The organism is Bartonella sp. JB63, from assembly GCF_002022665.1.
Taxonomy (GTDB): Bacteria; Pseudomonadota; Alphaproteobacteria; order Rhizobiales; family Rhizobiaceae; genus Bartonella.
Genome location: NZ_CP019788.1, coordinates 57672 through 173014, shown reverse-complemented (window position 1 = coordinate 173014; position 115343 = coordinate 57672). Strand labels below are relative to the sequence as shown.

Below are 115343 nucleotides of genomic sequence, written 5' to 3'. Positions count from 1 at the left end.
AACTCCTGCAAATGCAGTCCTACTTTAAAATACTAACTATTTTTTCATGTTATGTCTCTACTAAATCAAAGAGACTTAAATCTCGGTAAATAAATATAAAAAATTTTAAAATAGCTAATTATAAAACTTTTTAAGTTACAAATTAACAAAACATAATGCTGACTTCCCTACAGAATTTAAGAAAATAAAAAGTTTTTCTAAAATAATTTTATTAAACTCTTTCAAAAATAAAAATATTTTGTTAACCACTATCTAAGATAGTGGGGGAAACAGCGGCAATTGTTGCGCGTACTGCTGGACTATTCATAAGCACTTCAATGTTAAGTGTTTGATTTTATGAATTATTTTTTATGAACAGTCATTTTAATAACTGTTACGAAATAAAAAGGCTCCGCTTGATTCGGGAGGAGCGAAATGAGGGAATGAAATGCGCGTATTGTTAATTGAAGATGATAAAACAACCACTAAAAGCATCGAATTGATGCTAAAATCAGAAAACTTTAATGTCTACATTACTGATTTGGGTGAAGAAGGTATAGATTTAGGTAAACTCTATGATTACGATATCATTTTGCTTGATCTGAATCTTCCTGATATATCAGGTTATGATGTCTTAAGGACATTACGGCTGGAAAAAATAAAAACTCCTGTGCTTATTCTTTCTGGTATGGGAGGTATTGAAGATAAAGTTCGTGGCTTTGGTTTTGGAGCTGATGATTACATGACTAAACCTTTTCATAAAGATGAATTAATTGCGCGTATTCATGCTGTTGTACGCCGCTCTAAAGGTCATGCACAATCAGTTATTATCACCGGTGATCTCACTGTTAATCTCGATACTAAAACAGTTGAAGTTGCAGGCCATCCTGTTCATTTAACAGGGAAAGAATATCAGATGCTAGAGCTGCTATCTCTACGCAAAGGCACCACACTTACTAAAGAAATGTTTCTCAATCATCTCTATGGGGGTATGGACGAACCTGAACTTAAAATTATTGATGTCTTTATCTGTAAACTGCGGAAAAAACTGGATGCGGTATCTTCGGGTGTAAATTATATTGATACAGTTTGGGGACGTGGCTATGTGTTGCGTGACCCGGTTGAAGAAAATATAAGAAAAACTGCTTAAGCAAAAAACATCACTATTAAAATCTCAGATAGTTACATACTGAGATTTTTTTGTTATATATCGATAAAAATCCTACAACTATCATTCATCCATAGAAACCCGTTACTTTTCTCCAATATAATGAGAGACTTCGCCTTATTCAAAGTTTCTTTACACTTTCTAAAATAATACAGTCACTGGTTTCATGTATGCTTATTTTCATAGCTGTTATCTCAGCAAGTAATATCGTATAATATAATTGAACAACACGTGCATCGATTAGCTCTTCCGATATTTTTCCGCTATATAATTCAATAAAATGGGAAGGGGTGCGCAATATTTTACCACAAACTTCGAACCGAAATACACGTTTATATGTATCTTGTAAAATTATAACACTTATTTCACCACTATGAGAAACTATTGTATTTGTAATCAACAATAAATTGAGTAAAAGCTTAACTTCGTCTTTTGGTAGAAAAAAAGAAGAAGCTTGCCATTTCAAAATTGCCTTTTTTTCTTTCATGTATTGCTGAGAAACCTGCTTAGCAAAATCCGTATCTATTTTATCCTCTACTCCTCCCGCAGATCCAAAAGCTAATCGCGCAAATTGTAAACGTGCAGAAGCATTGGCAACAGATAAACGCACTAATCGCAAAGCATCTTCATCAGCACCTCCTTCATCATAAAGCTCCATAGCATTTTGAATAGCACCAATAGGAGAAATTAAATCGTGGCAAATACGACTACAAAGCAAGGCAGCCAAATCAGTAGATTTTAAAGAAACAACCAATGTCATATCTATTACAGTTCCTCAATTCTCAAAAATTTTCCTCAAATGAAGCTTTTAACACCTAATTTATATATAGAAATTTAACAATCACATTAAAATTTTCTTATCAGGAAAAAATTTAAGAATTTAAATAACTTTATGCCTTATTTTCTATTTAATTGAATAGAATTTTAATTCTATCCTCATGTGTATAATCATCAATTAAAAGAGAAAAATCCTATGGTACACTCTCTCTTATCACGTTGGTATATGAATATTGTACTCTTCATATCCCTCTTATTAATAACGATAAATAGTGCAAATGCTCAGCTTTCATCAGTAGAAGAGCAAGATCAGAATTTCTCGTTGCAAGAAATTATTGCTTCCGGTCATAATTTTTTTGGTAAAACAGCAGGTAGCATAGCCACTGCAATTGAAAATATTTTTTCCCGATATGGTCATCCAAATGCTTATATTTTAGGAGAAGAAGCATCTGGTGCTTTTTTTGCTGGATTAACTTATGGCGAAGGGAAAGTCTTTACTAAAAGTCATGATCAACATAAAATTTTCTGGCAAGGACCATCTGTAGGGTGGGATTTCGGTGGCCAGGGATCCCGTGCAATGATCTTAGTTTACGATCTGAATAAGATAAATAATTTATGGGGGCGCTATGGAGGTATTTCAGGTTCGGCCTATTTAATTGCAGGAGTTGGTTTTCATGTTCTCAAACGGGACAATACTCTTTTGATTCCAATACGCACAGGCGTTGGTGCACGTCTTGGAATCAATATGGGATATTTAAAATTAACACCCACGCCAACATGGAACCCATTTTAAAGCTCTTATTGAAAAGAGGTATTATGCTTATCCAATCAATTCTTTTTTTTATTCTTGGAGTTGCAATCATTTCTTGGTTATTAGTACTTATTTCTCCTCTAATTTGGCGCAAGATTCTTCATTTTGCATATCAATCCGTTTCCGCAAAAATTCCATTATCGCTTATTGAAATACAAGCTAACTACAATTTTCTTTGTGCTCAACATGCGGTAGAATTAGCGCGTCATGAACAAAAATATGATTCTTTACAAAAAAAATATGCTCAACTAAAAATACAACTTAGCAAAAAAAAAGAACAGCTTTATTGTTCATATTTTCCTGCACAATACAAACCTTTTCCCCCTACTAAAACAAAAAAAGTAGAAAACAAAAACAATGTTCTAGCAATAGATACTTTCATAAGAGAAATTAAAGCTATGCACGAGAAAATAGTACGTTATGAACAACGTCTTAAAAATATTCAAATTGATGAACTTGATACTGATGCTAAAAATCAATTGTTAAATGAATTATGTGAAGATACAAAAGAATTAGCAGCTGCACTAGTTAGCCATATTGCTTTGAAAGAAGGCAAAGCCTCACCCATTAATAAGTTAACTAAAAGCTCTAAAAACAACAGCGATCTTGCATCTTACATTCGCAAAAAAATCGCTAATACTAAAATAGAATAAATTTAAAAACGCTTATAATACATTATAAATTATACTGTTTACATAAATAGTGTGTTTCTCCTACAGATTTTAGGCACTATAAAAGTCTCTTATACACTGAATAATTTTATCTTGATCACCTTGTGATAAATAAGGATACATAGGTAAACTTAAGATACAGCTTCCCAAATATTCAGAAACAGAAAGAGAACCCTTTACATAGGGAAAATTTTTATAAGCTGGTTGTAAATGCAAAGGAGTATTATAATAAATCATTGTAGGAATGCCATTTTTTTGTAAATAGGCTTTTAACTTATCGCGATTTTTCACCTTAATGGTATATTGTGCATAAGCACAACAAACACCCGTTTTCACTTTTGGAACTTCCACAATATCCTTTAAACTCTCAGAATAACGTTGAGCAATTGCTGCACGTTTTTCTATCTCATCTTCAAAAATAACAAGTTTTTCTAATAAAATAGCGGCTTGAATTGTATCTAATCGTGAATTCATACCAATACGCACATTGTCATATTGTGTTTTACCTTTACCATGAAACAATAATGAACGTAAAAGGGCTTCCATATCATCATCATTAGTCATCATAGCACCCCCGTCACCATAACATCCTAAGGGTTTTGCAGGATAAAAACTAGTTGCTGCAACATCACCAAAAGCCCCACACATAACATTATTACTTTTACCGCCTATCGATTGAGCAGTGTCTTCAATAACAAAAAGATTCTCTTTTTTAGCTAGCAGAGAAATTTTTTCATAATCAGCAGGGAGTCCAAACAAATCAACAGCAATAATCGCCTTTGGTTTAAGACGTCCCTCTTTTTTAATCATTTGGATTGCTCCAGAAAGTTTATCAACGTCAATATTAAATGTATCAGGTCTTACATCAACAAAAACAGGTTCCGCTCCTACCAAAGCAACAACTTCTGCAGTTGCAGAAAAAGTAAAACTAGGACAAAAGACAGCATCACCTCGACCAATATTCTTAGCCATAAGAGGCATCATCAATGCATCTGTTCCATTAGCACAAGCAATAACATGCTTAACGCCAAGATAATCCGCTAATCGTTCTTCAAATTCTGTTACTTTCGGCCCCAAAATATACTGACCACTGGCTATAACATGCGCAATCGCGGCATTAATTTTATCTTCGATGCGCGCACGCTGCGCTCCAAGGTCAATGAATTGCATATTAACTCCATTGATAATCACAATAATATAAAGGCTTACCTTACCTTTTATCCATGATGCTCGACACTAGCTGCAGTTAAAACCCTTAAAATAGCGATAGCATCTTTTCCATTTGTACGAGGTGATTGGCGTGTCTCAATACAATTTAGAAAATGCTGCAATTCGTAGGTAAGCGGTAAACCTTCACAAATATCAATATAATTTATCTTATCAGTACTAGAAACCCATTCTTTATTCTCCTGCCAAATAGAAAAACGGTGAAATGCTAATTTACGATTCCACGGTTCCATATCATCAAATACAATCATAGCCTTTGTACCAATAATTGTCAGGCGTCTTTCACAATAAGGACTAAGACGTGAAGTAAAAAGGTGGCTACGTATACCATTTGGAAATGTCATATGAATATGCGCAAAATCAGAAAGCCGGTTAATCACTGCGGATTCTTCCCCATGGACCTGCAAAGGTTCGCATTTTGTCAAAGCTAAAATCATTGAAAGATCATGGGGAGCAAGATCCCATAAAGCACTGCTTTGTGTATGAAATTTACCAAAACCTAACCGATGAGAATAAATATAACATATATCTCCTAACGCTCCTTGCTCTATTAATTCACATAATTTTTCAAAGGCGGGGTGAAAACGCAGAATATGACCTACCATAAAAATCCGTCCATATTTATTAGCAGTCCGAACTTGGAGTTCAGCATCAGTTATATTTAAAGCGATTGGTTTTTCAACCAAAACATCCTTGCCATTCTTAATAGCCCGCAGAGCATTTTCTGTATGAAATTGTGGAGGTAATGCCAAAATAAGTGCATCAATATCTTTATGAGTAAAAAGATCATCCGGTGTAATAGCCATAACACCATACATACTCGAAAAATGCGCAGCACGACTGGAATCAGCATCGGAAACTGCTGCTAAAACTCCAAGACTTTGAAGGGTCTGTATATGATTTTTACCCCAATAACCGCACCCTAAAACCGCTATACGTGGCGCCATTTTTTATGCCTTATTCTGCCAACTATAAAAATTTATAACTTTCATTCATTCCATATCCGGGATGAAATAGAATAACAAGAGAAAAGCTTAAAAACGATGCTTGACATCTTACTATTCTAACTCTTAGTATCCACCAAAGATAAAATTCTTTATAAGATTTATCTACTTTGGCGGAGTAGCTCAGTAGGTTAGAGCAGAGGAATCATAATCCTTGTGTCGGGGGTTCGAATCCCTCCTCCGCTACCAATGTTCACCTTATGACATTTTTTAGAAAAGTTTTCATTATGTAATTCCAATTAATTTTATTTGAATCATCATAAAAGATTTTTATAATTAATTAATAGAAATGAATTAGGAAATACGTAAATCCTTCTCAAAAGAGCGATTGAGAAGAACATTATAATAATGCTATTCTTTAATCCTTTAAAAACTTGATATAATTTATGATAACATATTTACACAGAAAAAAGATAATGATAAAAACCACAATAATAAAATAAATAATTATTTTTCTGTATATTTAGATTTCTAATTTTCGTAACAAAATTGTTAAAAATAGAATCAATATGTCGTTCAAAATTGATTGTCCGAATTTCCAATTCAACCATGAGTAATCGTATTAATAATACATAGTTTTATCATTAAAATTGTGGCTTCAATTCTATACTAATGAATTAGTTCAATATCAGAAAAGAATAAAACATCAAACTTTAGAAAGAGCAATATAAAAAAGAAAACTTGCCTTCTTATAATATCTATAATGCTTTTTTTTCTTTATGGAAAATAGGCTCAATACTGGTTTCAAAAAACATCTTTGTATAGTCATTTTTCGCATGTAAATGACGCAAATTGTTATTGCTTAATTCTTCAAGAATTACACCTTTGTGCATGATTCCAGCACGTCTACACATATGTGCAATAACAGAAAGATCATGAGAAACCATTAAATAAGTAAGATGTTTTTCTTCCTGTAATGATTTCAACAAATTTAAAATTTCAGCCTGAACAGATACATCCAATGCAGATGTTGGTTCATCAAGCAACAAAACTTCTGGCTCAATAATTAAAGCACGGGCAAGAGCAACGCGCTGACGTTGGCCTCCAGACAACTCATGTGGATAACGATAAAAAAATGAAGAACCTAAACCAACAGCGCTTAAAATATCATTTATCCGTTCTTTTTTATTGCTCATATTATGAATTGAAAGAGTCTCAGAAAGAGCAGTATAAACCATTTTTCTTGGATGAAGTGACGCATAAGGGTCTTGAAAAACCATTTGAATACGGCGTAGAAAAGCTTTGTTTTTTTTCTGTGGCACTTCTTTACCATCAAAAATAAAACATCCACTAGAACAGGAAATCAACCCAACTAATGCATTCAAAATAGTTGATTTACCACACCCTGATTCACCAATTAAACCATAAGCTTCACCACGCTTAATATGAAAGTTAACATTTTTCACTACTGTTAACGCTTGATATCCACGTCCAAAAGTCACAGATAAGTTAGAAACGTCAATAATATTTTCACAATTGGTCACAACAACCTCTTTTCAACACCATTTAAAATCGTAGGACTATCTAACCAACTAGGATCTCGCTCAGGAACAGTTAAAATATCAACTGGATTATCAAGCCGTGGCAAACTCGCTAGCAAAGCCTTGGTATAAGGATGACATGCACGAGATAAATCAGATGCTGATAATTCTTCCAATATACGACCAGCATACATTACCAAAACACGATCACAAAAATTAGCAATCATATTCAAATCATGACTAATGAAAATAAGTCCCATTCCTGATTTTGTCACAAGCTCATCCAACACCCTTAAAACCTGAGTTCTCACTGTGATATCAAGTGCAGATGTTGGCTCATCTGCAATAATTAAATCAGGCTTGGGAATAAGCATCATAGCAATCATAACTCGCTGTCCCATTCCACCTGATATTTCATGAGGGAATAACCGCATAACATGTTCAGGATTACGAATATGAACAGATTCCAACATAGAAATTGTCCGTTCCCATGCATCCATTTTTGAAACATTATAATGAATACGGTAAGCTTCTATAATCTGATCCCCAATTCGTATTAATGGATTAAGCGAATATCTTGGATCTTGTAAAATCATTGAAATACGTTTTCCCCGAATAGTACGCATCTGAGACTCACTTGCAGACAATAAGTCGATATTATCAAAATACATTTTCTTAGCTTTAATGATTGCTGACTTTGGATTGAGTTTCAAAATCGCACGTCCAGTCATTGATTTTCCGGATCCGGACTCCCCAACAATTCCAACTTTTTCTTTCCCAAGAGAAAAGCTAACACCACGCACAACATCTGAAATACCAACTGTTGTAGGAAATGAAATGTGTAAATTTTCTATTTCTAATAATTTTTTATCCATTGCGCGGATCCAATATATCACGAAGTCCATCGCCTAAAAGATTAAAAGCAAGGCTTGTAATTAATATTGCACAACCGGGAACCGCTGCCAACCACCAACTTGTCATCATAAATTCACGACCTGTCGAAAGCATAACCCCCCATTCAGGACTCGGAGGTTGGGCACCTAACCCCAAAAAACCAAGACCGGCAGCCATTAAAATAATAGCAGACATATTCAATGTTAATCGTACAATTACCGAGGGAATACACATCGGTGTAATATGAAATAGAATAATTCGGCAAGAAGATGCCCCTTGTAGACGAATAGCAGAAACGTAATCAGATGAACGTATTGTCAGAGTTTCAGCACGCGCTAAACGTGCAATTGGTGGCCATGCTGCAATTGAAATCGCGATTGCAGCATTTTCAATACCTGGTCCTAAAGCAGCTGAAAAAGCAAGTGCTAAAATCAAACCTGGAAAAGCAAGAAAAATATCAACAATACGCATTAAAATAGTATCAACCCATCCTCCTATATATCCAGCTGTCGTTCCTACAATGAGCCCTACAGGTGCCACAATAATAGTGGTTAGAAAAACAATATAAAGGGTAATACGCATACCAAAAATTAATCGACTAAAAATATCACGCCCTAACTCATCTGTTCCCAAATAATGCAATGTAGATGGTGGAAGAAGTCGATGAGCAAGATCATTACTTATAATATCATGGGTAGCAATCCAAGGTGCAAAAATCGCACATAAAACAATAGAAAAAATAATGACAAAACCAAATAAAGCAGAAATATTATGAAAAAATCTAATCAACGAATGGTAAAATTTCTGTATGTTCGCCTGAATAACTGATTGTGGAATAGACCTTTTTACCCAGCGTCTTAAAGAAAACGATGGTTGTAATTCATTTTCGTGCGATATTGTCATAATTTAACGTGTCCTTGGATCGAAGATTCTATAAAGTAAATCAGAAAATAAATTAATAACAATAAAGAAGCACCCTATAAGCAATGTACAGGCTACAACCGCATTCATATCACCTGCTAAAAGAGCATTAGTTAAATAACGTCCAAATCCAGGCCAAGCAAAAACTGTCTCTGTCAGCACAGCACCTTCTAATAAAAAAGCATAAGAAAGTCCAACAATAGTAATAATCTGAACAGCAGCGTTGCGGAAAGCATGCCTCCAAACTGTTTGTCGCCATGATAATCCCTTAACACGTGCAGTAACAATATATTCCTGATTTAGTTGTTCAATCATAAATCCACGAGTCATACGACTAATATAGGCCATAGCACCGAAGGCTAGGATTAAGGCAGGCATAATAATATGACTGAAAGCGTTACCAAAAGCCTCCCATTTCCCTTGCATTGCAGTATCTAAAAGAAAAAATCCTGTCTTGGCTTCAAAAGAATATTCGTAAATAAAATCAATACGTCCTGGACCACCAATCCAATCAAGTTTATTGTAGAATACCAATAATGCTATTAATCCAAGCCAAAAAGTCGGAGTTGAATAAATAAACAATGTAAAAAAACGCAAAAAATAATCAATGGCTGAATTACGATACATTGCTGCAATGACACCAAATGGAATACCAAAGCTTGTACCAATAATAATAGCAACTGTTGCTAATTCAAGCGTTGGAGGAAATACATGCATAATATCTGTTAAAATAGGCCGCCCTGAAACTAAAGCATCTCCAAAATCAAACAAAAAAATATGTTGAAGATAAGTCCAATATTGGATGATTAATGGCTGATCAAGACCCAATTTATAAAACATTTTATCATAAGATTCTTGACTGATATTATCTCCAAGAATGGCAATAACGGGATCTAAAGGAAGAAGACGACCAATAAAAAAAGTAATTGTTATTAAACCAATTAACGTAATAAATACCGAAATCAAAAGCTTAAAAACTTTAAAAAAAAATGCCCATATATACAAATTTTTCTGCTTTGGTAATAATATCGTATTAATTTTTGAAAATGATGAAGCCATTATAGCACTTCCCTACCCACTTATGAAACATAAGTTTAGCGATCTTTCCTACCATACAGTCAAATAAATTTTAACTACACACTACTGAATCTATTCATCATTTGATTGTATATATTTTTCAGCTTTATTATAATAAAGTCTGAAGCTATTCCAAACCCATTTTTTTACTTTAGGTCCTACCCCAATAGTATAATATGTCTGGAACAAATAAGCCATAGGACCGTGATAAAAAATATAATTCTGTAGTTCTCGATATTGTTCAAGGCGTTTATTTTTGTCTTCCTCGAATAAAGCATCCATCACCATTTTATTTGCCTTTGCATCATAATAACCAGCCCGCCAAGCTAGATGCATATTGTAACGTTTGGTAAATGTAGGATCAGGATTAAAAACATGATGCCATGAAGATGCATGTCCATCAGGATCAGCTGTACTCCAATTCATAATAGCAATATCATAATTTCCACCACGAACCCGACTTAACAATTGAGCTTGTGACATTTTTTCAATGGTAAGTTCAATACCAATCTTATGTGCATTTTCTTGGATAGTCTGCGCAACAGATGACATATAGGTAAGACTGCCAATTAAAAGATTGGCTTTAAAGCCATTTAAATAACCCGCCTCATTGATTAACTGTTTTGCTTTTTTTAAATCCAATTTAAATGGTACACCCTCTTTTTCATTCAAAGCACCCGGCACCCCTAATGGCATATAACTTGCACGAGGAATGGCAATCCCTTTTAAAACAGTTTTACCAAGAGTATCATAATCAACTAGATAACGAAACGCCAAACGTACTTTTTCATTAGCAAAAATTGCATTCTTATTATTCAATGAAAGATAAACAGATCGTGGACGCAAAACACGACGAATTGTAATGGGGCCCCCTTGTTTTTCAATATCCAGTATATCCTCTGAAGAGAGATCACGAGCTATATCTACAACTCCTTTTTCTAAAAGAAATCTTTGACTTGCTGATTCAGCAACATGAAGTATTAAAATTTTCTCAATTTTTGGATCTCCTCCCCAATAATGTTGGGTTGCCTGTAAAACAACTCGCTCTCCTGGAATCCAACGCACTAATTTATAGGGACCAACACAAGCTGAATGAGTAGCTAAATATTTATTTCCCATATCATCATTAACAGCGTGTATTTCAAGTTTTCTCCGATCAAGCAAAGCAGAAGCATAAGATTGCCCAATTACAGTCAATATAAGACGGAGAGGATAGAATTTATCAAATTGCATTTGTAAAGTTTTATCATCGAGGGCTTGGATATTTGTTTCAACATTATCTTTAGTAAATCCATAATCCTTTAAAGATTGAGCATAACCCAATTCTAATTTAACAACCCTTTGCATTGACCAAGCAAGATCTTGTGCAGTAGCTACCGTTCCATCATCAAATTTTAAATCATCACGAAGATGAAAAATAATTTTTTTCCCATCATCTGAAACATCCCAAGATTGTGCCATAGCAGGGTGAATTACAGTCGGGTTATCTGGATGATACTGTACTAATGCACTGCAAATATTGGTCAATAATTCACTTGTAACCAGTTCCACTGATTGTGCCGGATCAAAATTGGTAATCGAATCAATATTCCATGCCATCACCAATGTATTTTTAGGTGATGCATTCAGTACTATTGGCATTAGCCCACTAAAAAAAGCAATTAATCCTAATACAGCAAAAATTCTCTTAAACATTTGCTTGTACACCCACCTTGTATCGGTTTTTATCCCTTCAGAACAAAGTATCAATTTAAGTATCATACAACACATTAACCTTATTTTCCTATCTAAATCAGATATATTATCATACCTTTTTTATGAAAGAAAACACACGCTTTATATTATCAATATTGATTGAACAAACATAAATTTACTTTGAAATAAGAATCACACTTAATAACTTTATATTCTAAATTCTTAAAGAAGATTATTCCTGTATAGGGAAATATAAGTTTATTATATTTCCCTAATTATTTTCTCCTTATATTTTCACAATATGCATTTATTTTTCAATTGCATTATAGAAAACACGGGGGACAGTATTCCAAACCCATTTTTTAATAACAGGTGAAATAGCTACTACATTATATTTTTGAAATAGAAAAGCGTAAGGCCCTTTTTGCATAAGTTCAAGCTGTAAATCAACATATCTTTGCGCTCGTTTTCTGTGATCCTTCTCAAACAAAGCATCTTTAACTTGTTGATTCATCTTTTCATCAAAGTATCCATGTTGCCAACTAGGGTAAGGTGTATTCCTAGATTCAAACCGATTATCAGGATTATAAACAATCCGTGCAGCTGTTGTATGAGGATCTAAAGATTCACTATTCCACCCCAGAATAATTGTTTCAAAAGCGCGCGTGGAAGCTTTTGAAAATAGTTGTGTTCCTGCAAGACGATTAATTTTAAGGCGAATCCCAACCTTTGCTGCATTATCTTGAATAGATTGAATAAGCTGTAAAACATCAGAAGTCCCTATAAGAACACTTATTTCAAATCCATTTGGATAACCTGCTTCAGTTAGAAGCTGTTTAGCTTTTTTAAGATCAAGCTTAAAAGGCAACCCTTCTTTTTCACTTAAAGCACCTAAAGCTCCGATAGGCATAAAACTAGAACGAGGAATACCAATGCCCTTCAATACTGTCTTTCCGAGACCCTCATAATCGATGAGATAACGCATAGCCAAACGCACTTTTTCATGAGCTAAAATGGGATGCGTCATATTAAATCCCCAATAAAACATACCTGGCAACAATACTTTTTCAACCCTAATATCTGTTTTTGCTTGAAGATCTTCTAAAATCTGCACCGTCAAATCACGCGCTACATCAACATCTTTTTTTTCTAGTAACAAACGTTGCGTACTTGGCTCAGCAACATGGCGGATCAAAACTTTTTCGAGTTTCGGTTTCTCTCCCCAATAATGAGAATTAACATCTAGCAACACTGCTTCGCCTACACGCCAGCTTACTAACTGATAGGGACCAACACAAGCAGAATGAGTTGTTAGATATTTATTCCCTATATCACCATTTTTTTCGTGTTTCATGATCGTTTCACGATCAAGCAACAGAGCAACACGATTAGCGGCAATATCACTAAGAATAAGCTCTGCTGGATATGGTTTATCAAATTTCATCACAACAGTTTTTTCATCTAGTGCTTGAATAGCAGCATCGACTGTTTGTTGTGTGATACCATACTCTTTAAATACTGCTGCGCCTGCCATATCCAATTTAATAACCCGTTTCATACTCCAAACAAGATCACTAGCGCTAGCAGATCGACCATCAAAAAACTTTAAATCATCCCGCAAATGAAAAGTAATTATCGTATTATTCTCCCCTGAAATATCCCAACTCTTTGCTAAATTAGGAACAATTTTAGTTCCATCGTCGGGGAAAGAATCAACTAAACTAGAACAAATATTGAGAATAATTTCATGACTATAAATATCATTTATTTGCGCTGGATCAAATGTACTGATTGCATCAAGATTCCAAGCCATCACGAACGTGTCAACAGGTGTCTTTGCTAGTGTTTGTTGCAAAAACATGTTCATAGACATAAGAGCAGAAATGAAAAAACAGCTCACTTTAAATATTTTCTTTTTCACATTCATAGATTTTCTCTCTAAAGAAATAATAAACAGAACACTTCAGCCTCTTTGATCACTTTCTAAGATCATTAGAATCAAAAAACATACAACTCAATATATTGTATTCATTGAAAAAACAGATCCTTTATTTTGTTTACACAAGAATATTTTATTTTTCTCCAATAATTAAAGCTTATATGCAGAAAATTTCTTTCTTCTCAGAATATTAATTTATCAGCTAATAATATTTGATACACACTGCATAAGCATTCAAATATTCGTTTCTCCGTAGAACATTTCTTATTTTAAGCATTTTAAAGAAGTCTTAAATATTCTAATTATTATTTATTATATTTTTTAAATAATTCTTCTTTTTTACAAGAAAAAATGCTGATGTACTTAGTAAAAATAAAGTCAAACAAAAAAGATTTCAACCAATTTATCGGCAAAAGCATCCTTCAAGATGATCATTAACAATCCCCACTGCTTGCATAAAAGCATAACAAGTAATAGGGCCAACAAATGTCCAACCACGCTTTTTTAAATCTTTGGAAAGACGAATGGATTCAGGTGTTACATAATTAGCTTTTCCCCTTTGCAAATCTATCTTCTCATATCGTTCAGACTGTAGCGGCTGAAAAGACCAAAAATAGCGGGATAAACTATTCCATTCTGCTATAATTTCCTTTGCTTTAAGAGCATTATTGGTCACTGATCTAATTTTACCTTGATGGCGAATAATGCCTTTATCTTGCATCAATGTTTTTATTTTTTCTTCATCATAATGTGCAATCTTTTCAAAATCAAAATAATCAAAAGCGTGATGAAAATTGGATATTTTTCTTAAAATAGTTAACCAAGAAAGCCCTGCTTGAAAACCTTCAAGACAAATTTGTTTAAATAGATGACGATCATCAAAAACAGGTTTTCCCCATATATGATCATGATAAGCACAATAAAGTGGATCAGTTCCTGCCCATGAACAACGAACTTTTCCATCTTTACCCATAAGAAGACCTTCACCAAACATGAATATTCACCATATTAAAAAAGCGTCCCTTGATCATCTTTCTGATTCTTTAATCGCTTAGATTTTGGAAATTGCTTAAAAGCAGAATTACAGGTTGAAACATTAATTTCGCCATCAAAAAATTGTAAGCTTACCTGTCCTGTTCTAGGAAACTGAACTAATCGTTTAATTGGTTTATTTTCTTGCCCTAAAGCTAAAACAAAACCACGCTCTAGAATACTTTGATAAGATGTATTTTTTAAAAGCCTAAATGTCATCTCTATTTGAGTGCGTTGTTTTTCAATACTACGTAAAAAAGCTTGATGAAGACGTACAGTATACTCTTTTGTATTTTGTTGTGCTGTTTCAGTATTCAACAAACGTGGAGACAATCGGATAGCAAATGTATAAAAATAAAAACGTTTTTTATCATAGTTAACACAAAGAGCACGTTGCAAACGACTTGAAATTTCATCAAAGCTACGCCTTGGTAAGGAAAATAACTGATCGACAGTAGGAAAACCTCGTACAACAGCAGATAATTTTTGTTTATAAAAACTAAAATAACGCGCCAATCCTATACGAAAGCGTAAACTAAGTGATGCTAATTGTGTTTCAAGATCAAATTTAACTGGTACAGCTCTTTCTGCTGCTCCTGTAGGAGTAGGTGCCCGCCAATCAGCAACATAATCAATAAGAGTCCAGTCTGTTTCATGCCCAACTGCAGAAATAATTGGAATAGCAGATGCACTAACAGCGCGAACAACTGCTTCGTCATTAAATCCCCATAAGTCTTCTAAACTGCCCCCACCACGTGCAACAATAATAAGATCAGGTTTAGATAAAACACCATCTAAAGATAACGCATTAAACCCAGCAATAGCAGCAGCGACTTCTCGACCACTGGTTTCTCCTTGTACCCGTACAGGCCAAATCAAAATATGTAAAGGAAAACGATCCGATATACGATGAATAATATCACGGATAACAGCTCCTGTTGGTGATGTCACAACTCCTATAATTCGAGGCATATAAGGCAAAGTTTTTTTCTTTGCATCATCAAACAATCCCTCATCTGCAAGCTTCTTCTTACGATTTTCTAAAAGAGTCATCAAAGCGCCAACTCCTGTTGGCTCAAGAGTTTCAATAATAATTTGATATTTCGATGATCCTTGATAAGTTGTTAACTTACCCACAGCAACCACTTCCATCCCTTCCTCAGGAGGAAACTGGAGTTTTTCTATAACACCTCGCCAAATAACAGCCTCTAATCGAGCTTTATCGTCTTTTAAAGCAAAATAGGCATGCCCTGAAGCGTGTACACCCCGATAACCTGATATTTCGCCACGCACTCGTACATAACCAAACTTTTCTTCAACAACACGCTTTAAAGCTCCCGCTATTTCAGAAACACTAAATTCCGCTACATTCGTTGCCACTGATTTTTCAATAAACAAATCCATCGTATTATTCAATTCGCTTATACTGATGATATACTAGAGCGCAATTATAAGATTACATATGTTTCAATTACTTTTTTATATAACACATTTTCTTGAATAAAAACCTATTGAATTTTTTAGAAAAGATAGATTTTTTTCTCTATCGATAATAGGAATTATGATTTTTGTAAATCTCTTCCATGTTATTTTAGCATCAATAACACACTGGTTCTTACCGTGTATAAATATTGATTTTTTTAATAATTTTTCAAAAAAAGTTATATTTAAACAGTATAATACTCTTACTTTTTATTTCTTATATAATCATTCAACAGAAAAACTAAACATCTTAGAGTTTTTTATTCTAGTCTTTCCGAAAAGCAAAACGACATAAAAACCCTGTAGCCATAGCGACAAGTACTGCAACGATTCCATACCAAAAACTGTGTTTGCGTGCTTCATGAAAAATTGTATAAGCAACATATGCTTTAACAATTTCAAGAGTGGTTGTCGCACTACTTATATATTGCCCATCACGGAAAAGATAAGCATTCACATGATAACGCCCAACAGGAACATTTGCCGGTAATTGAAAATGTGCCGTAAACAGTGAACCAGAACCAAAATACACACCACCAACTCCTTCATGATAGAGGTTTTTAGCTTTCTGTAACTTTATTAACTCATTACGAAAGCTTCGTATTTTTTCTTGATCTTCTTCATCAGTTGAAAGAAAAAAATAAGATAACCCTAAACCCAAACGCTTATAACTCTCAGCATCAGTGATATTATCGATTGCACGGGTTGTTACCATTGAATAAAATAAAGGAGCGTTTTTAAAAGTCACGCAATCTGCATTAATCCACATTCCTGCCTTACGTTTTTTTTCTAGCACAATCATCGATCGGGTTTGTCCTTCTAAACTAACAATAACATCGTAACGATTTTGTTGGCGGAATAAAGGATTCATATTTTCTAAAACGCCAGCAATATAAAGATCATGACCAGAAAAATTTGCGCCAACTGTGATCGTATTTGTTGTAACAATAATTTGAACAACCTCTTTCTCTTCTGAGACAATTTCTTTACTGCCCTGTGCTTTCATAGAAAAAGGAATAAGACAAAACCAACTTACCATGATAAATAAGAGGAATAATTTACCCATTATCATCTCATAAGAATAACAAGAGAAAAAAGATTATCAGGGCGTATAAATAACTGGAAAGCTAAACGCATACATACAACTATGACAAGAAACGCAAGTGCCATACGTAATTGTTCTGCTTTTAATTTTTGTCCAGCCCGTACCCCGTATTGGGCTCCAATTCCGCCTCCAATCGTAAGTAAGAAAGCTAAAACAATATCAACTGACTGGTTACTTACACTTTGCAAAACAGTGGTAAAAGCTGATACGAATGTCATCTGAAAAAGTGAAGTTCCAACCACCACACTGGTTGGAACGCGTAAAAGGTAAATAAGTGCCGGCACTGTAATGAAGCCCCCACCAACTCCCATAATAGAAGACAATAACCCAACGACAAAACCAATTATTAAAACTGGAATAATACTTACACAAATCATCGATGCTTGAAAATGAATTTTAAACGGCAATCGATCGATCCAATTATAATAACTAGGAGAGTGAGTAGTGGGGGTTTTTTCTTTGCGTTGTCGCATCATAGCACATAAACTTTCGACCATCATCAAACTCCCAATACTGCCAAGAAGGAAGATATAAAGAAGTGAAATAATAAAATCTAACTGACCTAATTTTCTAAGAAGAGAAAAAATTTGAATCCCGATCAAAGACCCAATTCCCCCTCCAATCACCAAAAGAATACCAAGTCTAATATCAAGAGTACGTCGTTTAAAATGCGTAATTGCTCCCGTTACAGATGATGCGATTACCTGATTAGCTCCTGTTCCAACAGCGATGGTGGGAGGGATATTATAGAAAATCAATAAAGGCGTAATTAAAAAACCACCACCAATTCCAAAAAGGCCTGAAAAAAAACCAACGACCGCCCCCATGCTAATTAAAATCAGCATACTCAGTGACAATTCAGCAATCGGTAAATAAATACTCACTTAATTAAGAATCTTCAAAAAATTTAAGATTTGTTTTTAATTTCTTATTTCAATATTTTCAATTTCATAATAACAACCTTGACACCGCATATAGTTTCGCAAAGGCTATGGACTGATATCCATAATGCTTCTCATATCCTTTATTTAACTGAATAGCAACATACCAAAACTGATAACAAATAAGCTAACATAATAACGTCAAAATATATTCTAGAAACTATTCTTTGAAAGAAAATGCACGCCGAACTCCTGTAAAAAAATCATTTAATAATTGAGCATCGGATGAATTTTTATTTGTTAGAGAATTTTTTGACGATTTCGCAAAATCAGTTGACAAGGAGCTTATATTCTCTTGTTTTAATGTATCCAAGGTATTTATTTGTATTGGCTCCACTTTATCTTTTTTAAAAGTATTGAACATCTCATGAAATTGAGACTTCTTATTTTTCTCAGGAGCCATATAGGCAAGATGGCGCACAATAGAATTAATTGATCGTGAAGAGGATTTGCACTGTTTTATTGTTTTTTGTGAACTTTCTTTTTCATGAAGAAGAATTTCAACAAGTGTTTTTATCTGCTCTAAATCTTCAAAAAGTTTTTTTTCTTTCTGATTTCTAGCATAATATTCAGCCAAAATTGCTCGACTAATTTCGTCTAAATAAGATTTTATACTATTATCTACAGAATTTTGCTTCGCTGGCTGATTATGCGTTTTTTTTATCTGCATTTTTTCATAAATATAACGTAACTTAGCAGAAATATCTGACATCCTTATTTCAGAAGGTGCTTGTATCTTCTGAATTTGATCAACAGTAGAAATAGAACAATGTTTATGCTTAACTGGATTCAGAATGTCGTGTTTAATATTCACAGATTTTACCTCTTATCTATATTCAACATGAAATCGTACTAATTAATGAAAAATGTGACTTATTTTAGTAAATAGAGCTTTAAGAACAATAAGAAAAATTCGAAATAATTGTATCAAATTAAATAAGCTAAACGCCTTTTTACACCAAAAATATAATAAAAATTTAGACTAGAAAAAAACTGTATTAAAAACATAAATAGAAAAATACAAATAAACGCAAAGAAGCTTATATAACTAAAGAAGAACTATGATAAAATTCAATTTTAAATGATTTGGCTTCCCATGATTATTACTATAAACTCGTGGGCATATAAACTAAAGAGGATTATCATGAAAATAATTGTCGCTGTCAAACGTGTTGTTGATCACAATATCAAAATACGTGTTAAATCTGATAGCACAGGTGTCGATTTATCCCATGTTAGAATGTCTATGAATCCTTTTGATGAAATAGCCGTAGAAGAAGCAATTAAACAAAAAGAAGCTGGAAAAATTTCAGAAATTATTCTTGTTTCAATTGGACCAGAAGCAGCGCAAGAAACCTTACGAACAGGACTTGCAATGGGAGCTGATCGCGCTATTCTCGTAAAAACTGATGAAATACTCGAACCTTTAGCAATTGCCAAAATTTTAAAAGTTATTATTCTTGAAGAAAAACCAGATATGGTCTTTTTAGGGAAACAAGCCATTGATGATGAATGCAATCAAACTGGCCAAATGCTTGCAGGCCTTCTTGGTTGGGGACAAGCAACTTTTGCTTCATGTTTAAACATAGAAAATAGACAAGCTCAAATCACCCGAGAAGTAGATAACGGTACACAAACTATTTGCCTCCCTCTTCCCATGGTTATGACTGTCGATTTGCAGCTCAATGAACCACGCTACACCTCCCTTCCTAATATTATAAAAGCTAAAAAGAAACCTATCGAGCAAAAAGATATTACGAATCTTGGCGTAGATACGCAAAAGCGTCTTACAATACTTAGTGTTGAAGAACCCCAACCCCGCCAAACTGGTATAAAAGTAGCAAATGTAACTGAGCTTATTAGTGTACTCAAGAAAACAAATTGCATTTAAAATCCACTAACAAATGATCAAAAGCAATAATGAATATAATATAAAGGGCAACAATTTATGGCAATTCTTTTATTAGCTGAACACAATAACCATTCTTTAGCAGAAGAAACCGCAAAAGCTCTCACTGCTGCTCAATTAATTAGTAATAATATCGACATTCTGGTTTGCGGAATGAAGGTTCATGGTGTTGCTGAAAACTGTTCTCAATTGTTTGGCGTCCGACAAGTACTTGTTGCCGAATCTGATTATTTAGCGCATCAATTAGCTGAACCTATAGCAGCAACAATTTTTGAACAAGCTAACAATTATGACGTTATCATGACAGCTTCAACAACCACTGGAAAAAATGTCATGCCACGCGTCGCTGCTCTTCTTGATCTTATGCAAATCTCAGATATTATCGCTGTTGTCGCACCTGATACCTTCAAACGACCAATTTATGCAGGTAACGCTATTGAAACCGTGCGTACAAATGATCGTCAAAAAATTATAACAGTGCGTACAGCTTCTTTCCCACCAACCCCCAAAGCGAATAATGCTGCTCCTATTAAGACAATAACACCAGCTCCTAACCCAAATCTTTCTTTTTTTGTAAAAGAAGAAATAAACAAAAGTGATCGTCCGGATCTTACTTCAGCACGCATTATTGTATCAGGTGGACGAGGTCTCGGTTCAAAAGAACAGTTTAAAACACTACTTTTTCCCCTTGCAACCAAGCTTGGTGCTGCTTTAGGAGCAAGCCGAGCAGCCGTCGATGCAGGCTACGCTCCTAATGATTGGCAAATCGGACAAACAGGAAAAGTTGTTGCTCCTAAACTCTATATTGCTATTGGTATATCTGGTGCTATTCAACATCTAGCTGGAATAATGGATGCACAAACCATTGTTGCTATTAATAATGATGAGAAAGCTCCCATTATGCATATTGCTGATTATGCTCTTATAGGTGATCTTCATCATATTATTCCTGAATTGGAAAAAGCTTTGTAAACCATGAATGCAGATATACATACCCAACGTGAAACTATAGAATGTGATATTGTCATTGTAGGTGGAGGACCGGCAGGACTTTCTGCTGCCATTCGTTTAAAACAGATCAATCCTGATTTTTCTATTATAATACTTGAAAAAAGTACAGAAATCGGGGCACATATTCTATCAGGAGCAGTTATTGATCCCATTGGTATCAATAAACTTTTGCCAGAATGGAGCAATGAGCAAAATCATCCTTTTCAAACACCTGTCATTAGCGATCAATTGTTTTTGCTCACATCAAAAAAGGCACAAATATTTCCTAATATTCTCCGTCCTCCAATTTTATCAAATAACGGTTGCTATATTGTTTCACTCGGAAACGTCTGCCGTTGGCTAAGCAAAAAAGCTGAAGAATTGGGTGTTGAAATTTATCCTGGATTTCCAGTATCCGATATTCTCTGTAATGATTATGGAGCTGTTATTGGTGTACTTACAGGAGATATGGGTGTTGAAAAAAATGGAACTCCTGGAAAAAATTATATCCCCGGTACAGCCTTATTGGCAAAATATACCCTGATTGCAGAAGGTGCACGTGGCTCTATTGCTAAACAACTGATAAAAAAATTTAACCTCAGCAAAGATCGCGAACCACAAAAATTTGGTCTCGGGCTTAAAGAATTATGGAAAATTGATCCTCAGAAACACAAGCTCGGATTAATTCAACATTTCACTGGTTGGCCATTGGATAATTATACTGGTGGTGGAGGTTTTCTTTATCATCAAGAAGACAATTTGATTTCTGTTGGTTTTGTCGTTCATTTAGACTATAAAAATCCTTATCTCTCTCCTTTTGAAGAGTTTCAACGTTTTAAAACGCATCCTAAACTCTACGAGCTCTTTAAAGGTGCAAAACGCCTTGCTTATGGTGCACGCACCATTAGTGAAGGAGGATGGCAATCTGTACCAAAACTTACCTTTCCCGGTGGGGTACTTATTGGCTGTTCTGCTGGTTTTGTCAATGTACCTCGTATTAAAGGTTCACATAATGCTATATTATCTGGCATATTAGCGGCTGAAAAAATCGCTACTGCTCTTAGCCAAGGTCGTGCCCATGATGAAGTTACAGAAATTGAAGATCAATGGCGGAAAGGTCCTATTGGTAAAGATCTTTATACAGTACGTAATGTTAAACCACTCTGGGCAAAATACGGTACAAAATACGGAATCAAGCTAGCAGGTTTTGATTTATGGTGGCAACAATTTTTCCGTTTTTCTTTATTTAGAACACTTCCTCACAGAAAAGAAGACTACGCATGCCTTGAACCAGAAGCAAAATTTTATCCTATTACCTATCCTAAACCAGATGGTATTATAACCTTTGATCGTCTTTCTAGTGTAGCTCTTTCGAATACACACCATGAAACAAATCAACCTTGCCATCTCAAAATAATTTCTATAGAAAAACAAAAAAGCTCTGAATATGCAATCTATGGAGGCCCTTCGGCACGCTATTGTCCTGCTGCTGTTTATGAATGGCTCAAGCACGACGATCATGAAACTTATATTATCAACGCTTCAAACTGTATACATTGCAAAACATGTGATATAAAAGATCCTAATCAAAATATCCATTGGATTTGTCCACAAGGAAATGAAGGACCTGTTTATCAAAATATGTAATTAGTATTTTTTGCTAGAAGAATAAGTCCAATCAAGAATATCGCTTCATTTAAAAATTTTTAACTGCATAATTGATGTACTCAATTATTCAAATAAAGAGAACAGCATTGTACATCGACCACATTAAAATTTCTAAAAAAAAAGGCTATGCAACGCAAAGCCTTTTCTACTCTACATTTACTAAAATTATACTAACTAATTACGAAACAACGCTAAAATATTCTGACTTCCTTGGTTAGCTATAGAAAGAGCCTGAATACCAAGCTGCTGTTGAACTTGCAAAGCAGACAATTTAGCAGATTCGGCATTCATATCAGCATCAACAAGTGCACCAATACCTACTTCAATATTATCTAGCAACTTTTTAACAAAGTTTAGTTGAATATTCACCAAATTCACAGCGGCTCCAATTTTAGAACCTGCAGTCAAAGTAACATTAACTGCGTCACGTACTGTATTCTGAACACCTGTCATAATCATACGTTGTATGTCTGAATGTAACTCGCCAACGCCTTTTAATTCAGTAAAATCAGCCAAAGTCATATCATCAACTACAGCTTGGAACTTACCTTTTGCTTCACCGTACACCTTTTGACCATCTTCCACAGCCTTCGCAGCAGTTGTTACAGCCTCTTTAGCCTTATCTACGATTCCCTTACCGGGTTCATCTTTAGGATCATCACCATACTTAGCTACTGCTTTAGCGAGATCAGCCTCTGCCTTTCTTACGGCATCTTCTAATTCCTTATAGGTAGCATGTGCAGTACTGAATTCTTCAATTCCCTTCCCGACTACATCTTCTCCACCGTCTTCTTTACTGGTTCCAAAGATACCTGACAAAACACCCTGAGACATATCAATTGCACCATCAGGACCAATAGTACCAAAATTCAATTCCGGACCACCAACATCAATCATATCAACATAAACAGCTGTACCTTCACGACGATACCCTGCTGCCATACCAACAGTCTGACCTCCATTGGAAAGAATATTCTTTCCCCCAAACGAAGCCGATTGAACTGCATTAGAAATATTTTTCATATTACCTATAATGGAGTCCTGAATCTTAGCAATATCATCACTGCCTTTTTCACGGGCAGAAACCATTGATTTCTGAATATCATCCAAAGCTTCTTTGGTTAAGACCAATCGCTGTATCAGCAATACCAACCTGTTCTTTACCTAGGTTAATTGCATCAACAATAGCACTCATTGTGTTACTGTCATGTCTCATCATTGATGAAATCGACCAATATGCAGTATTTTCAGAAGCATTATTGATACGCAAACCCGTCGACACACGATCTTTTGACCGATCTAAATTAGCATCAATGTTACGTAAAGTTTGTAATGCAGTTATTGCAGATTTATTTGTAAGTAAACTTGTACCCATAATATCGTCCCCATAACGAAAAAATAAAAAAGGGACATGCTGTTCTCTCCAGCAAATGACAGAACGACATCATGCCTATTGAATCAATAATAATGCAATTCAACCTATCATTGTCTTCAAACTATCAAACAAAAAATGATTAATCAAGTTTTTTATTTAGTTTGTGGATAAACCTTTAATTTTTTGCAAAGTTCTCTCAAGAGCCATCGTTAAAGCACGCTGTCCACCTTGATGAGAAAAACAATCTGATAAAAGTTCATTGGTTCCTCCTTTAGTTGAAAATTCTCTTTCAAGATAAGAAAAATTAACAGCCGTTGAATGATTGACTGCTTTTGCCTTGCGCATTTCATCTGCAAGATTACCAAACATCATGGCAAGAAAATCTGCTGAATAAAGTGGATCTAATCCTTTTTTTACCAACCACTGATGCGCTGTTTCTATAAAATTAAAATAAACCCCCATCAGTGAACCTGCTATCATGAAAAGATTAAACTGATCTTCTTCATTAAGAACCAACGCGCCCCCTAACGCATTAAACATCGCACGTAAAAATGGATGATCCGGATAGATTGGTGTTATATTCTTGCATTCTGCAATAAAAGGCAGTGGAATAGCGCGATAAACTTTATGGTTGATCCATTCCTCAATTTCCACCATTGATGCCATCGCAAGGACAGAAACAACAAGCTGATCCGAACGAAAATAAAGAGAACGTAATACTTCTTCTGCAATTTGATTGCGCAAACACAGAAAAACACAATCACTAACATCCAACAATTTTTGATTACTTTCTGCAATCGTAACCTTCTCATACACACGCGCAAGATGCTCTGCTCTTTGTGCATTACGTGGAGAAACGATAATCGACTGTACGTCAAAAGTGCTTGCCATTAAACCATCTACCATTGCAGCACTAATTTTACCTGTCCCAAGAAAGCCAATTCTCATTTTATTGTCTCATCCCATTACAAATAAAGCTTATTACTAATAAAGATTAAAGTTCTTCTAATAAAAACAAATCATCTTCTCAAGAACAAACTTTACTCTGTAAAAACTTCTATAGCTTAATCCAAACATTATAGAGCAATGAAAAAAGAACACACCCTTTTTCTGTTCTTACCTTTTAACAATCTTTTATCTTCATATACAACACACCGTATCAAACAGGTAAGCATACAAATAAAAATCACTTTAGCTCAATCTGTTTCATTTAATGTAATAGCCGATAGAAGCAGCAACAGATAGAACAGCAAGGATAATCATCCCTAAGTAAATTTTAGGTTTATCTAATAAAACTGAAAAGGCAGAAAACCAAGCAATAATAGCTGCCAATAATGCAAAAAACCTGGTTTATTCATAGTCACAATATGCATTACCATTAAACTACTAATAATCAGCATTCCAAAAACAATTAATAATTCCACTGCAAACTTTTCATAATCATCCATACTTTAAAAATCTCCCCTTTTTTCTCTTTCAGTCTAAGCGCGCGTATCAAGATAGAACATTTTTGCGGCTATGATAAAATATGTTCATTGATAAAACTCAAAAAATGCTGGAATATGATGAGGCCAACACCATGGCAAAATTGCAATCAAATCAAAACGCAAACATAAAAAGGAACGGTCCTTTTGCTGAGCAAGCCAAATATCAGCTGTTGCCTCAATACGTCTCTCACTTGTTCGGCAAACAGCATTCATTGCTTCAGCCAATGTTAAGCGTGCTTTTACTTCAACAATTAAAACAAGATTTCCACGTCTTGCGATTAAATCAATTTCACCACATTTTGTTTTAAAACGCTTTTCGACAATACGAAATCCTTTCAAACGCAACCACCAAGCTGCCCATCTTTCTGCACGAATACCTCGATAAAAAGAGGCTTGCTTACGTTTTTTTTGCTGCATCTTCTCTTTCCTTTAAAAGAGTCAAACGCCGAAAAAGTTCCTGCTTTTTATGCCCTGTTTTCTTTGCAGCTAAAGCAGCTGCTTTAGATGCAGGATGAACACTTGCTAATTCTAACAATATCTTATTAATCTCATCGGTACCCATTTTCTCTAAAGAATCAGTTGCTTCCCCAACCAGTACAACAATTTCGCCACGAACATGATCTTTTTTTTGATAATTTTCAACTAAATTTCCTAAGGTAGAAACGTCTACTATTTCAAACTTTTTGGTTAATTCACGACATATCGCTGCTGGACGATCAACTGTAAAAATAGTAACCATATCTTGTAAAGTTTTCAAAAGGCGGTGAGGAGACTCATAAAAGACTAAAGTTGCAGGAACAGCCTTTAATTGCTCTAACTGCTTCTGACGTTGTAATCTTTTCGCGCTTAAAAAACCTGCAAATAAAAAACTATCCGTAGGAAGACCTGTTGTTACAATAGCTGCTAAAAGAGCTGATGCACCAGGAATCGGAATAATTCTATGACCCGCTTTACGTACTTCTTCTACCAATTTAAATCCAGGATCAGAAACAAGAGGAGTTCCTGCATCTGATACAAGTGCCACCGTTTTATTTTCCGCCAACGCTGCTAATAACATCAAACGTGCTTTTTGTGCATTATGCTCATGATAAAGAAAAAGTTTTCTACGAATACCATAATGGTCCAATAAAACACGCGTTACTCGCGTATCCTCACAAGCTAAAATATCCACTCCTGCAAGCACTTGTAAAGCACGAATGGTTATATCCGCAAGATTTCCAATAGGTGTTGATACCAAATAAAGACCCAATTCCATAACAGGTGCAGAATAAGCGTGAGCACCTATAAAATACGCTTTTTCACTCATGCTCTTCCTTCATTTCAGGTGTTCCTTTTTACAAGATTACACCCACAACTTCACTGAAGATTATCAGTCATTTCTGCTAAAATTGCTTTTGCTGCAGCTAAAGGATTAGTTGCTTGAATAATTGGTCGCGCTAACACAAGGTGACTTGCACCAGCATCTAATGCTTCCTTCGGAGCCATAACACGCTTTTGATCACCTTTATCACTTCCTGTAGGACGAATCCCTGGTGTTACTAAGGCCATATCATTTCCAATAATCTTCCGCAAATTGGCTGCTTCACGGGCTGATGCAACAATTCCACCCATCCCTGCTTCTCGAGCTTGCTCAGCTCTTTTAATTGTCAAATCGGTTAAATTCTCTCTATAACCAGCATTTTTCAGATCAGCTTCATCCATTGATGTCAAAACCGTCACCCCCAACAAACATAAATCGCTTCCTTGAGCAGCTGAAACAGCGGCTTGCATTGCTGTTGGATAAGCATGAATCGTTAACATTGAAACACCCAATTTTGCGATATTTTCCACAGCTCTAGCAACCGTATAATCAATATCCAGTAACTTCATATCAAAAAACACTTTTTTTTGTGCTTGAATAAGGTCTCTAACGAACTCCATTCCTCCAGAAAAAACAAATTGATAACCAATTTTATAAAAACTGACACAATCGCCCAATTGTGTAACTAATTTTTCTGCTTGCTTCATATCCGGAACATCTAATCCAACAATAAGGTGTCCACGCATTGTTGCTCCCATTAAAATACTTCCTTTATTGCATAATCATTCTATCTCAATAACCGAAAAACACAAATTCAAGAAAATCTATCTTTTATCTGGTGAATTATTGTACGATAAAGGTTGGAATACTCACCCTCAGGATCAGCAACAAAAATTGGCATACCATCATCTGAAGAAGACCGTAAAACTGCATCAAGCGGCACTTCTGCTAAGAAAGGAATTCCCCGACTTTCTGCTTCTGATCGCGCTCCACCATAACCAAAAATATCATAGCGTCTTCCAGTATCAGGAGCAATAAAATAACTCATATTCTCAATAAGCCCTAAAACAGGAACATCAACTTTCATAAACATTTCTATTGCCTTGCGTGCATCAATCAAAGCAAGATCTTGTGGAGTAGAAACAATTAATACACCTGTTAACTGAACCTGTTGAACAAGTGTCAATTGAGTATCTCCTGTTCCTGGAGGCATATCAACTACCAGAATATCAAGAGGTGACCATAAAACATCTCTAAGTAACTGATTTACCGCAGCCATTACCATAGGACCCCGCCACACTATCGGTTTTTCCTCCTCAACCAAAAAACCCATCGACATTAATTTGAGGCCAAATTTTTCAAGAGGCTGGAGCTTTCTACCATTAATCATTGTTGGTTTTTTATTAACAAGTCCTACCAAACGTGGCAGAGATGGGCCATAAATATCTGCATCCATTAAACCCGTTTTAAAACCGGCGTCTTGTAAAGCTAATGCAACATTTATCGCCGTTATAGATTTACCAACCCCCCCTTTTCCAGAAGCAACCGCAATAACATGTCGAACGCCTTCTATTGGCGTCTTCATGAATAAAGCACCAGGCGCTTTACGTCTTGGTGCAAAAACAGTTGTAATTTCATTTACCTGAGAAGAAAATGTTCTCGATTTTTTTTCTGCTGTAAGTGTCACCATAACGGCTTTAACTCCTTCCATAGCAGATACAATTTTTTCAGCAGCAAGACGTAACGGTTCAAATTCCTGCACACACTCATCAGGAACAGTAATAGAAAAAAAAACCCTTCCATCAGCAATAAATATCTCTGAAAGAAGGCCCAGTGATACAATATCACTCTCAAAATTGGGACCTTTAACTTTATGTAACTCTTTGCGGATAGCCTCGCGTGTAATAGGATCCACGCTCTTTCCTCTCTATAAAAATGCCAGATAATACAGCAATAAGGACGAAAAACTCTCAAGTCAACCATCTACCTATTGCTCTTTTGTGAAGATTTCTCAGTGTAAACCATTGATATTCTAAAGATACAATTGATCGGATAGTTCAAAATAAAATAATTCTACGAGTATAAAACTATACAAAATAAAATCATTTATGCTTATATGAAAGCAATATAAAATTTATCTTACACTTTAATTTTTTTAAGTATTTACTTTAGTGCAGAAAATAAAGATAATTAACTCACTTTATAAACTATAATTTTCTCTCAACAAAACTACCAATAAAACGCGTATTGTTTTTCCATTTCTGGAAAACCCTCTGTAATTGACTTTTTTCATGTTTTCTTTTATTGAAAGCTGTGTTCGCTTTAGAAATTTTTTATAATATACAATATATTTATCAATTATCTAATTGTTCAATAGAACCAAGAAGGGCCACACACCGTGGTATTTAAATAAATGAAACGTACTTATCAACCCTCTAAACTTGTTCGTAAACGTCGTCATGGTTTCCGTGCCCGTATGGCAACTGCTGGTGGGCGTAAAGTTATCGCAGCTCGACGTGCTCGTGGTCGAAAGCGGTTATCTGCTTAACTTTCAATTTCACAATAAACTGAAAATGTTTTCTTTATGTAAATAAAAATTCTGTAAATAAAAATTCAGGTATATAAACAAAAGAAAGCATTTAGTAAAACTGCTAAGAATCCTTTATATGAAGCAAAAGCACCCTTGTCGCATTCGCAAGAGAGTAGATTTTTTAGCTGTACGCACAGGAGAAAAGCGGCGGGGTCCTTTATTTTTACTTGAAATAAAACCCCGTGAAAAAGCAATAAAAACAAAACATCCTCTTGCTGCACGTGTAGGTTTTACTGTAACACGGAAACATGGCAATGCTGTCCAACGCAATCGTATCAAAAGACGTTTGCGAGAAGCTGTTCGAGTTGGATTAGTAAATGAAATGCAAGTAGGAACTGATTACGTTATTGTTGCTCACCGTGACGTTCTTCATGCGCCTTTTACATTTCTCATTAGCGAATTAAACCGACGAATGAAGCTAAAAACAAAAAACACAACGGCAATAGGGTAAATATGAATGGAATATAACCGCAATTTTTTTATCGCCATTGGGCTATCTTTTGTGGTTTTTGTGGCGTGGCATTTTTTGTACATTGTTCCTCAACAAGCAAAACTGCAGGAATCAAGAATAATTACACAAAAATCAAATCAAAATTCAGCATTTCCTGCGAATAATATGCATTATTCTAATAATGAATCGAAAGATGAAACAGTATCTATAGCCAATCGTCCTGTAACACCTGAAATTCGTAAAGCAGAATTAGCTAAAACAAACCGTGTTTTAATTAAAACCAATGAACTTGAAGGCTCTATTAATCTTGTTGGTGGAAAATTTGACGATCTTCTTCTCAAAAAATATCGCCTAAAAGTGGATAAAAAATCACCAGAAATTACCTTATTAAACCCTAATGGGTTTAAAACAACTTACTTTGCTGAATTCAGTTTTACGAGTTCATCCTTACCAGCAAAGGCTTTACCACAAGCTAATACACAATGGCAAATTGAAGGTAAAAATACAATATTAACACCTTCAACTCCCATCACTTTAGCCTATAATAATGAACAGGGGCAAATTTTTCGCCGTACTTTTTCAGTCGATGATCATTACATGTTTACCATTAAGGATTCTATTAGCAATGAAAGTAGTAGTCCTATACATCTTTCATCTTATGCTCGAATTGCACGTACCTCCCCACCGGAAGATACAAATGCAACCTATTTTCTTCATGAAGGTATGATTGGTATTGCAGGTGGTTCGCTTAAAACTGAAAAATACACAGCTTTAGCAGAGCTTAATCCTAATCCTAAAGATGGTCAGAAGAGTGTGATTTTTTCTAACATTAAAGGAGGATGGATTGGTATAACGGATAAATATTGGGCTGTAGTAGTTATTCCTCCACAAGATAAAGAATATACAAGCCGTTTTGTTTATTTTGATCGATTAAACACCCATTATCAATCTGACCTGAAAAGTGCACTCTTAACAGTTGCCCCTCATGAAACAAAAACTATCACCCACCGCCTTTTTGCTGGTGCAAAGCGAGTTGAAATCATTAATCACTATCAAAATCAGTTAAAAATCAATAAATTCAGTCTTCTCATTGATTGGGGCTGGTTTGATTTCATTACCAAGCCAATGTTTGCTTTTATTGACATACTTTATAAATATACAGGAAATTTTGGTGTTACTATCCTTCTTATTACAGTACTCTTGAAAATACTTTTATTCCCACTTGCTCATAAATCTTATAAGTCTATGGCGCACATAAAACTTATACAACCAATGATGCTGGAAATTAAAGAAAAATACGCACATGACCGGAATAAACAACAACAAGCAATAATAGAATTGTATAAAACCCAAAAAATTAATCCCCTTGCAGGTTGCTGGCCTATATTGGTTCAATTCCCTATCTTTTTCGCTCTCTATAAAGTTCTTTATATCACTATTGAAATGCGACATGCACCTTTCTTTGGTTGGATTCAAGATTTAGCAGCACCCGATCCAACTTCCATTTTTAATTTATTTGGCTTATTACCTTATGAAGTGCCAACATTTCTTATTCTTGGTGCATGGCCTTTAATTATGGGAATAACAATGTTTTTGCAAATGCAAATGAATCCGCTTCCTCAAGATCCAACACAAGTTATAGTTTTTAGATGGATGCCGGTTATTTTCACTGTTATGCTAGCGTCTTTCCCTGCTGGACTTGTAATCTATTGGGCATGGAACAATATATTGTCGATTATTCAGCAAAGTATCATAATGAAATGTCAAGGCGTAAAAATTGAGTTTTTTGATAATTTGAAAGCTATTGTGCAAAAAGATACCAAAAAAATACATAAATGATGAAATATCCTAACCTTTCCGAACTTTTTGTCCGCAATTGGATTTTCATTCGTGGTGTCCCCACAATGAAATTTCTACCACCCGAAGGACCACCAGAAATTGCATTTGCAGGACGTTCTAATGTTGGAAAATCTTCCCTAATCAATGCATTAGTTCAACAAAAAAACTTAGCACGTACTTCTAATACACCAGGACGTACTCAGGAGTTGAATTATTTCATACCCGATGGTTTTGGACAGTCACAAAATCCTCCTATAGCACTCGTAGATATGCCAGGCTATGGTTTTGCTGAAGCTCCCAAACATCTGGTTAATGCTTGGATGCATTTAATCTTTGATTATTTACGCGGCCGTACAACACTGAAACGCGTTTATGTTCTGATTGATTCACGCCATGGAATTAAAAAAAACGACACCGAGACCCTTAATCTTCTTGACAAAGCAGCAGTCTCTTATCAAATTGTTTTAACCAAAAGTGATAAAATAAAATCAGATGTGCTTAAAGCTTTAATAATGATCACAAAAACAAAACTTCTTAAACATCCAGCAGCTTATCCTGAGATCTTAGTGACCTCTGCAGAAAAAGCTTTCGGTTTAGAAGAATTACGCGCTGCCATTATACAAGTTATTACATAATAAAATACGTCTTAATTAACGTGTTATAAACATAGCGAGCAGTTATTAATAGTATTGTACTTATAGCAAAGAGCTTTTATAAAAATATTTTGTTACTTTAAAGAATCCATCGACTCTATTTGATCGTGTAAACTATGCTAACACTTTTCCATTATCCTCTTTCCTCTGCTTCTCGTTTTATACGCATTATTATTGAAGAATACAGGGTAGCTACTCACCTAATTGAAGAACATGAATGGGCAAGGAGAAGTGAATTTCTTGCACTTAATCCTGCAGGACATTTACCTGTCCTTCTCGCTGAACGCGAAATCCCATTATCAGGTGCCATTGTGATCTATGAGTATTTAGATGAAACACGTGGTAGTTTACGGCAAGAAAAGAGATTTTTTCCAGAAACTTCTTTAGAACGCGCCGAAGTGCGCCGCCTTATTGATTGGTTTTTAAACAAATTTGAAAATGAAGCTACACGCCATATTGTGCGAGAGCGAATCTATAAACGTGAAATGCCATTAGCCATTGGTGGTGGAGCACCTAACTCGCAAATCTTACGCAACGCTCGAGCCAATATTGCACCACATATGAATTACTTAAATTGGCTTTGTGCATCCCGCGACTGGTTAGCTAGTTCTGAATTATCTTACGCTGATTTAGCAGCTGCAGCTTCTGTTTCTGTACTTGATTTTTTAGCAGAAATTGACTGGAAACAATTTCCAGCTGCACGCGAATGGTATACGCGAATTAAATCTCGCCCTTCTTTTCGGCCTATTTTAATGGATCGTGTTCGCGGAATTGCTCCTAGCTCTCATTATGCTGATCTTGACTTCTAACTAGAAGGATAATTCAAACTTTTTATATAAAAATATCCGTACAAAAACTGCATTTTATTATTATGTGAAAGCCTAAATAATAAAGAAATCATTGTACCTTAAATTATCAAAATCTTGATGAGTACAAGTATTTTAATGCTTTCCAAAACAGTTCTCCTCTCACATAAAAATGCAAAACCTCACACCGCCAAATGAACTGCAGGTTTTACTCTCACATCACTAACCTTCAATGCTCTGGCTTGCATGCATATTTCCTGAACTTTCTTGGTTATATCCGAAATTTGCTTCGCTTTATTTACTGATATGCCAACACTTTGAGCAAGTTGTTCATAACGATTCTTACCAATTGCATTATGTTCACTCGGTGAAAAACGAACCTTGACTCTATTCACAAAATCTTCAACTTCTTTGTAAAGTGAAGGATCAGCATTTAAGATTGTCATCCGATCTTCCTTCGGTAAATTAAGAATATCTCGCACTGCTTGGCTAGGCATTTTTAAAACTTGTTGGTAACGTTCTTGTACTAATTGATGCTCTTGAATAATGCTTTCCCTAGTAGAGATGACAACATTTATATAATCATCTATTTTTTTACTAAGATCTGAAACATTCGCTTCAGCTTGCTTGCGTTTCTTAGTTTTCAGACCTAATATTTTAATACCTGAAAACTTAGAAGCAACTTGAGGAAAATTCATAACATTTCTGACATGATGTTCACCCAAACTTGAATCCATGTTAATCAGATCCATATAGTCGTTCACTATTCTCGAATTGCCATAGACAATTTTTGATAAACCCTCGATTTCTCTTCGACACTTTTTGACAGAAGAATTTTTTATAATTCTCCCAACAATTTCTTTCTCCGTTAAAGAAGATAACTTTTCTTCTGGAAGAAGAATATTTTCAAAGCCCTTTGACATTGAAGCCGTAAAAGTAAACTTATCATCAAGTCGTAATGCCTTTACTGTTGCTGGTGAAAGATAATCTTTTTGACATAAAACATAACTTCCTTTCACCATGAGCATAATGGAATCTAGACTACAACCTTTATAAATCCCTGTATATGTCTCCCCCTCATTGGGCATGACAATAAGCTTATTTTGCATCTCTAAAAAAGAGATAATATCCATCTCTCTCATGTATGTCATAAATTCCTTTAAAACGACCACTTTTTCTGGATTGGAGATATCTTCAAAAAGATGGTGCATAGGACTTATATCATCTATATCTTTGCCATCACTTGGTAACGCTGCATTAATAGCAAACCGCATACGTCTTTCTGTCACAACTGAAAAATCAAGCTTATGACCCGCAGCCTCCGCCAGTTGTTCAAAAAATATTCTTTGTGCATATTTATTGCCAACTATAAAAGGATGTATATTATTAAGCAAAGCAAACATCGTCGATGCTTCTTGAATAAATTCTTCACGCGAAAAGCCCTGCAAATTATTCTTCTCGGCAAATGTTTGATCGATTCTTTCTAAGCCTTCTTTAATTTTATTACTGACTGGCACCTTAGTAACTGTGCCATCTGAAAATGTAAATGGAGTATCACAAGTACATCCAGCCCATTCAAACGTCTTTTCATACAAACGCTGGTGAATATATTTTAAATAAGAAGAATCAAACTTTTCGGGTAGCGGTTCTTGTCGTAGATTAACAATCGCTGCCGCTAAATCAGATTTATATCTCTTCTCAAAATCTTTACCTTTCATTCCATATTTATTTTTTAGTGTCATACCATCAGAATAGGTATAACCATAAGTTAGAATAGGACAGGATAGGTGTAGTCCATAAATCTTTGGGATATAATTATTCATATTTTGTATATAATCACGTGTATTTGCGTAGTAACTTAATCGATCAGCTAAGCTTCTAGCATTGATTAATTGATCTTCCATATTCACTCATTTTTCTCCAATTTTAATTGCTCTTTGTAAAAATTAGTGAGAGATATATTATTGTTTTGACAATAAATAGCTATTCTAGATTTTATCATGTTACTTAAATCTTTATAACTTGATCTTTTAGACATGTTTCCAAGCAAATTAAGATAAGTATTATCGATCATATAAATGATTAAAAAATTCTTAATCGTTAAACTAGATATGACTTTCCCGCTTCGGTCTGGTTCTAATGCATAAATATTATAACTAATTTAAAATATTTTACACTTTTTATGCAAATTCTTATACTTAGCCTATACTCCTGCCTCTCTGGTATCAAAAGAAAGTTCCTCTTCTTCTTCAACTGAATTAGTGATATTGCAAGAGTAAGTTTAGAGCAGTCATTGTAACTACAAAATGACGAAATACGAAAATAAACAGATTATAAATTTATAATAAAACAATGCAAAATAAGTTGTTCACTTATATAAATAAAGAACAGTTGGAAAAAAAGAGAATTTGCCTATAATTTTAACAATCAAATGTCATAAGGAGAGAAATATGCGCCTTGCAGTTGTTGGTGCTAATGGAAAAATGGGGCGAGAACTAATTACAGCTCTGCAATACAGGCAAGATGTAAAGCTGAGCGCTGCAATCGTACGCAAAGGATCACCTTTTGTAGGAGAAGATGCCAGCATATTGATTGGTTCAAACTTACTTAAAATTCCCATCACTGATGATCTTGAAAATGCCTTTTCTAATGCAGAATGTATTCTGGACTTTTCTCAGCCACAAGCTAGCATCGTTTATGCAGATTACGCTGCCCAAAAAGGTCTTATACACATTATTGGAACAACTGGATTCAGCAAAAAAGAGGAAATGCAAATTGCTGCTTTTGCAAAACATACAACTATTGTCAAATCCGGGAATATGAGTCTCGGCATTAATCTTTTAGCTAATCTCGTGAAAAAAGCAGCTCAAGCATTAGAAGCTAACGATTTTGATATTGAAATTTATGAAATGCATCATGCCGAAAAAGTTGATGCTCCTTCTGGTACAGCCCTTCTTCTTGGAAATGCAGCAGCTAAAGGACGCAATGTTAAACTCAACGATGTCAATATTAGCGAACGCAATCGCTATACAGGTAAACGCAAAAAAGGCACTATTGGTTTCACCTGCTCACGAGGAGGGACAGTTATTGGTGATCACAGTGTTACTTTTGCAGGTTTTAATGAACGCATCGTTCTTTCACACATAGCGCAGAAACGTTCTATTTTTGCTAACGGTGCATTAAAAGCAGCACTATGGGCAAAAGAACGCAAAAAGGGTCTTTATTCAATGATTGATGTTCTAGGATTAAAAGATTAATTGTTATAATCAACAGTGATCATAGGAAGTTTACCATGGGACGTACACTTGTATTAATTCGTCATGGACAAAGTGAATGGAATCTAACTAATCGTTTCACTGGTTGGAAAAATCCAGCTTTGACAGAAAAAGGTCATACAGAAGCAATAACAGCAGGACAAAATCTAAAAGCAGCTGGATTTAAATTTGATATCGTTTATACATCTGCTTTGCAGCGAGCACAAAAAACTGCAGAACACATCTTAGAACAACTAGGACAATCAAACCTTCACTTAGTGAAAAACACAGCATTGAATGAACGCGATTATGGTGATTTATCCGGTTTAAATAAAGATGAAGCACGTCAAAAATGGGGAGACAAACAGGTGCATATTTGGCGTCGTTCTTATACCATTGCCCCTCCTAATGGAGAGAGCCTGCGTGATACCGGTGCACGCGTTTGGCCTTATTATCTTTATCATATTCAACCTCATATTTTATGCTCTAAAACTGTTCTAATCGTAGCACATGGCAATTCTCTTCGTGCTCTTATTATGCACCTTGAAGGCCTAAATAATGAAGAAATCATGTCGCAAGAATTAGAAACTGGAATTCCTATTATTTACGAATTCAACACTGACTCAACAATTAAATCAAAAGAAATCATTGTACCTTAAATTATCAAAATCTTGATGAGTACAAGTATTTTAATGCTTTCCAAAACAGTTCTCCTCTCACATAAAAATGCAAAACCTCACACCGCCAAATGAACTGCAGGTTTTACTCTCACATCACTAACCTTCAATGCTCTGGCTTGCATGCATATTTCCTGAACTTTCTTGGTTATATCCGAAATTTGCTTCGCTTTATTTACTGATATGCCAACACTTTGAGCAAGTTGTTCATAACGATTCTTACCAATTGCATTATGTTCACTCGGTGAAAAACGAACCTTGACTCTATTCACAAAATCTTCAACTTCTTTGTAAAGTGAAGGATCAGCATTTAAGATTGTCATCCGATCTTCCTTCGGTAAATTAAGAATATCTCGCACTGCTTGGCTAGGCATTTTTAAAACTTGTTGGTAACGTTCTTGTACTAATTGATGCTCTTGAATAATGCTTTCCCTAGTAGAGATGACAACATTTATATAATCATCTATTTTTTTACTAAGATCTGAAACATTCGCTTCAGCTTGCTTGCGTTTCTTAGTTTTCAGACCTAATATTTTAATACCTGAAAACTTAGAAGCAACTTGAGGAAAATTCATAACATTTCTGACATGATGTTCACCCAAACTTGAATCCATGTTAATCAGATCCATATAGTCGTTCACTATTCTCGAATTGCCATAGACAATTTTTGATAAACCCTCGATTTCTCTTCGACACTTTTTGACAGAAGAATTTTTTATAATTCTCCCAACAATTTCTTTCTCCGTTAAAGAAGATAACTTTTCTTCTGGAAGAAGAATATTTTCAAAGCCCTTTGACATTGAAGCCGTAAAAGTAAACTTATCATCAAGTCGTAATGCCTTTACTGTTGCTGGTGAAAGATAATCTTTTTGACATAAAACATAACTTCCTTTCACCATGAGCATAATGGAATCTAGACTACAACCTTTATAAATCCCTGTATATGTCTCCCCCTCATTGGGCATGACAATAAGCTTATTTTGCATCTCTAAAAAAGAGATAATATCCATCTCTCTCATGTATGTCATAAATTCCTTTAAAACGACCACTTTTTCTGGATTGGAGATATCTTCAAAAAGATGGTGCATAGGACTTATATCATCTATATCTTTGCCATCACTTGGTAACGCTGCATTAATAGCAAACCGCATACGTCTTTCTGTCACAACTGAAAAATCAAGCTTATGACCCGCAGCCTCCGCCAGTTGTTCAAAAAATATTCTTTGTGCATATTTATTGCCAACTATAAAAGGATGTATATTATTAAGCAAAGCAAACATCGTCGATGCTTCTTGAATAAATTCTTCACGCGAAAAGCCCTGCAAATTATTCTTCTCGGCAAATGTTTGATCGATTCTTTCTAAGCCTTCTTTAATTTTATTACTGACTGGCACCTTAGTAACTGTGCCATCTGAAAATGTAAATGGAGTATCACAAGTACATCCAGCCCATTCAAACGTCTTTTCATACAAACGCTGGTGAATATATTTTAAATAAGAAGAATCAAACTTTTCGGGTAGCGGTTCTTGTCGTAGATTAACAATCGCTGCCGCTAAATCAGATTTATATCTCTTCTCAAAATCTTTACCTTTCATTCCATATTTATTTTTTAGTGTCATATCATCAGAATAGGTATAACCATAAGTTAGGATAGGATAGGATAGGATAGGATAGGATAGGATAGGATAGGTGTAGTCATAAATCTTTGGGATATAATTATTCATATTTTGTATATAATCACGTATATTTGCGTAGTAACTTAATCGATCAGCTAAGCTTCTAGCATTGATTAATTGATCTTCCATATTCACTCATTTTTCTCCAATTTTAATTGCTCTTTGTAAAAATTAGTGAGAGATATATTATTGTTTTGACAATAAATAGCTATAAGAATAAATTTATAATTTCTGGGAATTATTCTCAATATGTTTTTTAATAATCTAATTCTTAGATTTTGTTATTATATTGCTTGAATGATATATTCGTAAAAACTTTTCGATTAATTATTATTTTTTTACATACGTTGATTTCATCAGTAAAATCTTTAATAGTTTCAATTAATCGATAATTCTATAAATACATTGACAGAATATATTTCATAGGCTTAGATGAATTTCTTTGCCCAAATGGCGAAATTGGTAGACGCGCAGATTTCAGGTATCTGTGCCACAAGGCGTGGAGGTTCGAATCCTCTTTTGGGCACCAAGTACTTTGACATAATATAGTGATATTTTTAATTTGGGAGAATAGGATTTTACATTTCCTTTAACAACAGTGTAAAAAAGTTCTTGCTAATGCTCCAAATAAACTAAAAAATACCATTACTGCTATCATTAGATTTTTTTTCATCTACTAATTTCCATTTTGCTGAAAAAATTGTTTACTAATAAGCAACTTTAAAAGTTTGTGAGACAAACACAATGGTAATACCAACAAAAATTTCACTATAGCTAGGTAATAATAAAACTATATTTGTTTCAATACACAGAAAGAAAATTTCCGAATATAAAGCTTTGAAGATAATGATATCATTTTTTTAATGTTGCTGATCATTTTAGTTTAGATCGCACATTCAAAATTTTTCATAAAAACATCTTAGATTCAAAGCATTGATTTTATCTCATTTCTTTTTAGGAAAAAAATGATACGTAGCATAATTTAGTCACAGTAATGGTGTTAATGTTCAAATTCTGTTCTTATAGGAGAGTAGTTGATGTGGAACTTATTAAGTACAATAAAAAATGCTATTGGTTTACCTAACACTAAAACTGAAGATGAATGCGACTTTAGTAGTACATCGCTAGAAAATATTATTACAGCTTTAGAGGATGATATCGAGAGTAATCGATTTTATAATACAGAGTACGCACGAATAGATTTTAAAATGATGCCTGCCTTGGTAAAGCAGGCAAACAATAAATATCCAGAGATGAATCTTACATTGATTAAAGAACCTATAGACTTCGTTTCACCATTCAAAAAAACAATTAAGAAAGGGATTCAGTCTTCTAGATATATGATTAATGTAGGAGCAAATAATCAATTCCATTTTGGAGTAGTTGATCATCAAACTCTCAATAACAAAATATCCCTGATATTATTTGAACCGGTAAGCTTTAATCTTATAAAACCAGCGCTTCTAGGAGCAAAAATGCAAACAATCATAGAAACTCGATTACCTTCGAGTATTTATTTTTCTATGGTGGAAATGAATATTCAACGAAGTATGTCTGAATGTGGAATTTTTAGTCTGTCTCTCGCAAAAAAGCTTTATCTTCAATCTGATAAATTAAAAAAATTACATATAGATAATATTGAAGGTAAATGGGACAGAAGCACCCGTTTATCTCATGATGTTTTGGACAAATATCTTCCAGTAAGCTTTTATAAACACACGCAAAGTTTAAGACGTCTTGAGACGTATGTGCAAAAAAATCCAGGGTCTGAAAATGAAATTGTTAACAAAAAAAATGAAACTATTTTTGAGAGATTTGAAAAAAATTTGGTTACATTACCATGGCTTAATAAAAATATATCTGCCTCAGCACACAGAAAAAGGGTTTCAGAATATAAATCTCTGATTAGATGATGATATAATTTTTTAACGTTGTTGGCTAATGTGAATAAAGATATATATTATTGAGTGCATAATTTATTAGATTTAGTGATTTTGTCTACTTTTTAAAATTTATAATATACCAAATCAACATTATAAATTAAAAAGAGTAAGTATACTCTTTTGAATGCTTTTCCTGAAAAAATACTCTATGCTAATACAATTAATGTAAAATAATTATATAGTTTGAGGATTGATTTTATATATTTTCTCTATTTTTTTCTACGTTATAGCTCCATAAATTTGATAACTGACCTCTAAAAGACTTTCACATTAAATGCACAGTAAATTAAATGCAAAAACTTCTTTATTTAATACGCTTTTCTTGAATATAGGCTAATAATCCTAATGTTGAACTATCATGGTCGTTACTTTTATTTTCCTCACAAATCATTGGTAATAATTCATTTGCTAGCTCTTTGCCAAACTCAACACCCCATTGATCAAATGAATTAATGTTCATCAAAATACCTTCAACAAAAACACGATGCTCATAAAGTGCAATTAAACGACCAAGCGTAAAAGGCGTTAATAGATCTTGGAGGAATATAAGATTGGGCCGGTTTCCTTTACAACTTTTATGAAGCGCTAAATCATTTACTTCAGTATCGTCAACTCCACGAATAGTGTGTCGTACTTCTTCAATATTACGGCCCCTCATCAAAGCTTCTGACTGTGCTAAACAATTAGCCACCAGTATATCATGCATATGGCATAAATTTGGCTCATGCCCTTTTACAAATAGAATAAATTCTACAGGAACAACATCTGTTCCTTGATGTAAAAATTGAAAAAAAGCATGTTGTCCATTTGTTCCTGAAGAACCCCAAACAACTGGTCCACTTGGAAAATTCATTGGTTTACCATCCAAAAAAACCTGTTTGCCATTTGATTCCATATCAAGCTGCTGTAAATAAGCTGGAAAACGCTCTAAACGCTGCGCATAAGGAATAACAGCTCGCGATGTATAACCACAAACAATACGATGCCAGAATCCTAAAAGAGCAAACCGAATAGGAATATTCTGATGTAAAGGTGCACTCTTAAAATGTTGATCCATCTGCTGAGCGCCTTTGAGAAATTGACGAAAATTCTGAGCACCTATTGCTAACATAATAACAAGACCAATTGCTGACCAAACTGAATAACGTCCCCCTACCCAATCCCAAAATTTAAAAATTTTTGATGAATCTATACCAAATTCTATCACTTTATCGACTGTACTTGATACAGCAACGAAATGCCTTCTTATTGCTTCCTTACCTAAATGTGCACTGATCCACTGACGTGCAACATGAGCATTAACCATTGTCTCAATGGTAGTAAAAGTTTTAGAAGCAACAATAAATAACGTCGTCGCTGGATTTAAATCAGTAAGAATATCAGAAATGTGCGCACTATCAATATTAGAAACAAAATGGCAACGCGGACCATCATGATATGGTTTCAAAGCACTAGTCACCATTGCAGGCCCAAGATCAGAGCCTCCAATACCAATATTTACAACATCAAGTATCCTCTCACCACTGCTTCCCTTATAGCTACCATCGCGAACCATTTTAGAAAATGTTTCCATATGAGCAAAAACAGCTTGGATATCTCGAACAATATCACGTCCGCCTAACATAAAAATTTCATCAGAAGAGAAACGTAATGCAACGTGAAGAGCTGAGCGCTTTTCAGTTATATTAATAACTTCACCAGAAAACATCGCTTTGCGCCAGCCTAATACATCTGCCGCAATAGCAAGATTATCCAAAAGTTGCAACGTATTAAATGTCACACCGCATTTTGAAAAATCAAAAAGAAGATCATCAAGTCTTAGAGAAAAATGAGCAAAACGTTGCGCATCTTGTGCAAAGAGTTGACGAATATCACAAACTCCATCTTTTATAAGATGCTGTTTTAATGCTCTCAAAGCTTGCTTAAAAGCTTTTTCATTACGAATTATCAATTATATCTCCATAACCAATTGATAATAGAGTTTTAAACATCGATAACAAGACAGAGAACTATCCAACTTATTTAATTCATTCTTGTTGCCCATTCAAAAAACAAAGCGATAAAACGAAAAAGATAAAATATTACAATGATATCTTTAAATAAAAACTTAAAAAATCTATTAACCTTTTATTTAAGAAAAGTCATTCAATTTGGCTGAGTTCTTTTTTAAACGCATCTCGTTTTCTGTTTTTGGTTGTATAAAACGTCCAAGTAAGAGATAAACAACTGGTGTCACATAAAGAGTAAAAATCGTTGCTAAACCTAAACCACCAACAATAACCCACCCTAAAGCTATACGTGCTTCTGCACCAGCACCTTTTGCTAAAACTAAAGGAATTCCTCCTAAGATAGCGCAAATCATCGTCATACACACTGGACGAAGACGAATATTCGATGCATCTTCTACAGCTTCACACACGCTTTTACCTTGATCACGTAACTGATCTGCAAATTCAACAATCAGAATACCATTTTTGGCCATAACTCCAACCAATAAAATCAAACCAATTTGACTATAAACATTTAGACTAACACCGCTAAAAAGCATAGCAATTATAGCACAACCGATTCCTAACGGTACAGTAGCCATTATAATAAAACCTGAAATAAAACTCTCAAATTGTGCAGCTAAAACTAATAAAATAATCACAAAGGCAATACCAAAAACAATCATAAAACCAGAAGATGTTTCACTAAATGTCTCAGCTTCCCCCAAAGGAACAATATAATTTCCTTCCAATAATAAAGGAGAAGCGATATCCTGTATAATTTGATACGCATTTCCCAAAGAAACACCTGGAGCAAGACCAGCACTCAAAACAACAGCACTCATACGTTTTTCCCGTTTCAACTGAGGCGCAATAGCTTTTTCATGCAAATCTGCAATAACTGATAAAGGAACATATTTATTATCTGTAGTTTTAAAAAAGATATTCTCCAAATCAGCAGGATTATTAATAGGACTCTTACGCGATGTTAGTTTAACATCATAAGAATGATCATCTACATAAATGGAACCAATTTTTCTTCCATCTAACATTGCTTGTAGCGTATTACTCAAATTGGTGATATCAATACCTAAATCAGAAGCTTTCTCTCGATTAATTTCAATAAAAAATTGTGGTTGTGTTGCATCTACCGTAAGCCGTGGACGAACGAAACGTGCATCAGCCTGCAAAATTTTAATAAGCTCACCAGCAGTGGATTGTAATTTTGTATAATCATCCCCAAGGATTGCAAATTGTAATCCTTGACCAGTTCCTCGGATCCCCAATGAGTTACCTTGAGCTGCAAATACAATTACTGCCGGAAATTCCTTAACCCTCCTATTAATATCTTTCACAATTTCTTGCTGACCTCGAGAACGCTGATCCCAAGACGAAAGCAACAAAACGAGAAAAGCACTATTAGGTGAACCACCAATTCCAGCGATAGAGTAGCTATTAATAATTTCACCAGAATCGCGTAAAGGCTCTAAGCTCGCTTCAATCTGTTTCACCTGCTCATTCAAATATTGCACTGAAATCCCTTGTGGTCCATTAATAACCAGAAGGACAACTGCCCTATCTTCTTCTGGTGTTAGCTCCTGTTTTAATTTCATATAGCCTCCAAAACAAAAGCCTGCAAAAATAAGTGAGACCAATATGACAGTCCAAGGACGTTCTAAACATTTATGTAAACTATAAGCATAACTTCTACTAAAAAAAGCACCCAATTTATCCAAAAGAACAAAACAATACGCTCCTCTATTTTTTTCAACATCTTTTCTAAAAAAGCGTGAAGCAAGCATGGGACAAAGTGTCAAAGCAACAACTGAAGAAAGCAAAATAGAAATAGCCAAAACAAAACCGAATTCTTTAAAAAGTCCTCCAACCTGCCCAGGAAGAAAAGAAATAGGTACAAAAACAGCAACCAAAGTCAATGTCGTTGCTAAAACAGCAAAAAATACTTCTCGCGTTCCTACTACTGCCGCTGATCGAGATCCTAATCCTATATTGCGCCATCGCACAATATTCTCTAGAACAACAATTGCATCATCCACAACAAGCCCCGTGGCCAAAATAAGTCCTAAAAACGTCAGAATATTCAATGAAAAACCTGCAAGATAAATCGCTGCAATTGTCCCAATAAGAGTAACTGGAATAGATAACACAGGAATAAGTGTTACACGAATATCTCTAAGAAAAAGAAAAAGAACTAAAATAACACTCAATATAGCGATAACTAAGGTAATCTTAACTTCATGAAGAGCACTTTTAATAAAAATAGCATCATCACTAAGAATACTCATCTGCACAGAGGAAGGCAGAACAATTTTAAGATTTTCAAGAACTGCACGAACACCTTCAGAAATATTAAGGGTATTAGATTGGGCTTTGCGCACAATCCCCATCCCTATCCCTGTCTTCCCATTAATACGAAGAATAACTGTTTCTACATCAGGGGATAAAGTGACATGAGCAATATCTCCAAGTCGTACATGAGGTTTTAAAAAAACTTGTTCAAAAGCTTCAGGCGTTGTCAAACGAGCAGTCGCACGTACAATTAAAGTTTGTATAGAATTGCGCAATGATCCTACAGGAGCATCAACTGTCATATCAGCAAGAACACGCGAAATATCTGATACAGTCAATCCATAGCTAGCAAGCTTAACTTGATCAACATCAATCTGAAAAATCTTTGTACGAGCATTATCAACTTGCACATCACCAACACCATCAACAGCAGAAAGCGCATCAACAATCTGATCATTTACAACCGTTGTTAAATCATCAATACTCATTGTTGATGAAGTCACAACTAAATACATCATTGAAGCAGCATTTGAATCTGCTTTAATAATTAAAGGTGAATCTGCATCTTCGGGTAGAGAGTAAGCAATACGAGAAATGGCATCACGAATATCAGATGCTGCAACATTTAAATCGACACCAACATTAAAATTAATTTGCACACGGGAACGACCAAAAGAAGAAGTTGAAGAAATCGTTTTAACCCCTGAAACACGAGCAACAGCATCTTCTATAACTTTTGTAATCTCACGATCAACTGTTTCTGCCGATGCACCAGAGAAAATTGTCATAATCGTCGTTACTGGAGTATCAACATCTGGCAATTCACGTACATCAACATTCATCCATGCAGCAAATCCTGCAATCATGATCATAGCGTTCACAACAAAAGTGAAAACTGGTCTCCGAATAAACAATGCGATCATACCGCCTTGCTCTGATTGCGTTATAGACTGTTTTTCCTTAAATTCTTGACTCATTTATATCCCGATATATCCTGCTCACTCATCACCAATAATTACTGTTGAGGACCTTTTGAGTCTTCAATAATGACATTTCTACCTGGATAAAGCACTTGTACCCCCTGAATAACAACTTGAGTATCATTTTCTAGAAAAGCCTTCACAAACACTTGATCTGTTTTATGCTTAACAATTGATACTGGAATACGTTCTACCTTATTTTCTTTTACGCACCATACAAACGACCCGTTACTATCCCATTGAACAGCAAGGGGATTAACAACAGGAAATAAACCACTATCAAATTGAAATGTAACAGAAAAAGACATACCAGACATAAGTGTATCTTTTTCATTCTCAATCTCAACTTGAACGTGAAATGTACGACTTGCAACGTCAACTATATTATCAATCGCATAAATATGTCCAACAAAAGTTTCACTAGATTGGGTTGCTAAAGTTACAGCTACTTCATCTCCTTTACTAATACGTGATGCATATCGTTCAGGTACCCATATATCGATCAAAATGCGCTCTCTATTTTCAATACGACCTATTTCAGTATTAATAGCAACGGCATTCCCTACATCAATAGGTAAAATACCAACAATTCCACTAATTGGTGTACGAATTGTTCGCCGATCAAGCGCTAATTCAGCATCACGCAAAACCAGATTCGCATTATCTAACTCTAAACGTGCCGTGAGTTCTTGAACTTCTGTTGCTGTATTAGTAGCACGTAGCTTAAGAATACGCGAAAGCGTTAAAGCACTATTATCACGTTGCACCTTTGCTCTTGCAGCCGCTATTTCTTCCTTTTTGGAATCAAGTTTTGCAATCAAATCACCAGCTTGCACCTTTTCCCCAGCTGATACAAAAAGTTTATCAACAACACCTGCTGACCAGGGAGTTAATCCTACCGTTGCAATAGCTCTTCCGTTGCCAATTACATTAAGCTTTTCATCAAATTTTTTAATTTTAACAGAATCAACAATAACTTTTGCTGCAGACATACCTGTTGGTGAATTTAATGTTTTATGCGACATATTTTTTGTTTGATCCACTGAACGAGTAGAGTTTTCTGAACCATGTTTTGACTTACAATAAGAAATAATCAAAACGAAAGCTAAAAGTACCAATGGAACAGTTTTTTTCAACAACCCCATACCTCTAATCCTTGATTTATAATGAATATGCATATCTGTATGAAATAATTTTATGCAATATTTAAGTTTTAGCTAAAACCAAATTGCAGATAATATCTTTTAAACTCTCATCACAAAAACGTATCTCATTTATACTTGACTATCTTTCGTAGATCACACCGTCAAGTTAACTATCGTTCATATTGAAATTTTACTACAACACAATGATATAAATTCTATGCAGAGACTGTATAGTAACTCAAAAATTACAATACTACTTAAACAACATATAATGGTTCAACAGATAAAAATCTTTATTTTTACCAAGTTTCACTTGTAATTCATTAACGAAACGATTAAGAACCCCATATCCTAACGATATGAAAAATTGAATGTGCACCCGTAGCTCAGCTGGATAGAGCACCAGACTACGAATCTGGGGGTCAGGAGTTCGAATCTCTTCGGGTGCGCCAATGGATTTATAGCCATAAGATAAATGATTTTATTTATATTTTTACGGTTAGCGATAATATAATCAAAGATGAGGAAATAGGACTTAAATTTTCCTTTAACAGCACATTATAAATTAAGATTTCTTTTTATTTTTGTAAACTTTTTATATTTGCAGCTTTATTTTTGGACACTGCTCTTTTACAAATTCAACATTAAATAAAAAAATTACTTTACCTTAAATTATTAAGATCCAGATAGACATAAGTATCTTAAACTAATACTATTTACAAATAATTCACCCCTAAATATAAAAAAGATACAAAACCTTATATTTTAACGGGCTATAGCCATCGTTCTTGACTTACAAATCTTGTATTCTCTAGATAGATGTCTTGCTACTTGAGCTTTCTGAACAATTTTTGCAATTTCTCGTGCCCTATTCATTGATATGCCAATACTACTAGCGAGTTTCTCATAATGATTTTCATCAAGTGCTTGATACTCTTTTGTCGAAAGACGAGTCTTGACTTTATTTAAAAAATCTTCGATATCTTTGTTCAGTTGAGGATTGGCATTTAAAGCTTTTATTTGCTCTTCTTTTGGCAAATTAAGAATATCTTGCACTACTTGGTTAGGTATTTCTACTACTTGTTGGCAACGTTCTTGTTCTCTTTGATGCTTTTGGAGAATTTTTTTTCTAGTAGCGATTACAATACTTATGTAATTATTAACCTCCCGAACAAGCTTAGGGTAATTGGCTTCAGCTCGTTTACGGCTTGGAGTTCTTATATTGAATACTTTCGTACCTGAAAGCTGAGAAGTATATTTAGAAAAATTAACAATCTGTTTGACATGTTGTTCACTCAAACCTGAATCCATATTAATCAGATTTATATCTTTGTTCAATATGTTCGAATCCCTATAGACATGTTTTGATAAATGCCTTATTTTTTCTCTACTCGTTTGGACGGAAGCGTTTTTTACAATTTTTGTAGCAATTTCTTTTTCCGTTAAAGAGGCTAATTTTTCTCCCGGAAGAAGTATGTTCTGAAAGTTATTTGGTATTGAAGCTGTAAATATTAACTTCTGACCAGGCAGTAATGTTTTTAATGTTTCTGGCGCAAAATAATCTTTTTTGCATATAAAGTAATTATCCTTCACCATAAGCCTAATGGAATCTGGACTACAATCTTTATAGATTCCTGTATAGGTACTACCTTCAGTCGGCAGGATAAAAACCTTATTTTTCATCTCTGTGTACTTGATCATATCCACATCTCTCATATGTGCTATGAATTCCTTTAAAACACAGACTTTTTCTGGATTGGAAATATCTTCAAACAGATGGCGCATAGGAATTATATCACCCACATCGCTACCATCGCTTGGTAATGCAGCATGACAAACAAACCACATGCGTTGTTTTGTCACAACTGAGAAATCAAGATTATACCCCCCAGCCTCTGCCATTTTTTCAAAAAATATTCGTAATGTGCATTCACTTCCAAACTGAAAAGGGTATATATTATTGAGAAAGGCAAATATTTTTGATGCTTCATCAACAAATTTTTCACGTGACAGACCTCGCAAATTATCCTTTTCGGCAAGTATTTGATCAATTTTTTTAAACAATCTTTCAATTTCATTATCGTTCTGTGTCTCAGTAACTGTGCCATCTGAAAATTGAAATAGATGCTGGCGAATATATACAGCCCATTCAAACGCCTTTCCATACAAATACTTATGAAGACCTTTTAGATAAGAGGAAGCAAACTTTTCCGGCAACAGTTCTTTTTTAATTTCATTATTGATCAGTAACTTAGTAACTGTGCTATCTGAAAATTGAAATTGATGCTGGCGAATACACCCAGCCCATTCAAACGCCTTTCCATACAAACACTTATGAAGATATTTTAGATAAGAGGAATCAAATTTTTCCGGCAACGGTTCTTCTTTTAGATTAACAATCGCTTGTATTATATCATGTGCACATATCCTCTCAAAAGCCTTCCCCTCCAATCCATATTTATTTTTCATCGTTCTTCTATTAAAACTAGTATAATCATAGGCAGTCTGTAAATTATTATGCTTTATTTTTTCTTCTAAACTTGTATTAGTATTTTTTATTCTAGCACTATCCTTTAGAATACTAAGTCTAGTATTATCCATCAGAATATTAAATTGTTCTAGTGAATAACCCCTGCGTGCACATTTTTCGATAATTTCGAATGTCTCATAAGAAACAAATAACCCATCAAGCATATACAAATTGACGGCCACATTAAACGCTTCGCGGAATTTTTGTGATTGTTCTTGTTTATACATTCAAATTACATTAATAAGCGCAATTTTAATAAAAAATTTATTTTAAATAAATTAGAGAAATTCTCTAAATTAGATAGTAGTAGTTAAACTATTTTTGTACAATATTATGCATAGTTGTTAGTTTTACATCGATTACGTAGAGATCAACTTTAAGATCTTTAATATAATGAATTCCTTAGTATAAAGATGAAACTTCGATTTTCTGAAATACCTGTAGTTTCATCGTACTAATTACAAAAAATAATTAATAACTAGTTTTAACTTTCTAACTATATAATTAATGCAGAAGATAATAGTGTTTATTTCGGAGTAATTGATTATCAGAATCACAAGACATTGCTAATATTGTTTGAGCTTGCGCAATGGGATTATACGCAACTAAGAATGCTAAAATTAACGACAAAACTGACCATACTTTCGAGGGAAGCAACATATTAGAAAATGATAATAAAAAGAATAGAGTTTTTAAAAAGCAATATAGACAAATACCCTATTTATATGATACTTATTCTGCTCTATATGCTCTTTTTACTCAACAGTTTAAAGAGAGTTAGGTTTTTGCCTATTTATTTTTAATATTGAAACAAAGCAGGATAAGCTGTGCAAGTACTCGTTCGTGATAATAATGTTGATCAAGCACTACGTGCGTTGAAAAAAAAGATGCAACGTGAAGGTATTTTCCGTGAAATGAAGATGCGTGGATATTATGAAAAACCGTCAGAAAGGCGTGCTCGTGAAAAAGCTGAAGCTATTCGTCGCACACGTAAACTTGCCCGTAAACATGCTCAAAGAGAAGGCCTTATCAGTGGTGGTCGCACTTTTGCTGTGCGATAATATAGTAGTTTAATCTAAAACATAAACATATGTGAGTGTTTTTTATGTAAATTATTTCATTTGTATGGCTAAGTATTATAAAATATTTTGACTATTTTTTTTTATGTTTCATTAACTTAATAAAGTGGATTCGCCAACAAAAATAGTTGTGTGGAGAGTATTTTTGTGCATATAAATGTTGTATGTTTCTTTTTTTTTTCGACACTAAGGTTACTCATTATAAGAGCCGAATCAGCTGAATATAAGGGTACATTAAGGCTAAATATTAAATCATAAACAACAATTAAAAATATATACATTATTAATAAAAAGAGTTTTTTACTTTAAACAATCCAGTAAGCGTGTTCTAAAAATACTGGATCCAATGATTTACCCCAAATAGAATGATAATTAGATAAAAGTTTATCAGCATTTGTTTGCCCCATCGCTACCACTTCTTCCAAAGGAGCCAGAAAATCTGTCTCATCAAAGCCACCAGTATCATACTGCTGACGATTTTTTAAACCTTTACGAGAAATAGCAAGAACTTGGCGTGCTAATTCTAAAATTATAGTTTGACGGAAAGGTGTTTTTAGACCTTCTTTAGCAACACGTGTGTGCATTTCTAAAACTTCTTCAAAACACCAATCTTTTGTTAAAGCCTCTGCTTCATTGAGCGCCTCACTATCATAAAGAAGACCGACCCAAAAAGCAGATAATGCACAGATATGCTTCAAAGAACCTCCATCAGCACCTCTCATTTCTAAAAAGCGTTTTAACCGCACTTCTGGAAATAAAGTCGATAAATGATTAGTCCAATCTCTCATAGCTGGTGTTGAATCTGCAATTTGTTTTCTTAAAGCTCCATTCATAAATTGGCGAAAAGTTATATGCGTACAATCATAATAATGCCCATCACGCACAACGAAATACATTGGTACATCAAGTGCCCATTCAACGTAATCAGAAAAACCAAAACGCTCAGAAAATACGAAAGGAAGTATTCCTGTTCTTTGATTATCGGTACTACACCAGACGTGAGAGCGCCAAGACAAAAAACCATTTGGCTCCCCCTCAGTAAAAGGCGAGTTGGCGAATAATGCTGTTGCAATAGATTGTAACTTCATTGATACTTGCATTTTTCTTCGCATATCGGTCTCAGATGAGAAATCAAGATTAACCTGAATGGTTGCTGTCCTATACATCATATCAAGGCCGTCATGACCAACCTTTGGCATATAATTGGTCATAATTTGATAACGTGATTTGGGCATTCTCGGTGTTTCATCCAATGTCCATTTTGGGCTAGCCCCTATACCTAAAAAACAAATACCTAGCGGCTGTGAAACTTTTTTGAGAAGTTCTAAATGCGCCATAACTTCACAATAAGTATGACCAATTGTTTTCAGCGGTGCCCCAGATAATTCGAACTGCCCTGCAGGCTCTAAAGAAATAGCACCTTGATCTACTGACCCTAGGAGCCCAATAATATTCCCCTCATCTAAAACAGCTTCCCATCCCAAAGCTCTTTGCATTTTTTCCAATAACACTCTGATTCCGTTTGTACCTTCATATGGAACAGGACGAAAACCATCTACATAAAATGGAAACTTTTCGTGTTCTGTACCGATACACCAATCATCCTCGGCTTTACAGGCGTCTTCGAAATAACCAACTAAAGAATCTAAGTTGTTAATTTCACTTTCATCAGTTTTATCAAGTGCCATCAATTATTTTATCCTATTACTCAGTATGTTATTAAATGAATTTTTTTGGATGATATTGCAAATCTCTTAATGAATTGACCAATCTCCCACCGTAGCATTAACAAGAGTTAATGCAGCAACAGCTGCAGTGTCAGCACGCAAGATGCGCGGGCCTAATGATACAGAAAATACAAAAGGATATTTCTTTAAAAAGACTCGCTCCTCTTCACTAAATCCACCTTCTGGTCCAATAAGAACACCCAACGGAGTTTTTCCATGCTTTTTTAAAAGAGGAATCGTGTTACATGATTCGTTCAACTCGTCACAAAAAAACAACGCGTGCGTTTCATCCCAATTTTCTAAAAATGTCTTTAATGGTACAGCAGAAGCACATTTCGGCAAAGATAAAATACCACATTGTTCAGCAGCTTCTATAATATTAGCTTCTATACGAGCCATATTGATACGCGTGACTTGTGTATAATGTGTTATAACAGGATGCAAAACAGAAGCTCCCATTTCTACAGCTTTTTGTATCATATAATCCAAACGCATATGTTTAAGGGGAGCAAAACAATAAAAAAGATCTGAACGTTTTGTCTGCAATCTTTCTTGATGAATAAGACGAACCACCACAAATTTCCTCTTAATAAGAATAAGCTTGGCAAGCCATTCACCATCCTGTCCATTAAAAAGCAAAACCTTAGCGCCTTCTTTCATGCGCAAAACATGCACAAGATAAGAAGCCTGTTGACCCTCTATTACTATTTCTTCGTTTAAAGCTAGTAATTTCGGAATAAATAGTCTTTTCAATTTATAATTTGCACGCATAAAAAGTTTGTGCCAGAGCTTGTTAAAATGGTCAAGAGAACAAAAAAAGAGTAATCAGAGGAAAAATACAATCTATACAACTAAATTATATAAAGAATGATAGAATTTTTTTACTTTTACAAACTATAATTGGAACAAGTAGAATGCTAAATGATTCTGTTTTCATAAAGATTTATAATTAATAATACACATCATTGCTCTCAATAAATTATTTTGTAATTGGAGAAAAATATGTCTGTTAAAAAAGCTACAGTTATCACTATTATCACAATTCTAGGCTTTATTTTAGTCACTATAGGCATTGGCTCAGTTGGAGCAGATGAAAAGAGTGTAATTATCCACGATGGTTATGGTATTTCTACTCACTTCAATATACACACACCAGCATAAATACATATACATCAGTTTATTTTTTAAATTTTATATAAAAAATATTTTCAAAAATTCTCTGCATCACCATTAATAACAAAAAACAAAATATTAGTTTTCAGTTATAGTTTTCTTCACAAAAAAATTACCGAAAACTTTCTCAATGGGACTGAATGAAAAAACCAAAGGTCGTACAAGACTATTAGTAAGGCATTCAATATCTTTGCATATAGTCTCTGAACGATTATTTTTCTGCAATTTTGCTTGTAATATCAAATCATTCTGTTCACCATTAGAACCAAAAGTTTCTATTGCTCTGTGAATAGACAAATTCCAATCTGCAGTATGCATTAATGCTTCTATCACGGATAGAACACCATCTGAAAGTTTCGCTTTAATATCCAAATGATCAAAATCTGTTGAAAGCTTTTGATTATTCATTAAAAGAAGCTGTTCACTTTCTGAAAGTTTATTCTGCAAATCATTCAGATTATATCCTAATAATTGACCAGAAGATATGTTCAATGTTAACCGTCCCTGCATCTGAGTAAGAATTTTTGACCAACAACTAGGAAAGATCTGCATTGTCATAATGAAATTTGTTTTTGCCTGTAAAAATGGAGGAAACCCTAAAGCTAATGAAATAGCCTTTACGTCAACAGAAGTACCTGAAGCAGTTCCTTTAATATTTGTTCTTTTGCCATCTGGAATAATTTGGATATTGCTCTGAATAGAACCACCAAAAATATTTACATTTCCAAGATCAAAAATGCCATGTCCATTTTTAATTTGTATTGCGGCTGCTAAATCAGTCATTGCAATATCACCTATTTTTGCTTGTGGTGCTGAAAGCCTTATGTCCAATCCTATACGATTTAAAAAAGCTAAATCAAAAAACTCATTTTCCTGTTCAGAGCAAAAAAATAAAGACTTCAACATATTAAAATCAAGCTTATCAAAACCTAAAGACCCAATGAGAACAGGTACATGATTTTTAAAATTAAATTCCAAAGCTCCACGGGCATTTGCTGTACCCATTGTAAATATAATATTGCTCATTCGAACATGTGCCGGCTGTGCTAAAAAATCAGATTCCCATACAATAGGTATCTTTAACCTATTCCCTAAAAACTGATTACCACCAATCCACGCGACTGTCTGATTTAAACCAGGAAAACGCAGTGAAACCTTCCCGTCAAAAATATAATATTCAGATAACCGTGCCTGTCCTTTAAACGTTATACCACCACGCACGGAATTGAAACTTACCTTAAGTAAACTTCTCCCTCCTGCTAAAAGAAATAAAGCTTGATCAGCATTAATTAATAATTCCGTTAACTCTCCATGCCAACGAGCTTTTGCACGAAACTGAAATGCTTGTGTTAATCCAGGCCAATCTATCGATGCATTTAATTCTGTTATTTTTTCCATTACATCAGAAACACCATCACGATACATCAGTGTACCATTTTCAATAATAATACGCCCAAAAGGTTGATTTAAAAGGCTTGCTACATCTGGATTATCAGGATTATGCTTAATAACTTCACGAGCACTCTGTACTGCCAAGCCTAATGCACTTTGCGACTGTAAAAGTGTATCAAAAAAATCAGATATCATTTTAACAGGTTTATCCATAACAAATTTTGGGCACATAATTCGTGTTTCTGAAAAAGAAATATGTCCCCAAAGAAGAGAAACCAAAGAAAGATCAACTTCTATCGATTCTACTTCCATTAAAGGCGCAATATTTTCAATTTTTGGTGTTAAAGTAACACCTGAAAGAAAGGCTTTTGGATAAGGAAAAATTTTCAATCTTGGAGGATCACGTAATTGAACATTATAACCAGTCCATACGCTTAAATCCTGTGCTAAACGGACACGAATTGCATCTGTTGATACAATATAGGGAAAAATAATAACTGCAACCCCACCTAAAAAAACAATTGCGATTAAAATTCCACTTAAAAATTTTATTATTTTAATGCACACAATTTTCCTCTAAGCTCTTGTCCTTATCAAAAACTAAAATCAAGTAAAATGAAAGTTCAGAAAGGTTTTTATGCTTTTGAAATCTGTTATATATATTAACAGTTTGATCATTTCTATTTTTATCGAAATTTTATTGAAACAGAGCTATTACTACCTTTTCATCAAACTATTATTCTAAATATCTTTACAGTATTTTAAAAAACACATAAGAACCATTCAACCACCTTTTTATTCTAACTTAAACATTGCTATAAAACTCTATTTCATTATCAGCAAATACTTTATATAAAAGCCAAACAGCTTTACCGAAAGGATTCCTTTTATGGATAAAATTATTGACGGCAAAAAACTTGCTGAAGACATTCTTGTTAAAGTTAAAAATGAAACAAAAAAACTCTATAAAAATCATAAAATACAACCTGGCATCGCTGTTATTATTGTAGGAGATGATCCTGCAAGTCAAATTTATGTCTCATCAAAAAGTAAAAAAGCTGAAGAATGTGGCTTTCTTTCAATCAAACATGTAATGTCGAAAGAAACACAAGAAAAAGAACTTCTTCAGCTTATCGAAACATTAAATTCTGATCCTAAAATCCACGGTATTTTGGTTCAACTTCCTCTTCCTGATCATATTAATACAAACAATATAACACAAACTATCGCTGTCCAGAAAGACGTTGATGGTTTTCACTATATAAATATAGGAAAACTTGCAGCAAATATCTTCGAAGACACAATAATTCCTTGCACACCAGCTGGTATCATGATGATGATCCAACAAAAATGTGGCAAAGATTTATCCAGTCTTGATGCTGTTATAGTCGGACGATCTAATATTGTTGGCAAACCTATAGCAGCCCTCCTAACAGCAGCTAATGCCACAGTAACGATTGCGCATAGTCGTACTCGTGATCTTGATGAAGTATGCCGTAGCGCTGATATTTTAGTAGTGGCTGTCGGTCGTCCAAAGATGATTAAAAAGGGATGGGTCAAAAAAGGAGCCATTGTCATCGATGTTGGTATTAATCGAATTGCAACATCAGAAAAAAAAACAACAAAATCCCATATTGTTGGCGATGTTGATTTTGAAGAAGTTAGGGAAAAAGTCACCGCTATCACTCCTGTGCCAGGAGGCGTTGGTCCTATGACTATTGCCATGCTTATGGTCAATACGCTTAAAGCTACCGCCCGAGCTCATAAATTACCTGTACCAGAATTCTAAAAATTTTATGCATCGCATCTTAAGCTAGATAATGTTTTAGTGCTGATAAAAATACTTACAAAACTCTTTGTGTAACTATAGAAATTTTCTTTAAAAAAGTATCTCAATTTCTTATTAATTTGCACATTTAATTATCAGAAAGAGCATTTCATTTCTAGGATATTTTCACTATTTTTTTGCTTCTTGTATTTCATTTTCTTCAGGTGACCAATAAACTTGAACTAGGTGATGTGCGTGATGCAAAACTGCTCTGATGGGCATTTCCTTTTCAGATCCATTTCGACAAGCTTCTTCGAAACAAGCGTATTTTTGAGATCCTTCAAAATGAAGAGCAATAAAACGAGATTGAATTATAACCGGCAAAGTCAACGTCAATCTTGGCTCAGCAGCACTCTTAGCATAAATAGGTAAAACAAGTGCTTTTGATTGGAGATCAAGTGCTTGTTCCAAACGATCACTATCTGGAAAAAAAGAAGCAGTATGTCCATCAATACCCATTCCTAAAACAGTAACATCAAACGGTATAGGCAAAGTATTCATGCGATTAGCAGCTGAAAAAGCTGCGAGCTCAACAGTCACTGCTTTATGATAAAGTCCTACAAAACGTGCTTTAGCAGCAAAATTTTGTAACAAATGGCGCTGTACAAAATATTCATTTGAACGCTCATCACTAACAGATACAAAACGTTCGTCAACCAAAGTTATAATTATATTTTGCCAATCGATATCAACTTTCGATAAATAATGAAAAAACAGTTCTGGTGTTTTTCCACCAGAAACAGCTAAAATTGCTTGTTTACGTTCAAGAATAGAGACGCTAAGCTCTGCTGCAACCCGATCCGTTAATGCTGATGCTAGAGCAGAAGGTGTTTCAAAATTTAAGCGGTTGATATTCATTTCATACATTATTATCGCCCTAAACTAAGTTATTCTATATGCATCCATTATGTTTATTCAAAATAGTTAAAGCAAATGTCCTCTCAAAGAACAAGAATTATGCTAATGCACAGAAAGTTTAGAAAGTTTAATTGTCTTTAATTCTTTAAGAATTGGATCAATCCAACACCAGACAACTTCATCACGATGCACAAATAATGTTTTTTTGGCAAATACCATCAACCAATAATCACTCAAAAGCATCAAAATCACCTTCAAAAAACGCATCTGAAAATTCAGATCGAATAGTATATAATAAACTAGATATTTATTGAAGCTGAGTCCTTCATCATCAAGCACTGTTTCTCATCATTAAGTTATGGATGAATAATCAACCGATTAGAAAAATTATTTATATTCATTGAAAAATAAGTCTTAAAATCACAACAACTTCAGACATTTTTTTACCTGTTAATAAATAAAAAGTTGTATTCATCCACTAAAAATTATCAATCATAATCTTACGAACTATAACATTTCTCTATTACTTATTTCTTTCCCAAAATCACCTAAATTAAAGTCTTACAAAAACTATATTACAAAGCAGATAGATGCTAAATAAACCATTAACTTTCTTCATTTTAAAAATGATCCATCAACGAAAACCAATTCATGGCTAAAAACATAAGTGGATAACGCAAAAATTTCCCACCTGGAAAAGAAGAAATTTTTAAATCTTGAAAATATGCAAAACGCTCATGCTTTCCAGACAACCATTCAGCATATAATTTCCCTATAAATGGAGCTAACATAACCCCGTGTCCTGAATATCCGCCACAATAAGTAATACCTGGCATAATTTCGCGAACATAGGGCATGCGTTCAACTGTAATTGCTACTGTTGCTCCCCAACAATGAGTTAAATTTATAGACCGTAAATGAGGATAAATTTCAATAATTTGTCTACGTATACGTTCATTTAAATTAACCGGATACCGATGATCATAACTTTCTACTCCCCCAAATAATAAGCGATTATCCATACTTTTACGAAAATAACGAACCATAAAACGTGAATCATCCACTGATTCACCCTCTGAAAGAATCGAACTATGTTTTGGTAACTGCTCCGTTGCTCCAATATACGAACGAATAGAAACAATATTTTTTTCAACAAGATGCTGAAGCCCAAGTTTATAGGCATTGGTTACTAATAAAACATTCTCAGCTGTAATGTTCGTTCTTTCTGTTATTACTACATACTGATTTCCCTTTCGTTCTATCCCTGTTATTTTGGTTTTTTCATAAAGTCTAGCACCCGCCTTTTTTGCTTTTTTTGCCAACCAAACAACTAACTTTAAAGGATTGATATGCCCAGTTCCTGAATCATAGAGACCACCGTGATAAAAAGACGAACCAAGCCGTTCAGCTGTTTCATTTTTATCCATAAAAGTAAGATTAGAATAACCATAACGCTGCAACATCTCAACATGCTTCTGATAAGCTATAATTGCACGTTTTTTATGGATAACTGAAAGCTGCCCTGTCATAAAATCAATTTTACAATCAGATCTAGTACACCAAGACAAAATATCTCTTTTAGCTTCTTCAGCTAAATCAAACAGTGCTTTACTTCGTTCAAAACCGTATTTTTTCTCTAATGTTTCTACCCATTGCCTTTGGCCTGTTCCCAATTGTCCCCCATTGCGTCCGGAAGCTCCATCACCAAAACGCGAAGCCTCACATAAAATAACACTAATTCCATTTTTAGCTAAGTGATAAGCAGCTGAAAGACCGGTAAAACCTCCTCCAATAATAACCACATCACAATTTGCTTTTTCATCGACAAATGGATAAGTAGGACGTTCTTCTAAAGTATCTTCATACCAAGAATATCCAGGAGAAATGGGATTATATTCAATCATAGTTTAGTAAGAATGCTTAAATATTCAGCAGAAGATATTCACGCTCCCACGGACTAATAACTTCCATAAAAATTTCAAATTCCTGTCGTTTAATAGCAGCGTAGGTACTAACAAATGTATCTCCTAAAATGGCACGAAGCTCTTTATCTTGTTCAAACAAATTAACCGCTTCGATAAGTCCACGTGGTAATTCGATATTATCAGCATTTACAGTTCTTGTTGTTGGTTTATCTGGTTCAAGCTTTTGTTGCAAACCAATGAGACCGCAAGCTAAAGAAGCTGCAAGTGCCAAGTAAGGATTAGTATCTGATGAAGGAATTCTATTCTCAACACGTCGTCCCTGAGGAATAGAACGTGGCACACGAAAAGCTGTTGTACGATTATCATATCCCCATCGCAAATTAACTGGAGCTGAAATTCCAGGCATGAGGCGCCGATAAGAATTTACATAAGGAGCAAGCATAACAAGAGCAGCTGCCATATGTCTTTGTAATCCACCAATGAAATAGCGAAAATATATACTTTCTTCACCATTCTCTTCTGTAAAAAGATTAGCACCTGTTTCTTTATCAATAACAGATTGATGAATATGCATAGCAGATCCTGGCTGCCCCTGGATAGGCTTTGCCATAAAAGTTGCGTACATATTATGTTTAAGTGCTGCTTCACGGATAGTGCGTTTAAACATAAAAACTTGGTCAGCTAATTCAATAGGATCTCCATGACGTAAATTAATTTCAAATTGACCTGCTCCTTCTTCATGAATAAGCGTATCAATTTCCAATCCTTGTGCTTCTGAAAAATGGTAAATATCGTCAATCACCTCATCAAATTCATTTACACCAGCAATCGAATATCCCTGTCCTCCTCCAATTGAACGACCAGAACGACCAACTGGAGGCATCAAAGGATAATCAGGATCAGGATTCTTTTGCACAAAATAAAATTCAATTTCTGGTGCAACAATTGGCTTTAAACCCATCTGAGTGTAAAAATCAATCACTGTTCTCAAAACATTACGCGGTGTATACTCAACAGTCTGTCCATCTTGATAAATAAGATCACAAATTACCTGTGCTGTAGGAGCGTCTTCCCATGGAACAATAGTCAATGTAGAAAGATCAGGCTCAAGACGTAAATCACCATCTGCTTTTGGGTATTCAAAACCATTGCCATCTTCAGGATAATTTCCTGAAATTGTTGACATAAAAACAGATGAAGGCAATGCTAATGATGCATCTGATGTGAATTTTTTAGAAAGCATCATCTTGCCACGCGCTACCCCTGCCTGATCAGGTGTAATACACTCGATATCCTCTACATTTCGGAATGCAAGCCATTGTGAAACTTGCTCCCAATCTTTTACACCACGTAAATTTTTGACAAAATCAGCAATAGGCTTACAATTTTCGTTCTTCATTTGTCCACTATTTTTCACAGTCATAACGCACCAATTCAAAAAAATTAAGCCCTCTTTATCATAAGATCATTTTATATAATCAATACTGTGCAAAAATTTCATTAGCTTAATTTTTATTTAAAGAACACAATAACTTTACATCAAGAAAAATACACCTACCGATTTTCTAAGACACCGTTTAATTTTACCCAAAACAGTGAAAGGTGGTACGGTTGGTGGGATTTGAACCTACGACCTCTGGTGCCACAAACCAGCGCTCTAACCAGCTGAGCTACAACCGCATAAATACTTACTTTTCGTTTGCGTGACATACGGAAGATCAAAAGAGTTTGCAAGCCCCTTTAAAAAAATCTTGCATTTTTTATCAAAAAGCAACAACTTTATTATAAATAAATTATAAAGGAAGTGCACATTTTGCCCAATTGTCAACATGATAATCACGATAAGCTGTTATAGTATCAATACCATCTTGCTGCATCAATTGCAAAATTTCTTTCATAATGGTCACAGCAATATTTTTTCCTTCATAAATCACTCCGCTATAAATTTGAATCAAATCTGCACCAGCTTTAACTTTTTCCAAAGCTGTTTGTGCGTCCCTCACACCACCAACACCAATAATTGCAATATTTTTTCCTAATTTTTTACGCATTTTTGCAAGAACAATAGTAGAACGTTCAAATAATGGACGTCCCGATAGCCCGCCTTCTTCAGTAATCCACCTATTATCCGTGAGCCCTCGACGCGAAAGAGTCGTGTTAGAAACAATTAAACCATCAAAATCAGAAACACTTATTTCTTGAGCCACATCATCCAATTCTTTCTCCGTCAAATCAGGAGCAATTTTCAAAAAAATCGGAATAGAGAATCCATGTTTTTCCTTTTGTTCCCTACGTGCTCGCGAAACTTCTTGAATCAAAAAACGCAAGCTATCACGGATCTGTAAGTTACGTAAACCTGGTGTATTAGGCGAAGAAATATTAAGAGCAAAATAATCAGCAACATCATAAAAAAAAGCAATACCAGAAATATAATCGTCAATCCTATTTACCGTATCCTTATTCGCACCAATATTGACTCCTACAATACCAATTCGTTTACGCATACAAAGCCTGCGATAAACAATTTGATATCCGTCATTATTAAAACCCATTCTATTAATAATAGCTTCGTCCTTTACCAAACGGAAAAGCCGTGGTTTTGAGTTTCCAATTTGTGGTTTTGGTGTGACTGTACCAATTTCAGTAAAACCAAATCCTAAGCGTAAAATAGCATCTACAACTTCTGCATTTTTATCAAAACCTGCAGCAAGACCAATAAAATTTTCAAACTCAAGCCCCAAAACATTGACAAATAAACGCTTATCAACAATCCTTTGACAACCAACCAATCCACTTTTTAGTCCGGAAATAGCTAAATGATGCGCACGCTCCGGATCTAACAAAAATAAAGCAGAATGACCAATACAATGAAAAAAACTCATAAATTTGCCTTTATAAAATAAAATCTACTTTTCGCATTTTATTGAAATTATCGCGCATCAAAAACCACCAATAAAGGTAAAATAGCATATAAATTATGAAATAAATCTCTATAGTACCAAAATTTATAATATAACTAAGTGATTAAATTTACTCTTACAAAGATTGAACAGAAATCAGATAAATAATTAAGATAAGTTTATAAATCTAACATATTTTTATAATTTATAATTTTTAAAATATAGATTTTTATTATCAAATACCTTTAATATTAAATATGGTTAATATCCAAACTATAATTTAGCAAGAAAATTAAAATTACTCTTTTCTTTTTTGTTAAAAGCGATAGTTAAAATTGTTATACATCGCACATATAAATAGGAAAACATAATGCTTAAAGAATTCAAAGAATTTGCTTTAAAAGGAAACATGATTGATTTAGCCATCGGTGTCATTATAGGAGGCGCTTTTGGTGGCCTAATTAATTCAATCGTTAATGATATTTTTATGCCAGTTATTGGTCTTATCACAGGTGGTATTGACTTCTCTAATATGTTTATTCAACTCGCCGGTGAAAAAAAAGCAACTCTAAATGCCGCGAAAGAAGCAGGAGCAACTATTAGCTATGGAAATTTTATAACACTTTTTATCAATTTTCTGATTATTGCTTGGGTCCTTTTTCTTTTTGTTAAAGGCATCAATAAAATACGCCGCCAACAAAAAGAAGCTGAAAACCCAACAGAGCTGTCTCTTGAAGAGAAACTTTTAACAGAAATCAGAGATCTATTAGCCAATAAAAAATAAATTCATACACATAACTTTCACATAACTTTATTCACGGAACATAAAAAAATTTTCACTTTTGTTCCGTGATTACGTTTAATGGATTTGGCTACCAATTTCTTCTAATATTTCTGACATGATAGTATAGAGTCCCACCAGTTACAATAATTATGTTGTTGCTATGTTTGCTATCTATTTGCTTGTAAAGCTGTATCTTTTGTACACTTTGTTTTATTGTCTATTCCTAATCGTTATATATCATTACAATTTTGTAAGTACTTTATAAAAATAGATAGACAATAACTTATTTAACTGAAATCTTAAAATAGCCTTTCTGTTCTGTTATTTTTTATTATTATTATAAAAAAAATAAACGCAGAATCATTTCCACACTTATAAAAAATGAATATTTAGATCCTAATACAGATGTGATAATTATGAGATTTCATATCCTTTTTAAGTGAACTTACTAAGCAAAATTTCACGTTTTCCTACATGATTGGCTGCCCCAACAATACCTTCCTCTTCCATTCGTTCTACAAGAGAAGCAGCTTTATTATAGCCAATAGCAAGACGACGCTGAATATAAGATGTTGAGCACTTTTTATCACGCAATACAATTTTAACCGCTTGTATATAAAGCTCTTCACCATCTTCACTAGAATTTCCTGCTGCAACAATTTCAGAAACAGAATCAACAACTTCGGCATCATTATCATCCTCTTCACCATCCGTTACTGTCGCTAAATAATCAGGTTTTCCTTGCCCTTTAAGGTGAGCAACAACTGACTCCACTTCTTTATCAGAAACAAAAGGTCCATGCACACGCACAATACGGCCACCTCCAGCCATATGAAGCATATCTCCCTGACCTAAAAGTGTTTCAGCGCCTTGTTCACCTAAGATTGTACGACTATCAATTTTCGATGTAACTTGAAAAGAAATGCGAGTAGGAAAATTTGCCTTAATTGTACCTGTAATCACGTCAACAGAAGGACGCTGGGTTGCCATAATAAGGTGAATACCAGCAGCGCGAGCCATTTGTGCTAAACGTTGAATAGCGCCTTCAATCTCTTTACCAGCCACCATCATAAGATCAGCCATTTCATCAACAATAATTACAATATAAGGTAGCTGTATCAAATCCAGCCCTTCTTCATGATAAAGTATTTCTCCACTTTCTTTATCAAAACCCGATTGTACAGTACACATAATTGTTTCGCCTTTTTCTACAGCAAGTGCAATCCGTGCATTAAAACCATCAATATTACGTACACCCAATTTAGCCATTTTTCGGTAACGCTCTTCCATTTCACGAACTGCCCATTTTAAAACTGTTACAGCTTTTTTTGGATCAGTTACAACAGGTGTTAGAAGATGTGGAATACCATCATAAATAGAAAGTTCCAGCATTTTGGGATCGACCATAATCAAACGGCACTGCTCTGGTGAAAGTCGATAAAGAATCGACAAAATCATTGTATTAATAGCAACTGACTTTCCTGAGCCTGTCGTTCCAGCAACTAACAAATGAGGCATTTTTGCTAATTCTGCTGTCACAGGCTCACCATTAATCCCTTTCCCTAAAGCGAGAGCTAATTTAAATTCGCTATCAGCAAAAGTACTTGATTGAATTAATTCACGTAAATAAACAGTCTCACGAACTGCATTTGGCAACTCAATTCCAATAACATTACGTCCAGGAATTACAGCAACACGTGCAGAAATAGCAGACATAGAACGAGCAATATCATCAGAAAGACCAATAACTCGTGATGACTTAACTCCAGCAGCTGGTTCAAATTCATACATTGTTACCACTGGCCCTGGACGAACATGAATAATTTCACCCTTAATGCCAAAATCCTCTAAAACGCTTTCCAAAAGTCCTGCACTACGCTCCAATGTTTCTTGCGAAACAATTGTACCATCTTGAAAAACAGGCTCCTGTAATAAATCAATTGGAGGAAACTCATAAGAATCGTAGTTCACAGAATGAAAACTTGGTACAAAAGTTGAATCACGGCCACGAAATGGTATATTTTTAGCTTGCTGTTCACTTTTTTCTCTTCTCATTCGAGAAACATCAACTGCATTCTCTTTTACTGTCATGCAATCAGTAACATGAAGAAGATCATTATGCGCTACAACACCGATCATATTGTTTGTTTCATGAATAGATTCTTCGATAACAGGCAAATCTTGGCTCTTTGCAACTCCTTTATTGTCTCCGTCTTTCAAAGAAGATTGGACATGACACATTTCAATCTCTTCGACAACTTCGTTTTCTATACAGCTTCCATCAAAAGCTTTCTCAGAATTTTTCATATCGCCTGTTGAAGCTTTTGATACATCCATATTACAAAACTGAGGAAAACGGCATTCAAATACACGGTAAAAATCAGTAATTGATTTATTAACAACAGAATCGGTCTCCAATAAATCTTCATTACGAATAGAATTAACCGACACCTCTTCTTTTGAAGTCTTATGCTTCAATTGTTCTAATATAAAAGGATTGCATTCAAAAAATGCATCATCAGACAAATAATTAGAAAGATACAACGTATGATCTGTTTTTGGTGTTACGCCTTCTACTTCTACCAAAGATGAATGATGCACTTTTTTTTCTTCAATTGGTGTAACCATAGTCTGTTGCACAAATTGCTTGAAAGCAGCTGAAGAATAAAGTGATGCTTTCTTTTCAGATAACTGAATATTCATTTCATTCTCTGTCAATTGAGGCTCTATTACTGCTCTGTCCAATTTTGTCATATTTGTAAATCTTTGCTGCTTTTGCTTGGCAAAAATTTTAAATTGTTTTGCAAAAATCGGATCTGTCTCTATGCGACGACGCAAAATCTCTACTTCTGGTGTTCGAGTAAAACGTACGTTTTGTCCAAGAGCAAATGCTTTTTTCCACACCGTAGGATAAGAAAGTATTTCAACAACACTAGTGGATGAATTTTTTTTTGATACATCTTTTGCACTTTTATCAGCAGAAAAAGACATAGAAATAGATTTTTTTTTCAAATGACGCATGATACCCAACAAATTATAAAAAAATGAGAATAACTATTTTTACAATGAGAATACGTAAATTTTATATTACGAAGGTTAATAACCTTTTGCCAATCGTCAATTTTTAAAGAAAAATTGATAATAAAAGAAATTAAACGCTCTATTAGAAGAAAAAATTGATTAAAATAATACAGTTCATTGCTATGATAATGTCGTGTTAAGCTTTCGTTTTAAACCTGTTCGCATTTCAATAAGAAACCTTGTTACAAAAGCCAACTGTATATTAGAGTTTAAAGACAAAAAAATGGTAAGTAGATTATGTTAAATAAGAGACAATTTTATATCAACGGTCTATGGGAAAATCCAAGCAAAAGCGATGATCTTCACGTTATTAACCCATCAACAGAGGAAATCTGTGCTGTTATTAGTATTGGAAATATCAAAGATGTAGATAAAGCAATTACTGCTGCCAAAAATGCTTTTCAAAACTGGAAAACAACTACACCAGAACAACGTCTTGCTTTTGTTGAAAAAATTTTAGAAATCTACGAAAAACGTTCCGAAAATATCGCCAAAACTATTTCAATGGAAATGGGTGCACCTATTGATATGGCGCGTAATTCTCAAACTGCAGCTGGTAGCTATCATATTCGCAATTTTATCAAAGCTTTCAAAGATTTTTCTTTTCAAAAAATTTTAATAAAAGATTGCAGCCATGCAATCTTGCAATATGATTCTATTGGCGTAGTCGGATTGATTACACCATGGAATTGGCCCATGAATCAAATAACTCTAAAAGTCATTCCTGCGTTATTGGCTGGCTGTACTATGATCTTAAAACCTTCTGAACTTGCTCCTCTTTCTGCAATGCTCTTTGCTGAAATTTTAGATGAAGCTGCTTTACCTGCTGGTGTTTTTAATTTAATCAACGGTGATGGAACCAATGTAGGCTCCTATTTATCTTCACATCCAGATTTAGAAATGATTAGTTTCACTGGCTCAACGAGAGCAGGAAAAGCGATTTCTAAAAATGCTAGTGATACCTTAAAACGGGTCTGTTTAGAACTAGGAGGAAAGGGGGCTAATCTTATTTTTGCTGATGCTGATGCTGATGCTATTCAACGTGGGGTAAACAATTGTTTTCATAACAGTGGACAAAGCTGCAATGCACCAGCACGTATGCTTGTAGAACATACAATCTATAACAAAGCTATAACAATAGCAAAACATATTACTGAAAAAACAATGGTAGGTCCAAATTACCAATCAGGAAATCACATTGGTCCCGTAGTATCAAAACAACAATACGATAGAATTCAGGCTCTTATCCAATCTGGAATCGATGAAGGAGCAACTCTTGTCGCTGGTGGTACAGGTCTCCCTATAGGCATGAAACGAGGTTATTATATACAACCAACAGTTTTTGCTGATGTTAAACCACATATGCGTATTTTCCGAGAAGAAATATTTGGTCCAGTCCTCTCAATTACTTCCTTTAATACAGAAGAAGAAGCTATAGCCTTAGCTAATAATACAGAATATGGTCTCACAAATTATATACAATCACAAGACCGAAGCAAATGTCAACGTATTGCTGCACAACTTCGTTCTGGTATGGTAGAAGTTAATGGACACGATTTACCTGATGGTAGTTATTTTGGAGGTGTAAAACAATCTGGACGTGCTCGTGAAGGTGGAAAATGGGGAATTGAAGAGTTTTTAGATACCAAAGCGATTTCATATTGGTAAAAAATCTAATCAAAAACCTCAAAAAGAGGATCGTTTAGTGGTACAATACATAACAAATGAAAATGCATGTGGACAACGAATTGATCAATGGCTTGCTAAACAATATAAAAATGAATTATCACGTTCGCGTCTGCAAACTCTAATCCGTGAAGGTTATTTAAAAATTGATGGTCAATTAATAAAGGAACCGAAAACAAAATTAAAACCTAATCAAATAATTGAATTGACAATACCTGCTCCTAATGACTCACGTCCTCAAGGCGAAGCTATAACTCTTGATATTTTCTTTGAAGATAATCATATTATTGTTATTAATAAACCAGCTGGTCTTGTTGTTCATCCTGGCAATGGTAATTGGACAGGCACCTTAGTAAACGCTCTTATTTATCATTGTAGTGATAGTTTATCTGGCATCGGGGGTATTAAACGTCCTGGTATTGTTCATCGTCTCGATAAAGACACAAGCGGTGTTATGGTTATCGCTAAAAATGATATTGCTCATAGAAACCTTAATGCCCAATTTGCTGATCATGGACGAACCAGCGCATTAGACCGACGTTATCATGCTATAATTTGGGGCTCTCCTAATTGCAATATTGCGACAATTGATACGTTTCTTGCCCGTTCTTCTCATGATCGAACAAAGCGCTCTGTTGTTGATAGTGAACATGCTAATGCTCGCCATGCTGTTACGCATTTTTCTTTATTAGAGAAATACCGAACTTGTAATAAGACAACACCTTTTGCTAGTCTTCTGGAATGTCGTTTAGAAACTGGACGCACACATCAAATTCGCGTACATATGGCCCATATTGGGCACCCTCTGATAGGTGATAAAGTTTATGGAAATGCTTTTAAAACAAAATCAAATGCTCTTGACCCTGTAATTAAAAATACAATTGATCAATTCAATCGGCAAGCGCTCCATGCAACTAGCCTTACCTTTGAGCATCCAGCTAACGGCGAAATTATGTCTTTTTCCTCGCCATTTCCCAAAGATCTTGCTGATCTCATCAATCACTTTAAAAAATTTAATTGAAACCTTTGATCATTATAAGATTTCATAATAAAATATCTAATTTCGAATAAAATTATGAATTTTAGTGGTGTAAATAAAATAAGAAGCGTATTATATATATAATGTTTGTAAATAAAATTCGCCTTTAAGGGAATTCATGCAAAAGGAGGGTGCTATATGGCCCATGTAAACTTACCATCATTTATCGCAAATGATAGCGGTCTTAGTCGCTATCTAGAAGAAATTCGTCGTTTTTCAGTACTTGAGCCACAAGAAGAATATATGTTAGCTAAGCGTTATCATGAACATAACGATCCAAAGGCAGCTCATAAATTGGTAACCAGTCATTTACGTCTTGTAGCGAAAATTGCAATGGGATATCGAGGTTATGGTTTACCTATTGGAGAAGTTATTTCAGAAGGAAACATTGGACTTATGCAAGCTGTGAAGCGTTTCGAACCAGAACGCGGATTTCGTCTTGCAACTTATGCAATGTGGTGGATTAAAGCATCAATTCAAGAATATGTTTTACGGTCATGGAGTTTAGTAAAAATAGGAACAACTGCTAATCAAAAACGCCTTTTTTTCAACCTTCGTAAATTAAAAAACAAACTGCAGATGTTTGATAGCGGTGATCTTAACGCAGAGCAAGTTAAAGAAATTGCAACACGATTAAAAGTTACAGAAGATGAAGTGGTATCAATGAACCGTCGGCTGAACGGTGATGCTTCTCTTAATACTCCTCTTCTTACAAAGAAAGGTGAGAATTATGAATGGCAAGACTGGTTGGTTGATGATTCAAATAGCCAAGAACAAATTTTAATTGAACAAGACGAATTAGAGAATCGTCATTCTATGTTAATACAAGCTATGGATAATCTGAATGAACGCGAAAAACGTATCTTTAAAGCGCGTCGTTTAAGAGATGAACCGCTGACGTTAGAAGAACTCTCGAATGAATTTAATATTAGTCGAGAACGTGTCAGACAGATTGAAATGCGTGCATTTGAAAAAATACAAAATTCCATTAAAATCTCTGCTTTATTACAAAAGAAAATGCAAGATCAGGTTTGTTTGCAAAAATCTGAAAAAACGGAAGCTTAGTGCACAGCGCGTGTATTCATACTGCGAAAATAGACCCATTAAAGTGAGTTTATAAAGAACTTGCTCTTATAGGGGTGTTACGTTTTATTTCCTCTATATTAGGACTTTTGGTTTTAAAACTAGAGGAGTGTGGTTTATCTTTTTGCGTAAGCCATTGTCCAATAACTTTATTAAAAATGGCTTCACCTGCTGGTCCTTTTGCAAAAGTTAATTCGTGCACACGTCCATTTTTGTCACTCATCACTAAACGAATCCAACCTAGGTCACGTATCAATTGCAGATTTCGATCAAGAAACGGATGATTGCCAATCAATGTAAAAAGGAAAAAATCATTATCAACCTTAGCAGTTACAGTTCCAATTAGAGTTTGATTGATCGATTTTTCATTTGCTTTAAAGGTCAATGATTTAATATTATTGATTGTTTTACCTGAAAACTTATCAGAAGTAATAAAAATAAGATCTATAATATAAGCAGCATTCAGAGATTCATCAGTATTACGACGTAAAGTTAACCGTAATGATAATCCCTCATTCGGAATTGTAATATCGCCTCTTATAGCTAATTCTCCTAAAGCTCCTTCAACAGAATCGTCCTCTATAAGTGACCATGACGCATTACCCTTTGTTACTTTTTCGGCATCGTTTTCAGTACGCATTTGATATAGTGAAGCTTCACCTACCTGTCCAAACGACCTTAAATTAGTCGCAACAACTGTTGATGTCCCTTCCTTACTCGGAAAGTCGGTTTTTTCAGCTGGACCAACATCAATCTCACTACCATCTTCTAATAAGCGTTGTGTTAATTTTCGATTCGTTTGAGATGCTTTTTGTAGCGTATTAGATATTTGAATATTTTTCTCCTGTAAATTTTGATCGCTTGATATAAATATACGTCCACTAACAAAAAAAGTACCACTAAACAAAATAACAAGACCCAAAAAAACAATAATACCTATCAAAATACGCTTTTGTAACGATGACCGGTTAGCACGCCGTAAAGCTTGCGAAAAGATATGTGAAACAATATGAGAATTATCTGCTTGCAAAGTAGAAGCCAAAAAAGTACTCTTAAACATGCTTTTTTCAGTATTCTGAGCTTTTTCACAGGTACTAAGAAGATTTATATTAACAAATTCCGCATCTGACATATCTGATATTACAGATGCCTTATCAGAAATCTTATTGTCAACTGAATTAGTAATAGATAATTGTTGTTGTTTTTCTGTAACTAAAATCGAACCATCATTTTCTAATGATGAAGGAGAATTTTGTGCATTTTTTTCATCATTGTTTTTTTCTTTATAATTCCACCCCATAATTGAAGAAAATAGCTCTTTTTCAACAGCTAAATATTCCTCTTCAACAGTCGTAATAGCATTTTGCAAAGCACATCTTTGCACCTTTATTGCTTCTTTTGGCAATTTCATATTTACAATTTTATGCTCTAATGTTTCAATAGCCTTTTTATAAACTCGTTCGCGTAATTTTGGCGTAACATTTTTTTGCGCATTAATTGTATTTTTTAAAATACCAACGAAATCTACCATATTCTATATAGTCTTTCTTAAACTCAAAAGGAAAATTTTTCAGTTTACAAAACTAAAGTGCTACTAATTCATTACTTTAGCCCTCAACTAACTCAATTAATATCAATACAAACCCCATAGGAATTTAAGATGAGTACAAAAATAAACAATGCTTATTTGTACCTTCCTGTTATATAATCTTAGATGCTTATTTTGGCTATAACTAAGGCATAAGATAAAAATTAATCTACAAAAGGATCAGTAATGACGATCGTGTCTTTTCGCTCAGGGCTAGTTGATAATAAAACAACTGGCACACCGATTAATTCTTCAATATAGTGTACATATTTGATAGCTTGTGCTGGCAATTCTGCCCAGTTTGATACATGCGCTGTTGTTTCTTTCCAACCCTCTAATGTCCTATAAATCGGTTGAACGCGTGCTTGTGCTCCCATAGACGATGGCAAATAATCTATTCTTTTACCGTCAAGTTCATAACCAATACAAACTTTAATTTTGTCTAAACCATCAAAAACATCAAGCTTTGTCAGCGCAATACCACTAACACCACCAATAATCACCATCTGACGCACTAAAACAGCATCAAACCAACCACATCGACGTTTTCGACCAGTCACAACACCAAACTCATTTCCACGCGCTCCAAGAAATTCACCGATTTGGCTTATTTCTTCTGTTGGAAATGGCCCTTTTCCTACACGGGTCGTATAAGCCTTTGCAATACCCAACACATAATGAATTGAACCTAACCCCAAACCAGAACCAGTAAAAGCCTGCCCAGAAACTGTGTTAGAAGAGGTTACATAAGGATAAGTTCCAAAATCATTATCCAGTAATGCACCCTGTGCACCCTCAAATAAAATACGCCGTCCCATACGATAACTTTCATCCAAAAGACGCCACGTACAATCCATAAAGGGCAAAATTTCATCTGCCACTTGCATCAATTCATCATAAAGTGTTTGTGGATCAATTTCTGCAGTACCCATACCACGACGCAAAGCGTTGTGATGTCCTACAAGTCTTTCAATCTTTGGCATTAAAGTTTCCGCTTCTGCCAAATCCATTACCCGTATAGAACGACGACCTACTTTATCCTCGTAAGCAGGACCAATACCACGCTTTGTTGTGCCAATTATCAAACCTGAAACACTATTATCCCGAGCTAAATCAAGATCACGATGCACCGAAAGAATTAAAGGAGCATTTTCAGCAATACGTAAAATTTCCGGTGTAACTTTTATACCCTGAGCACGTAATTTTTTTAATTCCGAAACAAAATGATGGGGATCAACAACTACACCATTACCAATAATTGATAACTTTCCACGAACTATGCCAGATGGCAAAAGTGATAATTTATAACTAATTCCATCAATAACCAATGTGTGACCTGCGTTGTGCCCACCTTGATATCTTACTACAATATCTGCCCGCTCAGACAACCAATCCACGATCTTGCCCTTGCCTTCATCTCCCCATTGTGTGCCGACAACTACTACATTGGCCATAAATTTCTCCGTTGTGTTTGGTGAAATAACACCTGCGTTCAAAAACAAACGGTTTCTTATAGCGAAATTTTATAGCAAGTGTGACTCTTCATTTCAACTTTTTGCTTATTTTCATATGAACCAAAATTTTTTAATCGCTAAAATAGACTGAATGTCAATATTACAAAACACTCATCTCTTTATTCAAACACACCAAAATTTTCTGAAAAAGAAAGAATTTCAATATTCACAAACAGCAACAACAAAGATCATAATCGTTGATCGTTGCACAATATAAAGTACTATTACATATTTGAATAACTTTTTTTTCTAAAGATAAGGTCCAATCACTATCATCAAAAAACCTTTTCTAATAAAAAAACACTTAAATTAAAGGCGATACAACTTCGCTAAGATTCTAGAATTCCAGTTTTAAACTGCGTAATACTATTGTAATCTTTTGCAAATCATTATAAAAAAAAGAGATATTAAAATACTTTTTCTTTAAAAGATTTCCAAAAATTCCTCATTGCGCCAATAGTGGATTTTCTTCTAGTTTACACCGTGTGTTCTGAATTTATTATACTGGTGATCACTTTAATATTTGAGTATTTTTCCTCTACACGAAAAAATGAAATATAGAATTGTCTATTTTGGGATAGACTAGAGAATAAATCTATAAAAAATCGATTATTTTTATTTTGGCGACTAGACAGAAAGAATTTTAATGTTATAACCTCGTGAATTCTATGCATTTATTTAGGGCGTGCCCAGATAGCTCAGTTGGTAGAGCAGCGGACTGAAAATCCGCGTGTCCGTGGTTCGAATCCGCGTCTGGGCACCGTTTTCTGTTTTTAGTGCATTGAAATACAGGTTTTTTTCTTTTTTTGAGACTAGCTTTCAGACCAAAAAAGTGCAGAACCATCATAAGAGTAAAACAAGCTTTCCTCTATAAGAAAATGAATATATCCATCCAAGATATCTCATACCACCCAGTCAACAAAAATAATATGAAATGAAATAAAGAACTGCAGAATGGTTTAAGAGAACTAATACAAAAAGGAATTTCAAAACCAAAATTATATCTACATTACTATTTTATAAAATCTCATTCTTTAAAATAGCAATGTAAGTCGTGCTTTAGTATTAAAAATCTCTTTCTCTAATTCATGATGTCAGAGCCGCATAATAAGAACACGACAAACTGTTCTTATAGATCAAAGATGCTGCGCGCTGAAAGGATTGCTTTAACTAGAACCGCTTTTTGTGTCACTTTGTGATATAACTTATTGTCCCCATAGTTTTCGGTTCAAGCTTACGGAATTTATAGCAGAAGTAGCTTAATTGAAAAACCAGAATTATACAATTTTTTTCAATTTGGGCGAAGAGATCCAAAGTAACTATCTCCCTTCCCTTTGAAAGTACCAAGTGCTTTTTTCTTCCATAAGAATTTGATTTTACTGATCTTTTTAAGACAAAAGATAGTATAATAAAAGAAAGGAAATAAGATCTTACATTGTCCTTTAATAATATACCATTAATCGAAATAGATATAAGTATATTAAACTAATACTTTCATAAACAGCTCCCTTCCTATAAAAATAAAAAGAAATAGCAGTTTCAAAGAAAAAATCTATATATTTCAATTTTTTAAAACAAAAAACGGTGCCGTATGCCGGATTCGAACCAGCGACCCCATCATTACGAATGATGTACTCTACCAACTGAGTTAATACGGCATAGCTTGTACGTTATTAAAACTAAAGGCCACTTTGAGTGTGTAATAACTAAAAGTATGTATAAAAGCAAGCAGGTAATTTTTTCAATAATTCATAAAATGTAAGGGTTACAAAATAGAAAAATAGATCCTTATAAAGAGAAGTATTAAAGTTATATTTTTTTGGTTTTTTGTTATTTTAAAGCGTAAATTAAACATTCCTTCAACCTATAATCATATCGAATTTCAGAAGTAAGATTGAAAGTAAAATTTTTGTAAAACAAAATACTATTAAATGCTTTATTTAGAGGTAAATGTTAGTAATTTTGAGAAGAATGAAAAAATTATTTGACAAGTTATTTGTTGAATGGAAAAAATAAGAGTGTTTAGTTTTACGCTATCAAAGTGATACTGATATGATAATCATTTAATAAAAGTGTGTTTCTTATTTCTGTGCCTATAGAAAGAAAACGGAGTTAGAAGACATGTTACATGAAAATAGAATAATAGAATTAGAGATGAAACTAGCTCATCAAGAAAAACTTATTGAAGAACTTTCTTGTGTGGTGACTGATCAATGGAAAAGTTTAGATGAAATGTCTAAAAAGTTAAATGCTTTAACGAAACGATTGCTAGAATTAGAAGAGAGGAGTCTTTCTGAAATTCCTGTTGAGCATCCTCCTCACTGATATTAAGTATAATTAAGTTACAATTCTTATTCTTATGCAAATAAAGAAAGTGTTTTTTTATATTTCATTAATATGCAGTTTGTTTAGTAGGTAAGTGAATATTATTGTTTTTGTTGTTATATTTCTTGTAATTGTTCTTTAATGAAGTATAGAGAATATTTTTCATTTCTGCTTGTTGACGCGATTAATTTCTGTCATCTTAAAGGGCAAATGTTTGAGATATTATTTTATACGTAAGCATAATAAATCTTAGAAAAAGTTCTTTAATATTGAATATATTCTCCTTATTGATACGAAATTTTATGAAAAGGTTTTCGTGGTTTGTAACTTAAGATATAGAATGTTATTGCTAAAATACAAAATATCAACCATGCTGGAAGGTTAATGAGAGCGGTGCAAGTTGAAGATAAAAGAGGTGACATAATACTACATATAAATTGATTGAGGCTATTAATATCTTTCTTAAAAACAACTGCTAATATTTCACTCAATGGATTTATAGTCCAATTTGATGCACTAATAGAATGCACGCCATCAATGACTAATGTCATACATATCAATGTAACAAAAATAAAAATTATTAATTTAATTAAAGGATAAAACATCTTGTTCCTATTATCTCAACAAAATATTTGATATAATGCATTTAAAAACAAAAAGTTGCATTATCATAAGAATAAAAATGAATTAATTTTCACGGTTATTTTTCTCTAAAACAAAAAATACATTTAAATAAAACAGAGTTGTTTTTTATATAAAAATTTGGGTTGAATACATAAGAATAATGGAAAATGTTGAACTACAACACAATGAATTAAAACGAAGACTTAAAAATCGTCATGTTCAAATGATTGCCTTAGGAGGTGTTATTGGAACAGGTCTTTTCTATGGATCAACAGAAGCTATTCAATTAGCTGGCCCTTCAACTATTTTAGCATATCTTATTGGAGGATTCATTATCTATCTTATTATGCGAATACTTGGTGAAATGTCAGCAGAAGAACCAACTTCAGGCGCTTTTAGTTTCTTTGCTTATAAGTATTGGGGATGTCTTGCTGGTTTTATAACAGGTTGGAATTACTGGTTTCTTTATATTCTTGTCGGTATGACCGAACTGACAGTTATTGGATTTTATCTCGATCACTGGATTTTGATTGACCATTGGAAATCATCTTTGTTGGTTCTCTTGTTTGTCACATTGATTAATCTTATTGATGTACGTTTTTACGGAGAATTTGAATTTGGTTTAGCTTTGATTAAAATTATTGCTGTTATTGGTATGATCGTATTTGGGATTTTTATCATTATAACAGGAATGAATGGAGGACAGGCTAGTATTAGTTATCTTTGGGATCATGGTGGTTTTTTCCCTTATGGCGCAATGGGGGTGGTATTTGCTACTTCTATACTCATGTTTTCTTTTGGTGGCACGGAGCTTATTAGTATTGCAGCTGGAGAAACATCAGATCCCCAAAAAACAATTCCAACAGCCATTCGTAAAGTTATGTGGCGTGTTATCATTTTTTATATCGGTTCTATAAGTGTAATTATGATGATAATCCCATGGAACATGATTAAAAAAAATGGGAGTCCTTTTGTAACTATTTTTGAAACTATAGGTATTCCTGCAGCTGGCCATATTTTGAATTTTGTGGTGATAATGGCCGCTATTTCAGTCTATAATAGTGGTATTTACTCTAATGGTCGTATACTTTATAGCTTAGCGATGCAAAAAAATGCGCCGCATATTTTTAGTAAACTTAATGCTACTTGTGTTCCTTATGTTGCTATTCTTTTTTCATCAATTTGTACTGCAACAATTATTGTTATTAATGTTCTTATACCGGATAATAGTTTTATGCGGATCATGGCTATTACAACCGTAACAGCAGCTATTACTTGGGCTATTATTGTTATTGTACATTTCAAGTTTCGAAAAGCGCATAAAGGTCAAGAAAAATCTCTCGTCTATGCCTTTGGTTTCTATCCTTATGCAAATTATCTTTGTCTTTTTTTTCTTGCGCTATTGTTTTGTATTATGTTTGTAAGTGGTTTGGGAACAAATGGATTAATTACCCAAATCTTTGAAATGATAGGAATAAAGGTAAACTTTATTGAATCCTATATTCCTAAACAAATGCCTGATATGAGTTTAGCAGTTATTATTATTCCTATATGGTGTTTACTTTTATTATTGGGGTATAAATTTAAACGATAGTGCTGAAATCATATAAAAGAGTTGATTGGAATAAACCTTGGGGATAAAATTTGATAAGGTGACTCAAATTTTTGATGAGTTGTACGTTTTGAAAGGTATTACCGTCAATCTCACTGAAAAACGGATTGCAATTATTGGTGCAAATGGTTCTGGAAAAAGTACATTTGTTCGTCTTATTAATGGTTTACAGCTCCCATCCAGTGGCTCTGTGAATGTTGATGGGTTGGATACAAAACACGATGCAAAAGCAATAAGACGTAAAGTGGGATTTGTTTTTCAAAATCCCGATAATCAAATTGTATTACCATTGGTGGAAGAGGATTTATCCTTTGGTCTTAAAAACTTAAAATTGAGTAAGGACGAAATCAAAAAACGAGTAGATGAAGTTTTACATTATTATGATCTTGAGATCTTTAGAAATCATCCCGTTCATTTATTAAGTAGTGGACAAAAACAATTGGTTGCCATTTCAAGTGTGGTGGCAATGAAACCAAAATATATTGTTTTTGATGAACCAACAACATTACTTGATTTACAAAATAAACGTCGCGTTACACAAGTCATTAAAGAATTACCACAAACAACTATAGTTATATCACATGATTTGGAATTTCTCAAAGAATTTGATAGAGTACTTGTTTTTGATAAGGGAGAAATAGCTGTTGATGATGTGCCTTTAGTTGCAATTAAAGAATATATAAGAAGAATGTCGTGATCAGTTCATATATACCTCGGGATACATTTATTCACCGGCTTAGACCCGGGATTAAGTTATTATTTCTGATTCTGTTTGGAACTATTATCTTTATGGTTTCATCAATATCTATTTTTTTACTTTTTTTATTATTCATATCCTCATTATATAGAATAGCTAAAATTCCCTTTAACAAAATAATAAAACAGTTTAAATCAATATGGTTGTTTTTAGTCTTTATATTTATTTTTCAATCTATTTTTGATAATTGGCTTACAGGTTTTTCGATTATATTGCGCTTTATTATTCTCATTTCTCTAGCATCACTTATTTCATTGACAACAAAAGTTTCAGATATGGTGGCTTCAATTGAAGTAGGATTTCGATTATTTCAATGCTTAGGTATCAATCCATCAAAATTAAGTATAGCTCTATCTATGACAATTAGATTTATTCCAGTTATTAGAGAAAAATTCAATGCGATATGTGAAGCACAGCGAGCACGTGGACTTGATATAAACATTATAGCTATTGCAATACCCTTAATTATCCGAACAATAAGAATAGCATCAGAAGCAGCTGACGCATTAGATGCACGCTCTTATGATTCTGATAACAAAACACTATATTTACAGGAATAATTCAGTGAAGACAAAAGATTTAACTTATATTGCTTTATTTGCTGCCCTTTATGCAACTTTAGGTTTTTTCCCTCCTATTTTTCTTCCTTTTTTTCTTGGTCTTCCTATTACCGCTCAGTCTATGGGGCCAATGCTAGCAGGATCTATACTTGGAGCAAAAAGAGGCGCTGCAGCATCAGCACTCTTTCTTTTTCTGGTAGCTATCGGTTTGCCTCTTTTGGCTGGTGGACGTGGAGGTATTGGTGTTTTTTTAGGAGCTGGTGGTGGCTATATGATTAGTTACCCATTTGCAGCATTCTTTATTGGTCTTATGGTTAAATTGTTTTGGCAACGACTAAATTTTATAAAATTGGTTATAATAAACAGTGTAGGTGGAATTGGAATCGTATATCTTTTTGGAATATTCTGGATCGTTTATCTTTCGAAGATTTCTTTATTTACAGCTTTAACAATGTCATTAGGGTTTATGATTGGTGATTTTTTAAAAGTTCTGATTGCGTCATTTATTGCACTTACAGTTAAAAAATCCGTTCCACTCATTATTTCCTCAAAAAAGCAATAACCATCCATACCAACTAACATGGTCCTTCTCTGAGGACTGCAATGATTAAATATTTTCAAAACAAATAGAAATGAAGATGTTATTTATGCTTAAAACATTGACGATTTATTTAAGCAGTTTGATATCTAATTATTAGAATTTAATAAATCCGTACTTAAAATTAAATTACAGACCAAATTTTGAATTAGAGTCACAATATTCCAGAATTAATTTTTTATAATGAAAAAGTTATCTACATGCCACATCGAAACACGACTAGCCTTATAGGGTTTTAGACTTTGATTTCAGAGCCAATTGTATAATCTTCTAAACAAAACATAAAACGCTAAACTTAATTATTTTTATTGAATAGATTTAATCTGTAGAAAAAATTACTATCTCTTTGTAAAAAGAAAATGAAATAATATATTTAAAACATATTATGAAATTTTTTAAAAATTATTGATAATATCAGAAAGAAATCAAACAAATATTACATTGTACTATTCTCGCATTTAATCAAAATAACTTTGCGAAGCCTATAGCGCTAAACTTTTATTATCTTAATCATCCTTGTAAACTCTCTGGACTGACTAAGTTCTCACGTGTAATTTCTTTAACTGTATGAACACCAGTTAATGTCATAGCTACACGCATTTCTTGAGCAAAAAGTTCAAGGAGATAGGTAACACCTTGCTCACCTGCTGCAGCAAGGGCATAAACAAAAGCACGACCGATCATAACAGCATCTGCACCTTGTGCTATCATACGAACAACATCAAGACCAGAACGAATACCAGAATCAACTAAAATGGTTAAATCACCTTTTACAACATCCGCAATTTTCGGCAATGCTCGTGCAGTTGACAACACACCATCAAGCTGACGTCCACCGTGATTGGACACAACAATACCATCAGCTCCAAATCGTATTGCCTCAAGTGCATCCTCTGGATCGAGAATACCTTTTAAAATCATTTTTCCTTTCCAAAAGTCTCTAATCCATTGCAAATCACCCCAGCTAATTGATGGATCAAAGTTTGCACCAAGCCAACCAATATAATCTTTTAGTGTCGTTTTTTTCTTAAGATAGGCAGAAACATTTCCAAGATCATGTGGACGCCCCATAATACCAACATTCCAAGCCCAATGTGGACGAAAAATAGTTTGTACAATACGGCGAAATCCAGCATAAGGTCCAGACATTCCTGAATGAGCATCACGATAACGTGCTCCAGGAACCGGCATATCAACTGTAAAAACCAATGTACGAACACCAGCGGCCCACGATCTTTCCAATGCATCACGCATAAACCCACGATCCTTGAGAACATAGAGTTGGAACCAAAACTCTTTTCCAACCGCTGCTTGTACTTCTGAAATAGGACAAACTGAAACTGAGGATAAAGTAAAAGGAATACATTTCGCAACAGCTGCACGTGCAGCTTTTACTTCACCACGACGTGCATACATACCAGTTAACCCAACAGGTGCAAGCACAATTGGCATACCAAGTTTCTGACCCAAAATCTCAGTTGAAAGATCAACATCACCAACCTGCTTTAAAATCCGTTGACGTAATGCAAGTTCTTGAAGATCTGTACAATTACGCCGCATTGTTTCTTCAGCATAAGCACCACCATCAATATAATTAAACAAGAAAGAAGGTAAGCGGCATTTTGCTGCTTTGCGATAATCAAATGTTGAAGAAATAATCATAGTAACACCCTATGTAATACCATTACTCCAGATAAAATATAAAAAGCTTTTTAAAAAGATAAATCTCTTGTATATATTTTATCAAAATTTATTAAAATCTATATTGTGATAAACTCATTTAAAATGCTTAGATAATTTTAATCCTTGTTCTTGATAATGTGAACCAATATCACCCCCATAAAGTTTCATTGGCCGATTAAGCATATGTTCATAAACCAAGCGGCCGATAATTTGGCCATGCTCTAAGATAAATGGAACTTCGTGGTTCCGCACTTCTAAGACTGCACGTGCTCCTTTTCTACTTATTTCCATATTCCCAAATCCTGGATCAAAAAAACCTGCATAATGCACTCTAAATTCTCCAACTAAGGGATCAAATGGTTTCATTTCAGCAGCATAAAAGGGAGGAACATGAATAGCTTCTCTTGAAGCTAAAATATAAAATTCATGGGGATCAAGAACAATTTCTCTTGTTCCATGATCGTAAATAGGTTCCCAAAAATCTAAAATATGAGCAATAGCGCTTTTATCAATATCAATAACACCGGTATGACGTTTACCACGATACCCCATAAGTCCGTTTTCATTACCTTCTAAATTAATGGAAATTCCAATACCATCATCATTAATATTAGGAGTATCATCAGATACAAGCATTTCATTTTTATGCAAATCGTACAATTCAACTTCTTTTAAATAACTATGTCCCTTACGAAATCGAAGTTGTGATAAACGCGACCCTGTACGAACCAAAATCGGAAATGTTCGTGGACTAATTTCAAGATAAAGTGGCCCATGATAACCTATACAAATTTTATCAAATTCCTGAGCATAATCTGAAATCACACGGGTAAAAACATCCAATCGTCCCGTAGAACTTTTTGGATTAGCAACCGCAGAAAGAACTTTCGGTAAAGCTAAATTTTCCAAAAGAGGAACGATATAAACACAACCCGTTTCTAAAACCGCTCCATCTTGCAAATCAAATTCGTGCAGCTTTAATCGTTCAAGTTTATCAATAACTTTCGCATCAAGCCCTGGCATAAAAGAAGCCCGTATACGATATGCCTTATCCCCCAAACGTAAATCAAGACTTGCAGGTTGTATTTGATCCTTATCAAGCGAGTAAATAGCATTAACAGTACCATTGTTAACTAAAGCTCGTATATCACTATCTGCAAGAATACCATTCATACGCATCATATTGCCTTCCGTCTTTTTATCTCTTTTTACTGGTATTATTGATCGAGGCAAGCCTTTTCAAAGATAACAAAATGATTCTATTCTTAATTTAATAATTTGGTTCACAATCACAATTAATGACTTTAAACTATAAAACGGCATTCGGCAAAGCATTCACTAATAGGAGGAACTCTGGATATCCATCATCGATAACTTTTTACTAAAAGCTTATATACCTCACTCCTAGAATATATTTTCAGCTTTTTCCTTGCGTAAAAGTTGATAAATATTATTATTAGTTCAAAGTTCTATACAGTAAAAAGGAAGCTTGTTAAAATTTAAATATGATTATACGTCATCTTAGCGAAACTATTATTAATCAAATTGCAGCGGGTGAAGTTATTGAACGACCTGCTAATGTTGTTAAAGAGCTTGTTGAAAATGCTATTGATGCAGGAGCAAGTCGTATCGAGATTGTCATAGCAAATGGCGGAAAAAGCCTGATAAGAGTGAGTGACAATGGCTGCGGTATTCCAGAAGATCAGTTAACTTTAGCAATTTCTCGTCATTGTACATCTAAAATTACTGATGATGTACATAATATTTGTTTCCTTGGTTTCCGTGGAGAAGCATTGCCCTCTATTGCTTCTGTTTCAAAACTTAAACTAATCTCACGAACACAAAATTCCGATAGCGCAGCTGAAATTATTGTTAATGCGGGGAAAATTGAAGGACCAAAACCCTCTGCTGCTAATCCTGGAACTATTGTTGAAGTTCGTGATCTCTTTTTTATTACACCAGCACGACTGAAGTTTATGAAATCTGATCGTGCCGAAACAAATTCTATCACTGATACAATTAAACGAATTGCAATCGCCTTTCCAAATATCCGTTTTTCTCTTGCAGGTATAGATCGGGTACCCATGGAATTCCCTGCTATGGAACAAAATACCAAAGGACAATTACAACGTATTACCCAAATTATGGGAAAAGAATTTGCTCCAAACAGTCTTACCCTTGATGCTAAACGTGAATCTGTTCATCTAACTGGTTTTGTCGGTTTGCCATCTTTTAATCGCAGTAACAGCCTTCATCAATTTGCTTATGTTAATGGGCGCCCAGTGCGTGATAAATTTTTATGGGGAGCAATCCGAGGAGCATATGCTGATGTTATCGCTCGAGATCGTCATGCTGTAGCCATTCTTTTTATTAATTTACCGCCCACTGATGTAGACGTCAATGTGCATCCGACAAAAATGGACGTACGATTTCGTGATCCAAATCTAATTCGTGGTTTAATCATTGGAGCAATCCATGAAGCATTGCATCAAATTGGTATTCGTCCTACTTCAACAGGATCTGAAGCAATGTTAGCCGCATTTCGAACACAACCTCTAAAAACTTTAAAAATGCATCAACCTTTTTCTCATGGTGCACAACCACGTTATCTTGAACCAGAGCTCACATCAATATTTCATAGACCATTAGATATAAATAGTTCTATTGATTTACAAGAAGATACGATTCCTATTATGGAGCCTCTTAGCACTCCAAGTGGTGATACACGGGCCACAATCAACATATCAACATCAGAAGAATTACATTATCCATTAGGAGCTGCAAGAGCCCAAATCCATAAAAACTATATTGTCGCTCAAACTCAAGATAGTCTTATCATTGTGGATCAGCATGCTGCTCACGAGAGACTAGTTTATGAAGCACTTAAAAATGCTCTGTATTGTAAACCACTTCCTTCACAGTTATTACTCATTCCTGAAATTGTAGAACTCTCTGAAGAAGATGCAACGTGCCTTTTATCTCACAAAGATGCTTTGAAAAAATTTGGATTAGGAATTGAATCCTTTGGAATTGATGCAATTGCTGTATACGAAACACCTTCTATGTTAGGAAAAATTAATGTAAAAGCTTTAATCAAAGATCTTGCCGATGAAGCAGCTGAATATGATACAGTAGATAATTTAAAAGGAATGCTTGATCATGTTGCGGCAACTATGGCCTGTCATAGTTCAATACGTTCAGGACGTGTTTTGCATCCTGAAGAAATGAATGCGCTTTTACGACAAATAGAAGCAACACCTAATTCAGGCACATGTAATCACGGACGCCCTACTTATATTGAACTTAAACTCACTGACATAGAACGCCTTTTTGGTAGAAAATAAAAATTCATGAACTCTTCTAGCTAAAAATTACTTGCTTCATTTAAGTTCAACTCTATAAAATATCTCTAACATTTTATATGCATTATTTTTTCATAAGTACATAAAAAGGGCCCATAAAATATGTTCTTTCATAACGAATGCGAAGCAAAAATTCATTATTTTAATAACAGTTATAAAATTCTTAAATACGGAACTTATACTGTTTGTGCAGTTAGTGGACAAAAAATCCCTATTGACGATCTAAAATACTGGAATCATCAGCGTCAAGAAGCATATGCTAGTTGTGAATTATCTTATCAGCGCGAACTTGAGTGTAATCGACACCTTAGTCAATTACTAAAAAACCATAAAAGCCTATAAGAAATCTTGAAATAGCATTCATGTGCCTTAAATTTATCAGCTAAAGGCGATATTTCGTTTCTTAAAACGAGCAATAGCTTCCTCAAGGAGTATACGGCAAAAATCCCTTTGAACAAAATCAGCTTTGACATCAAAGACAATAAGTTTTTCTATGCTTTTATGTAAATCACTATCCTGTATACGTATATAATCCTTAGCAGTCGTACTCAGCCACAGATTATGGGTTTTGGCCTTCCGTGCTAAATTCTTTAGATCCGTAGCTGTAAAAAAATAGTGATCGGGATAAGAATAAGTTTGCACAACATGACCAGACATTTCCTTAATGGATTTGAAAAATTTATCTGGATTACCAATACCTGCAAATGCCAAAAAAGATTTTCCAGCAACTTCATCATCAACTAGCGATTTAAGACGCGCATAATACAAAGGTTTTCCAGTACTTGCAACAAAAAGAGCCACATCATCACTCTCATCCAAACAGCCAATAACTAAAACACTATCCATCAAAGATAATTGTGTTTTTAACGGTGCACGCAAAGGGCCCGCTGGAAAAACAGCTTTATTACCAAAACCACGCATCGCATCCACAACAAGCAACGCATAATCCATATAAAGACGACGACTTTGAAAACCATCATCCATTAAAATAAAATTACATCCCTTTTCTTTAAGCCGTTGTGCTGCTGCATAACGATCAGGGGATACGGCAACAAAAGCATGACGTGCAAGCAAAAGCGACTCATCACCAACATCACGAGCATTATCACGTTTAATATCAACGAGGTGCACTCTTTTGACACTTCCACCATAACCACGTGATACAATACCAGGTATTAAACCAAGTTCCTTGGCCACTTGAGCGAATGCAATAACAACAGGAGTTTTACCTGTCCCCCCTAATGTAAAATTTCCAACACACAAAACTGGCAAATCAATAGCAAGAGGCTCTCTTTCCATACGACATCGTGCAAAATAACCATAAACCTCAGAAATTGGTGCCAATAAAAAACGCCAAAAACTTTTACTTTTCCACCAAAAACGCGGAGAACAAATATGCATGCCTATTTTTGACACTGTCTTAAACCTGTCTTTATCACAAGTGGCTGCAAAAACGGATCAAGGATCTTTAATGTACACTCAAGTGCACCAGCCATACTTGTTACCACTTCATAAGCCTTATCGACCATCTCTTTTCGTAGTGTTTCATTTGTTAAGAATTTATTCACTTGTATAGCAAGTTGCATTGTATCTTCAACTATATATGCTGCATCACAGGATAAAAATTGCTCAAACGTATTTTGAAAATTTGCAACATGAGGTCCCGTTAAAATAGCCACCCTAAGCAAAGCAAGCTCTAATGGATTATGCCCACCATAGTTACACAACGATTTACCAATGAAAGCAACTTTCGATAAACAAAGAAAAAGACCCATTTCTCCAATTGTATCTCCTAACAAAATATCCGTATCCATATCTGGAGCAATATTACTACTTCTAAGAACACAACGCAAATTCTCATAACCACACACCTTGATAATATCTTTTGAACGTTCAGGATGACGAGGAACGATAATCGTTAATAAATTTGGAAGATGACCCTTGAGAATTTTATGAACTTCAAAAGCAATCCTCTCTTCTCCTTCATGGGTTGAAACAGCTGCCCAAACTGGTCGATCACCAATAGCCTTACAATAATGCGCAAGCAATTCCTGATCCTCAATCGGGCAAACCTCAGCCTTAAGATTTCCAGAAACTGCCACTGATTTTACACCAAGTGTATGGTAATAAGTTACATCTGTTTCATTTTGACCAATAGCCACATCAATATGTTTGAAAATATGTTTAGCAAGAAAGAGTCTTTTGTGCCAAGCCTTAAAAGAATTTTCCGACATACGAGCATTAACTAAAATCTGTGGAATGCGCATTTTAGCAAGTTCTTTAATACGTAAAGGCCAAATCTCTGATTCACAGATCAATGCCAAATCAGGCTTCCAATGACCAATAAAATGACGCACAGCTAATTCTAAATCCAGCGGAGCATATTGATGAATTAATCGATTGCCAAACTGCTTCTTGATAAAAGTAGAAGATGTCACAGTACATGTTGTCAGCAATACTTGTATTTTTAAAGATAAAACGTAATTAATAAGTGGCAAAAGAGCTATTGTTTCTCCAACGCTCGCTGCATGAAACCAAATTAATGGACTTTGAGGACGCACTTTTTGACTTTTCCCCAAACGTTCTTTTTGGCGCCCTCGCTCCTCTTTTCCACGCATCGCCCTAAAAAACAAATAAAAAGGTACCAAAGGGTGCAAACAAAAACCAACTATTCGATAGACTGAAAGAGCCACACGTGCCTTTAATTCCGTCATTTAAAACCCCTCATTTTCTTGTTTTGAGATAACTGTAAGCTTCATTCGTCAAATGATTCATCACGTTCGTTAATTGTATACGTTTTTCTTCTAACAAAGAATCATCTGCATCCTTAGAAACAAATAAGGCTTCACCTGTGAGAACAATTGAACGTCCAAAAGGAAGTGGAATTGCAGTTTTATCCCATGTTTTTTCAAGAATTTTTTCTCGCGAAAATGCATACACACAAGGTATAATAGGACGACCAGATAATTTAGCTAATAAAATAATTCCTTTTCCAGACTCACGTGCTTTTCCACACGGGATATCTGCAATCATAGCAACTGTTTTACCAGATTTAAGAGCATTTTTAAGTGTTAACAATGCTCGTGCTCCCCCTTTATGAACATGATGCGTTTTACTGCGTCCTCCTGAGCCACGAACAATTCCAAGCCCTAATTTTTGGGCCAATTGTGCATTTATTTCTGCATCAGCAGAACGAGAAAACATAGCAATAACCTCTTCGCCTTGAGAACATAAAAAAGGCCCCATAATATGACGTCCATGCCAAAAGGTTATAATAAATGGATTATAAGCATTATATACTTTTTTAATATCATCTGAATTTTTTAAACGCAGATTCGTCCAATAAACAAAACGCAAATAGTTCGTCAAAATCCACACAACAAAAACTTTCACAAACCATGTTTTCATCAATGAATGACGATTATTTCGCCAAAATCTTTTTAAAGCGCTATCTTTTTTCTTGTAAAAAGTTTCTTTCATCCTGATATTAAATCTAGCAAATCCAATATTTTGATATTCTCATAAAAAGGAAAATAATGATTGAATATTTAAACTTTATGATAAATTGTTTGTTTCATGGTCAAGAAGCTGATGTAAAGGCACAACATAATAACGCTGTAACGCGTTGTCTACGCTACTTTGTGCTTTTGTCCGCCATGCTTCTTGGGCTGATTGATAATCCGGAAAAATACCAACCACATCTAAATTACTGAGATCTTTAAATTGATTATCACTCAGATTTTTCAATTCTCCACCAAATACAAGATGCAAAAATTGCCTCTTTTCGTTGACTTTAGCCATATTTGCCTCCGTATCATTTAAAAATTTAATATGTTTTTATTCGATTAAACTAACTTTGCTTGACGAACAACATTTATCATATTTTGACAGCAATTATTTTCACCAGCAACTAAAAAACTATCTTGAGAAAATTCAATCCCATAAGAAATAAATGGCGCCTTAAGTGACATAAAACGTCCACCACATTCCTGCAAAACAAGATCAGCAGCGGCAATATCCCAATCATGGCAATTTGGCCGAACCAACACAATATCAATTTTACCTTGAGCAACAAGAACAACACGGTAAGCAAGAGAAGGAATATAACGAAAAAAACTGATTCGATTGTAAAAATCATATGGTAATCTTTGAGCAATCGATTGATCAATCGAAACCCTATATTTTTGATTAGTTTTAGATCTTAAAAGGGGCAGTCTTACGCCATTCAATGTTGCTCCTTCCCCAGTCATAGCAGCATATATATCACCTTTAGCAGGACACTGTAAAACACCTACAACAGGACGGCCATTCTCAATAATAGCTACAGAAATACACCAATCAATACTCCCGGAAAGAAAACCACGAGTCCCATCAATAGGATCAACTACAAAACAACGTTTATAAGTAGCTTGCCCTCTATTATCTTCTGTTTCTTCTGAAATCCAGCCATAATTTGGACGCGCACCAAGAAGTTTTTCTTTTAAAAAGACATCTACTGCAACATCTGCTTCACTGACTGGTGAATTGCCATCTTTAAACCAAACATCCAGCTCACATCCAAAATACTTCATTGATAAATCTCCTGCCTTCCAACAAACATCGAGCAAAAGATCTAAATCAGAATAATAATGTGCATTATTTTCCTGCAAGTATCATTCCTTCAATTAATAATGTCGGTGCTGACGTACTATAACGTCGATCAATATCATTTGCAGGTGTTAAATGCGCTAACATGTGAAGCAAATCAGAACCTAATGTTACTTCACTCACCGGATAAGTGATTTCCCCATTTTCAATCCAAAAACCAGAAGCTCCACGGCTATATTTTCCCGTAATAAAATCAACACCATGCCCAAATAGTTCTGTCACATAAAAACCATTTTGCACACTTTTTATCATATCACGAGGTGATATCAAACCTGGTTCAATAGAAAAATTAGTGCTTGCCGGCTGAACAAGCGATGCAGAACGCACACCATGACCATTTGTTTTAAGCCCCAATTCACGAGCTGAAGATGATGAAAGCAGCCAGTTTCTTAGAACACCATTTTCAATAATATTCAGTGTATGTCCTTCGACCCCTTCACCATCAAAAGGACGAGAAGCATTTCCGCGTAATCTTAAGGGTTGATCCATCACATTAATATCAGACTTCATAACCCTTTCCCCCTTTAAATTTTGCAAAAGACTTGTTTTGCGAGCAATCGACGCTCCATTAACCATAGATGCAATATGACTAGCGATTCCACGAGCTACACGCGGATCAAAAACAACACTCACAACCCCAGTTTCTGGGCGAACTGCTCCCAAACGTCGAACTGCACCTAATCCGGCATTTCTACCTATCGTATCCGCTGGTTCTAAATCAGAGAAATGTAAAGCCGTTGTATAATCATAATCTCGTTCCATTTCTGTCCCCTCACCAGCGAGTGCGCTGCAAGAACGCGAAAAATAGCTGGAATGATAAGATCCATAAAAACCATCACTATTGACAAGAATAAACCCACTTTTTCCATAAGCTGTTGCCGCACCACCAGAATTACTCACGCCCTTTACATCAAGAGCTGCTGCTTCTATCTGCAAAGCATCTTCTGTTAAAAAATGACTTTTTGGAGTAAAATTATCAAAAAGATCAAGATCCTTAGGATGAGTAACTAAACACTCTTTATCTGCCAAACCTTCAAATAAATTATCAGGTGAAACCTTAGCCATTGCAATAGCACGCTCTGCTAATTCTCGCGGGTCAACAACAAAATTAGCAGAAACACTTGCCACCTTTTTGCCAACAAAAACCCTTAATGTAAAATCATCACTTTCTAAAGCTTCCGTTGATTCTACTTTGCCAAGACGAACTGCTACACAAACAGAATTTGAGTGGATAACAACAGCATCAGCAGCATCTGCTCCAGAACGTTTTGCTGCTTCAACCAACGAACTAGCTTTATCAAGCTGTTTTTTGTTCATTTTATAGATATCCCTTAAATAGTAATTAATTTATCTTGATAAGAAATTTTAAATGAAAAATATAATTCTTGTCTATTCATAGTTAAAAGTTATGTGCCATTAATGCACTATTTTTCTTTCAACTAATTCAGAAATTTGCCTCTTAGCTTTTTCACGAAAAGGCTCTATACGTTGTAAAATTTCTTTGACTTCAAAAAAATTTAAAATTTTGATTCCATCAACAGGAGGACATAATAAAAGATCTAACGTTGCACACTGCAGACGCGCTCTCACAAGTGCTTGTTGTCCTACAATACCTGCAGCAATAAAGCTTTCAGAAACCGAAAAACGTCCATTTTATATTCAATAATCGGAAGTCCCGTAACATCAATACCAATTGAAAGATCAACTGGTTCAGTAAAACAATCAAAAAGTACTGGATTACAAACCGCTCCATCAATCAAAAAATCATGATTACGCAAAACAGGCTTAAATAAACCAGGAATAGCAGAAGAAGCTGCTAAAGCAGAACGTAAATCCCCCTCTTGGATAACAACCATCTCTGCTGTTTTTAAATTTGAAGCTACAGCACAAAAAGGAATTTCTAACGCACAAAAATCTCGTGGAAAATTCAATGGTAAAAAATTCTCTAAAATTAACTCCAAATTAAATTGAAAAAGATTCAAACTGGACTCCCAAAACTCTTTCCATGACGTCGGCATTAAAGACCATAAACGCTTCAAAATATCACTTGAGTTAGAAAAAGTTGACAAACAATACTCTTTCCAATCAGTCTCTGTCATTCGAGAAGCTACACCAGCACCCACTATAGAACCGATAGAAGATCCTGCAACAGCATTTGGTTTCAAACCCAAATCCTTAAGAGCCCCAATAATTGGGAGATGGCCTAAACCACGAGCCCCTCCACCACCAAATGCCAAACCAATTTTCACTCTATCTCTCCTATATCATTCTTTAATTCTCCATTAAGTACAAAAAAAAACACTGTCTCCAATGGTTATATCTCTCACATTTATAGAAGTCTCTTAGAAACGACAATAAAAATATACAATTTTTACTTTCTCTATGCTTAAATAATATCAGATGATCTGCATGATAACTTGAATTTCATATCCTTCAATCACGCCTACTTTTATCCATTAGCTAAAATAAAACTTTGAAATAAAATTCTTTTGCTCAATTGCAAAAATAGTGATTTTTTTCCTTCAAACTCTTTAACTAAATCGGAAAAAATCCTGCAATAACGAAATAATTTCTTCATAAGTAAGGAAGTATGCTAAAATTATTAGAATAATCTTGTTTCAATTTATAGAAAACAAAACCTTTCTAAAGTGTAAATTACTGTTGAAGTTTATAGATCCGTATTGCTGTATCACTATAAAAACGCTCATCATCTAAATAAAATGGATCAGGCAAATTAATAATCGCTTCTTTTGCTTCTTCAAGAATAAAAAATGCTTCAGTTTTTGCCCACCCTCCTTTTAAAGCTTGAATAAAAGCCTTTTCACCTAAAGAATAGCCATAAGGAGGATCTGCAAAAATAATATCAAATGCAAGTATTGTTCCAATATTTCCCAGTTTGGTCGCATCACGGCGTAAAATCCGTCCAACACCTTGCAATCCTAAAGCTTCAATATTCTTTTGAATTAGGCTGCCTCCCTCAATTGAATTTTCAACAAAAACAGCAGCCTTTGCTCCACGCGAAAGTGCCTCAATTCCTAAAGCACCAGTGCCAGCAAAAAGATCAAGAACACGCTTATCTTTCCAAAAGTTTTCTTCCCGACTAGTAAGAATATTAAAAAGGCTTTCACGCGTACGATCACTTGTTGGGCGAATAGATCGACTAAGAGGTTTTGACAAAATATGCCCAGAAAACTTACCACTAATAACCCGCACGTGATCCTCTAGATCCCTTAGATATCCTTGCACTATCATTATATCTCTTAGACTTTTTCATGTTGTTATCAAATGATCTAGATTTTCGTCTATTATCAAAAAAATGTTCACCATGATCATTTTTAACAACCTCCCCCTCCTTTTTAAATAATTGATCTTTCTTGCCAATAAGACCTGATTCAATATAAGGTGTTTTGCTACATTTTTTAGAAAAATCAATACATTTATCTTTCCCTATTCGTCTTTCTGATCGTTTTTCCTTCCCTCTATCAGTAGATTTCTTACCAACCCAATTACTCTTACGACCATACTGATCATCTGCATCAGAAGAGGATTTCTTACATACAATCTGCGGACATGCACCAGGAGCCATCCAAACATTAGAACAACGTGAACGTAAAAAAGTACGTTCTTCCTTCCCATCCTTTTTCTGATTTTTATCTCTTAATTTTTCATCAAATTTTTTACTCAATCGTACCTGATTATGCCCAGAAAATTTACCTTTTTTTCCATACGACATGCTTTCTTTTCTAGAGACAATCGAACTATTTTTCATCACAGAAGACTTTGTACTTTTTTGTTTTTCAATAACAGCAGAATTTGAAAATGGCTTAATAATAGGCGCATCAAAATCTGCATTAGCTTGCAAAATTAAACGTTCTCCTAATTGATCACGTAACATCCGACCTTTTAATTCACGAACTGCACCTTCTTTTAAATCAGATAACTGAAATGGACCATAAGATACACGAATTAAACGATTAACAGATAACCCTAAAGCTCCCAAAACATTTTTGATTTCACGATTTTTTCCTTCACGCAAAGCTACAGAAAGCCATACATTTGATCCTTGCTCACGTTCGATCGAAGCCTCAATTGAACCATAAAAAATCCCATTAACCGCAATACCATTCTTTAAATTTTGAAGCGCACTTTGTTTAACCTTTCCATGAGCACGAACCCGATATTTACGCACCCAACCCGTAAAAGGAAGCTCCAATACACGCGCTAAACCACCATCATTGGTTAAAAGCAAAAGGCCTTCTGTATTAATATCAAGTCTCCCCACAGAAAGAACACGAGGCATGTCTTTTGGCAAATTATCAAATACTGTTGGTCTTCCCTGAGGATCACGATTTGTCGTAACAAATCCGACTGGTTTGTGATAAAGCCATAACCGTGTTCGTTCTATAGGAGGTAAAGGCTTACCATCAACTGTAATAACATCAGAACGGGTAACATTAAAAACAGGCGTAGCAACAACTGTACCATTAACAACAATACGACCTGCAACGATCATCATTTCTGCATCACGGCGTGATGCTACTCCGGCACGTGCTAACCTTTTAGCAATTCGTTCACTCTCACTCTTTTCGCTTATTTTTTTATTTCGATCTTTTTCAAATCGTATAAAAAATTTATTACGTGCACTATATCGTTTATTCTGAAAAGAAGCAGAAGTGCAATCGTTCATCATATTCTATCCTTTGATATCTAAATACCTATTTATTTTTAAAGCAGCCCTAAACACTTTTAGAATGTAATGGAACCCTTTCATCACACAATGAATCATAATAAAAAAGCTTGCTCACTTCATAGACCTCTTTAATATAGCTTTTTGGTTATTTATACTTCAATGGAAGAGAAATATGAGACTTACTCCCATGGAAATAGCTCTTTTAGAAGCACAGTCAGCAAAAAAACAAGCTGAAATTCCCGTGGGCGCAGTTATTACACATGGTGAAACAATTATTGCACGTGCTGGCAATTACACAAGAACCCCATATGATCCTACAGGACACGCCGAAATGCGTGTTATTCGTATAGCTTGTCAAATCTTCAAAAGTGAAAGAATTCCTCAATGCGATCTTTATGTAACACTCGAACCATGCGCTATGTGCGCTGCAGCTATTTCATTTGCACGCATAAGAAACCTGTATTATGCAACACAAGATTCAAAAGGCGGCGCTATTGAACATGGACCGCGTTTCTACCAACAATCAACCTGCCACCATAGACCTAATGTTTATTCCGGTTTTAAAGAAAGAGAAGCAAATCAATTGCTTAAAGACTTTTTTGCACAAAAACGACACCAAAAATAAGCTTTATTTCAATCAGATACTTAATCTTTAAACAATAAAACCCATTTGTAAAATAAGATCAGAGTCTTCTTATTGCTTTTTACCTTCGAAGTAATACCTTTTTCATACACTTTTATCTATTTCACTTTATCCTTTCGCTCTAAAGGTGCAGTTACTCCTGGTTGACGATAAATTAAAGGTGGCTCACTAAGGTATCGACGATAATTTGCATTCCCACCATCAGCATCCTGCCGTCGACGTAAATATTCCTCACGTTGTTGTTTTTCATTAAACTGTATGATACCCTCTGAATTATCGATATTTCCAGGGCCTCTTGTCACTATTTTTTTATCTGCAGAAAGAGAAATGTTACCATAAGAATTCACCCTATTAATTGCTGCTCCACCTTGCAAATTCTTCTGTGACTTCTCTGACATTTCCATCTCATCATAAGAATTAATCTCCGTAATATCTACCTGAGGTGGAGGTAACACTGTACGCGCACTAGACTCTGGAAATATAAGTCGTGGACGCTGTTTCATCACAAGCTGACTATTTTTATTTTTTGATCTTAATGAAGCAAGATTAGTTATATCATCAACAAACTGTAATGAAGCAGTTTTATCCGTACCATAGGTCGGAGCAGATAAATTACACCCTGTCAACATAAAACATACACTCAGTATGCCTGCTAAAAATATTTTCATTGCATATCTATTCATTGCTCATCCATTTTCCTAAGTGCAAAACTTGCTGACATCACTATCATTCTTTAGAGACTGTCTAATAACGCACACATCGCCCATTCATAGACAAAACAAGGCGTTTCATTTTAACATAAATTTCCTCTCCCATCAATAATAGAATTCAAATAGTGCTAGCGCTCTATTGAATACCATCCTCTCAAATGTACTGTTCAAAAACCTTTTAAACTTTGCCAAGCGCTTGTAATTCCCGCAAAGCAGCTGCATCACGAGCAGACACATCAGGATAATCTGGATCACTCCCAACATCTTGTGTATAACGCCATGATCGAGCACACTTAGTACCCACAGCCTTATTCGAATATACACCAACACCTTCAACATCATTCAAAATAAAAGCATCCAAAGGGGGTATATCTTGAATAATCGTTAAAGCACTGGTAATGCAAATCTCCGCCATATCTAAATTTTCTAAAGATTCCAATAAAACCGGATTAGAAATAAAAACAATAGGTGCTGCTTCTAAAGATGACCCAATACGCCTATCTGCTCGTTCAATCTCTAAAGCGCCCGTAACGACTTTACGAACCTGTCGTACTTTTTTCCAACACTCTGCCAAAGGCTCGTTCTTCCATTCTGCCAATACAGGACGAAACTGCTGCAAATGCACCGAACAACTTTTTGGATAACGCTCTAACCAAGCTTCTTCCATTGTAAAAGGTAACATTGGAGCAAGCCATGTTACCATTCGATCAAAAACTTCACGAATGATTTGCAAAGAAGCTTTACGCTTTACTGATGAAGGGGGGTCACAATAAAGAGTATCTTTTCGGATATCAAAATAAAACGCAGATAATTCAATGATTGAAAAATCCAATAACGCACGCATAATTTTCTTAAAATCAAACTCATCATAGGATCGATTAATCAACTGATCAAGTTCATACAATCGATGCAATATAAATTTTTCAAGATCCGGCAGTGCACAATAAGATATTTCTTTTCCTTCATCATAAGCTAAAATACCAAGCATCCAACGAATTGCATTCCGCAATTTGCGATATGAATCTACGTTTGTTTGAAGAATCTTTTTTCCCAAACGCTGATCTTCCCAATAGTCAGTCGTCATAACCCAAAGACGAAAAATATCAGCGCCAGATGTTTTAATAATATCTTGTGGCATAATCGTATTGTCTAAAGACTTAGACATTTTTTTGCCATTCTCATCCAAAGTAAAACCATGTGTGACAACAGTTTTATAGGGTGCACAAGCCCGTGTTCCACAGCTTTCCAAAAGAGAAGACTGAAACCACCCACGATGCTGATCAGACCCTTCAAAATAAATATCAGCAGGCCATTTCAAATCAGCACGATCTTCTAATACAAAACTATGACTTGTCCCAGAATCAAACCAAACATCCAAAATATCATAGACTTGTTTCCAAGTTTCATGAACACGTTCACCTAAAAAACGTTCACGTGCTCCTTCTGCAAACCATGCATCCGCCCCTTCTGTTTCAAAAGCTTTCAAAATACGTTTATTCACCTGCTCATCTTTAAGAATAAGACCATCCTCATTAACAAAAATACAAATCGGAACACCCCAAGCACGCTGACGAGAAAGTACCCAATCTGGACGATCTGTAATCATAGAAGCCAAACGGTTTTGAGCCGAAGATGGAACAAAACGTGTCATCATCACAGCTTCCAAAGCTCTGCTGCGTAAAGTTGAACCATCACCAAGATCTTTATCCATTGCAATAAACCACTGAGGTGTATTTCGGAAAATAACTGGTTTTTTTGAACGCCAACTATGAGGATAAGAATGTTTTAAACGACCACGTGCAAATAATAACCCTGCTTTAATTAAAGCATTAATCACTTCTTTATTAGCATTACCCATTTTTCCATTATCATCAATAACTCGGATAGGTCCCCCTTTACGATCTGGTCCAAAACCAGGGGCATCTTTTGTATAAAAACCAGCATCATCAACGGGAAAAGGTATAGAAGAATCAATACCAGCCTGCTCCAATACAGACTTATACGCATTCCAAATTTCAAAATCCTCACGCCCATGGCTAGGTGCCGTATGAACAAAACCTGTACCAACATTATCCGTCACATGGGAACCATCAAGCATTGCAATCTTATGGTTATACCCTCCAGCTAAACCTTTAAGCGGATGAGAAAGGATAAGAGTCTTAAGCTCATCAGCAGAGACAGAACGCAAGCGTTTCAAAATAAGTTTTGCTTTTTCTGCACAACTCTCAACTAAAGCATCAGAAAAAAGAAGCTTCTCCCCAACTTGAGGACCAAAATCATTTTCTGAACTTTCAATAAGATAAATACCATAAGAAATTTGCGAAGAATAACTAACCGCAAGATTACCAGGAATCGTCCATGGTGTTGTTGTCCAAATCACAACACAGGCATCATTTAAATCGTGAGCACGTGATTCTAAAATAGGAAATTTAACCCATACAACATCAGATTCATGATCATGATATTCAATTTCTGCTTCAGCCAAGGCTGTACGCTCAACAACAGACCACATTACAGGTTTTGAACCACAATAAAGTTGATCAGACATAACAAATTTCATTAATTCGCTAGCAATGCGTGCCTCAGCGTGAAAAGCCATTGTCGTGTAAGGATTTTTAAAATCTCCTATAATACCAAGACGTTTAAATTCTTCACTTTGAATTGTTATCCAAGACTGCGCAAAATCACGACATTCTCGACGAAACTCGCTCACGGGAACATCATCTTTATTTTTCCCTTTTGCACGATATCTTTCCTCAATTTTCCATTCAATTGGAAGTCCATGACAATCCCAACCAGGCACATAATTCGCATTAAAACCTCGCATTTGAAATGAACGAACAATAACGTCCTTTAAAACTTTGTTCAAAGCATGTCCAATATGAATATTGCCATTTGCATAAGGTGGACCATCATGAAGGATGTAAAGTGGACGTTCCTTTGCTTGTTGTCTCAATTGAGTGTAAAGATCTATCTCTTCCCATCGTGTTATCAATTCAAGCTCTTTTTGCGGCAATCCTGCACGCATAGGAAAATTAGTTTTTGGTAAATAAAGAGTCTTTGAGTAATCTATTGCTTCATTTTTCACAGACATTGTGAAATATTCCTGTCCACTTTTATTATTTTACTTTGTATCATTTCCTTGAACCCTGCAACTTTGGTTGTTCAATCTATGAAGAAGGCTGAGCCAATAATTCGTACTCAGCAGTGATCAAGAATATATAACATCATTTGCTAGATGCTTTATCATGAAACCATTAAAAAAGAAAACCCAAAAATAAATCTCTCAAAAAAAGGCTCTGCATAAACAGAACCTTTTCACAATAAACTCAGTTTTTTAATAAATTTAGAATTTATAAGCTACACCAACACGGAAGTCATTGGTTTTATAGCTAAGATCGATTTCTTCCCTTGCAAATTTCTTTTTACCAAAATCCGAGTAACGATATTCAGTGCGCACAATAATATTATTATTTAATGCGAAATCAACACCACCACCAAAGGTATAGCCAATCATTGTTTTTGATTCATCTACTTTGTTTTCTTTACTCATCACTACCGATAAAGTATCTTGAAGATCCACATAAGAAATACCACCAGCGACATAAGGCATAATACGGTCAGCAGCAAAACCAATACGTACCCGTGTAGCACCAGTCCACTTTTCTTTTAAAGTGTGATTAAAAAAAACATATTGCCCTTCTTCAGCTCTCGATCTAGCTACATGATGATACATTGCTCGTCCCAGATTTTTTGTACTGAGGGGAGATATTATTACTCTCGGTCTCTCTTGTACAGCCTCATTTCCCTCCGCAGATCGATATCTTGGAACCAAATCATCGCCAACAATAACAGTTTTGGTATCTTCCTGCCCAGACCACATTATATCTGTATCAACACCTATAATCAGGTTATTACCAAGATTAATATCCGACCCAGCATAAATACCACCTCTCATACCAAAGAGTTGAGGTAAATGCTTCTTATCAACTGACGCCCAACGATCAACACTATTATAACCTTCAGAACTTAGAGGAATATCAATATTAAGGGCGTTTGCAGTAACTTTACTTGAAAAACCAGCAACCTGACCACCAATATAAAAACCCGTCCAAGAAAATTTAGAATCAGCAGCAGATGAATTTGATTCCTGAAATAATATACTCTCAGACGCTTGCACTGTAGAAGTATAAACTGAAACAATAGTAAATATAGTTAAAAGAAATTTTATATTCACAGGTCTATCTCCAAAATATCCAAAATGCACTTTATATAAAATTTCATTTTAAAAATCTGTAGTAAAAATGATACAATAAAAACAATTAAGTCCTGTTTTCAACAGGACTTAATTTAAATCTTCTAATTAACTAGAATTTATAAGCTACACCAACACGGAAATCATTGGTTTTATAACCAATTTCCACTCTATCCTTTGCAAATTTCTTTTTACCAAAATCTGAATAACGATATTCTGCACGCAAAATAACACTCTTAGCCATTGCAAAATCAATACCCCCACCAAAAGTATAGCCCACAAAAACCTTTGTATCATCTATTAGATTGATAATGGGAAGCTCTTTACTCTCGTTTCTTATTGTTAAAAGATCTGAAAGCTGCGCATAGGCAACACCGGCAGAGACATAAGGCATCACATGATCCACTGCAAAACCAATGCGTAACCGTGTAGCGCCAACCCATTTTTCTTTTAAAGTGTTACTGGCATTTACAGGATCATCACCTTCTTTTGCAATTGAACGCACTTGTACATTGCCTACTGACCTGACCACTCTTACAGACCTTTCTCGACCAACTCTGCTCTCTTCTCTCTCTTCTATCTCTTCTTCCACTTTTCCACTTAGTTCATGCTGAGAAATAATTTTTGTATCTTTTTTCCCTGACCACATCATATCGGTATCTACGCCAAGAATAAGGCCATTTCCAAAACCAATATTAGATCCAGCATAAACACCCCCTATAACACCTGAAAGTTTGGGCAAATATTGCGATTCAAGGGATTCCCATTCTAGGTCGTTACTATTGCTACGACCTCTTATAGCAGATTCACTTGAAAAACCTCCAATCTGAGCACCCAAATAAAAACCTGTCCATGAAAAATCAGAAGAAATGATTATCGGAGCTGGCTGATGCTTCTGTTGCTGATGCGGAATCATAATATCAGCTGCCTGTAACATAAAAGTTAGTGCAAAAAACAAAATAGACGTCATAATTAAACGCATTACACTCATAAATCTATCTCCTAGACAAATATCCAAATTGACGCTTATAAAATATTCTATTTCAAATATCTATAATTAAAATGATACAGTCATAGAAAAAATAAAGGCCCTGTCTCTGACAGAGCCTTTTTGTAATTCAATTTTGCAATAAATTAGAATTTGTAAGCCACACCAACGCGGAAATCATTGGCTTTGTAGTTAACTTCAAGTTTTTCATTATGCAATTTCTTTTTACCAAAATCTGAGTAACGATATTCCGCACGCAAAATAACATTATCAGTCATTGCAAAATCAACACCAGCACCAAGAGTATAACCAATCATTGTTTTTGATTCATCATTTGTATTTAGCTCAGCAGAAGGTTCTTTGTCATCCTCAACTTTTACTGCAGGTTCTCCTACTGCAGGTTCTCCAGGAACTTTTTTCTTAGTAACTGACATTAAAAAGCTGTCTTGGAGCTGTGTATAAGCAACACCACCAGCGACATAAGGCATAATACGATCAGCAGCAAAACCAATACGAATCCTTGTAGCACCAGCCCACTTTTCTTTCAGAGTATGACCATACTCTATAGTTTCAAGTTCCTTTTCCGGTTTTGATCCTTCTTTATTAAGTAAAGGAAAAGACTTTTTCTGATTTTCACCTTCATCTTTTAACTCAACTGTCACTTTGCGATTTTTCGTGTCTTTCCGTCCAGACCAAATAACATCGGTATCAACACCTAGAATCAAACCATTCCCGAGATCAACATTGGAACCCGCGTAAACCCCCCCTGTGAAACCTGAAGGTTTAGACCACAAATCTTTATGAAGCGGAAGCCACTTTTTAGAATCATCACCATCACGACTACTGAAAGAAGTCTTACTTGAAAAACCACCAATCTGCCCACCGAGATAAAAACCCGTCCAAGAAAAAGCAGGAACTACAACAATTGTTTCTCCTACTTCTTGAGGAACTGTAATATCTGCTGCTTGTACTGCGGAAGCTGTCATCAAAGCAACAACAGATGCCGTCATTAAACATTTCATATTCATAAATTTGCTCCATAGCTAATGTTTATGTACATATATGTTGCATACCTCCTTTAAAATATCTGTAGCAAAAATGGCACAGACATAAAAAAAACATAATTATATGATATAATAGTTTTCTTTTTTTTAAATTATTAAGAACAAACACCGATTTCCAGAACCTATAGTCATAGAGTTAATTACTGTTTTTTCAAAATTTCTTATTAATAAATTCGAGCAATATTGAATTACCAATCAACAACATTATGAATATAATTAAACCACATCTCAAATTACACTCAATTATTAATAATGCTCTCTAACTCCCCGCTTTTCTAATTGACTAAAAACAAAATTAATCTTCTCGGCCTAGTGATTAGGAAAGCATATACGCATAATTATTATCGATTAAAAACTCATTGGGCCCCAAAACATTTTTCGTCTCTTTCTTTTATTTTTATTTAAATTTTTTGAAGAAGCAGATGCAAAAGTCATACGTACCGGCTCTGTTATTTCTTTCCACTCGCTATAAACACTATAACCATTAATTAAAACAAAATCTTTAAAAAAATTCTCACTGCACTGATTAACACAAGAAATAGACTCAATATGTGATACATCCTCTTTAATATCAGATCCTTGAACTGTAGAAACAGTAATCATAACAAAACTCGAAACTGCGACAAAATATTTCATATTCATAATTTATCTCCCTACTATAAAATACAAAATGTGTTTTTTATAAACTATTTTATAATACATATCTACAAAAAAATGATGCAGACACAGAAAAAATAAAGACCCTGTCTTTGACAGGGTCTCGCTATAATTTACTCTCATAACAAACTAAAATTTATGAGATCCACCAATACAAAAATCCTTAATAAGGTATTTTTATTTCACCTATCTTATTACCAGTCCAATAAGCTTTTTATAGATTCAATTTGATTTGAAAATACCTTACCAAATTCATTTTCCTAGTAGCACATCCTTACTAATCACATTAGTAAAAACAATCTTATCAACGATACAAAACCTCATATTCATAAAAGATTCATTTTTACCTACCGCATATTTATAAACACATAATATCTTATAAAAATAATAGTAGACGCTTTTAAAACGATATAGGAAAATGAGCAAAAAGCTTTGTAAAGAAGATATTCTGTATAAATTATATATTAGCTATTTCTTCTGTTTCTCATTCCAGAAATAAATTTAAAGCTCAAATATGAGCAAAAATATCAACTTCTAACCATCCTAAAAGATCAAGCTTTGCTCTTATAGGCAAAAATTGAAAACAAGCTTTTGCAATATCTTCTCGTTCTTCGCGTTTTAAACGTTCTTCCAATATACTTTTTAAACGATGTAGATACAAAACATCAGATGCTGCATACTCAATTTGTGCACGTGATAAAGCATCTGCTGCCCAATCTGATGATTGTTGCTGTTTAGAAATATTAACATTTAGTAGTTCACTACAAATTTCCTTCAAACCATGACGATCAGTATAAGTACGTGTCAGTTTTGAGGCAATTTTTGTGCAAAAAACAACATCCGGCATCACGCTAAATGTATGTGCTAAAATAGCAAGATCAAAACGCCCAAAATGAAATATTTTGGTAATTGATTTATCTTCAAGCAATGCAACCAAATTAGGAGCCCTATTTTGTCCTTTAGCAATCTGTATAATATCAGCAGTACCATCTCCAGAAGAAAGTTGAACCACACATAAACGATCACGGTGAGGTTGTAGTCCTAAGGTTTCGGTATCAATTGCAACAGAATCAACACAATAATTATCCAAATTTGGTAAATCGCCTTGATGAACACGAATCTTTGCCATTTATTCTCCTATTTGCTAAGGCTGCAAGAATCCGTACCCAAGACCGCTGCCCTTTATGAAATGATTTTAAATTATATTTCTCATTAGGTGAATGAATCCGATCATCAGCTAATGCAAATCCAACCAAAATAGTTTCCATATTAAAAATTGACTGTAAATCCCCAACGATTGGAATCGAGCCCCCTATAGCAGTTAACAAAGCAGGCGTCCCCCATTCCTGAAATAAAGCATCTTGCGCCGCTTGAATAAAAGGCGAATTATAAGGAAGTTGGACAGCTGGAAAAGCACCATATTCTTTAAATGCAACTGTACAATCTCCAGGAATAAGAGAACGCACATAATCACGAAAAGCCTGGCGTATCTTTTCTGGATTCTGTTTATGCACTAAACGAAAAGAAATTTTTGCATACGCTTGAGAAGCAATCACCGTCTTAAATCCTTCGCCTTCATATCCTCCACTAATGCCATTGATCTCTGCTGTAGGACGAGCCCATACTTGTTCTAAAAGACTCCGTCCATTTTCTCCAGCAGGAATAGAAAGACCAACAGGACTAAGAAAAATCTCAGCATTACAACTGAGTTTATCCCATGATTGTAAAATCTGTAAAGGTGTTTCTTCTACACCATCATAAAATCCAGGAAGCGTTACCCTACCATTTTCATCATGAAGTCCTGCCAAAATTTTAGCTAAAATGCGAATGGGATTAGCTGCTGCACCTCCAAAATAACCTGAGTGCAGATCGCAATTAGCTGCCGTAACGACGACCTCTTCTCCTAAAAGTCCCCGAAGACCAACACAAATCGATGGTGTATTCTCATCCCACATTGATGTATCACAGACTAGTGCACAATCAGCCTTCAGTTCATTAATATTTGCCTTTAAAAAAGGAATAAGTGAAGATGAACCACTTTCTTCTTCACCTTCTAACAAAATAGTAACCTTTACAGGAAGCTGTTTTGTTTCCTCTTTAAAGGCACGACATGCTTCAATAAAAGTCATAAGTTGGCCTTTATCATCTGAAGCACCACGAGCACAAATGATCTTGTTTCCATTTTGCTCTTTTAAAGAAGGCTGAAACGGATTATCTTCCCATAAATCTAGTGGATCAACTGGTTGGACATCATAATGCCCATAAAATAAAACATGCAGACAATCATCGGAAGGCCCTGGATGATGTCCAACAACCATTGGATGACCAGGTGTATCACGGCATGAAGCTGTGAAACCTATACTTTTCAAATCTTCCACCAACCAATCAGCTGTTTTACAACATTCATTTTTATATTCTGGATCTGTAGAAATAGATTGAAAACGTAAAAAAGAAAAAAGATGCTCAACGCTTTTTTCTAGATTCCTATCAAGATGCTTTAGCACTTTATTAAGCATAAAAAACCTTTCAATCTTCACAGAATTATGGATATAACTTTAAGCTTGTTACAGGATTTTGCAAGATACATTATTCATTTTTGACATTGTGGGCAATAAAAGCTTGAACGCCCCGACTGTAAAATACGCACAATAGGTATACCACAATTCAAACATTCTTTTCCCTCACGCCCATAAACTGAAAAATAGTGTTGAAAATACCCAAGTGAACCATCTGCATGCATATAATCACGTAAAGAAGTCCCCCCTGCAATAATCGCCTTAGTGATTACATCACATATGTTTTGTGCAAGAAAACTTGCAGATTCTGGCATACATAAATCTTCTAATGCTAATGTAAATGCACTACGCTGTGGTGATAAGTGACTACGCCAAAGTGCTTCACAAACATAAATATTCCCAAGACCAGCCACAATAGACTGATCAAGCAAAGCTGTTTTAAGAGACGTTTTTTTATTAACAAAAGCTTTTTTCAAATAAGCACCAGAAAGCATATCATTTATAGGCTCAACCCCTAACCTTTTTAAAAGTGGATGCTCATAAAGCTTTCTTGTATCTGTCAAAAGCATAAAACCAAAACGGCGAATATCATTATAAGTGAGACGATAAATTCTATCATCTTTTGCCTGAACGTCTATAATACAATGATCATGCGCAACTAATTTGCCTATGGAAGAATGCTCTTTTTTTAAAAATTCACCCTCTATACGCCATGATCCTGACATACCTAAATGACTCAAAATTGTTTCATTTTGTGAAAGATAGAATAATAAATATTTCGCACGACGACCAAGTTTTATGATCGTTCTATTCATCAATCGTTCAGAAAATGCTTCTGGAAAAGGAAAACGCAAATTTTTACGATTAAGTTTAACAGATATAATTTTTGAACCAGTTAAAAACGGATCAAGTCCACGGCGAACTGTTTCTACTTCAGGAAGTTCAGGCATTATCTCCCTAATGATTTCATATTTGTAAATTAAGCCCACTCACCCCGACGAAATACAGGAATTTTTTTACCATCCTGCATAACACCGTCTATGTCAATTTCATTTGATCCAATCATCCAGTCAATATGAATAATACTCTTATTCCCACCACGCATTGCAATCTCTTCTGCGGTTAACGTTGCTCCATTTAAAAAGCATTTAGAATAACATTGTCCTAAAGCGATATGACACGCAGCATTTTCATCAAACAATGTATTATAAAAAAGTAAACCACTCCTAGAAATAGGTGAAGAATGAGGAACAAGAGCAACCTCACCCAATCGACTAGCACCCTCATCACTTTGTAAAACCTGTTGCAAAACTTCCTGTCCGTTCGAAGCAGATGCATTGACAATACGTCCTGCTTCAAAACGCATTTCAATATTATCAATGATCGTTCCTTGATAGGAAAGTGGCTTTGTTGAACGAACAAAACCATCAACTTTATAAGCATGGGGGTTGTAAATACTTCTTCAGTTGGAATATTGGGATTACAGACAACACCATTTTGAGCTATCGAAGCACCTCCATGCCATTCGTGTTCATCTGCCAGACCAACCATTAAGTCAGTCCCTGGACCTATAAAATGCAAAGCAGTAAAACGTTGTTCATTAAGCCAAGATGAACGTTGCTTTAAATTAGCATTGTGCGTACGCCATGCGTATACAACATTATCCTGTGTCACACGTGAAGCAGAAAAAATAGCTTCTGCTAATTTCTGAACTGCTTTATCAAGAGGCAAATCAGGAAATACTGCCATAGCCCATCCCGCGGTTGGATAAGCGACAATCGACCAGTTAATCGCAAAATTTGATATTTTGTTAAGAGCTGGCTGATAAGCAATCGAAGTGGCTTTATTCAAACGTGAAACCTTATCCAAATCTTGATTGGAAAACAACAAAGGATCATCACCAACAATTGCCAAACGTGCAGCTCCATTTTCAAAAGCTTTTGCCATTCCTTCATAAAGCCAGGAAGGTGCACAATCAAAACTAGCAGAATGAGCATTTTCAAAACGGATAAGAGATAACGCCTCATCACCAAACAGTGGTGTAATAACACCAGCACCAACCTTATAAGCATGATAAGCTATTTGCCGAACCAAAGGTAAAGCTTTAACTGGGGCAGTTAAAATAAGGTCTTGCCCTTCTTGTAAATTGAGTCCTACTTTTATTGCAACTTCTGCAAGACGGTTAAGCATTTCAGGATAAATCATCCCATCGATATCAAAACGCATAACCGCTATCCCTTATTTAACTACGAAAAAATTACCGACTTTTATGCCGTTCTTCTAACATTGCAACAATTGCATTTAACTGGTGTGGTAAAGGCATAGCATACGCTATAATTGTTGTGTTTTCTCTTAACTCATCTTTACGACGAGGTGCAAATGTAGGAATAGGGATTCTACCAAGCTGCGCAACAACAAAAGGCACAGGACTCTTCTTATCTGCTTGTGCAATTGCTATTGAAGCAGGTGACCCCTGTATATCTGCTGTTCTTATTTCTCTATTTTCTATAGTTGAATTCATAAAATTGGGCATATTGCTAGAATGTTCTTGAGAAAAAGCAAACGCAACATCATAAGGACTGTCATTAACTGGAACTTGAAGCGATCCATCACGCCGACGTTTTTCATAGAAAGCATTACCTCCTACAACACGAACATAGTGCATATTCTTATAAGGGAAAGATAAACCAGCAGTATGGAAAAACATAGCATTTTTACTTTTCTTATCCCGTTCACCACGTAAAACAGCATCGGCAGCTTCTTTAACACGAGCAACAGAGGCCTTCTCAAGCATAGGACGCGTTAAAACACCTGGAGCGAACTGTTTACGTTGACCAACAACACCACAAATAGTCTTTGGATAAGCACTTGAATTTACACGATTCATAACGATCGTTCCAACAGCAATCATTCCCTCACGACTTGAACGATTCGATTCAAAATACATTGCACGCATAAGACATTGGCGCTCTGTTAGTGGATACTCGACTGGTTTAGTTTTTTTATGGTCGCTCACCTTTTGAAAGTTCACATGATTCGAAGAACACCCAATGATAACCGATAATATAACACAAAGGACAATAATAACCCATTGATTTTTCTTCATTTCACACAATACGTTCCCTATGTCTTTAAATATTCAAAATTCAATTAAATTTTTAAATACAATTAAAAAATATAATTCATTATTAACTTTTCAGTAAATTTTTAATATGATATAATCATCAAAAAGTTTTTATACACAAAAAAACAATAAAAAAATCTTAATTTAAAACATCTCTCATTACCTAAATTATCCAATGAATTATTTTGTCATTATTAAATTTAATATAACTACCCAAAATTTTTACAATTACTATAGTATTTGGTAAACAATAAACGCAACACTTCGGCACCATCCAAAGCTTTTTTACACAAAAAAATACATCTGTGTGGATACATAAAAAAATTTTTGTTAGACTCAAATATAATCCACAGATTTGAAAATCTTATAAAGCATGATAATAACAATAAAGCTTAAAACTCCTTATAATAGACTCATAAAAAAACTAATCTGCTTTTTTCTCATTTACTCCAACTTTATATGTCATATCATCGCGGCGACGACCAGACGTGATATGGTGACCTGTTATAATATAATGCAGCGTTTCAGCAATATTGGTAACATGATCACCAATCCGTTCAATATTCTTTGCGCAAAAAAGTAAGTGCGTACAAACCGTAATATTACGCATATCTTCCATCATATAAGTCAAAAGTTCCCGAAAAAGAGAAGTATACAAAGAATCAATTTTATCATCACTTTCGCGTACTGCATCAATGCGGTCCAATAAACGACTCCTATAAGCATCAAGTACTTCCTTTAATTGATTGCGTGCTAAATCTGTAATCGTTTCAAGCCCATGGTAAAAAGCTGCAGGTTGACGTGTCTCCGAAATAGCAACTGTCCGTTTTGCAATGTTTTTTGCCATATCTCCAATTCGTTCAAGATCAGAAGCAATACGGATAGCACCAACAATTTCACGTAAATCCACAGCCATCGGTTGGCGCTTACAAATAATGGTAATCGCTTTTTCATCAAGATCACGTTCTGCTTCATCTAAAAATAAATCATCAGCAATAACTGTAGCAGCTAACTCAGAATCATCGCATACAATTGATGCTACAGAACGTTCAATCATTCTTTCAGCATGGCAACCCATTTCCGAAATCTTGGATTCCAAATATTCTAATTCTATATCATAAGAATGAACAATATGGCTCATAGATAATACCTTATATCCTTCAATTCACTTACCCAAAACGCCCAGTAATATAATCCTGCGTCCGTTGCTCTTTTGGTGAAGTAAACATCATTTCTGTTGCACCAACTTCTACCAAGTGTCCTAAATGGAACATAGCTGTATATTGAGAAACACGCGCTGCCTGCTGCATAGAGTGTGTCACAATAACGATTGTATAATTTTGTCTTAACGCATCGATCAACTCTTCAATGCGTGCCGTTGCGATTGGATCAAGAGCTGAACAGGGCTCATCCATCAAAATAACTTCAGGACTTACTGCAATAGCACGCGCAATACATAAACGTTGTTGCTGTCCGCCTGATAAACTTGTTCCCGGCCCATGAAGGCGATCTTTTACTTCTTCGAATAATCCCGCCTGTATCAAACTTTTTTCAACAATATCCTGCAATTCAGCACGAGATTTCGCTAAACCGTGAATACGTGGTCCATAAGCAACATTCTCAAAAATAGATTTTGGAAAAGGATTAGGTTTTTGAAAAACCATTCCAACACGCGCACGCAATTCTACAACATCAATACGTGAATCATAAATATTTTCCTCATCTAAAGTAATTAGACCTGTTACTTTAGCGCCTTCAATTGTATCATTCATACGGTTAAAACATCGTAAAAAAGTCGATTTTCCACAACCTGAAGGTCCAATTAATGCAGTGACTTGATGTTCAATAATATCAAGAGTAATGCCGTGAATCGCTTCTTTCTTTCCATAAAAAACACGAACATCTTGACCACACATTTTGATCTTCATGTTAGATTCAACATCAGTTTTATGCATAAACTCTCCCAAAATTACCAACGTCGTTCAAACCGCCGGCGTAAAATAACTGCTGAAATATTCATAAAAACAAGAAAAATCATTAGTATAATAATAGCGCCGGATGTCTTCTCAAGAAAAGCGCGTTCTGCTTCACTTGCCCACATAAAAATTTGAACAGGCAAAGCTGTTGCAGGATCCATCGGTGTCGTAGGAATATCTACAACAAAAGCAACCATCCCAATTAAAAGTAAAGGTGCTGTCTCACCTAATGCCTGAGCCAAACCAATAATTGTACCTGTTAGAATACCAGGAGCTGCTAAAGGAATAACATGATGAAAAACCATTTGCGTTTTCGATGCACCCAACCCTAAAGCTCCTGCACGAATAGAGAATGGAACAGCTCGTAAAGAAGAACGCGTAGCAATAATAATTGTTGGTAATGTCATAAGAGCCAAAACAAGCCCTCCAACAAAAGATGCTGAGCGTGGCATTCCCATAAAGTTGATAAAAACAGCAAGCCCTAAAAGACCAAAAACAATCGAAGGAACAGCAGCAAGATTATTAATATTAATTTCAATAAAATCTGTGAATTTATTTTTTCGTGCATATTCTTCAAGATAAATAGCTGTTGCTATCCCAATTGGCAATGAAATTACTAAAACAATAATCATCATATAAAAAGAACCAATCATTGCAACACCTAATCCTGAAGTCTCAGGACGACTTGATGCACCAAATGTAAAAAAATGACGATTGAAAGCCTTATAAAGAGTACCGTCATTAATTAAATATTTCATCCATTTTATTTGTTGATCAGAAATTTTTCGATTTTTTTCTGGTACATTTAAATTAATCTGCCCTTTATATGCTGAATCAATATTTGCTGCAGCTAAAACTTTAATTTTTTGGATTGTTCCAATCAAATTTGGATTTTTTGTAATTATATCACGTAATTGAACGCGGACACTCTGCGAAAACATACGGTTAACATCGCGCATAGACGGTTGATCATTTTGGTCTACCCCAAGTTTTTCTGCCAAAGCATTCCGTACAAGAAGTGGGTAATTCGCAGTTATTAATATCTTTGGATTACTCTCACGGTGACCACCTGGATCAATCACTTTTTCGTCCAAATAAACTGACAAAATCATCTCACTTTGAAAAAATGCTGTATAACCTTGACTAATAATAGACCATAAAAGAGCTACCAAAAAAACAAACTAATAAAAATAGCACTTAAACCATAAGTGCGAAAACGACGCTCAGCTCGATAACGACCTTTGAGACCAATACTACGACGATGCGCAAAAAAAACTTCACTCATTCATATCGTTCCTGATATTTACGAACTATATAAAGAGCTAAAATATTCATTAAAAGAGTCAGAATGAAAAGCGTCATTCCCAAAGCAAAAGCCACAAGTGTATGTGGAGAATTAAACTCAAAATCACCTGTCAATTGATTAACAATTTTAACCGTCATTGTAGTCATCGCTTCAAATGGATTAAAAGTCAAATTTGCTGCAACACCGGCTGCTAACACCACAATCATTGTCTCTCCAATCGCACGTGATGCTGTTAACAGAAGTGCTCCCACGATCCCAGGAAATGCAGCTGGTATAACTACTTTTTTAATTGTTTCAGATTGTGTTGCTCCTAAACCATAAGAACCTTCACGTAAAAAACGTGGAACAGCAGTAATGATATCATCTGATAAAGATGAAACAAAAGGAATCAACATAATTCCTATAACAATACCAGCTGTCAAAACACTTTGAGCCATAATAAAACTAATTCCACCAGAAAGAGACAGTGAAAGATCGCGCAAAAAAGGCCCAACAATCTTCAAAGCAAAAAAACCGTACACAATAGTTGGAATACCAGCAAGTACTTCTAATAATGGTTTTACAATTGACCGTAATTGAGTTGAAGCATATTCAGCCATATAAAGGGCAGCAAATAACCCAATAGGTACAGCAAAAAGCATAGAGACAAAAGCAATATAAAGTGTACCAGCTAAAAGCGGTATTAAACCAAACTGTCCCACACTATCTTCTGTATGATTCATTGAAAAACGAGGATCCCATATTGTTCCAAAAAAGAAATTTGAAAATGATACAGATTGAAAGAAATTTATTGTTTGAAAGAACATAGAAATCGCAATGCCAACTGTTGTTAAAATAGCAACTGTAGACGCACAAACCAATCCAACAACAATCAAACGTTCGACTTTGTTACGAGCACGTTGGCACGGAGAAACTTGCATAAATCCAAAAACAAAACAGCAAAGTGTAATCATAAAAAACAAAATATGACCAATAAATTGCAATTTTTCAGAAAAAGAATACCATGATCTTGTAATTTGTAACATGTAGTCTGGCACTGTTACAGGCAAAACAAATCCTTGCGCTAATAATTGAGCTCGCACATCTTCATATAAAGCATCAGTAATAGCTCCTTTAAAGTGAGGTATCAGTTTGATTAAACTACGGATAAGTCGATGATTATCTATTTCTGTCGTATACGTTATATATGTTTCTAGCTCTCGTGAAGCAATATATTCCAAATAAACAGAACTGCCACCATTCCAAAAAATCAAAAAAATCAGAGTAGGAATAATAGTTATTAGAAATGTCCACCAACCATAATAATGTGCACGAGAATGCATTTTAAATCCCGAACTTTCAAGGAAACGAGCTCGCATATAAGAAATACAAAAGCCAATAATACCAAAAATCAATAGGAGAAAAACAATTAAAGAAACAGCCATTTTTTTTCAATTTCTACAAAAAGAAACATAAAAGAATTCCGCATTATCAACGCAAAAAATTATTGCGAAACCATTACTTTACCAGAAGAAAAAGCATCCCGTTGTAATTGTCTTTCTCTTTCAGAAATAGGAACCAAGCCGTACTCAGCTAATGGACTATGTAGACCAATCATTTGATCAGAAAGAAACAAATCAACATACTCTTGCATACCTGGAACAATTCCTAAATGCAATTTCTTAACATAGAAAAACAATGGACGTGAAATCAAATATGAGCCATTAGAAATTGTTTCAGCACTTGGATAAATACCATTAATAGATGCAACCTTAAGTTTATCAGCATTGTTTTCATAAAAAAACAAACCAAAAACTCCAATCGCTGTTTTACCAGAAGTAAAACGAGCAAGTGTCTCAGAATAATCACCATCAATATCAATAACTTTCCCATCTTTACGGACAGCAATACATGCAGCATTAATTGCCTTATCATTCATCCCCAAAGCTTTCATCTGCTCAACTGCACCACTGGCCTTGCAGCCAACAGAAAGTACCTTTTCTTCAACAATTTCACGGGTTCCATGCTTTTCACCAGGAATATAAGCTGTAATTGTCCAATCAGGAAGATCACTATTGACTGTACTCCATTTCATAAATTCATTCGGTTTCAATTTCCCATCTACAATAATCTGGGCAGCTAATGCTTTATAAAGATCCACTGGCTGCAATTTCCAATTAGGACCATTGATATCTGTTGCAAAAACAACGCCATCATATCCAATACGCATTTCTTCAATATCCTTTACACCAGCATCAAAACAAGATCGCAATTCATCTGGCTTCATTGCCCGCGAAGTATGAACAATATCAATTGTATTATTCCCAATACCACGACAGAATTCCTTGATACCAGCTCCTGAACCTCCAGATTCAATAACAGGAACTTTAAAATTAGAGTACATTTCTCCAAAAATCTCAGCAACAATTTTCCCATAAGGCAAAACTGTAGATGAACCTACAATATGAATTCGATTGCGAGCATAACCAATATCAATCAAAAATATAATAGAAAAAACAAACCCTATTCCAATTGATAATAATTTTCTCATCTATAATTCCTTCAAATTTAGTTCAAGATCTATCGTTACATTACAGTGATACACAAAACTTAATTCACATCAGTTAGTATAATAAATGAAAAAATGACATTTATAATTTTTTATAATAAACTATGTTTTAGTCATCTATTTAAATAAATTTAATTTAAACGTTTAAGTTCAATAATATCCCAAAAAAGAGAAGCGATATCTAGGCCTCCAAAACGTTTAATTTCACGAATTCCCGTTGGAGATGTAACATTGATTTCTGTTATATAGTCTCCAATCACATCAATCCCTACGAGAAGAAAACCACGTTTTTTTAAAACAGGGCCAATACGTGCACAAATCTCATAATCACGCTCTGTCAAATCAATACATTCTACACGCCCTCCAACATGCATATTGGAACGAACATCAGTAGCTGTAGGAATCCGATTAATTGCTCCAACCGGCTCACCGTCAAGCAAAATAATTCGTTTATCCCCCTCTCGCACACTCTCTAAATAACGTTGGACAATAAAAGGTTCTTTATAGCTTTTTTCAAACATTTCGATAAGCGACGCGAAATTGCGATCATCTTGTTTTAAATGAAAAACACCTGCACCTCCATTCTCATAAAGTGGCTTAATAATAATATCGCCAAACACAGACCTAAATGCCTTTATTTCTTCAATATCCTTTGTAATCAATGTTTCTGGCATCAAATCAAAAAATTCGGTAACAAAAATCTTTTCCGGGCTATTGCGCACCCATACCGGATCATTCACAACCAGTGTTTTAGGATGAATACGCTCTAAAAAATGAGTGGTAGTGATATAATTCATGTCAAAAGGAGGATCTTGTCGTAAAAGAACCACATCCATATCTATCAATTCTGTACGAACAGGCTGGCCTAATTGGTAGTGAGATCCTTCTTCATCACACACAGTGAGTGGCTCTAACCGTGCAATCACACACCCATCGCGTATAAATAAGCAATCCGGTGTATAATGGAAAAGGGAATGTCCACGTTCCTGAGCTGCCAAAGCAAGTGCAAATGTAGTATCTCCTCGGATCTGAAGCGTCGCAATATGATCCATCTGAATAGCAATTTTCATTAATAAACCTCCTACCGCTGAACGCGAACTGGTCAAGCAAATATAAACTTATTAAATAGTAAAAGAAACTATGACAAGAGAGAGCCTATGATAAAAGAAATTGATGAAAAATTAAGTAAAGAGGAAATCGAACGCTATGCACGTCATATAATTCTTCCTGAAATTGGTGGAATAGGACAACAAAGGCTTAAAGCTGCAC

The 115343-nt window shown here is 34.8% G+C and carries 95 protein-coding genes, 6 tRNA genes and 3 pseudogenes (1 of these 104 only partly in view); 34 read left to right on the top strand and 70 right to left on the bottom strand.

What is annotated here, in order from left to right:
• Window positions 1–427: 427 nt before the first annotated feature.
• Window positions 428–1129: a response regulator transcription factor CtrA gene (gene ctrA, locus BJB63x_RS00770; RefSeq protein WP_078718589.1), complete on the top strand. Its 702-nt coding sequence runs from the start codon at window positions 428–430 to the stop codon at window positions 1127–1129.
• A gap of 139 nt (window positions 1130–1268) precedes the next feature.
• Here ctrA and chpT read toward each other — a convergent pair whose 3' ends face one another.
• Entirely contained in the window at window positions 1269–1907 is a 639-nt protein-coding gene (chpT, locus tag BJB63x_RS00765) for a histidine phosphotransferase ChpT (protein WP_078718588.1), read from the bottom strand.
• A 213-nt stretch (window positions 1908–2120) separates the two neighbouring features.
• On the opposite strand from chpT, the gene BJB63x_RS00760 reads away from it, so the two are divergent.
• Together BJB63x_RS00760 and BJB63x_RS00755 are read left to right on the top strand one after the other, a co-directional pair.
• Window positions 2121–2717, top strand: coding sequence for a DUF1134 domain-containing protein (locus tag BJB63x_RS00760; protein ID WP_078718587.1), 597 nt, complete (start codon window positions 2121–2123; stop codon window positions 2715–2717).
• Between the two features lie 23 nt (window positions 2718–2740).
• Entirely contained in the window at window positions 2741–3388 is a 648-nt protein-coding gene (locus BJB63x_RS00755) for a hypothetical protein (RefSeq protein WP_078719496.1), read from the top strand.
• A 69-nt stretch (window positions 3389–3457) separates the two neighbouring features.
• Here BJB63x_RS00755 and BJB63x_RS00750 read toward each other — a convergent pair whose 3' ends face one another.
• A complete protein-coding gene (locus tag BJB63x_RS00750; protein ID WP_078718586.1) occupies window positions 3458–4576 on the bottom strand; it encodes a DegT/DnrJ/EryC1/StrS family aminotransferase in 1119 nt (372 codons plus the stop codon).
• A gap of 47 nt (window positions 4577–4623) precedes the next feature.
• The gene (locus BJB63x_RS00745; RefSeq protein WP_078718585.1) at window positions 4624–5580 is read right to left on the bottom strand and encodes a Gfo/Idh/MocA family protein; all 957 of its coding nucleotides are present in this window, start codon (window positions 5578–5580) and stop codon (window positions 4624–4626) included.
• 169 nt (window positions 5581–5749) lie between these two features.
• On the opposite strand from BJB63x_RS00745, the gene BJB63x_RS00740 reads away from it, so the two are divergent.
• Window positions 5750–5826 (top strand) — tRNA-Met (locus tag BJB63x_RS00740).
• 509 nt (window positions 5827–6335) lie between these two features.
• Here the strand turns inward: BJB63x_RS00740 and BJB63x_RS00735 are convergent.
• The 11 genes from BJB63x_RS00735 to BJB63x_RS00685 form a co-directional block, all read right to left on the bottom strand.
• The gene (locus BJB63x_RS00735; protein ID WP_078719615.1) at window positions 6336–7121 is read right to left on the bottom strand and encodes an ABC transporter ATP-binding protein; all 786 of its coding nucleotides are present in this window, start codon (window positions 7119–7121) and stop codon (window positions 6336–6338) included.
• Window positions 7118–7993, bottom strand: coding sequence for an ABC transporter ATP-binding protein (locus BJB63x_RS00730; RefSeq protein WP_078718584.1), 876 nt, complete (start codon window positions 7991–7993; stop codon window positions 7118–7120). The genes BJB63x_RS00735 and BJB63x_RS00730 overlap by 4 nt, the downstream gene beginning before the upstream one ends.
• The gene (locus BJB63x_RS00725) at window positions 7986–8915 is read right to left on the bottom strand and encodes an ABC transporter permease (RefSeq protein WP_078718583.1); all 930 of its coding nucleotides are present in this window, start codon (window positions 8913–8915) and stop codon (window positions 7986–7988) included. The genes BJB63x_RS00730 and BJB63x_RS00725 overlap by 8 nt, the downstream gene beginning before the upstream one ends.
• A 3-nt stretch (window positions 8916–8918) precedes the next feature.
• Entirely contained in the window at window positions 8919–9992 is a 1074-nt protein-coding gene (locus tag BJB63x_RS00720; RefSeq protein WP_078718582.1) for an ABC transporter permease, read from the bottom strand.
• A 90-nt stretch (window positions 9993–10082) separates the two neighbouring features.
• Window positions 10083–11705: an ABC transporter substrate-binding protein gene (locus BJB63x_RS00715; protein ID WP_078718581.1), complete on the bottom strand. Its 1623-nt coding sequence runs from the start codon at window positions 11703–11705 to the stop codon at window positions 10083–10085.
• 307 nt (window positions 11706–12012) lie between these two features.
• A complete protein-coding gene (locus BJB63x_RS00710) occupies window positions 12013–13632 on the bottom strand; it encodes an ABC transporter substrate-binding protein (protein WP_078718580.1) in 1620 nt (539 codons plus the stop codon).
• A gap of 415 nt (window positions 13633–14047) precedes the next feature.
• On the bottom strand, window positions 14048–14638 hold the full coding sequence (locus BJB63x_RS00705) for a DNA-3-methyladenine glycosylase I (protein WP_078718579.1): 591 nt from the start codon (window positions 14636–14638) through the stop codon (window positions 14048–14050).
• Between the two features lie 14 nt (window positions 14639–14652).
• Window positions 14653–16080, bottom strand: coding sequence for an exodeoxyribonuclease VII large subunit (gene xseA, locus BJB63x_RS00700; protein ID WP_078718578.1), 1428 nt, complete (start codon window positions 16078–16080; stop codon window positions 14653–14655).
• Between the two features lie 343 nt (window positions 16081–16423).
• Window positions 16424–17224, bottom strand: a complete 801-nt coding sequence (locus tag BJB63x_RS00695; RefSeq protein ID WP_078718577.1) for a TIGR02186 family protein — start codon at window positions 17222–17224, stop codon at window positions 16424–16426.
• Between the two features lie 2 nt (window positions 17225–17226).
• On the bottom strand, window positions 17227–18147 hold the full coding sequence (locus BJB63x_RS00690) for a sulfite exporter TauE/SafE family protein (RefSeq protein WP_078718576.1): 921 nt from the start codon (window positions 18145–18147) through the stop codon (window positions 17227–17229).
• Between the two features lie 217 nt (window positions 18148–18364).
• Window positions 18365–19018 carry a hypothetical protein gene (locus BJB63x_RS00685; protein ID WP_078718575.1) on the bottom strand — a complete coding sequence of 218 codons (654 nt, stop codon included), beginning with the start codon at window positions 19016–19018 and terminating at the stop codon, window positions 18365–18367.
• 330 nt (window positions 19019–19348) lie between these two features.
• Between BJB63x_RS00685 and BJB63x_RS00680 the strand changes: the two genes are divergently transcribed.
• The 3 genes from BJB63x_RS00680 to BJB63x_RS00670 are packed head-to-tail and all read left to right on the top strand — an operon-like array spanning window position 19349 to window position 22750.
• Entirely contained in the window at window positions 19349–20095 is a 747-nt protein-coding gene (locus tag BJB63x_RS00680; protein WP_078718574.1) for an electron transfer flavoprotein subunit beta/FixA family protein, read from the top strand.
• A 57-nt stretch (window positions 20096–20152) separates the two neighbouring features.
• Window positions 20153–21085: an electron transfer flavoprotein subunit alpha/FixB family protein gene (locus BJB63x_RS00675; protein WP_078718573.1), complete on the top strand. Its 933-nt coding sequence runs from the start codon at window positions 20153–20155 to the stop codon at window positions 21083–21085.
• 3 nt (window positions 21086–21088) lie between these two features.
• Window positions 21089–22750: an electron transfer flavoprotein-ubiquinone oxidoreductase gene (locus BJB63x_RS00670; protein WP_078718572.1), complete on the top strand. Its 1662-nt coding sequence runs from the start codon at window positions 21089–21091 to the stop codon at window positions 22748–22750.
• A gap of 195 nt (window positions 22751–22945) precedes the next feature.
• Here the strand turns inward: BJB63x_RS00670 and BJB63x_RS06725 are convergent, their stop codons facing one another.
• The 8 genes and pseudogenes from BJB63x_RS06725 to BJB63x_RS00635 all read right to left on the bottom strand — a co-directional run bounded on the left by BJB63x_RS06725 (window position 22946) and on the right by BJB63x_RS00635 (window position 28848).
• Window positions 22946–23902, bottom strand: coding sequence for a flagellin (locus BJB63x_RS06725; RefSeq protein ID WP_269466615.1), 957 nt, complete (start codon window positions 23900–23902; stop codon window positions 22946–22948).
• Window positions 23874–24146 carry a flagellin N-terminal helical domain-containing protein gene (locus BJB63x_RS06635; protein WP_236823859.1) on the bottom strand — a complete coding sequence of 91 codons (273 nt, stop codon included), beginning with the start codon at window positions 24144–24146 and terminating at the stop codon, window positions 23874–23876. Before BJB63x_RS06635 ends, BJB63x_RS06725 begins: the two co-directional genes overlap by 29 nt.
• Window positions 24147–24302: 156 nt before the next feature.
• Complete coding sequence (locus tag BJB63x_RS00660) at window positions 24303–25094, bottom strand: pyrroline-5-carboxylate reductase (RefSeq protein ID WP_078718570.1); 792 nt, start codon at window positions 25092–25094, stop codon at window positions 24303–24305.
• 258 nt (window positions 25095–25352) lie between these two features.
• Window positions 25353–25594, bottom strand: a pseudogene (locus tag BJB63x_RS00655) (hypothetical protein).
• Window positions 25595–25678: 84 nt separating this feature from the next.
• Complete coding sequence (locus BJB63x_RS00650) at window positions 25679–26050, bottom strand: YraN family protein (protein WP_078718569.1); 372 nt, start codon at window positions 26048–26050, stop codon at window positions 25679–25681.
• Window positions 26031–26939, bottom strand: coding sequence for a 16S rRNA (cytidine(1402)-2'-O)-methyltransferase (gene rsmI / locus BJB63x_RS00645; protein ID WP_078718568.1), 909 nt, complete (start codon window positions 26937–26939; stop codon window positions 26031–26033). Before rsmI ends, BJB63x_RS00650 begins: the two co-directional genes overlap by 20 nt.
• A 50-nt stretch (window positions 26940–26989) precedes the next feature.
• Window positions 26990–27691 carry an orotidine-5'-phosphate decarboxylase gene (pyrF, locus tag BJB63x_RS00640; RefSeq protein ID WP_078718567.1) on the bottom strand — a complete coding sequence of 234 codons (702 nt, stop codon included), beginning with the start codon at window positions 27689–27691 and terminating at the stop codon, window positions 26990–26992.
• A gap of 56 nt (window positions 27692–27747) precedes the next feature.
• A complete protein-coding gene (locus BJB63x_RS00635) occupies window positions 27748–28848 on the bottom strand; it encodes an Mrp/NBP35 family ATP-binding protein (protein WP_078718566.1) in 1101 nt (366 codons plus the stop codon).
• Between the two features lie 498 nt (window positions 28849–29346).
• Between BJB63x_RS00635 and rpmH the strand changes: the two genes are divergently transcribed.
• From rpmH to BJB63x_RS00610, 5 genes are all read left to right on the top strand, one after another.
• The gene (rpmH, locus tag BJB63x_RS00630; RefSeq protein ID WP_005864709.1) at window positions 29347–29481 is read left to right on the top strand and encodes a 50S ribosomal protein L34; all 135 of its coding nucleotides are present in this window, start codon (window positions 29347–29349) and stop codon (window positions 29479–29481) included.
• A gap of 118 nt (window positions 29482–29599) precedes the next feature.
• Window positions 29600–29974 (top strand): ribonuclease P protein component, encoded by a 375-nt coding sequence (gene rnpA, locus BJB63x_RS00625; protein ID WP_078718565.1) that lies wholly within the window; start codon window positions 29600–29602, stop codon window positions 29972–29974.
• 6 nt (window positions 29975–29980) lie between these two features.
• On the top strand, window positions 29981–31813 hold the full coding sequence (gene yidC / locus BJB63x_RS00620; protein ID WP_078718564.1) for a membrane protein insertase YidC: 1833 nt from the start codon (window positions 29981–29983) through the stop codon (window positions 31811–31813).
• Window positions 31810–32448: a ribosome biogenesis GTP-binding protein YihA/YsxC gene (gene yihA, locus BJB63x_RS00615; RefSeq protein ID WP_078718563.1), complete on the top strand. Its 639-nt coding sequence runs from the start codon at window positions 31810–31812 to the stop codon at window positions 32446–32448. Before yidC ends, yihA begins: the two co-directional genes overlap by 4 nt.
• 134 nt (window positions 32449–32582) lie before the next feature.
• Entirely contained in the window at window positions 32583–33275 is a 693-nt protein-coding gene (locus BJB63x_RS00610; protein ID WP_078718562.1) for a glutathione S-transferase family protein, read from the top strand.
• 179 nt (window positions 33276–33454) lie between these two features.
• Here the strand turns inward: BJB63x_RS00610 and BJB63x_RS00605 are convergent, their stop codons facing one another.
• On the bottom strand, window positions 33455–35176 hold the full coding sequence (locus BJB63x_RS00605) for a BID domain-containing T4SS effector (protein ID WP_236823858.1): 1722 nt from the start codon (window positions 35174–35176) through the stop codon (window positions 33455–33457).
• 546 nt (window positions 35177–35722) lie between these two features.
• Here BJB63x_RS00605 and dapB point away from each other — a divergent pair.
• Both dapB and BJB63x_RS00595 read left to right on the top strand, forming a co-directional pair.
• On the top strand, window positions 35723–36529 hold the full coding sequence (gene dapB / locus BJB63x_RS00600) for a 4-hydroxy-tetrahydrodipicolinate reductase (protein ID WP_078718561.1): 807 nt from the start codon (window positions 35723–35725) through the stop codon (window positions 36527–36529).
• Between the two features lie 35 nt (window positions 36530–36564).
• A complete protein-coding gene (locus BJB63x_RS00595) occupies window positions 36565–37185 on the top strand; it encodes a 2,3-bisphosphoglycerate-dependent phosphoglycerate mutase (protein WP_078718560.1) in 621 nt (206 codons plus the stop codon).
• Between the two features lie 77 nt (window positions 37186–37262).
• Here BJB63x_RS00595 and BJB63x_RS00590 read toward each other — a convergent pair whose 3' ends face one another.
• Window positions 37263–39008: a BID domain-containing T4SS effector gene (locus BJB63x_RS00590; protein WP_236823857.1), complete on the bottom strand. Its 1746-nt coding sequence runs from the start codon at window positions 39006–39008 to the stop codon at window positions 37263–37265.
• 315 nt (window positions 39009–39323) lie between these two features.
• Between BJB63x_RS00590 and BJB63x_RS00585 the strand changes: the two genes are divergently transcribed.
• Both BJB63x_RS00585 and BJB63x_RS00580 read left to right on the top strand, forming a co-directional pair.
• Window positions 39324–39408, top strand: a tRNA-Leu gene (locus BJB63x_RS00585).
• A 508-nt stretch (window positions 39409–39916) separates the two neighbouring features.
• Complete coding sequence (locus BJB63x_RS00580) at window positions 39917–40792, top strand: YopJ/AvrA family T3SS effector serine/threonine acetyltransferase (protein WP_078718558.1); 876 nt, start codon at window positions 39917–39919, stop codon at window positions 40790–40792.
• A gap of 334 nt (window positions 40793–41126) precedes the next feature.
• Here BJB63x_RS00580 and pgi read toward each other — a convergent pair whose 3' ends face one another.
• The 3 genes from pgi to BJB63x_RS00565 all read right to left on the bottom strand — a co-directional run bounded on the left by pgi (window position 41127) and on the right by BJB63x_RS00565 (window position 47242).
• Window positions 41127–42770 (bottom strand): glucose-6-phosphate isomerase, encoded by a 1644-nt coding sequence (pgi, locus tag BJB63x_RS00575; protein WP_078719494.1) that lies wholly within the window; start codon window positions 42768–42770, stop codon window positions 41127–41129.
• Between the two features lie 183 nt (window positions 42771–42953).
• On the bottom strand, window positions 42954–46094 hold the full coding sequence (locus BJB63x_RS00570) for an efflux RND transporter permease subunit (RefSeq protein ID WP_078718557.1): 3141 nt from the start codon (window positions 46092–46094) through the stop codon (window positions 42954–42956).
• 38 nt (window positions 46095–46132) lie between these two features.
• A complete protein-coding gene (locus BJB63x_RS00565) occupies window positions 46133–47242 on the bottom strand; it encodes an efflux RND transporter periplasmic adaptor subunit (protein WP_078718556.1) in 1110 nt (369 codons plus the stop codon).
• Window positions 47243–47617: 375 nt separating this feature from the next.
• Between BJB63x_RS00565 and BJB63x_RS00560 the strand changes: the two genes are divergently transcribed.
• A tRNA-Arg gene (locus BJB63x_RS00560) sits at window positions 47618–47694 on the top strand.
• A gap of 313 nt (window positions 47695–48007) precedes the next feature.
• Here BJB63x_RS00560 and BJB63x_RS00555 read toward each other — a convergent pair.
• A complete protein-coding gene (locus tag BJB63x_RS00555; RefSeq protein ID WP_078718555.1) occupies window positions 48008–49999 on the bottom strand; it encodes a BID domain-containing T4SS effector in 1992 nt (663 codons plus the stop codon).
• A gap of 600 nt (window positions 50000–50599) precedes the next feature.
• Between BJB63x_RS00555 and rpsU the strand changes: the two genes are divergently transcribed.
• Window positions 50600–50833: a 30S ribosomal protein S21 gene (rpsU, locus tag BJB63x_RS00545; RefSeq protein WP_078718553.1), complete on the top strand. Its 234-nt coding sequence runs from the start codon at window positions 50600–50602 to the stop codon at window positions 50831–50833.
• A gap of 323 nt (window positions 50834–51156) precedes the next feature.
• Here rpsU and BJB63x_RS00540 read toward each other — a convergent pair whose 3' ends face one another.
• Both BJB63x_RS00540 and BJB63x_RS00535 read right to left on the bottom strand, forming a co-directional pair.
• On the bottom strand, window positions 51157–52539 hold the full coding sequence (locus BJB63x_RS00540) for a glutamate--cysteine ligase (RefSeq protein ID WP_078718552.1): 1383 nt from the start codon (window positions 52537–52539) through the stop codon (window positions 51157–51159).
• A gap of 66 nt (window positions 52540–52605) precedes the next feature.
• The gene (locus BJB63x_RS00535) at window positions 52606–53349 is read right to left on the bottom strand and encodes a 16S rRNA (uracil(1498)-N(3))-methyltransferase (RefSeq protein ID WP_078718551.1); all 744 of its coding nucleotides are present in this window, start codon (window positions 53347–53349) and stop codon (window positions 52606–52608) included.
• A 231-nt stretch (window positions 53350–53580) separates the two neighbouring features.
• Between BJB63x_RS00535 and BJB63x_RS06545 the strand changes: the two genes are divergently transcribed.
• Window positions 53581–53739, top strand: coding sequence for a hypothetical protein (locus tag BJB63x_RS06545; RefSeq protein WP_194284790.1), 159 nt, complete (start codon window positions 53581–53583; stop codon window positions 53737–53739).
• Window positions 53740–53829: 90 nt separating this feature from the next.
• Here the strand turns inward: BJB63x_RS06545 and BJB63x_RS00530 are convergent, their stop codons facing one another.
• On the bottom strand, window positions 53830–55710 hold the full coding sequence (locus tag BJB63x_RS00530; RefSeq protein ID WP_078718550.1) for an AsmA family protein: 1881 nt from the start codon (window positions 55708–55710) through the stop codon (window positions 53830–53832).
• A gap of 322 nt (window positions 55711–56032) precedes the next feature.
• Here BJB63x_RS00530 and folD point away from each other — a divergent pair, with 322 nt between their 5' ends.
• Complete coding sequence (gene folD, locus BJB63x_RS00525) at window positions 56033–56932, top strand: bifunctional methylenetetrahydrofolate dehydrogenase/methenyltetrahydrofolate cyclohydrolase FolD (RefSeq protein ID WP_078718549.1); 900 nt, start codon at window positions 56033–56035, stop codon at window positions 56930–56932.
• A 168-nt stretch (window positions 56933–57100) separates the two neighbouring features.
• On the opposite strand, the gene pgl is transcribed toward folD, so the two are convergent.
• The 6 genes from pgl to BJB63x_RS00495 form a co-directional block, all read right to left on the bottom strand.
• Window positions 57101–57838 (bottom strand): 6-phosphogluconolactonase, encoded by a 738-nt coding sequence (pgl, locus tag BJB63x_RS00520; RefSeq protein WP_078718548.1) that lies wholly within the window; start codon window positions 57836–57838, stop codon window positions 57101–57103.
• Window positions 57839–57931: 93 nt separating this feature from the next.
• Window positions 57932–58072, bottom strand: a complete 141-nt coding sequence (locus BJB63x_RS06485) for a hypothetical protein (RefSeq protein WP_153300740.1) — start codon at window positions 58070–58072, stop codon at window positions 57932–57934.
• Window positions 58073–58449: 377 nt separating this feature from the next.
• The gene (locus BJB63x_RS00510; RefSeq protein WP_078718547.1) at window positions 58450–59733 is read right to left on the bottom strand and encodes an NAD(P)/FAD-dependent oxidoreductase; all 1284 of its coding nucleotides are present in this window, start codon (window positions 59731–59733) and stop codon (window positions 58450–58452) included.
• A 16-nt stretch (window positions 59734–59749) separates the two neighbouring features.
• The gene (locus tag BJB63x_RS00505) at window positions 59750–61177 is read right to left on the bottom strand and encodes a glutamine synthetase family protein (RefSeq protein ID WP_078718546.1); all 1428 of its coding nucleotides are present in this window, start codon (window positions 61175–61177) and stop codon (window positions 59750–59752) included.
• 180 nt (window positions 61178–61357) lie between these two features.
• Window positions 61358–61434, bottom strand: a tRNA-His gene (locus tag BJB63x_RS00500).
• A gap of 113 nt (window positions 61435–61547) precedes the next feature.
• Window positions 61548–62636, bottom strand: a complete 1089-nt coding sequence (locus BJB63x_RS00495) for a quinone-dependent dihydroorotate dehydrogenase (protein ID WP_078719613.1) — start codon at window positions 62634–62636, stop codon at window positions 61548–61550.
• Window positions 62637–63024: 388 nt separating this feature from the next.
• Between BJB63x_RS00495 and mscL the strand changes: the two genes are divergently transcribed.
• On the top strand, window positions 63025–63438 hold the full coding sequence (mscL, locus tag BJB63x_RS00490) for a large conductance mechanosensitive channel protein MscL (RefSeq protein WP_078718545.1): 414 nt from the start codon (window positions 63025–63027) through the stop codon (window positions 63436–63438).
• A gap of 435 nt (window positions 63439–63873) precedes the next feature.
• Here the strand turns inward: mscL and BJB63x_RS00485 are convergent, their stop codons facing one another.
• Entirely contained in the window at window positions 63874–66459 is a 2586-nt protein-coding gene (locus tag BJB63x_RS00485; RefSeq protein WP_078719493.1) for a DNA translocase FtsK, read from the bottom strand.
• A 297-nt stretch (window positions 66460–66756) separates the two neighbouring features.
• Here BJB63x_RS00485 and BJB63x_RS00480 point away from each other — a divergent pair, with 297 nt between their 5' ends.
• From BJB63x_RS00480 to rpoH, 3 genes are all read left to right on the top strand, one after another.
• Window positions 66757–68187, top strand: coding sequence for an aldehyde dehydrogenase family protein (locus BJB63x_RS00480; RefSeq protein WP_078718544.1), 1431 nt, complete (start codon window positions 66757–66759; stop codon window positions 68185–68187).
• 37 nt (window positions 68188–68224) lie between these two features.
• Window positions 68225–69226 carry an RluA family pseudouridine synthase gene (locus BJB63x_RS00475; protein ID WP_194284789.1) on the top strand — a complete coding sequence of 334 codons (1002 nt, stop codon included), beginning with the start codon at window positions 68225–68227 and terminating at the stop codon, window positions 69224–69226.
• Window positions 69227–69382: 156 nt separating this feature from the next.
• A complete protein-coding gene (rpoH, locus tag BJB63x_RS00470) occupies window positions 69383–70309 on the top strand; it encodes an RNA polymerase sigma factor RpoH (RefSeq protein ID WP_078718542.1) in 927 nt (308 codons plus the stop codon).
• 49 nt (window positions 70310–70358) lie between these two features.
• Here rpoH and BJB63x_RS00465 read toward each other — a convergent pair whose 3' ends face one another.
• Both BJB63x_RS00465 and BJB63x_RS00460 read right to left on the bottom strand, forming a co-directional pair.
• Window positions 70359–71858, bottom strand: coding sequence for a hypothetical protein (locus tag BJB63x_RS00465; protein ID WP_078718541.1), 1500 nt, complete (start codon window positions 71856–71858; stop codon window positions 70359–70361).
• A 221-nt stretch (window positions 71859–72079) separates the two neighbouring features.
• The gene (locus BJB63x_RS00460; RefSeq protein WP_078719492.1) at window positions 72080–73369 is read right to left on the bottom strand and encodes an adenylosuccinate synthase; all 1290 of its coding nucleotides are present in this window, start codon (window positions 73367–73369) and stop codon (window positions 72080–72082) included.
• A 747-nt stretch (window positions 73370–74116) separates the two neighbouring features.
• Here BJB63x_RS00460 and BJB63x_RS00455 point away from each other — a divergent pair.
• Window positions 74117–74189 (top strand) — tRNA-Phe (locus tag BJB63x_RS00455).
• 825 nt (window positions 74190–75014) lie between these two features.
• On the opposite strand, the gene BJB63x_RS00450 is transcribed toward BJB63x_RS00455, so the two are convergent.
• Window positions 75015–75087 (bottom strand) — tRNA-Thr (locus BJB63x_RS00450).
• A 463-nt stretch (window positions 75088–75550) separates the two neighbouring features.
• On the opposite strand from BJB63x_RS00450, the gene BJB63x_RS00445 reads away from it, so the two are divergent.
• The 5 genes from BJB63x_RS00445 to BJB63x_RS00420 all read left to right on the top strand — a co-directional run bounded on the left by BJB63x_RS00445 (window position 75551) and on the right by BJB63x_RS00420 (window position 79869).
• Complete coding sequence (locus BJB63x_RS00445; RefSeq protein ID WP_078718540.1) at window positions 75551–75754, top strand: SlyX family protein; 204 nt, start codon at window positions 75551–75553, stop codon at window positions 75752–75754.
• A 784-nt stretch (window positions 75755–76538) separates the two neighbouring features.
• Window positions 76539–77972: an amino acid permease gene (locus BJB63x_RS00435; protein ID WP_078718538.1), complete on the top strand. Its 1434-nt coding sequence runs from the start codon at window positions 76539–76541 to the stop codon at window positions 77970–77972.
• A 37-nt stretch (window positions 77973–78009) separates the two neighbouring features.
• On the top strand, window positions 78010–78687 hold the full coding sequence (locus BJB63x_RS00430) for an energy-coupling factor ABC transporter ATP-binding protein (protein ID WP_078718537.1): 678 nt from the start codon (window positions 78010–78012) through the stop codon (window positions 78685–78687).
• Window positions 78684–79307, top strand: a complete 624-nt coding sequence (locus tag BJB63x_RS00425; protein ID WP_078718536.1) for an energy-coupling factor transporter transmembrane component T family protein — start codon at window positions 78684–78686, stop codon at window positions 79305–79307. The genes BJB63x_RS00430 and BJB63x_RS00425 overlap by 4 nt, the downstream gene beginning before the upstream one ends.
• A 4-nt stretch (window positions 79308–79311) precedes the next feature.
• Window positions 79312–79869: a biotin transporter BioY gene (locus tag BJB63x_RS00420; protein ID WP_078718535.1), complete on the top strand. Its 558-nt coding sequence runs from the start codon at window positions 79312–79314 to the stop codon at window positions 79867–79869.
• 546 nt (window positions 79870–80415) lie between these two features.
• On the opposite strand, the gene lldD is transcribed toward BJB63x_RS00420, so the two are convergent.
• Both lldD and BJB63x_RS00410 read right to left on the bottom strand, forming a co-directional pair.
• Window positions 80416–81567 carry an FMN-dependent L-lactate dehydrogenase LldD gene (lldD, locus tag BJB63x_RS00415; RefSeq protein WP_078718534.1) on the bottom strand — a complete coding sequence of 384 codons (1152 nt, stop codon included), beginning with the start codon at window positions 81565–81567 and terminating at the stop codon, window positions 80416–80418.
• Window positions 81568–81681: 114 nt separating this feature from the next.
• Window positions 81682–82770, bottom strand: a complete 1089-nt coding sequence (locus BJB63x_RS00410; RefSeq protein WP_078718533.1) for a 2'-deoxycytidine 5'-triphosphate deaminase — start codon at window positions 82768–82770, stop codon at window positions 81682–81684.
• Window positions 82771–83093: 323 nt separating this feature from the next.
• Here BJB63x_RS00410 and mutL point away from each other — a divergent pair, with 323 nt between their 5' ends.
• Window positions 83094–84932 (top strand): DNA mismatch repair endonuclease MutL, encoded by a 1839-nt coding sequence (gene mutL / locus BJB63x_RS00405; protein WP_078718532.1) that lies wholly within the window; start codon window positions 83094–83096, stop codon window positions 84930–84932.
• 120 nt (window positions 84933–85052) lie between these two features.
• On the top strand, window positions 85053–85292 hold the full coding sequence (locus tag BJB63x_RS00400) for a DUF2093 domain-containing protein (RefSeq protein ID WP_078718531.1): 240 nt from the start codon (window positions 85053–85055) through the stop codon (window positions 85290–85292).
• Window positions 85293–85328: 36 nt separating this feature from the next.
• On the opposite strand, the gene lpxK is transcribed toward BJB63x_RS00400, so the two are convergent.
• From lpxK to BJB63x_RS00355, 10 genes are all read right to left on the bottom strand, one after another.
• Window positions 85329–86351 carry a tetraacyldisaccharide 4'-kinase gene (gene lpxK, locus BJB63x_RS00395; protein WP_078718530.1) on the bottom strand — a complete coding sequence of 341 codons (1023 nt, stop codon included), beginning with the start codon at window positions 86349–86351 and terminating at the stop codon, window positions 85329–85331.
• 2 nt (window positions 86352–86353) lie between these two features.
• Entirely contained in the window at window positions 86354–87664 is a 1311-nt protein-coding gene (gene waaA / locus BJB63x_RS00390; protein WP_078718529.1) for a lipid IV(A) 3-deoxy-D-manno-octulosonic acid transferase, read from the bottom strand.
• 10 nt (window positions 87665–87674) lie between these two features.
• Complete coding sequence (locus BJB63x_RS00385) at window positions 87675–88430, bottom strand: lysophospholipid acyltransferase family protein (RefSeq protein ID WP_078718528.1); 756 nt, start codon at window positions 88428–88430, stop codon at window positions 87675–87677.
• A 75-nt stretch (window positions 88431–88505) separates the two neighbouring features.
• Entirely contained in the window at window positions 88506–88751 is a 246-nt protein-coding gene (locus tag BJB63x_RS00380) for a DUF4170 domain-containing protein (RefSeq protein WP_078718527.1), read from the bottom strand.
• Window positions 88752–88795: 44 nt separating this feature from the next.
• Window positions 88796–89599, bottom strand: coding sequence for a 3'(2'),5'-bisphosphate nucleotidase CysQ (locus BJB63x_RS00375; RefSeq protein ID WP_078718526.1), 804 nt, complete (start codon window positions 89597–89599; stop codon window positions 88796–88798).
• Entirely contained in the window at window positions 89586–90914 is a 1329-nt protein-coding gene (locus BJB63x_RS00370; RefSeq protein ID WP_078718525.1) for a TldD/PmbA family protein, read from the bottom strand. The genes BJB63x_RS00375 and BJB63x_RS00370 overlap by 14 nt, the downstream gene beginning before the upstream one ends.
• A 99-nt stretch (window positions 90915–91013) precedes the next feature.
• Window positions 91014–91187: a hypothetical protein gene (locus tag BJB63x_RS06625; RefSeq protein WP_236823856.1), complete on the bottom strand. Its 174-nt coding sequence runs from the start codon at window positions 91185–91187 to the stop codon at window positions 91014–91016.
• Between the two features lie 14 nt (window positions 91188–91201).
• Window positions 91202–91846 (bottom strand): patatin-like phospholipase family protein, encoded by a 645-nt coding sequence (locus BJB63x_RS00365; RefSeq protein ID WP_236823855.1) that lies wholly within the window; start codon window positions 91844–91846, stop codon window positions 91202–91204.
• A gap of 406 nt (window positions 91847–92252) precedes the next feature.
• The gene (gene rsmD, locus BJB63x_RS00360) at window positions 92253–92810 is read right to left on the bottom strand and encodes a 16S rRNA (guanine(966)-N(2))-methyltransferase RsmD (protein WP_078718524.1); all 558 of its coding nucleotides are present in this window, start codon (window positions 92808–92810) and stop codon (window positions 92253–92255) included.
• Window positions 92797–94191 (bottom strand): pseudouridine synthase, encoded by a 1395-nt coding sequence (locus tag BJB63x_RS00355; RefSeq protein WP_078719491.1) that lies wholly within the window; start codon window positions 94189–94191, stop codon window positions 92797–92799. Before BJB63x_RS00355 ends, rsmD begins: the two co-directional genes overlap by 14 nt.
• A gap of 268 nt (window positions 94192–94459) precedes the next feature.
• On the opposite strand from BJB63x_RS00355, the gene BJB63x_RS00350 reads away from it, so the two are divergent.
• Window positions 94460–94912, top strand: a complete 453-nt coding sequence (locus tag BJB63x_RS00350) for a nucleoside deaminase (RefSeq protein WP_078718522.1) — start codon at window positions 94460–94462, stop codon at window positions 94910–94912.
• A 116-nt stretch (window positions 94913–95028) separates the two neighbouring features.
• On the opposite strand, the gene BJB63x_RS00345 is transcribed toward BJB63x_RS00350, so the two are convergent.
• The 17 genes and pseudogenes from BJB63x_RS00345 to gshB all read right to left on the bottom strand — a co-directional run bounded on the left by BJB63x_RS00345 (window position 95029) and on the right by gshB (window position 115144).
• Window positions 95029–95613 carry a hypothetical protein gene (locus tag BJB63x_RS00345; protein ID WP_078718521.1) on the bottom strand — a complete coding sequence of 195 codons (585 nt, stop codon included), beginning with the start codon at window positions 95611–95613 and terminating at the stop codon, window positions 95029–95031.
• Window positions 95614–95818: 205 nt separating this feature from the next.
• Window positions 95819–98734, bottom strand: coding sequence for an isoleucine--tRNA ligase (gene ileS / locus BJB63x_RS00340; RefSeq protein WP_078718520.1), 2916 nt, complete (start codon window positions 98732–98734; stop codon window positions 95819–95821).
• 252 nt (window positions 98735–98986) lie between these two features.
• On the bottom strand, window positions 98987–99877 hold the full coding sequence (locus tag BJB63x_RS00335; protein ID WP_078718519.1) for an outer membrane beta-barrel protein: 891 nt from the start codon (window positions 99875–99877) through the stop codon (window positions 98987–98989).
• A 130-nt stretch (window positions 99878–100007) separates the two neighbouring features.
• On the bottom strand, window positions 100008–100886 hold the full coding sequence (locus BJB63x_RS00330; RefSeq protein ID WP_078718518.1) for an outer membrane protein: 879 nt from the start codon (window positions 100884–100886) through the stop codon (window positions 100008–100010).
• A 143-nt stretch (window positions 100887–101029) separates the two neighbouring features.
• Window positions 101030–101911 carry an outer membrane protein gene (locus BJB63x_RS00325; protein ID WP_078718517.1) on the bottom strand — a complete coding sequence of 294 codons (882 nt, stop codon included), beginning with the start codon at window positions 101909–101911 and terminating at the stop codon, window positions 101030–101032.
• A gap of 384 nt (window positions 101912–102295) precedes the next feature.
• A complete protein-coding gene (locus BJB63x_RS00320; protein WP_078718515.1) occupies window positions 102296–102589 on the bottom strand; it encodes a hypothetical protein in 294 nt (97 codons plus the stop codon).
• A gap of 523 nt (window positions 102590–103112) precedes the next feature.
• Window positions 103113–103733 carry a ribonuclease D gene (locus BJB63x_RS00315; protein WP_078718514.1) on the bottom strand — a complete coding sequence of 207 codons (621 nt, stop codon included), beginning with the start codon at window positions 103731–103733 and terminating at the stop codon, window positions 103113–103115.
• Entirely contained in the window at window positions 103687–105120 is a 1434-nt protein-coding gene (locus BJB63x_RS00310; protein WP_078718513.1) for a M20/M25/M40 family metallo-hydrolase, read from the bottom strand. Before BJB63x_RS00310 ends, BJB63x_RS00315 begins: the two co-directional genes overlap by 47 nt.
• 74 nt (window positions 105121–105194) lie before the next feature.
• Entirely contained in the window at window positions 105195–106070 is an 876-nt protein-coding gene (mutM, locus tag BJB63x_RS00305) for a bifunctional DNA-formamidopyrimidine glycosylase/DNA-(apurinic or apyrimidinic site) lyase (protein ID WP_078719612.1), read from the bottom strand.
• A 29-nt stretch (window positions 106071–106099) separates the two neighbouring features.
• Window positions 106100–107346: pseudogene (locus BJB63x_RS00300) on the bottom strand (aminopeptidase).
• Window positions 107347–107377: 31 nt separating this feature from the next.
• Window positions 107378–108226: a cell wall hydrolase gene (locus BJB63x_RS00295; RefSeq protein WP_078718511.1), complete on the bottom strand. Its 849-nt coding sequence runs from the start codon at window positions 108224–108226 to the stop codon at window positions 107378–107380.
• 442 nt (window positions 108227–108668) lie between these two features.
• Window positions 108669–109385: a phosphate signaling complex protein PhoU gene (phoU, locus tag BJB63x_RS00290; RefSeq protein WP_078718510.1), complete on the bottom strand. Its 717-nt coding sequence runs from the start codon at window positions 109383–109385 to the stop codon at window positions 108669–108671.
• A gap of 28 nt (window positions 109386–109413) precedes the next feature.
• Window positions 109414–110172 carry a phosphate ABC transporter ATP-binding protein PstB gene (gene pstB / locus BJB63x_RS00285; protein ID WP_236823872.1) on the bottom strand — a complete coding sequence of 253 codons (759 nt, stop codon included), beginning with the start codon at window positions 110170–110172 and terminating at the stop codon, window positions 109414–109416.
• 41 nt (window positions 110173–110213) lie between these two features.
• Window positions 110214–111505: pseudogene (gene pstA, locus BJB63x_RS00280) on the bottom strand (phosphate ABC transporter permease PstA).
• Entirely contained in the window at window positions 111502–112950 is a 1449-nt protein-coding gene (gene pstC, locus BJB63x_RS00275; protein WP_078718507.1) for a phosphate ABC transporter permease subunit PstC, read from the bottom strand. The pseudogene pstA and the gene pstC overlap by 4 nt, the downstream one beginning before the upstream one ends.
• A 59-nt stretch (window positions 112951–113009) precedes the next feature.
• A complete protein-coding gene (locus tag BJB63x_RS00270; protein WP_078718506.1) occupies window positions 113010–114056 on the bottom strand; it encodes a PstS family phosphate ABC transporter substrate-binding protein in 1047 nt (348 codons plus the stop codon).
• Window positions 114057–114205: 149 nt separating this feature from the next.
• On the bottom strand, window positions 114206–115144 hold the full coding sequence (gene gshB, locus BJB63x_RS00265) for a glutathione synthase (protein ID WP_078718505.1): 939 nt from the start codon (window positions 115142–115144) through the stop codon (window positions 114206–114208).
• Window positions 115145–115231: 87 nt separating this feature from the next.
• Here gshB and BJB63x_RS00260 point away from each other — a divergent pair, with 87 nt between their 5' ends.
• A protein-coding gene (locus tag BJB63x_RS00260) for a molybdopterin-synthase adenylyltransferase MoeB (protein WP_078718504.1) crosses the window boundary here: on the top strand, window positions 115232–115343 show its beginning. Its footprint extends 677 nt past the window's final position; only the first 112 of its 789 coding nucleotides appear in the window; the start codon lies at window positions 115232–115234; the stop codon falls past the right edge of the window.

What these genes read in the sequence shown, in the direction of transcription:
- pstC (WP_078718507.1), bottom strand. Translation starts at nt 112,950, where the DNA reads ATGGCTGTTTCTTTAATTGTTTTTCTCCTATTGATTTTTGGTATTATT.
- BJB63x_RS00445 (WP_078718540.1), top strand. Translation starts at nt 75,551, where the DNA reads ATGTTACATGAAAATAGAATAATAGAATTAGAGATGAAACTAGCTCAT.
- BJB63x_RS00670 (WP_078718572.1), top strand. Translation starts at nt 21,089, where the DNA reads ATGAATGCAGATATACATACCCAACGTGAAACTATAGAATGTGATATT.
- mscL (WP_078718545.1), top strand. Translation starts at nt 63,025, where the DNA reads ATGCTTAAAGAATTCAAAGAATTTGCTTTAAAAGGAAACATGATTGAT.
- BJB63x_RS00605 (WP_236823858.1), bottom strand. Translation starts at nt 35,176, where the DNA reads ATGGAAGATCAATTAATCAATGCTAGAAGCTTAGCTGATCGATTAAGT.
- BJB63x_RS00710 (WP_078718580.1), bottom strand. Translation starts at nt 13,632, where the DNA reads ATGAATGTGAAAAAGAAAATATTTAAAGTGAGCTGTTTTTTCATTTCT.
- mutM (WP_078719612.1), bottom strand. Translation starts at nt 106,070, where the DNA reads ATGCCTGAACTTCCTGAAGTAGAAACAGTTCGCCGTGGACTTGATCCG.
- xseA (WP_078718578.1), bottom strand. Translation starts at nt 16,080, where the DNA reads ATGGATTTGTTTATTGAAAAATCAGTGGCAACGAATGTAGCGGAATTT.
- ileS (WP_078718520.1), bottom strand. Translation starts at nt 98,734, where the DNA reads ATGTCTGTGAAAAATGAAGCAATAGATTACTCAAAGACTCTTTATTTA.
- yihA (WP_078718563.1), top strand. Translation starts at nt 31,810, where the DNA reads ATGATGAAATATCCTAACCTTTCCGAACTTTTTGTCCGCAATTGGATT.
- dapB (WP_078718561.1), top strand. Translation starts at nt 35,723, where the DNA reads ATGCGCCTTGCAGTTGTTGGTGCTAATGGAAAAATGGGGCGAGAACTA.
- BJB63x_RS00495 (WP_078719613.1), bottom strand. Translation starts at nt 62,636, where the DNA reads ATGAGTTTTTTTCATTGTATTGGTCATTCTGCTTTATTTTTGTTAGAT.
- pstB (WP_236823872.1), bottom strand. Translation starts at nt 110,172, where the DNA reads ATGAAGATCAAAATGTGTGGTCAAGATGTTCGTGTTTTTTATGGAAAG.
- BJB63x_RS00570 (WP_078718557.1), bottom strand. Translation starts at nt 46,094, where the DNA reads ATGAGTCAAGAATTTAAGGAAAAACAGTCTATAACGCAATCAGAGCAA.
- BJB63x_RS00295 (WP_078718511.1), bottom strand. Translation starts at nt 108,226, where the DNA reads ATGAAGAAAAATCAATGGGTTATTATTGTCCTTTGTGTTATATTATCG.
- gshB (WP_078718505.1), bottom strand. Translation starts at nt 115,144, where the DNA reads ATGAAAATTGCTATTCAGATGGATCATATTGCGACGCTTCAGATCCGA.
- BJB63x_RS06635 (WP_236823859.1), bottom strand. Translation starts at nt 24,146, where the DNA reads ATGGGTACAAGTTTACTTACAAATAAATCTGCAATAACTGCATTACAA.
- mutL (WP_078718532.1), top strand. Translation starts at nt 83,094, where the DNA reads ATGATTATACGTCATCTTAGCGAAACTATTATTAATCAAATTGCAGCG.
- BJB63x_RS00695 (WP_078718577.1), bottom strand. Translation starts at nt 17,224, where the DNA reads ATGGGTAAATTATTCCTCTTATTTATCATGGTAAGTTGGTTTTGTCTT.
- BJB63x_RS00320 (WP_078718515.1), bottom strand. Translation starts at nt 102,589, where the DNA reads ATGAATATGAAATATTTTGTCGCAGTTTCGAGTTTTGTTATGATTACT.
- chpT (WP_078718588.1), bottom strand. Translation starts at nt 1,907, where the DNA reads ATGACATTGGTTGTTTCTTTAAAATCTACTGATTTGGCTGCCTTGCTT.
- BJB63x_RS06485 (WP_153300740.1), bottom strand. Translation starts at nt 58,072, where the DNA reads ATGCTTTTGAGTGATTATTGGTTGATGGTATTTGCCAAAAAAACATTA.
- phoU (WP_078718510.1), bottom strand. Translation starts at nt 109,385, where the DNA reads ATGAGCCATATTGTTCATTCTTATGATATAGAATTAGAATATTTGGAA.
- BJB63x_RS00760 (WP_078718587.1), top strand. Translation starts at nt 2,121, where the DNA reads ATGGTACACTCTCTCTTATCACGTTGGTATATGAATATTGTACTCTTC.
- BJB63x_RS00460 (WP_078719492.1), bottom strand. Translation starts at nt 73,369, where the DNA reads ATGGCCAATGTAGTAGTTGTCGGCACACAATGGGGAGATGAAGGCAAG.
- lpxK (WP_078718530.1), bottom strand. Translation starts at nt 86,351, where the DNA reads ATGCATATTTGTTCTCCGCGTTTTTGGTGGAAAAGTAAAAGTTTTTGG.
- rsmI (WP_078718568.1), bottom strand. Translation starts at nt 26,939, where the DNA reads ATGAGTGAAAAAGCGTATTTTATAGGTGCTCACGCTTATTCTGCACCT.
- BJB63x_RS00385 (WP_078718528.1), bottom strand. Translation starts at nt 88,430, where the DNA reads ATGAAAGAAACTTTTTACAAGAAAAAAGATAGCGCTTTAAAAAGATTT.
- BJB63x_RS00350 (WP_078718522.1), top strand. Translation starts at nt 94,460, where the DNA reads ATGAGACTTACTCCCATGGAAATAGCTCTTTTAGAAGCACAGTCAGCA.
- BJB63x_RS00410 (WP_078718533.1), bottom strand. Translation starts at nt 82,770, where the DNA reads ATGATGCGTATGAATGGTATTCTTGCAGATAGTGATATACGAGCTTTA.
- BJB63x_RS00380 (WP_078718527.1), bottom strand. Translation starts at nt 88,751, where the DNA reads ATGGCTAAAGTCAACGAAAAGAGGCAATTTTTGCATCTTGTATTTGGT.
- BJB63x_RS00660 (WP_078718570.1), bottom strand. Translation starts at nt 25,094, where the DNA reads ATGAGAATTGGCTTTCTTGGGACAGGTAAAATTAGTGCTGCAATGGTA.
- BJB63x_RS00535 (WP_078718551.1), bottom strand. Translation starts at nt 53,349, where the DNA reads ATGCGTGCAAATTATAAATTGAAAAGACTATTTATTCCGAAATTACTA.
- BJB63x_RS00745 (WP_078718585.1), bottom strand. Translation starts at nt 5,580, where the DNA reads ATGGCGCCACGTATAGCGGTTTTAGGGTGCGGTTATTGGGGTAAAAAT.
- BJB63x_RS00555 (WP_078718555.1), bottom strand. Translation starts at nt 49,999, where the DNA reads ATGTATAAACAAGAACAATCACAAAAATTCCGCGAAGCGTTTAATGTG.
- BJB63x_RS00705 (WP_078718579.1), bottom strand. Translation starts at nt 14,638, where the DNA reads ATGTTTGGTGAAGGTCTTCTTATGGGTAAAGATGGAAAAGTTCGTTGT.
- BJB63x_RS00435 (WP_078718538.1), top strand. Translation starts at nt 76,539, where the DNA reads ATGGAAAATGTTGAACTACAACACAATGAATTAAAACGAAGACTTAAA.
- pgl (WP_078718548.1), bottom strand. Translation starts at nt 57,838, where the DNA reads ATGTATGAAATGAATATCAACCGCTTAAATTTTGAAACACCTTCTGCT.
- BJB63x_RS00750 (WP_078718586.1), bottom strand. Translation starts at nt 4,576, where the DNA reads ATGCAATTCATTGACCTTGGAGCGCAGCGTGCGCGCATCGAAGATAAA.
- BJB63x_RS00540 (WP_078718552.1), bottom strand. Translation starts at nt 52,539, where the DNA reads ATGGCACTTGATAAAACTGATGAAAGTGAAATTAACAACTTAGATTCT.
- BJB63x_RS00400 (WP_078718531.1), top strand. Translation starts at nt 85,053, where the DNA reads ATGTTCTTTCATAACGAATGCGAAGCAAAAATTCATTATTTTAATAAC.
- BJB63x_RS00505 (WP_078718546.1), bottom strand. Translation starts at nt 61,177, where the DNA reads ATGACTGTGAAAAATAGTGGACAAATGAAGAACGAAAATTGTAAGCCT.
- BJB63x_RS00730 (WP_078718584.1), bottom strand. Translation starts at nt 7,993, where the DNA reads ATGGATAAAAAATTATTAGAAATAGAAAATTTACACATTTCATTTCCT.
- rpoH (WP_078718542.1), top strand. Translation starts at nt 69,383, where the DNA reads ATGGCCCATGTAAACTTACCATCATTTATCGCAAATGATAGCGGTCTT.
- BJB63x_RS00370 (WP_078718525.1), bottom strand. Translation starts at nt 90,914, where the DNA reads ATGAACAAAAAACAGCTTGATAAAGCTAGTTCGTTGGTTGAAGCAGCA.
- BJB63x_RS00675 (WP_078718573.1), top strand. Translation starts at nt 20,153, where the DNA reads ATGGCAATTCTTTTATTAGCTGAACACAATAACCATTCTTTAGCAGAA.
- BJB63x_RS00345 (WP_078718521.1), bottom strand. Translation starts at nt 95,613, where the DNA reads ATGAATAGATATGCAATGAAAATATTTTTAGCAGGCATACTGAGTGTA.
- BJB63x_RS00270 (WP_078718506.1), bottom strand. Translation starts at nt 114,056, where the DNA reads ATGAGAAAATTATTATCAATTGGAATAGGGTTTGTTTTTTCTATTATA.
- BJB63x_RS00715 (WP_078718581.1), bottom strand. Translation starts at nt 11,705, where the DNA reads ATGTTTAAGAGAATTTTTGCTGTATTAGGATTAATTGCTTTTTTTAGT.
- waaA (WP_078718529.1), bottom strand. Translation starts at nt 87,664, where the DNA reads ATGACGGAATTAAAGGCACGTGTGGCTCTTTCAGTCTATCGAATAGTT.
- ctrA (WP_078718589.1), top strand. Translation starts at nt 428, where the DNA reads ATGCGCGTATTGTTAATTGAAGATGATAAAACAACCACTAAAAGCATC.
- BJB63x_RS00595 (WP_078718560.1), top strand. Translation starts at nt 36,565, where the DNA reads ATGGGACGTACACTTGTATTAATTCGTCATGGACAAAGTGAATGGAAT.
- BJB63x_RS00315 (WP_078718514.1), bottom strand. Translation starts at nt 103,733, where the DNA reads ATGGCAAAGATTCGTGTTCATCAAGGCGATTTACCAAATTTGGATAAT.
- BJB63x_RS00580 (WP_078718558.1), top strand. Translation starts at nt 39,917, where the DNA reads ATGTGGAACTTATTAAGTACAATAAAAAATGCTATTGGTTTACCTAAC.
- rpmH (WP_005864709.1), top strand. Translation starts at nt 29,347, where the DNA reads ATGAAACGTACTTATCAACCCTCTAAACTTGTTCGTAAACGTCGTCAT.
- yidC (WP_078718564.1), top strand. Translation starts at nt 29,981, where the DNA reads ATGGAATATAACCGCAATTTTTTTATCGCCATTGGGCTATCTTTTGTG.
- pyrF (WP_078718567.1), bottom strand. Translation starts at nt 27,691, where the DNA reads ATGGGAGCAACAATGCGTGGACACCTTATTGTTGGATTAGATGTTCCG.
- BJB63x_RS00465 (WP_078718541.1), bottom strand. Translation starts at nt 71,858, where the DNA reads ATGGTAGATTTCGTTGGTATTTTAAAAAATACAATTAATGCGCAAAAA.
- BJB63x_RS00610 (WP_078718562.1), top strand. Translation starts at nt 32,583, where the DNA reads ATGCTAACACTTTTCCATTATCCTCTTTCCTCTGCTTCTCGTTTTATA.
- folD (WP_078718549.1), top strand. Translation starts at nt 56,033, where the DNA reads ATGGATAAAATTATTGACGGCAAAAAACTTGCTGAAGACATTCTTGTT.
- BJB63x_RS00565 (WP_078718556.1), bottom strand. Translation starts at nt 47,242, where the DNA reads ATGGGGTTGTTGAAAAAAACTGTTCCATTGGTACTTTTAGCTTTCGTT.
- lldD (WP_078718534.1), bottom strand. Translation starts at nt 81,567, where the DNA reads ATGATTATTTCTTCAACATTTGATTATCGCAAAGCAGCAAAATGCCGC.
- BJB63x_RS06545 (WP_194284790.1), top strand. Translation starts at nt 53,581, where the DNA reads ATGTCTGTTAAAAAAGCTACAGTTATCACTATTATCACAATTCTAGGC.
- BJB63x_RS00330 (WP_078718518.1), bottom strand. Translation starts at nt 100,886, where the DNA reads ATGAGTGTAATGCGTTTAATTATGACGTCTATTTTGTTTTTTGCACTA.
- BJB63x_RS00680 (WP_078718574.1), top strand. Translation starts at nt 19,349, where the DNA reads ATGAAAATAATTGTCGCTGTCAAACGTGTTGTTGATCACAATATCAAA.
- rnpA (WP_078718565.1), top strand. Translation starts at nt 29,600, where the DNA reads ATGAAGCAAAAGCACCCTTGTCGCATTCGCAAGAGAGTAGATTTTTTA.
- BJB63x_RS00485 (WP_078719493.1), bottom strand. Translation starts at nt 66,459, where the DNA reads ATGCGTCATTTGAAAAAAAAATCTATTTCTATGTCTTTTTCTGCTGAT.
- BJB63x_RS00590 (WP_236823857.1), bottom strand. Translation starts at nt 39,008, where the DNA reads ATGGAAGATCAATTAATCAATGCTAGAAGCTTAGCTGATCGATTAAGT.
- BJB63x_RS00725 (WP_078718583.1), bottom strand. Translation starts at nt 8,915, where the DNA reads ATGACAATATCGCACGAAAATGAATTACAACCATCGTTTTCTTTAAGA.
- BJB63x_RS00650 (WP_078718569.1), bottom strand. Translation starts at nt 26,050, where the DNA reads ATGCAGCAAAAAAAACGTAAGCAAGCCTCTTTTTATCGAGGTATTCGT.
- BJB63x_RS00480 (WP_078718544.1), top strand. Translation starts at nt 66,757, where the DNA reads ATGTTAAATAAGAGACAATTTTATATCAACGGTCTATGGGAAAATCCA.
- BJB63x_RS00720 (WP_078718582.1), bottom strand. Translation starts at nt 9,992, where the DNA reads ATGGCTTCATCATTTTCAAAAATTAATACGATATTATTACCAAAGCAG.
- BJB63x_RS00325 (WP_078718517.1), bottom strand. Translation starts at nt 101,911, where the DNA reads ATGAATATGAAATGTTTAATGACGGCATCTGTTGTTGCTTTGATGACA.
- BJB63x_RS00755 (WP_078719496.1), top strand. Translation starts at nt 2,741, where the DNA reads ATGCTTATCCAATCAATTCTTTTTTTTATTCTTGGAGTTGCAATCATT.
- BJB63x_RS00510 (WP_078718547.1), bottom strand. Translation starts at nt 59,733, where the DNA reads ATGATTGAATATAATCCCATTTCTCCTGGATATTCTTGGTATGAAGAT.
- BJB63x_RS00310 (WP_078718513.1), bottom strand. Translation starts at nt 105,120, where the DNA reads ATGCTTAATAAAGTGCTAAAGCATCTTGATAGGAATCTAGAAAAAAGC.